The 115,343-nt window shown below is 63.4% G+C and carries 91 protein-coding genes, 3 tRNA genes and 6 pseudogenes (1 of these 100 running past the window's edge); 40 read left to right on the forward strand and 60 right to left on the reverse strand.

Annotated elements, in window-relative coordinates:
* The first annotated feature begins 705 nt into the window (after positions 1-705).
* The 12 genes from AC3FOF_RS23840 (at position 706) to AC3FOF_RS23895 (ending at position 11,690) form a co-directional block, all read left to right on the forward strand.
* A complete protein-coding gene (locus tag AC3FOF_RS23840; protein WP_017227996.1) occupies positions 706-1,323 on the forward strand; it encodes a GbsR/MarR family transcriptional regulator in 618 nt (205 codons plus the stop codon).
* Between the two features lie 4 nt (positions 1,324-1,327).
* Positions 1,328-2,707 (forward strand): cytochrome ubiquinol oxidase subunit I, encoded by a 1,380-nt coding sequence (locus AC3FOF_RS23845; RefSeq protein WP_017227997.1) that lies wholly within the window; start codon positions 1,328-1,330, stop codon positions 2,705-2,707.
* Positions 2,704-3,726: a cytochrome d ubiquinol oxidase subunit II gene (locus AC3FOF_RS23850; protein ID WP_276266552.1), complete on the forward strand. Its 1,023-nt coding sequence runs from the start codon at positions 2,704-2,706 to the stop codon at positions 3,724-3,726. Before AC3FOF_RS23845 ends, AC3FOF_RS23850 begins: the two co-directional genes overlap by 4 nt.
* A gap of 44 nt (positions 3,727-3,770) precedes the next feature.
* Positions 3,771-4,745 carry an oxygenase MpaB family protein gene (locus tag AC3FOF_RS23855; protein WP_488727962.1) on the forward strand — a complete coding sequence of 325 codons (975 nt, stop codon included), beginning with the start codon at positions 3,771-3,773 and terminating at the stop codon, positions 4,743-4,745.
* Between the two features lie 47 nt (positions 4,746-4,792).
* Positions 4,793-5,446 carry a 3'-5' exonuclease gene (locus AC3FOF_RS23860; protein ID WP_017227999.1) on the forward strand — a complete coding sequence of 218 codons (654 nt, stop codon included), beginning with the start codon at positions 4,793-4,795 and terminating at the stop codon, positions 5,444-5,446.
* Entirely contained in the window at positions 5,443-6,057 is a 615-nt protein-coding gene (locus AC3FOF_RS23865; RefSeq protein WP_276266549.1) for a hypothetical protein, read from the forward strand. Before AC3FOF_RS23860 ends, AC3FOF_RS23865 begins: the two co-directional genes overlap by 4 nt.
* 138 nt (positions 6,058-6,195) lie before the next feature.
* On the forward strand, positions 6,196-6,993 hold the full coding sequence (locus AC3FOF_RS23870) for a YdcF family protein (RefSeq protein WP_276266548.1): 798 nt from the start codon (positions 6,196-6,198) through the stop codon (positions 6,991-6,993).
* Between the two features lie 373 nt (positions 6,994-7,366).
* Positions 7,367-8,491, forward strand: a complete 1,125-nt coding sequence (locus AC3FOF_RS23875; protein WP_488727963.1) for an FAD-dependent monooxygenase — start codon at positions 7,367-7,369, stop codon at positions 8,489-8,491.
* Between the two features lie 37 nt (positions 8,492-8,528).
* Positions 8,529-9,377, forward strand: coding sequence for an IclR family transcriptional regulator (locus AC3FOF_RS23880; RefSeq protein ID WP_276266546.1), 849 nt, complete (start codon positions 8,529-8,531; stop codon positions 9,375-9,377).
* A gap of 75 nt (positions 9,378-9,452) precedes the next feature.
* Positions 9,453-10,271 (forward strand): DODA-type extradiol aromatic ring-opening family dioxygenase, encoded by an 819-nt coding sequence (locus AC3FOF_RS23885; protein ID WP_276266545.1) that lies wholly within the window; start codon positions 9,453-9,455, stop codon positions 10,269-10,271.
* A gap of 178 nt (positions 10,272-10,449) precedes the next feature.
* Positions 10,450-10,776 (forward strand): hypothetical protein, encoded by a 327-nt coding sequence (locus AC3FOF_RS23890; protein WP_017228005.1) that lies wholly within the window; start codon positions 10,450-10,452, stop codon positions 10,774-10,776.
* A gap of 230 nt (positions 10,777-11,006) precedes the next feature.
* A complete protein-coding gene (locus tag AC3FOF_RS23895) occupies positions 11,007-11,690 on the forward strand; it encodes a thiol:disulfide interchange protein DsbA/DsbL (RefSeq protein WP_488727964.1) in 684 nt (227 codons plus the stop codon).
* Positions 11,691-12,052: 362 nt separating this feature from the next.
* Here the strand turns inward: AC3FOF_RS23895 and phbB are convergent, their stop codons facing one another.
* The 3 genes from phbB to AC3FOF_RS23910 all read right to left on the reverse strand — a co-directional run bounded on the left by phbB (position 12,053) and on the right by AC3FOF_RS23910 (position 14,738).
* Positions 12,053-12,796 carry an acetoacetyl-CoA reductase gene (gene phbB / locus AC3FOF_RS23900; RefSeq protein ID WP_035813162.1) on the reverse strand — a complete coding sequence of 248 codons (744 nt, stop codon included), beginning with the start codon at positions 12,794-12,796 and terminating at the stop codon, positions 12,053-12,055.
* Between the two features lie 142 nt (positions 12,797-12,938).
* Positions 12,939-13,505 (reverse strand): phasin family protein, encoded by a 567-nt coding sequence (locus AC3FOF_RS23905; RefSeq protein WP_488727965.1) that lies wholly within the window; start codon positions 13,503-13,505, stop codon positions 12,939-12,941.
* 945 nt (positions 13,506-14,450) lie between these two features.
* Positions 14,451-14,738: a hypothetical protein gene (locus tag AC3FOF_RS23910; RefSeq protein WP_276266542.1), complete on the reverse strand. Its 288-nt coding sequence runs from the start codon at positions 14,736-14,738 to the stop codon at positions 14,451-14,453.
* A gap of 348 nt (positions 14,739-15,086) precedes the next feature.
* Here AC3FOF_RS23910 and AC3FOF_RS23915 point away from each other — a divergent pair, with 348 nt between their 5' ends.
* Complete coding sequence (locus AC3FOF_RS23915; RefSeq protein ID WP_488728044.1) at positions 15,087-15,725, forward strand: hypothetical protein; 639 nt, start codon at positions 15,087-15,089, stop codon at positions 15,723-15,725.
* A gap of 6 nt (positions 15,726-15,731) precedes the next feature.
* Here the strand turns inward: AC3FOF_RS23915 and AC3FOF_RS23920 are convergent.
* Positions 15,732-16,020 (reverse strand): annotated as a pseudogene (locus tag AC3FOF_RS23920) (VOC family protein); the annotation flags it as partial.
* A gap of 187 nt (positions 16,021-16,207) precedes the next feature.
* Between AC3FOF_RS23920 and AC3FOF_RS23925 the strand changes: the two are divergent.
* Positions 16,208-18,013, forward strand: a complete 1,806-nt coding sequence (locus tag AC3FOF_RS23925; RefSeq protein WP_488727966.1) for a methyl-accepting chemotaxis protein — start codon at positions 16,208-16,210, stop codon at positions 18,011-18,013.
* 244 nt (positions 18,014-18,257) lie between these two features.
* Here the strand turns inward: AC3FOF_RS23925 and AC3FOF_RS23930 are convergent, their stop codons facing one another.
* The gene (locus AC3FOF_RS23930) at positions 18,258-18,428 is read right to left on the reverse strand and encodes a hypothetical protein (RefSeq protein WP_488727967.1); all 171 of its coding nucleotides are present in this window, start codon (positions 18,426-18,428) and stop codon (positions 18,258-18,260) included.
* Positions 18,429-18,900: 472 nt separating this feature from the next.
* On the opposite strand from AC3FOF_RS23930, the gene AC3FOF_RS23935 reads away from it, so the two are divergent.
* Positions 18,901-19,593, forward strand: a complete 693-nt coding sequence (locus AC3FOF_RS23935; protein ID WP_276266538.1) for an NnrU family protein — start codon at positions 18,901-18,903, stop codon at positions 19,591-19,593.
* Between the two features lie 288 nt (positions 19,594-19,881).
* On the opposite strand, the gene AC3FOF_RS23940 is transcribed toward AC3FOF_RS23935, so the two are convergent.
* Positions 19,882-20,895, reverse strand: coding sequence for a helix-turn-helix transcriptional regulator (locus tag AC3FOF_RS23940; protein ID WP_488727968.1), 1,014 nt, complete (start codon positions 20,893-20,895; stop codon positions 19,882-19,884).
* Between the two features lie 461 nt (positions 20,896-21,356).
* Here AC3FOF_RS23940 and AC3FOF_RS23945 point away from each other — a divergent pair, with 461 nt between their 5' ends.
* Together AC3FOF_RS23945 and AC3FOF_RS23950 are read left to right on the forward strand one after the other, a co-directional pair.
* Positions 21,357-22,712, forward strand: coding sequence for an MFS transporter (locus AC3FOF_RS23945; RefSeq protein ID WP_276266536.1), 1,356 nt, complete (start codon positions 21,357-21,359; stop codon positions 22,710-22,712).
* A gap of 291 nt (positions 22,713-23,003) precedes the next feature.
* Positions 23,004-23,831: an alpha/beta hydrolase gene (locus tag AC3FOF_RS23950; protein WP_488727969.1), complete on the forward strand. Its 828-nt coding sequence runs from the start codon at positions 23,004-23,006 to the stop codon at positions 23,829-23,831.
* Between the two features lie 21 nt (positions 23,832-23,852).
* Here AC3FOF_RS23950 and AC3FOF_RS23955 read toward each other — a convergent pair.
* Together AC3FOF_RS23955 and AC3FOF_RS23960 are read right to left on the reverse strand one after the other, a co-directional pair.
* Positions 23,853-24,179 (reverse strand): annotated as a pseudogene (locus tag AC3FOF_RS23955) (IS30 family transposase); the annotation flags it as partial.
* 120 nt (positions 24,180-24,299) lie between these two features.
* Positions 24,300-24,565, reverse strand: a pseudogene (locus AC3FOF_RS23960) (transposase); the annotation flags it as partial.
* Positions 24,566-24,917: 352 nt separating this feature from the next.
* On the opposite strand from AC3FOF_RS23960, the gene AC3FOF_RS23965 reads away from it, so the two are divergent.
* Positions 24,918-30,065, forward strand: a complete 5,148-nt coding sequence (locus AC3FOF_RS23965; protein ID WP_488727970.1) for an autotransporter outer membrane beta-barrel domain-containing protein — start codon at positions 24,918-24,920, stop codon at positions 30,063-30,065.
* Between the two features lie 116 nt (positions 30,066-30,181).
* On the opposite strand, the gene AC3FOF_RS23970 is transcribed toward AC3FOF_RS23965, so the two are convergent.
* On the reverse strand, positions 30,182-30,859 hold the full coding sequence (locus AC3FOF_RS23970; RefSeq protein ID WP_488727971.1) for a helix-turn-helix transcriptional regulator: 678 nt from the start codon (positions 30,857-30,859) through the stop codon (positions 30,182-30,184).
* A 94-nt stretch (positions 30,860-30,953) separates the two neighbouring features.
* Here AC3FOF_RS23970 and AC3FOF_RS23975 point away from each other — a divergent pair, with 94 nt between their 5' ends.
* A complete protein-coding gene (locus AC3FOF_RS23975) occupies positions 30,954-31,550 on the forward strand; it encodes a hypothetical protein (RefSeq protein ID WP_017228019.1) in 597 nt (198 codons plus the stop codon).
* A gap of 213 nt (positions 31,551-31,763) precedes the next feature.
* Here AC3FOF_RS23975 and AC3FOF_RS23980 read toward each other — a convergent pair whose 3' ends face one another.
* A complete protein-coding gene (locus tag AC3FOF_RS23980) occupies positions 31,764-32,687 on the reverse strand; it encodes a LysR family transcriptional regulator (protein ID WP_488727972.1) in 924 nt (307 codons plus the stop codon).
* Between the two features lie 79 nt (positions 32,688-32,766).
* Here AC3FOF_RS23980 and AC3FOF_RS23985 point away from each other — a divergent pair, with 79 nt between their 5' ends.
* On the forward strand, positions 32,767-33,660 hold the full coding sequence (locus AC3FOF_RS23985; RefSeq protein WP_488727973.1) for an NmrA family NAD(P)-binding protein: 894 nt from the start codon (positions 32,767-32,769) through the stop codon (positions 33,658-33,660).
* Here the strand turns inward: AC3FOF_RS23985 and AC3FOF_RS23990 are convergent.
* The 4 genes from AC3FOF_RS23990 to AC3FOF_RS24005 form a co-directional block, all read right to left on the reverse strand.
* Complete coding sequence (locus AC3FOF_RS23990; protein WP_488727974.1) at positions 33,629-35,137, reverse strand: efflux transporter outer membrane subunit; 1,509 nt, start codon at positions 35,135-35,137, stop codon at positions 33,629-33,631. The two genes, AC3FOF_RS23985 and AC3FOF_RS23990, sit on opposite strands and share 32 nt — an antisense overlap.
* Positions 35,138-35,354: 217 nt before the next feature.
* Complete coding sequence (locus AC3FOF_RS23995) at positions 35,355-36,587, reverse strand: MFS transporter (protein WP_488727975.1); 1,233 nt, start codon at positions 36,585-36,587, stop codon at positions 35,355-35,357.
* Entirely contained in the window at positions 36,584-36,883 is a 300-nt protein-coding gene (locus AC3FOF_RS24000) for a hypothetical protein (RefSeq protein ID WP_488727976.1), read from the reverse strand. Before AC3FOF_RS24000 ends, AC3FOF_RS23995 begins: the two co-directional genes overlap by 4 nt.
* A 1-nt stretch (position 36,884) precedes the next feature.
* Complete coding sequence (locus tag AC3FOF_RS24005) at positions 36,885-37,700, reverse strand: MipA/OmpV family protein (RefSeq protein WP_488727977.1); 816 nt, start codon at positions 37,698-37,700, stop codon at positions 36,885-36,887.
* A 236-nt stretch (positions 37,701-37,936) separates the two neighbouring features.
* Between AC3FOF_RS24005 and AC3FOF_RS24010 the strand changes: the two genes are divergently transcribed.
* The 4 genes from AC3FOF_RS24010 (at position 37,937) to AC3FOF_RS24025 (ending at position 44,286) form a co-directional block, all read left to right on the forward strand.
* Positions 37,937-38,638 carry a response regulator transcription factor gene (locus AC3FOF_RS24010; RefSeq protein ID WP_488727978.1) on the forward strand — a complete coding sequence of 234 codons (702 nt, stop codon included), beginning with the start codon at positions 37,937-37,939 and terminating at the stop codon, positions 38,636-38,638.
* A complete protein-coding gene (locus AC3FOF_RS24015; RefSeq protein ID WP_488727979.1) occupies positions 38,635-39,837 on the forward strand; it encodes a sensor histidine kinase in 1,203 nt (400 codons plus the stop codon). Before AC3FOF_RS24010 ends, AC3FOF_RS24015 begins: the two co-directional genes overlap by 4 nt.
* 166 nt (positions 39,838-40,003) lie before the next feature.
* The gene (locus AC3FOF_RS24020; RefSeq protein ID WP_488727980.1) at positions 40,004-41,215 is read left to right on the forward strand and encodes an efflux RND transporter periplasmic adaptor subunit; all 1,212 of its coding nucleotides are present in this window, start codon (positions 40,004-40,006) and stop codon (positions 41,213-41,215) included.
* Positions 41,170-44,286, forward strand: coding sequence for an efflux RND transporter permease subunit (locus tag AC3FOF_RS24025; protein WP_488727981.1), 3,117 nt, complete (start codon positions 41,170-41,172; stop codon positions 44,284-44,286). The genes AC3FOF_RS24020 and AC3FOF_RS24025 overlap by 46 nt, the downstream gene beginning before the upstream one ends.
* A 280-nt stretch (positions 44,287-44,566) precedes the next feature.
* Here the strand turns inward: AC3FOF_RS24025 and arsH are convergent, their stop codons facing one another.
* The 10 genes from arsH to AC3FOF_RS24075 all read right to left on the reverse strand — a co-directional run bounded on the left by arsH (position 44,567) and on the right by AC3FOF_RS24075 (position 54,170).
* Positions 44,567-45,289 carry an arsenical resistance protein ArsH gene (arsH, locus tag AC3FOF_RS24030; RefSeq protein ID WP_035813206.1) on the reverse strand — a complete coding sequence of 241 codons (723 nt, stop codon included), beginning with the start codon at positions 45,287-45,289 and terminating at the stop codon, positions 44,567-44,569.
* Positions 45,282-45,704 (reverse strand): arsenate reductase (glutaredoxin), encoded by a 423-nt coding sequence (arsC, locus tag AC3FOF_RS24035; protein ID WP_488727982.1) that lies wholly within the window; start codon positions 45,702-45,704, stop codon positions 45,282-45,284. The genes arsH and arsC overlap by 8 nt, the downstream gene beginning before the upstream one ends.
* Positions 45,705-45,865: 161 nt before the next feature.
* Positions 45,866-46,945, reverse strand: a complete 1,080-nt coding sequence (gene arsB, locus AC3FOF_RS24040; RefSeq protein WP_035813169.1) for an ACR3 family arsenite efflux transporter — start codon at positions 46,943-46,945, stop codon at positions 45,866-45,868.
* 3 nt (positions 46,946-46,948) lie between these two features.
* Positions 46,949-47,443 (reverse strand): arsenate reductase ArsC, encoded by a 495-nt coding sequence (locus tag AC3FOF_RS24045; protein ID WP_488727983.1) that lies wholly within the window; start codon positions 47,441-47,443, stop codon positions 46,949-46,951.
* 18 nt (positions 47,444-47,461) lie between these two features.
* Positions 47,462-47,956 carry an arsenate reductase ArsC gene (locus tag AC3FOF_RS24050; RefSeq protein ID WP_488727984.1) on the reverse strand — a complete coding sequence of 165 codons (495 nt, stop codon included), beginning with the start codon at positions 47,954-47,956 and terminating at the stop codon, positions 47,462-47,464.
* 8 nt (positions 47,957-47,964) lie between these two features.
* Positions 47,965-48,447 carry an ArsI/CadI family heavy metal resistance metalloenzyme gene (locus tag AC3FOF_RS24055; protein WP_488727985.1) on the reverse strand — a complete coding sequence of 161 codons (483 nt, stop codon included), beginning with the start codon at positions 48,445-48,447 and terminating at the stop codon, positions 47,965-47,967.
* Between the two features lie 12 nt (positions 48,448-48,459).
* Entirely contained in the window at positions 48,460-48,786 is a 327-nt protein-coding gene (locus AC3FOF_RS24060; RefSeq protein WP_488727986.1) for an ArsR/SmtB family transcription factor, read from the reverse strand.
* A gap of 212 nt (positions 48,787-48,998) precedes the next feature.
* Complete coding sequence (locus tag AC3FOF_RS24065) at positions 48,999-51,485, reverse strand: arsenate reductase (azurin) large subunit (RefSeq protein ID WP_488727987.1); 2,487 nt, start codon at positions 51,483-51,485, stop codon at positions 48,999-49,001.
* Between the two features lie 15 nt (positions 51,486-51,500).
* Positions 51,501-52,019: an arsenate reductase (azurin) small subunit gene (locus AC3FOF_RS24070; protein WP_017228049.1), complete on the reverse strand. Its 519-nt coding sequence runs from the start codon at positions 52,017-52,019 to the stop codon at positions 51,501-51,503.
* Between the two features lie 1,221 nt (positions 52,020-53,240).
* On the reverse strand, positions 53,241-54,170 hold the full coding sequence (locus AC3FOF_RS24075; protein ID WP_488727988.1) for a LysR family transcriptional regulator: 930 nt from the start codon (positions 54,168-54,170) through the stop codon (positions 53,241-53,243).
* A gap of 184 nt (positions 54,171-54,354) precedes the next feature.
* Between AC3FOF_RS24075 and AC3FOF_RS24080 the strand changes: the two genes are divergently transcribed.
* The 6 genes from AC3FOF_RS24080 to AC3FOF_RS24105 all read left to right on the forward strand — a co-directional run bounded on the left by AC3FOF_RS24080 (position 54,355) and on the right by AC3FOF_RS24105 (position 59,543).
* Entirely contained in the window at positions 54,355-54,957 is a 603-nt protein-coding gene (locus AC3FOF_RS24080) for an NADPH-dependent F420 reductase (protein ID WP_488727989.1), read from the forward strand.
* A 362-nt stretch (positions 54,958-55,319) separates the two neighbouring features.
* Positions 55,320-56,459 carry a helix-turn-helix domain-containing protein gene (locus tag AC3FOF_RS24085; RefSeq protein WP_488727990.1) on the forward strand — a complete coding sequence of 380 codons (1,140 nt, stop codon included), beginning with the start codon at positions 55,320-55,322 and terminating at the stop codon, positions 56,457-56,459.
* Positions 56,460-56,569: 110 nt separating this feature from the next.
* Entirely contained in the window at positions 56,570-57,592 is a 1,023-nt protein-coding gene (locus AC3FOF_RS24090) for an alpha/beta hydrolase family protein (RefSeq protein ID WP_488727991.1), read from the forward strand.
* A 268-nt stretch (positions 57,593-57,860) separates the two neighbouring features.
* On the forward strand, positions 57,861-58,199 hold the full coding sequence (locus AC3FOF_RS24095) for a hypothetical protein (protein WP_488728039.1): 339 nt from the start codon (positions 57,861-57,863) through the stop codon (positions 58,197-58,199).
* A gap of 10 nt (positions 58,200-58,209) precedes the next feature.
* Positions 58,210-58,710, forward strand: a complete 501-nt coding sequence (locus AC3FOF_RS24100) for a GNAT family N-acetyltransferase (RefSeq protein WP_017228055.1) — start codon at positions 58,210-58,212, stop codon at positions 58,708-58,710.
* A gap of 287 nt (positions 58,711-58,997) precedes the next feature.
* Positions 58,998-59,543 (forward strand): GNAT family N-acetyltransferase, encoded by a 546-nt coding sequence (locus AC3FOF_RS24105; protein WP_488727992.1) that lies wholly within the window; start codon positions 58,998-59,000, stop codon positions 59,541-59,543.
* Between the two features lie 252 nt (positions 59,544-59,795).
* Here AC3FOF_RS24105 and AC3FOF_RS24110 read toward each other — a convergent pair whose 3' ends face one another.
* Positions 59,796-60,722 carry a LysR family transcriptional regulator gene (locus tag AC3FOF_RS24110; protein ID WP_276266759.1) on the reverse strand — a complete coding sequence of 309 codons (927 nt, stop codon included), beginning with the start codon at positions 60,720-60,722 and terminating at the stop codon, positions 59,796-59,798.
* 101 nt (positions 60,723-60,823) lie between these two features.
* Here AC3FOF_RS24110 and AC3FOF_RS24115 point away from each other — a divergent pair, with 101 nt between their 5' ends.
* Positions 60,824-62,248 (forward strand): aldehyde dehydrogenase family protein, encoded by a 1,425-nt coding sequence (locus tag AC3FOF_RS24115; protein WP_488727993.1) that lies wholly within the window; start codon positions 60,824-60,826, stop codon positions 62,246-62,248.
* A gap of 84 nt (positions 62,249-62,332) precedes the next feature.
* On the opposite strand, the gene AC3FOF_RS24120 is transcribed toward AC3FOF_RS24115, so the two are convergent.
* The 4 genes and pseudogenes from AC3FOF_RS24120 to AC3FOF_RS24135 form a co-directional block, all read right to left on the reverse strand.
* On the reverse strand, positions 62,333-62,590 hold the full coding sequence (locus tag AC3FOF_RS24120) for a hypothetical protein (protein WP_488727994.1): 258 nt from the start codon (positions 62,588-62,590) through the stop codon (positions 62,333-62,335).
* Positions 62,591-62,653: 63 nt separating this feature from the next.
* Positions 62,654-62,843 (reverse strand): annotated as a pseudogene (locus tag AC3FOF_RS24125) (hypothetical protein); the annotation flags it as partial.
* Positions 62,831-63,408: pseudogene (locus tag AC3FOF_RS24130) on the reverse strand (IS6 family transposase). The pseudogenes AC3FOF_RS24125 and AC3FOF_RS24130, both read right to left, overlap by 13 nt.
* Positions 63,409-63,426: 18 nt before the next feature.
* Positions 63,427-63,945, reverse strand: a complete 519-nt coding sequence (locus AC3FOF_RS24135; RefSeq protein WP_488727995.1) for a heavy metal-responsive transcriptional regulator — start codon at positions 63,943-63,945, stop codon at positions 63,427-63,429.
* Between the two features lie 47 nt (positions 63,946-63,992).
* Between AC3FOF_RS24135 and AC3FOF_RS24140 the strand changes: the two genes are divergently transcribed.
* Positions 63,993-64,910 carry an MBL fold metallo-hydrolase gene (locus AC3FOF_RS24140; protein WP_488727996.1) on the forward strand — a complete coding sequence of 306 codons (918 nt, stop codon included), beginning with the start codon at positions 63,993-63,995 and terminating at the stop codon, positions 64,908-64,910.
* A 549-nt stretch (positions 64,911-65,459) separates the two neighbouring features.
* Here the strand turns inward: AC3FOF_RS24140 and AC3FOF_RS24145 are convergent.
* From AC3FOF_RS24145 to AC3FOF_RS24170, 6 genes are all read right to left on the reverse strand, one after another.
* On the reverse strand, positions 65,460-65,702 hold the full coding sequence (locus AC3FOF_RS24145) for a hypothetical protein (RefSeq protein ID WP_488727997.1): 243 nt from the start codon (positions 65,700-65,702) through the stop codon (positions 65,460-65,462).
* 12 nt (positions 65,703-65,714) lie between these two features.
* Positions 65,715-65,945, reverse strand: coding sequence for a hypothetical protein (locus AC3FOF_RS24150; RefSeq protein WP_488727998.1), 231 nt, complete (start codon positions 65,943-65,945; stop codon positions 65,715-65,717).
* 175 nt (positions 65,946-66,120) lie between these two features.
* Positions 66,121-66,375, reverse strand: coding sequence for an H-NS family nucleoid-associated regulatory protein (locus tag AC3FOF_RS24155; RefSeq protein ID WP_488728040.1), 255 nt, complete (start codon positions 66,373-66,375; stop codon positions 66,121-66,123).
* 1,032 nt (positions 66,376-67,407) lie between these two features.
* A complete protein-coding gene (locus tag AC3FOF_RS24160; protein WP_488727999.1) occupies positions 67,408-68,577 on the reverse strand; it encodes a S41 family peptidase in 1,170 nt (389 codons plus the stop codon).
* Between the two features lie 111 nt (positions 68,578-68,688).
* The gene (locus tag AC3FOF_RS24165) at positions 68,689-69,153 is read right to left on the reverse strand and encodes an energy transducer TonB (protein ID WP_488728000.1); all 465 of its coding nucleotides are present in this window, start codon (positions 69,151-69,153) and stop codon (positions 68,689-68,691) included.
* 331 nt (positions 69,154-69,484) lie between these two features.
* Entirely contained in the window at positions 69,485-70,084 is a 600-nt protein-coding gene (locus AC3FOF_RS24170; protein WP_488728001.1) for a TetR/AcrR family transcriptional regulator, read from the reverse strand.
* Positions 70,085-70,205: 121 nt separating this feature from the next.
* Here AC3FOF_RS24170 and AC3FOF_RS24175 point away from each other — a divergent pair, with 121 nt between their 5' ends.
* The 3 genes from AC3FOF_RS24175 (at position 70,206) to gcvPB (ending at position 74,353) form a co-directional block, all read left to right on the forward strand.
* Positions 70,206-71,363 carry an ATP-NAD kinase family protein gene (locus AC3FOF_RS24175; protein WP_488728002.1) on the forward strand — a complete coding sequence of 386 codons (1,158 nt, stop codon included), beginning with the start codon at positions 70,206-70,208 and terminating at the stop codon, positions 71,361-71,363.
* A gap of 63 nt (positions 71,364-71,426) precedes the next feature.
* The gene (gene gcvPA / locus AC3FOF_RS24180) at positions 71,427-72,803 is read left to right on the forward strand and encodes an aminomethyl-transferring glycine dehydrogenase subunit GcvPA (protein WP_488728041.1); all 1,377 of its coding nucleotides are present in this window, start codon (positions 71,427-71,429) and stop codon (positions 72,801-72,803) included.
* A complete protein-coding gene (gene gcvPB, locus AC3FOF_RS24185) occupies positions 72,800-74,353 on the forward strand; it encodes an aminomethyl-transferring glycine dehydrogenase subunit GcvPB (protein WP_488728003.1) in 1,554 nt (517 codons plus the stop codon). The genes gcvPA and gcvPB overlap by 4 nt, the downstream gene beginning before the upstream one ends.
* Before the next feature lie 130 nt (positions 74,354-74,483).
* On the opposite strand, the pseudogene AC3FOF_RS24190 reads toward gcvPB, so the two are convergent.
* From AC3FOF_RS24190 to AC3FOF_RS24240, 11 genes and pseudogenes are all read right to left on the reverse strand, one after another.
* A pseudogene (locus AC3FOF_RS24190) lies at positions 74,484-75,115 on the reverse strand (IS5 family transposase); the annotation flags it as partial.
* A gap of 702 nt (positions 75,116-75,817) precedes the next feature.
* Positions 75,818-81,199, reverse strand: coding sequence for a calcium-binding protein (locus AC3FOF_RS24195; protein WP_488728004.1), 5,382 nt, complete (start codon positions 81,197-81,199; stop codon positions 75,818-75,820).
* Positions 81,199-81,678 (reverse strand): hypothetical protein, encoded by a 480-nt coding sequence (locus AC3FOF_RS24200; RefSeq protein ID WP_488728005.1) that lies wholly within the window; start codon positions 81,676-81,678, stop codon positions 81,199-81,201. The genes AC3FOF_RS24195 and AC3FOF_RS24200 overlap by 1 nt, the downstream gene beginning before the upstream one ends.
* Positions 81,679-81,927: 249 nt before the next feature.
* On the reverse strand, positions 81,928-83,355 hold the full coding sequence (locus tag AC3FOF_RS24205; protein WP_488728006.1) for an HlyD family type I secretion periplasmic adaptor subunit: 1,428 nt from the start codon (positions 83,353-83,355) through the stop codon (positions 81,928-81,930).
* Between the two features lie 3 nt (positions 83,356-83,358).
* Positions 83,359-85,527, reverse strand: a complete 2,169-nt coding sequence (locus AC3FOF_RS24210) for a type I secretion system permease/ATPase (protein WP_488728007.1) — start codon at positions 85,525-85,527, stop codon at positions 83,359-83,361.
* A 540-nt stretch (positions 85,528-86,067) separates the two neighbouring features.
* Positions 86,068-86,637, reverse strand: coding sequence for a nucleotidyltransferase family protein (locus tag AC3FOF_RS24215; RefSeq protein ID WP_488728008.1), 570 nt, complete (start codon positions 86,635-86,637; stop codon positions 86,068-86,070).
* Between the two features lie 285 nt (positions 86,638-86,922).
* Entirely contained in the window at positions 86,923-88,269 is a 1,347-nt protein-coding gene (locus AC3FOF_RS24220; RefSeq protein ID WP_488728009.1) for a hypothetical protein, read from the reverse strand.
* A 249-nt stretch (positions 88,270-88,518) separates the two neighbouring features.
* A complete protein-coding gene (locus AC3FOF_RS24225; protein WP_488728010.1) occupies positions 88,519-88,713 on the reverse strand; it encodes a hypothetical protein in 195 nt (64 codons plus the stop codon).
* A gap of 15 nt (positions 88,714-88,728) precedes the next feature.
* Positions 88,729-89,070, reverse strand: coding sequence for an Arm DNA-binding domain-containing protein (locus AC3FOF_RS24230; protein ID WP_488728011.1), 342 nt, complete (start codon positions 89,068-89,070; stop codon positions 88,729-88,731).
* A 150-nt stretch (positions 89,071-89,220) separates the two neighbouring features.
* Positions 89,221-89,296 (reverse strand) — tRNA-Gly (locus AC3FOF_RS24235).
* A 4-nt stretch (positions 89,297-89,300) separates the two neighbouring features.
* Positions 89,301-89,376: transfer RNA gene (locus AC3FOF_RS24240), tRNA-Asn, on the reverse strand.
* 238 nt (positions 89,377-89,614) lie between these two features.
* Here AC3FOF_RS24240 and AC3FOF_RS24245 point away from each other — a divergent pair.
* A tRNA-Arg gene (locus tag AC3FOF_RS24245) sits at positions 89,615-89,691 on the forward strand.
* Positions 89,692-89,814: 123 nt separating this feature from the next.
* Here the strand turns inward: AC3FOF_RS24245 and AC3FOF_RS24250 are convergent.
* Positions 89,815-90,726: a LysR family transcriptional regulator gene (locus tag AC3FOF_RS24250; RefSeq protein ID WP_017230109.1), complete on the reverse strand. Its 912-nt coding sequence runs from the start codon at positions 90,724-90,726 to the stop codon at positions 89,815-89,817.
* A gap of 266 nt (positions 90,727-90,992) precedes the next feature.
* On the opposite strand from AC3FOF_RS24250, the gene AC3FOF_RS24255 reads away from it, so the two are divergent.
* Together AC3FOF_RS24255 and AC3FOF_RS24260 are read left to right on the forward strand one after the other, a co-directional pair.
* Positions 90,993-92,303 carry an MFS transporter gene (locus AC3FOF_RS24255; protein WP_276266771.1) on the forward strand — a complete coding sequence of 437 codons (1,311 nt, stop codon included), beginning with the start codon at positions 90,993-90,995 and terminating at the stop codon, positions 92,301-92,303.
* Between the two features lie 65 nt (positions 92,304-92,368).
* A complete protein-coding gene (locus AC3FOF_RS24260; RefSeq protein ID WP_488728012.1) occupies positions 92,369-93,865 on the forward strand; it encodes a M81 family metallopeptidase in 1,497 nt (498 codons plus the stop codon).
* A gap of 31 nt (positions 93,866-93,896) precedes the next feature.
* Here the strand turns inward: AC3FOF_RS24260 and AC3FOF_RS24265 are convergent, their stop codons facing one another.
* A complete protein-coding gene (locus tag AC3FOF_RS24265) occupies positions 93,897-95,051 on the reverse strand; it encodes an MFS transporter (RefSeq protein WP_488728042.1) in 1,155 nt (384 codons plus the stop codon).
* 195 nt (positions 95,052-95,246) lie between these two features.
* Here AC3FOF_RS24265 and AC3FOF_RS24270 point away from each other — a divergent pair, with 195 nt between their 5' ends.
* Both AC3FOF_RS24270 and AC3FOF_RS24275 read left to right on the forward strand, forming a co-directional pair.
* Positions 95,247-96,188, forward strand: a complete 942-nt coding sequence (locus AC3FOF_RS24270) for a LysR family transcriptional regulator (RefSeq protein WP_017230112.1) — start codon at positions 95,247-95,249, stop codon at positions 96,186-96,188.
* Positions 96,189-96,379: 191 nt separating this feature from the next.
* Entirely contained in the window at positions 96,380-96,910 is a 531-nt protein-coding gene (locus tag AC3FOF_RS24275; protein WP_017230113.1) for an isochorismatase family protein, read from the forward strand.
* 112 nt (positions 96,911-97,022) lie between these two features.
* On the opposite strand, the gene AC3FOF_RS24280 is transcribed toward AC3FOF_RS24275, so the two are convergent.
* The 12 genes from AC3FOF_RS24280 to AC3FOF_RS24335 all read right to left on the reverse strand — a co-directional run.
* Positions 97,023-100,142, reverse strand: coding sequence for an efflux RND transporter permease subunit (locus AC3FOF_RS24280; protein ID WP_488728013.1), 3,120 nt, complete (start codon positions 100,140-100,142; stop codon positions 97,023-97,025).
* A gap of 6 nt (positions 100,143-100,148) precedes the next feature.
* Entirely contained in the window at positions 100,149-101,309 is a 1,161-nt protein-coding gene (locus tag AC3FOF_RS24285; RefSeq protein WP_017230115.1) for an efflux RND transporter periplasmic adaptor subunit, read from the reverse strand.
* A gap of 2 nt (positions 101,310-101,311) precedes the next feature.
* Positions 101,312-102,574 carry a TolC family protein gene (locus AC3FOF_RS24290; RefSeq protein WP_488728043.1) on the reverse strand — a complete coding sequence of 421 codons (1,263 nt, stop codon included), beginning with the start codon at positions 102,572-102,574 and terminating at the stop codon, positions 101,312-101,314.
* 193 nt (positions 102,575-102,767) lie between these two features.
* Complete coding sequence (locus AC3FOF_RS24295; protein WP_035816590.1) at positions 102,768-103,235, reverse strand: hypothetical protein; 468 nt, start codon at positions 103,233-103,235, stop codon at positions 102,768-102,770.
* Positions 103,236-103,701: 466 nt separating this feature from the next.
* A complete protein-coding gene (locus tag AC3FOF_RS24300) occupies positions 103,702-105,030 on the reverse strand; it encodes a FliC/FljB family flagellin (RefSeq protein WP_488728014.1) in 1,329 nt (442 codons plus the stop codon).
* Between the two features lie 558 nt (positions 105,031-105,588).
* Entirely contained in the window at positions 105,589-106,608 is a 1,020-nt protein-coding gene (locus AC3FOF_RS24305) for a helix-turn-helix transcriptional regulator (protein WP_488728015.1), read from the reverse strand.
* Between the two features lie 335 nt (positions 106,609-106,943).
* Positions 106,944-107,324 carry a hypothetical protein gene (locus tag AC3FOF_RS24310; protein ID WP_488728016.1) on the reverse strand — a complete coding sequence of 127 codons (381 nt, stop codon included), beginning with the start codon at positions 107,322-107,324 and terminating at the stop codon, positions 106,944-106,946.
* Between the two features lie 650 nt (positions 107,325-107,974).
* On the reverse strand, positions 107,975-110,191 hold the full coding sequence (locus AC3FOF_RS24315; RefSeq protein ID WP_488728017.1) for an SWIM zinc finger family protein: 2,217 nt from the start codon (positions 110,189-110,191) through the stop codon (positions 107,975-107,977).
* Between the two features lie 61 nt (positions 110,192-110,252).
* Complete coding sequence (locus AC3FOF_RS24320) at positions 110,253-111,413, reverse strand: VWA domain-containing protein (RefSeq protein WP_488728018.1); 1,161 nt, start codon at positions 111,411-111,413, stop codon at positions 110,253-110,255.
* Positions 111,410-113,938 carry a DUF5682 family protein gene (locus AC3FOF_RS24325; protein WP_488728019.1) on the reverse strand — a complete coding sequence of 843 codons (2,529 nt, stop codon included), beginning with the start codon at positions 113,936-113,938 and terminating at the stop codon, positions 111,410-111,412. The genes AC3FOF_RS24320 and AC3FOF_RS24325 overlap by 4 nt, the downstream gene beginning before the upstream one ends.
* A gap of 10 nt (positions 113,939-113,948) precedes the next feature.
* Positions 113,949-115,061 (reverse strand): ATP-binding protein, encoded by a 1,113-nt coding sequence (locus AC3FOF_RS24330; protein WP_488728020.1) that lies wholly within the window; start codon positions 115,059-115,061, stop codon positions 113,949-113,951.
* Between the two features lie 54 nt (positions 115,062-115,115).
* On the reverse strand, positions 115,116-115,343 hold the 3' portion of the coding sequence (locus AC3FOF_RS24335) for a DUF4132 domain-containing protein (protein WP_488728021.1). 3,684 nt of this gene lie beyond the right edge of the window; only the last 228 of its 3,912 coding nucleotides appear in the window; the start codon falls outside the window, past its right edge — the gene reads right to left on this strand; it ends in the stop codon at positions 115,116-115,118.

Consider the following 115,343-nt stretch of genomic DNA (forward strand, 5'->3'; position numbering starts at 1 on the left):
ATTCCGAAGAATCTCGCTCTTTCGAGCGGTCGCTCACTCTCAGAAAACTGACTGGCTACGTCCGAAGACATAACCAACATGTTTTACTGTGCGAGCACTTTATAACTTGTAAGCTAAAAGACCGAAGTCTTCCGCATCCGCTATCAAGCGCCCACACTTATCGGTTGTTTGTTTGTTAAAGAACTTGCCGCGGTTCGCTTTGCTTACCGCGTCGCTGCGTTGTCTGCAGCAGAGAAACGAGATTATGAAGCTTAATCTTGTTTTAATCAACAGTTTTTGCGAATTATTTTCGCCGCAGCAAATATCGCCGCCACTTCTGTTAATCCCCGCAACTATTTTCTCGTCGCCTGCTTTGCAAGCAACGTTTGATGCGGGGAGCGAATACTAATGTTTTCGAACGCAGCTTGCAAGCTTTTTCTGAAATTCCTCGCGGGCGCGGCCCTCTCGGCCCTGCTGGCGAATTGGCGAGCGCAGGAACCGCCGCATAGGGGTGCAGCGAGCCATGGAAGCGGCACAAACAGGCCAGCCCCTCCGAATGGCAAGCCGCAGAACAAAAGGGTTCGCCCCCCCTGAGCCAGCCGAACCTTGACTCTTGCCCCTCCGGGACCGGACAAACAGCGACACCTTGACGCATCCGCGCCCCTCCAGCTTCCTTCTCTTTTGTTCTAAACTTTCACAACTTACTAAAAATTCGAAACAGACAAGATGCAACTCTCGCCCCTGATCCAGCGCTTCGTACTCCATTTTGGTGAGATGGGCAGCCGCTGGGGCATCAACCGTACGGTCGGGCAGATCTACGCCCTGCTGTTTACGGCGTCGCGCCCGCTCAACGCCGACGAGATCGCCGAGGCGCTGGGATTTTCCCGCTCCAACGTCAGCATCGGCCTGAAGGAGCTGGAGTCGTGGAACCTGGTGAAGCTGTCGCACCAGCCAGGCGACCGCCGCGAGTATTTCTCGGCGCCGGACGATGTCTGGGCCATTTTCCGGACCCTGGCCGAGGAGCGCCGCCGGCGTGAGATCGACCCGACTTTGTCGATGCTGCGCGAAGTTCAGCTGGAAAACCCGTCCGATCCGAACGACCGCCATGCGCAGGAGCGGATGAAGGAGATGTACCAGCTGATCCTGCTGGTCACGAGCTGGTTCGGCGATATCCAGAAACTCGACGTGGCCACGCTGGAAAAGCTGATGAAGCTCGGCTCCAGGGTGAACAAGCTGCTCGAGGTCAAGGACAAGCTCAGTGCCGCCATCGGCGGCAAGCCTCGCGCCGACAGCCCCCCGGCCAGCGTCGTAAAAGCCAAGCCTACCCGCACCCGGAAGGAGTAGTTCCATGTTTTCGTCGTTAGACCCGGTGGTGCTGGCGCGCGTGCAGTTTGCCGCCAATATCACTTTCCACATCCTCTTCCCCACCATCAGCATCGCGCTGACGTGGGTGCTGCTGTTCTTCAAGCTGCGCTTCAACAAGACCGGCGACGACCGCTGGATGGCGGCCTACCGCTTCTGGGTAAAGATCTTCGCCCTGACCTTCGCGCTAGGCGTCGTCAGCGGCATCACCATGAGCTTCCAGTTCGGCACCAACTGGCCGGGCTATATGGAAACGGTGGGCAATATCGCCGGGCCGCTGCTGGCCTACGAGGTACTGACCGCCTTCTTCCTGGAAGCCACCTTCCTCGGCATCATGCTGTTCGGCATGCGCCGGGTCAGCAACCGCACCCATACGATCGCCACGCTGCTGGTGGCGGGCGGCACCACGCTGTCGGCGTTCTGGATCCTGGCACTGAATTCGTGGATGCAAACCCCGGCCGGCTTCGAGATGATCGACGGCCGCGCCCACGTGACGAGCTGGCTGGCGGTGATCTTCAACCCGTCCTTCCCGTACCGCTTCGTCCATATGCTGCTGGCGTCGGGCCTGACCGTGGCCTTCCTGCTGGCGGGTATTTCGGCCTATCGCTGGCTGCGCGGCGACCGCGCGCCCGACGTGCTGGCCGCCCTGCGCACCGGCGTAGTCATCGCGGCCGTCCTGATCCCGCTGCAGATCGTGGCGGGCGACCTGCACGGCCTGAATACGCTGCACCACCAGCCGGCCAAGATCGCCGCGATGGAGGGTATCTGGAAGACCGGGAAAGGCGCGCCAGCCGTGCTGCTCGGACTGCCCAATGCAAGCACGCGCAGCAATGATTTCGAGATCGCCATTCCCAAGCTGGCGTCGCTCTACCTGACCCACAGCGCCGACGGCGAGATCAAGGGCATCGACGCCTTTGGCGACAAGCATCCCCCGGTGGCGCCGCTGTTCTTCGCCTTCCGCATCATGGTGGGCGTGGGCCTGCTGATGCTGGCAGTGTCGTGGCTGGCGGCCTGGCAGTTGCGCAGGCAAGGACAGCCCGCACCGTGGATGGCCCGCATGCTGGTGGCCATGACTTTCTCCGGCTGGGTAGCCCTGGTGGCGGGCTGGTACGTCACGGAAATCGGCCGCCAGCCCTATCTGGTGTATGGCGTGCTGACGACCGCGCAGGCGGCCTCCAAGGTGCCGGCGACCATGATCGGCGCCACCCTGGCCATGTATCTCTCACTCTACCTGGCGCTGATCGCCGCTTATGTCTCGGTGGTGTTCTATCTGGCCCGCAAGGCAGGTGCCAGCCAGACTACGGACGAGCCCGGGATCGAAACCCCTCAAGCCGTGGTGCCCGGCGAATTGCGGAGCGCAGAATGAACGACCTGACCCAACCCGCCGGCTGGATGCCGCTGGTGTTCCTCGCCCTGATGGGCATCTCGATGTTGATCTACGTCATCCTGGACGGCTACGATCTCGGCGTCGGCGTGTTGCTGCGCCGCGCGGACGATGCCGACAAGGACACCATGATCGCCTCGATCGGCCCCTTCTGGGATGCCAACGAGACCTGGCTCGTACTCGGCGTGGGCCTGCTGCTCACCGCCTTCCCGATCGCCCATGGCGCGATCCTGACCCAGCTGTACCTGCCGGTGGCGCTGATGCTGGCGGGACTGATCATCCGCGGCGTAGCCTTCGACTTCCGCGTCAAGGCGCGCGCCCACCACAAGCCGTGGTGGAACCGCGCCTTCTACGCCGGTTCGCTGCTGGCCGCCTTCTCCCAGGGCCTGATGCTGGGCCTGTACATCACCGGATTCAGGTACGACTGGCTCGACCTGGCTTTTGCCGTGGTGGTGGGACTATGCCTGGTGGCGGGCTACTGCCTGCTGGGCGCGGGCTGGCTGATCATGAAGACCAGCGGCAGCCTGCAGCGGCGCGCCATGTACTGGGCCCGTCGCAGCCTGTGGCTGACCGGCGTGGGGGTGGCGGCGATCTCGGTGGTGACGCCGATGGTGAGCCAACGCATCTTCGACAAATGGTTCTCGCTGCCGAACATCATCCTGCTGGCGCCGATCCCGCTGGTGACGGTGGCGCTGTTCGTTATCATCGACCGGCTGCTGCGCCGCATGCCGGCCATGCACGACCGCGGCAACGACCGCTGGTGCTGGGTGCCCTTCGCCGGTACCGCGGTGATCTTCCTGATGGCGTTCAATGGCCTGGCGTACAGCATCTTCCCCTACCTTGTGGTGGACAAGATCGATATCTGGCAAGCTGCGAGCGCGCCGGAATCGCTGGGGGTGATCCTGGTGGGCGCGGCAGTGGTGCTGCCTACCATCCTGGGTTACACGCTGTATGCCTACCGTGTATTCTGGGGGAAGGCGACTGACCTGCATTACTATTGAGCGGCGGTCAATCAACCTCGCAACACCACGCACACCAGGCACCTATGAGCGGCTCGCAAGGCCAACAACCCGGCACCCCGCCGTCCACGTCCCAGGCCGTCCCCCTTCCCCGCCGGCTGCTGGACCGCCTGCGCGCCCGTGCCGGCGCGCAGGTGCGGGGCCTGACCCGCAGCAACTCCGGCCTCAGCCTCGACTACGACAACCCGCCCGGGGATCCCGGGCTGTTCGGGCCGGACGCGGTCTGCTGGCGCGTGCACGCGGATTTCCCCGCGATGCTGGCTGGCGGCGTCAGCGCCCTGCTGATGCAGGCCATGCATCCGCTGGCGCTGGCCGGCGTGTGGGATCATTCCACCTTCCGTACCGATATGCAGGGCCGCCTGGGCCGCACCGCGCAGTTCATCGCCGGCACCACCTACGGCAACCGCGCCGATGCGCTGGCGCTGATTGACCGCGTCAGGCGCATCCACGCGTCGGTCAAGGGCACGGCGCCGGATGGCCGCCCCTACTCAGCCGACGATCCGGCGCTGCTGACCTGGGTGCATGTGGCCGAGGTGTCGAGCTTTCTCACGGCTTACCTGCGCTATGTCGGCCCACTCCCGGTGGCCGAGCAGGATCGCTATTACACGGAAGTGGCGCAGATCGCCGAGATGCTCGGCGCAACCGACGTGCCGCGCAGCGCCGCCGCCATCGCCGCCTATCTGGAGCGCATGCGCCCACAACTGGTGGTAAGCGATCGCACCCGCGAAGTGGTGCGGCTGGTCATGGCCATGCCGGTGGTCAGCCCGCTGCTGGTGCCGGCGGTGCGTATCATGGGCGACGCTGGCATTGCGCTATTGCCGCGCTGGGTACAGCGCGAGCTTGGGCTGCATGGCAGCGCCGCGATCCGCCGTCCGGTCTCGCTGGCCGGCATGCGGGTGCTGGCGCCAACGTTGCGCTGGGCGCTTGGCAGCGGCCTGGCGGCGCGCGCGCGGCGGCGGGCGATGAAGCCCGCACCGGCGGCGCAGACGCAGTCGTCCTGACCCGGTGGCACGCGCGGCCGATTGACCAACAATAGGAAAAGAACACTATGCAGACCGTTGCGGTTCTGGATTTTGAAACGACAGGACTGTCACCGCGTCAAGGCGACCGGGCCACGGAAATTGCTGTCATCCTGCTGCGCGACGGGGAAATCGTCGACCAGTATCAGAGCCTGATGAACGCGGGCAGACGCATCCCTTCGGACGTCGTGCACCTCACCGGCATCACCAACGACATGATTGCGTCGGCGCCCGCGGCGTCGAAGGTGATGCGCGAAGTGGCCCAATTCGTCGGCAAGCATCCCGTGGTGGCCCACAATGCGGGGTTCGACCGCAGGTTCTGGCAAGCCGAGCTTGCGCAGTTGGGGATGGCCGCCGATCAGTCCTTTGCCTGCACGATGCTCGTTTCGCGGCGCGTCTACCCGCACGCGCAAAACCACCGGTTGTCGACGCTGGTGGATATGCTGCGCTTGCCGAAGGCCGGGCGTGCCCACCGGGCGATGGCCGATGCGCAGATGACCAGCCACCTCTGGCACCGCCTGCAGCACGATATCGCCCAGGCTTACGGCATGAGCCGCGTGGACTACGACCTCATCGCCCGCGTGCAGACCACCAGCAGCGCCAAGGTGCCGGCGCTCCTGCGCTCGCTGGGCGAAAGCCAGACGCGATCCGATGTGAGCGGAGCCTCGGAACGCCACCGATGACTCGTCCTGTGCCAAGACTGTGGTTATGGCTGGACACCGCTTTGAGCTGGACTGCCCTTCTGGGGATCGTTACCAGTCTCGGCTGGATTTCCTTCCACGGGATGCGGCCTCTGGACGTGGGCGGCACCCTGTTTGGCGGTAGTTTCAATCAAATGATGTATGCCGGCGCCTGGATCGCGGCGATTGCCGGCATGCTCGTGGCCTCGGCGTTTCGTCTGGCAGGGCACCGTGCTGCCTGGTGCATGGCTGGGGTCCTGCAAGTATGCGCAGGTGCCTGGTGGCTGTTGCACTATCCCGAAAATCACGTTGGCGACCTGATTCTATCGCCAGGGCGGGAAGAGATTGCCGCAGCGATGCTGGTCGGCCTGGCGCTGCTGTGTGGCGGGGTATTTCTGCATGTCAGGGCGGTCCGCGCCCAGCGTCATCGTCCGATATCGGGCACAGGGATGCTGGTGCGATCCGTGGTCGCCGGATCATTGATTCTGATCTTTGCAGGCATCCCGCTCGCCAACGCTCTGCGTGCGCCCCTGCCCTACTGCGCCTTCAACAAGGAAGGCATGCAACTGACCGTTTGCCTGGATGAAAGCGACGCACGCACCGTTGTCGATTGAGTGGAGCGACATGGCCCGTCAACGCTCTCGTCCTGGATCGCCTGCGCGCCCTTGGGCCTGACGGACAGTGGGGTGCGCCGGGCCTTGCATCACCCCGACCAACTAGCCAACTCACTGACGGTGTGGGTTCGAACAACAATGCATGACTTGAAAACTGGCGCTACCTGGCGGCGCATCTGCCTTGCACTGCTTGGCGCACTGCTGATTGCCGATGCCATCGCGCTGATGCTGATGGGCCTGTTCAACTTTGGTGTCGTCCTCCCTCTGGCGATCGGCGCGGCCTTTCTCGCGCTGTCATGGCGCTGGAAGGCCGTGGCGCAATGGCGCAGGGCTAGCCGGCGGAACCGATGGATCTGGGGGGTAGGCGGGGCGGCATTTGCTGGGTGGCTGGTGACCTTGGGAATGTTCTTCTATTTCATCGACGCCGGCATTTCCGAATCCGCGGCAACGGGGTCGCCCGCAAAAACCATCCTCATACTGGGCTCCGGCACGCCACACTGCACCGCGTCGCCTACCCTGGCTGCGCGACTGGAAAAAGGCCTGGCACTGGCACGGCAATGGCCAGCGGCGCGAGTGGTGGTGAGCGGCGGCCAGGACTTCGGGCTGCGCTGCAGTGAGGCGGACATCATGGCCGACTACCTGATCGCGCACGGCCTGGAGCCGGATCGCCTGATCCGGGAGGACCGGAGTACCAGCACCGAGGAAAACCTGCTCTTCAGCCGCCGGTTGCTGGAGCAACAGGGCGTGAGCGCTGGAGACCCGCTGGTGCTGGTGACCAGTGATTTTCATCTGGTACGCGCGAAGCGGATTGCGCATAAGGCAGGGTTCCGGACAGTGTCTGGCGCAGGAGCCCCAACGCCGCTCTATTTGCGCTACAACGCCTGGTTGCGCGAGTATTTCGCGTTTATCAGTGGTTGGGTATTGCGGGAATATTAATCTCCGAAGCGCGTCGCACCGGCACGCAAAGAACCGCCGCCGCTTGCCGGGAAAACCGTCAGTCGCTCATGAGTGTGGGCAAACCTCAGCCCTGAGGAGAGAGGGAGAGATGGCCGTCGTCATGGCGCGCGGCTTTGGCCCGTTCGGCGGCTTCGGCTAATGCTTCAGGTTTATCAACAGTCTGAGGCCGCAATGCGGCCTCTTTCCTCGCTCACCCCCGAGTAAACCCTCGGATTGACATCCATTTGCCGCCTTTATATTCTTTTATGAACACTACGTTCATATTTGAACATACACACCGGCAAGCGCAGCCGCTGAGCAGCGAGGCGCACATCCGGGCCCACTCCAAGGCGACCCCAGAGGAACAAGCACCATGGCTTCACAAAAGATTGGCATCAACGGCGCCGGCATCGGCGGCCTCGCCGCGGCGATTGCGCTGCGCAAACTCGGGCAGGACGTGGTTGTGTTCGAGCAGGCTGCGCGCTTCGCCCGGGTTGGAGCCGATATCAACCTCACCCCTAACGCCGTGCGCGCCCTGGATGGCCTGGGTGTCGGCGAAGCGTTGCGCGAGACCGCTGCGCGGCCCACCCACCGCATCAGCCGGGTCTGGGATACGGGCGAGGAAACCTCGCGCCTGGCCATGTCCGACGAGGCCGAGATCCGCTACGGCGCGCCGCAACTCACCATGCACCGTGGCGACCTGATGACCGCGCTGGAAGGCGCGCTGCCCGGCGAGTGCGTGAAGCTCGGGAAAAAGGCCACGGAAATCATGCCGCATGAAGCCGGCGCCACGTTGCGCTTCGCCGATGGCACGCAGGACGACGTCGACGTGCTGATTGGCGCCGATGGCATCCATTCGGCGGTGCGCACCGCATTGTTCGGACCCGAACATCCGGTCTTTACCGGCGTGGTGGCCTACCGCGCGGTGGTGCCCGCGCAACGCCTGTCCACGCCTAACCTGCAGGCCTTCACCAAATGGTGGGGCCCGGAGGCGACCTCGCAGATCGTGACCTTCCCGCTCAACCGCGGCCGCGAAATCTTTGTCTTCGCCACGGTGGCGCAGGAAAGCTGGCGCCATGAGTCCTGGACCACGCCGGGCCGCGTGGAAGACGTGCGCGCCGCCTACGCCGGTTTTCATCCGGAGGCCCGCGCCCTGCTCGACGCCTGCGACGACGTGCTGATCTCCGCGCTGTACGTGCGCAACCCGCTGCCAGCGTGGTCGGCCGGCACGGTCACGCTGCTGGGCGATGCCTGCCACCCGATGATGCCCTTCATGGCGCAAGGCGCCGGCATGGCCATCGAGGACGGCGTGGTGCTGGCCCGCTGCCTGGCCGAAGCGGACGGCAACGGCATCCCGGCGGCGCTCGCACGCTACCGGGCCGCGCGCTTTGAGCGCACCAGCCGCATCCAGATCGGCTCGCGCAGCAATGCCTGGCTCAAGGAAGGCGGCAACGCGGACTGGGTGTACGATTACAACGCCTGGCAAGTACCGCTCTGAGCAAGGGCCCCGCCACCACCCCGCCCAACCGGAACCGATGAGCAAGAATCCCACGCTGACCCAGCCCGCGCCCGCCGCCAACGAGATCGCCGATGGCGGCGATGAAGACAAGACGCAACTGGTCGGCCCGGTGATCCGCGCCTTGCGGCTGCTGCGCTTTATCGCCGAGGGCGGGTCCACCACCAACCTGAGCGAGGTCGGCCGGCGCATCGACGTGAACCGCGTGACGGTGATGCGGCTGCTCGCCACGCTGGAACACGAGGGCATGGTGGAACGGCTGCCGCAGGGCGGCCACCAGGCCGGCTTCGACCTGGTCAAGCTGGCTGCCAAGGTGCTGGCCTCCAAGGATCTCACCGTATTCGCGCGCAGCGTGCTGGCGGGTCTAAGCGAATCCCTGCAGTTGTCGGCCTACCTTGGCGTGCTGGATGGCGGCGACGTGCTCTACCTGCTGCGCGACATGCCGCAAACCACCCTGGTGAGCAATATCCAGGTGGGCAGCCGGGTGCCGGCCCATCTCACCACCCCGGGGCGCATGCTGATTGCCGGCTTGCCCGAAGCGGCGCTGCGCGAGCGCCTGGGCGAGGAACCCCTTAAGATGGTGACCGGGCAGAGCCCGGCCACCTACGCCCGCCTGGGCGATATCCTTGCCGCCGACCGCGAACGCGGCTGCGCATGGAGTTTCTCCGCGTTCGAGCCCGGCATCGACTCCTGCGCGGCGCCGGTGTTCGATGCCAGCGGCGCCACCGTGGCCGCCATCAGCGTGGCCGGCCCGGAAATCCGCTTCGAACGCGACAGCGCGCTGCGCGAGCGCGTGGAACGCGAGGTCAAGCGCGCCGCCCGCGACCTGTCCGGCCTGCTTGGCTACGTTGCCGGGCGGCGCCGCTGAATTGCCGGGATTGCCGAAAGACGAAAGACGAAAGACGGCATAGCGGATCGATAACGGATTTTCAGGAGACACCGGATGACCACGCCAGCCCTCCCCACCTTCTTCATCTCCCACGGCGGCGGGCCCTGGCCCTGGATGGAAGAACAGATGCATGGCCGTTACGACAGGCTCAAGGCCGCGCTGCAGCAGATGCCGCAACTGGCAGGCGTGGCGCCCAAGGCCGTGCTGATGGTGTCGGCGCACTGGGAAGAACCGGACTTCACGGTCATGGCGCACCCGAATCCGCCCATGATCTACGACTACTACGGTTTCCCGGACTACACCTATCGCATCCAATATGCCGCACCCGGCGCGCCACAACTCGCCCGCCAGGTACACGGCCTGCTGGAAGACGCAGGCATTCCCGCCCGGCTGGATCCGTTGCGCGGCTTCGACCACGGCATGTACGCACCGATGGCGGTGATCTATCCCGGAGCCGACGTCCCGACCCTGCAGCTCTCGCTCAAGCGCGGGCTCGACCCGCTCGCGCATCTCAGCGCCGGGCGGGCGCTGGCGCCGCTACGGCAGGAGGGCGTCCTCATTGTCGGCAGCGGACTGAGCTATCACAACCTGCGCGCGTTCGGCCCCGCAGGCAAGGACGCGTCCGCGGCATTCGACGCCTGGCTCGAGCGCGCACTCATGGCAACCACCCCGGAGCAGCGCACCGCCGCGCTCACAAGCTGGGAAAACGCGCCCGCGGCGCGCCAGGCCCACCCACGGGAGGAGCACCTGCTGCCGCTGATGGTCGCCGTCGGCGCGGCCGAAGGCGAGCTTGCCACGCGGGTCTATCACGAGGACAACTTCTCCGGCGGCATCACCGTGTCCAGCTTCATGTTTGGTGGAGCCCGCTCATAGCGGGTCAGGCGATTGTGCAGCAACACGAACAGTGTGTTTCTTCTCCTGCAAAAAGAAACCCGCAGATCAAGTCAACGGACACTTAAAACCATCCGTTTATCACGGGACCGGTGTTCCCGGGTCACTTAACGTTCGTCTGTTCATCGCCGCCCGGATGGCGGCACTCCAAGGAGCTGTTATGAAGAAGATTGTCGTTGCCGCCTTCGCCCTGTGCCTTGGCGCCGCCTCCATCGCCGCGCAGGCACAGAACACCGGCAAGGTCGACCCGTACACCCAGGGCGCCAAGGCCGGCAAGCCCGATCCTTATACCGATGGCGCCAAGGCTGGCAAGGCCGACCCCTATACCGACGGCGCCAAGGCTGGCGACAAGTTCGACCCGTACACGCAAGGTGCGAACAAGAGCACGCGCGCCAGCCTGAATGGATCGCCGGTGAAGAAGTCGCATAAGAAGCACGCCAAGAAGGCTGCGCCGGCAGCGGCACCGGCACCGGCTGCTGGAAACTGAGCCGACGGCTCCGTGGCGGCTGTTGCCGCCTGCCTGGGAAAAGCCTCGCGCCATGCGGGGCTTTTTGCTTTCTGCCGACGGCGACGAGGTCGTTGGGTACCACCGCGCCATTGGACTCCTGTTGCCGGGAACTGAACCCTGCACTGCGGCGTTGGTCACATGGGCGAGGTGCCTCGCCTTAACGGCGCCTGTACCCGGCACGTCCCCCATCCCAATTGTTCACGACAATCATGAAGAAATTTCTTGGCTGCGTACTGATTTCCCTTGGATTCCTGGCCGGCACCGCCTCCGCCTCGCCGGCCGCACTGCTGGCGGGATCCGATTATCTGGTGTTGCCGCAGGCCCAGCCCACCTCAGCCGGCCCCGGCAAGATCGAAGTCACGGAGTTCTTCTGGTACGCTTGCCCGCATTGCTACGCCCTCGAGCCCGCATTGCAGGCTTGGGCAATGAAACAGAGCAAGGATGTGGTCTTCAAGCGCGTGGCCGTCGCCTTCCAGGACCGCTTCGAGCCGCACACCCGCATGTTCTATGCGCTCACGGCGCTCGGCAAGGAAGCAGAGATGACGCCTAAGGTATTCAAGGCGATCCACGTTGATCACAATTATCTGCTCACCGCGCAGGCGCAGGCCGACTTCCTTGCCCAGTTCGGCATCGACAGGAAAGCCTATCTGGACGCGTACAACGGCTTCGCGACGCAGTCGAATACAAGGAATGCCGACAAGACCTGGCGCGACTACAAGATCGACGGCACGCCGACGATCGCCATCCAGGGCAAATATCTTGTCGCACCGGCGACGTCGGCCGAGTCGATGCAGAAGGCAGGCACTCCGGCCACAAACGAGCAGCAGCTGTTCGACGCAACGCTCAAGACCGCTGATTCAATCATCAATGGCATTCGCGCGAGAAGACTCTAAGCGCTGCCGCCAAGGCCATACGGCATGCGCCCTCGTCGACCTCCGCCGCACCCCTGCTCCCGTACCAGCCGGGCGTGCCCGGACTACCCAGGTCCTATGCCCAGACTGACTCCCTAGCTTCGCGGAGGCGCTCTGGGCCATCCAGGGCTTACTCATCACCCTGGATCTCGCTCTGCGTGCGTTCGACTGGTGAACCCGCGCACGACCGGGCCGCTCTCTGCGCGATATTCAGCGGCATGTGCAACCCCTTCGGACGCCTGGGCGGGCTTCACGCCCGCAAGGCTGTGGCCACGCATGGACGCGGTCCGGTCTTTCGGGTCAGCGTGCTCGTACTGTCCCTTACAACCGAGCGGAGCGTCAGTTCACTGCAGGTGCTGCCCGCCGTTGATGGCGATGTTGGCGCCGGTCAGGAAAGCGGCTTCGTGCGAACACAAGTACCCGACCAGCGCCGCCACTTCCTCCGGCTCGCCAAGACGGCCAACGGGGATATGCGGAATGATCTTGGTGTCCAGGATCTCCTGCGGCACGGCCGTCACCATCTTGGTTGCGATAAAACCGGGCGAAACGGTATTGACGGTTACCCCACTCCTGGCAACCTCGAGCGCCAGCGATTTGGTGAAGCCATGCATGCCTGCCTTGGCCGCAGCATAGTTGGTTTGACCAAAGCCGCCTTTCGAGCCGATGATGGAGGACACATTGACGATGCGCCCCCAACCGCGCTTGACCATCTCATCGCACACCGGCTTCGTCATATTGAAGACCGAATCGAGATTGGTCCGCATGACGGCTTCCCAGTCGACTTTCTCCATCTTCCTGAAGCTCGAATCCCGCGTGATGCCGGCGTTGTTGATCAGAATGTCGACGGGACCGATCTCCGCTCGAATCCTTGCGACACACCGCAGGCAGGAATCGTAGTCAGCCACGTCGACGGGATAGGCATGGAATCTGCGCCCGCCCTCCGCCATCCGCGCCAGCCAACTGGCGACACCGGTGTTGCCGGGGGAGTGGGTCACGACGACCTCGCAACCAGTCTCCTGCAATCTGGTACTGATGGCCTCACCCAATCCACCCATACCGCCCGTTACCAAGGCAATCTTCTTCGTCATGGATTCAATCCCCCAAGGCGTTATGTGGCCGCAGGTCAGATGACCCGGCCGGAAGCTCTGCCGGCCCAGCGACACCTTTCTCAAACGTGGGTACACAGCGGTGCCGCAGGCGCTGGCGTCGCGGAGTCCCATCCATCGCGATCTACTGCGTAGTTGCCTGCGCGGTCTGCTGCTTCACGGGCTTCACGGTCTTGGAGGCCGCCACCGCGGCAGTATCGGCGCCGCGCTCCGCAACTTGCACGGCTTGTTCGGCCGTCGCCTGCACAGCCTCATACAGCGTATGGGCTGCATCAATTGCCGATTGCCAGGCGGCGGCCGCGGCACCGGAGCCCGCGGGTCCTGCGCTCACAGCGCTTTCGATCAGCCTTTGTACCCCGCGTTTATTCGCCTCGTAGTGGAATTCGGCAACCTTGTCGAGCTCCGCGCGCGTAGTCGACGCAATTTCGAAAAATTGCCGGCGATACGTGAGCGCGTTGTCGGCCACGGGTTTAAGCAACTCGATCTGCAGTGCCACCAATTCCTGGGCGCTCTTCACCGACAGGGCCTTCTGCAGTCCTCCCCTTGTCCCGCTCAGGGCGCCCTTCATGGTTTGAAGATTCAGGTCGAGCAGTCTCTCGAAACCGTCAAAGACCTTGGTCGTCAGGCCGACCAAAGTTTCGCGGCTCGCTCTTTGCGCTTCCAGGATATGCTCGGGGGAAAACGGATTCATTCTGCGGCTCCTAAGTGCGGCCCAACCCCCTGGCCATCCGATGATGGCTCGTTGCGGTCCGAGTCGGGTAAATGCAGTACTCCGTGGATCCACGTGCCGAGAGAGACCCCGATGCGTCAGAGCCTGAGCATCAGATCACGCCCGAAAGCACATAGAGGCCTGTCTACGCCCTTATCGAGAGACCAGGGCCCACAACCGAAGGTTTTGAGGAAAAAATGCCTTGCGTCGATTGCCCGCGATCGGGTGGACATGTTCAAAGCGTTCGCGCTTGATGAGTTGACGTGCTGCGGTTTCAGCCCATCATCTATCGATCCAGGATGCGTGTTCGAGCACGCGGAGATCTGAATACCTGAGCGGTCAATCAACCACACCAGATCAATCAAGCGGCTAAATAATCACCAAGCGAGTATTCTAGGCGAAACAAAAGCAACGTTATGTTAGAACGTTTTAAATTCAGAATTAAATTTTATTAACAGTACCATTGAATAAATTTTCTATCCCCCCAAAAGAATGGATTGATCGTTGCCAAAACGGTCGCTTCTCGGAGACTATTTGTTCCGTCATCAATTTTTTATTTAGAACTATCGGTTATCCACTAATTCGCGGCTGCATTTCCGAACGAAAACGCCTCAAATCCTGAGGCGCTCTTACCGCTACCATGCTCGAGTAAAATGCGGCACAGCAGCAACGCCATTGCCGTTCTTCCGGTGCCGGCCCGCATCTCCTATAGCCCAGAAAGCCCAGAAACGTGCCGCCAATCCGCCGATCCCGGCGCCATCGGCATGACAATTAAGAGCACACTCAGGCGCGCAAGTTCGCGCCTGGTGAACCGCGAGATCGCTGCCGTCCCGTTCGCCGAACATCATGCGTTCCGCGTGCGTCGTCCGCAGCTTGAGGCACTTGGCAACGGCTTGGCCGTCCGGGCCATGGCCCCACGCGCATCGTTCAGGTGGCGAACGGTGCCATTGGGACGGTGGTGATGTCAGAAAAGATACGCGAGGCTTGTGCAAAGTCGTCGGAGGCAGGAACGCGGCGCTTGTCGATCACGTGTTCTAGCCCACTTGCCTGCACGTCTGCCAGGAAATCGACCATCTCACGATAATAATTCACGCGCATCTGCGCATCGAGCAGGCGTCGTTCTGCCTGAAACAAAATCAGGCGCATGCTCTGCAGCTCCTTTGCTGCGATTCTCTCCGGGCTTGGCAGCTTGAACAAGCTTGAAAATGGACGCATCGCACTTCCTCCCGCATTGTTTCTTATTGCTTTGGAGTGGCTTTCTGTACCTGAACAATATAGTAAGGAATATTCATGCGCGCACGCGCGCGCGTCGTCGCATGGGCGCCAACAGACCATTGTCAGCGCGCCAGCAGCGTACCGCAGCGGCATTGAGGTTGCCGGGCGTACAACATCCCGTAAATGAATTTAATTAGACATCACTCCACGCACGCCATAGCGATCCACGATGAAGCTGCCGACTTTGCCTGATACTTGAGTGAGGACCGCTCCACGTGCCCTTTACTGCTCATGAAAGCGACCTCAGGTGCTACACTGCCACCCCTTTTCTTGGCTCTCCTCCCACCCATGCGTATCACTCTTTTCGCGTCCCTGTCGCTTTGCCTGGCAAGCGCCAGCGCCAGCGTGCTGGCAGCCTCCGTGGCCCCCACGCCGGCACAGGTCACCACCGCCATACAGCAGTCCGAAGCCGAGCGTATCCAGAGACTGGAGCAAACCGATCCGGCCGCCGCCGAACGGGCCCGTTCGCTGCCCGTGGCCGCGTTGGCAGCTTCCTTCAAGGCGCACACAGTCAAGGGCTGCCTGCCAGCCAGCGGCGGGGAGATTGTCTGTATCGTCGGCATCAAGGCCGGCCTCCGCGACGGCTATCGCGCAGTGGCCTTCCGCGACAATCCCGAGCCCTGGGTCCTGGCACGGCGCGAAGTGCCGGATGTGAATGGTCCCGATGTCACCCAGGCCACTGCCGCGATGCGCGAGTTTGCCCGTGAGGAATTGAAGAAGAACCCATCCGCCGAGGACGCCGCGGAGCTGACTTCGATGATGCAGTCGCTGGTGGTCAAACAACTGCACAACTGCAGCCTGCGCCGCAATGACGGCAATCTTGGCTGCGAGGCCGTGATTTCGACTGATGGCCAGCCGGAAAAGCGGGTCATTGGCTTCGGCTTCGCGCTGGAAGGCTCGAGCTGGCGTTTTGTGCCGCACACCTAGCGCTCGTCTGCCATCCTCGTAGCAGTCGATCAGGTACAGCGGCGCCCCGCCAATGCCCCTGATGGCCGGCAGGTGCTGTTCCATCGGGCGGTCAGGATCTCAATAGGCGCGCGCCCAATTCCAGCGCGCGCTTGTAGGCCCTGTGAGAGTCCTTGCCACGGAACGCCAGGCCGCAGGCCGAGGGGCCGTGCCCGGCCATGAGGAAGGCGGCCCGGCTCCCGGGTTCGCGGTTGACGATGAAGTTGATAGCGCCCTGGCGGTACAGCGGCACATCCCTGGCGCAGTGGCGTGCCACCTCCCGCCCGAAGCGGGGAGCGCCCGGAACTTCACTGCCATTCGCGATGTTCGAATCGCGGCCTCAAGTTTCCGCGGTCTTTGCCGTAGGTCACAAGGTGGCCCGCCCACCGGCAGCCGGTGGAGGGCTGCGCGTCGTCATCACGGTACGCAGTCCAATTCGACCTCAAACCCCAAGAAGCATCACGATGTCCTCTCTCCGCACCCGCATCCTCCTCATTTCGTCCGCCACCGTGATCGGCGCGCTTGCGCTGTCCGGTGCCGCCACCTATTCCATTGTGCGAAACAATACGATGGAGAGCATCGACCAAAACCTGGCCGCCATCGCCAACGGCAATACGCTTGCCATCGACAAGTGGGTGGACGCCAAGGCGCAGGCCGTGAAGGCCACAGCCGACGAGGTCGATCACGGCGATACGCGCGGCCTGGTCAAGCACATGGGCCAAGCCGACGGTTTCCCGATCACCACCATCGGCTGGACCGACAAGACGTTCTACTCCAGCAGCACCACCACGCCCAAGGACTACGATCCGACCGTGCGCCCCTGGTACAAGTCGGCAATCGCCGCCGGCAAGCTGACCGTCACCAAGCCCTACGGTGACGTGGCGACGGGCGTGCAGTACGTATCGTTTGCAGCGCCCCTGATGCGCAACGGCGAGGCCACCGGCGCGCTGAGCGGCGCCGTGCCGCTGGATGGCGTGCGAGAGGTGGTGGCCGCCGTGCACCCGACGCCGTCGAGCCTGGCCTTCGTGGTCGCGCGCGACGGCCAGGTCATCGCCCACCCCGATGCCAGGCTGATGCTCAAGCCGGCTACGGACGTGGCCGCCTCGCTGACGCCGGATATGCTGGCCTCGCTGACCAAGGCCACCGCGCCGCTGGAGGTCGAGCTGGCCGGCGCGCCCAAGCTGCTCAAGGCGCAGGCCGTGGGCGGCACCGACTGGTACCTGGTGATCGCGCTGGACAAGGCCGAGGCTACCGCCGGCCTGCGCAACGTGGTGCGGGCGCTGGGCGTGGCGATGGTATTGCTGACGCTGGCGGCAGTGGGCATCGCCGCCTTCTTCACCACGCAATCGTTCCGCCGCCTGTCACAGGTACGCGATGCGATGGACACCATCGGCTCTGGCGGCGGCGACCTGACGCACCGCCTGCCCGTGGTCGGCAATGACGAAGTCGCGCAGATCTCCGCCTCGTTCAACACCTTCATCGACAAGATCGGCGAGGTGCTGCTGGAGGTGCGCACCGGCGTCCACAACATGACGTCGGCCACCGGCGAGATCGAGATGGGTAACCGCGACCTGTCGCACCGCACGGAAGCGTCCGCCAGCAACCTGCAGCAAACCTCGGCCGCGCTCACCGAACTGACGACCAGCGTGAAAAACTCCGCCGAAGCCGCCCTGCAGGCCACGCGCCTGGCGGGCGAGGCCAGCACGACGGCCGCGCGTGGTGGCGAGGTGGTGTCGGGCGCGGTCAGCACGATGGACGAGATCGCCAGGTCATCGGCGCGCATCACCGAGATCATCGGCGTGATCGACAGCATCGCCTTCCAGACCAATATCCTGGCGCTCAATGCCGCCGTAGAAGCGGCTCGCGCCGGCGAAAACGGCCGCGGATTTGCCGTGGTGGCCGGCGAGGTGCGCACGCTGGCACAGCGCAGCGCCGGCGCCGCGCGCGAGATCAAGGACCTGATCCAGGCCTCGGAAGCCAGCGTCAAAACCGGCGCCGAACGCGTGCAGGCGGCCGGCGCAACGATGGGCGAGATTGTCGAGGAGATCCAGCGCGTCACCCGCATCATCGGCGAGATCGACGGCGCCATGCACGAGCAGAGCGCCGGCATCAGCCAGATCGATCGCAGTGTCGCCGAGATGGACCAGGCCACGCAGCAGAACGCGGCACTGGTGGAGCAGTCCACCGCCGCGTCGTCGATGCTCAACGAGCAGGCGCACAGTTTGGCGCGCACGGTCGGCCTGTTCAAGCTGCGCAGTGGCAATGCCTGACCCTTGCAAAGCGGCGCCATAGCCCCTCGGCACGGGAACCACCAACACCGGGCGCCACGCAGAGGAGACCGGTTCGGACGCGTACACGGGCGCCCGGACCGGTGTCGGGCGGCAGATCCGATTCATGATGGCCTCCCGAGGCCTGGAACACGGATTCACGCAAATGGCTAATTGATCACATATAGCCTTTTGCATGTGTATCGTAGATCACTCATAGTGGCGCAGGCAGCGCTACCTCCGGCGATCAGCCGATCCGGCGCCACTGGCGCGCGCAGTACCATGCTCCGAGCACGCCCGCGATCAGGCAGAACGCCCCCAGGCAGCGCTGCTCGAGTGGAGTGAGTCCTGCCAGCCAGTCTCTGCCGGCAGGACTAAGCAGCAGCCATGCCACACCGACGGTAGCCAGTACGAGCATGGCAAGTGCAAACGCTTCCAACATCCGCAACGGACCAATGCCCTTCGCGGCACCGCGGCGTGGATCCGTTTTCATGGCTTCACAAGACAGCAACAGACTAGGCCCGAGACAGTGGCATGACGGCCATCCGGGAGCGGTTCCGGAGCTCACCATGCCTGCACAGCTGATTCCAGTCTAGTCTTCCGCCGACATACCGTCGTTCCGCTCCGGCTCCAGGATGGGCCGGGCGAGAATGTCCTTTCCGCCATGGGCCAGCAGGTCGAATGCATGGAAAACCACCCGATCAACCCCGCGATACAGGCGGTGATGCAAGGCAATGCACCCGGTCGAAGTCTGAGCGGCCAATGCCGTCCGCGAAAACCACTAGACTTCGATACACCGGCTGAGCGATTCCATCAATTCGTTGCGCTGACCGGTTGAATCCGCAGGGCGATACGGTCAGCCGACGATATGACTTGAGGAGCCGGGCCAAATGGGAAGCACCAACGCAGTTGCGGCGGCGGCAGTCGCCTTTGTGGGCAGCCACTTTCTCTTATCCCATCCGCTGCGCAGGCGTTTGGTCAGCGCATTTGGCGAAGCGGGGTTTCAGGGCGTCTATTCGCTGATAGCGGTCTCGACGCTCGGCTGGCTGATCCTGGCCTACCTAAAGGCGCCCCTGACGGCACCGCTATGGCCGGTAGGAAACGCGCTCTGGGCGGTTGTGACCGCCGTCATGCTGATCGCATCGATCCTCCTGATGGGCTCTCTGATCCGCAACCCTGCGCTTCCCACCGGCGGCCGGCCCCGCACGTTCCCGGACGCGGCGCGCGGCGTGTACGCGGTGACGCGCCACCCGATGATGTGGTCGTTCGCACTTTGGGGGCTTTGCCACGTCGCGGTGTTCCCGGTGGCCAAGAACATCATAGTCGCAGCGGCCATCATCCTCCTCGCGCTCGTCGGCGCCGCATTGCAGGACCGGAAGAAGGAGCGGCTCCAGCCCGATCTCTGGCCCGCATGGGAGTCGAAGACCAGCTATCTGCCGTTCGCGGCGATCGCCGCCGGCCGTGCGCGGCTGGGCGGATTCGGCTTGCACGCGCTGTTGGGCGGCCTCGTCGTCTGGCTCGCAGCGACTTGGGCCCATCTCCCACTCGCCGGTTGGGCTGCGGGTATCTGGCGCTGGCTGTAGCCGCGGCCCGGGCTGTACGCCATGCAACGGTCGCGGGACCGCCAGTTGGCGCTCCCGAGCAGTGAACGCATTGCCCGAGGCCGCTGTTGAAAACCGCAGACTCTTCGAGAATATCGCGTTGCTTCTCCGAGTCGGTGCGCGGGTATCCGTTTGGACACGGCGACGCATCGGGGCGAGTCCGACAGGACTGCTACGTGTCGAGGCGAGCGGACGCCGGTTCGTCAATCTCCCGCGACTCGCGCCGACGCCGGCTTTGCTTGTACAGGCATCGCTCGCCGGCCATGCAGGCTAGCGCTTCGCGCGCGTGTCGGACGGCCGTTCCGTGAACGTTTTCCGATAGTCCGTGGCGAACTGCCCGAGATGGGCGAATCCCCAGCGCGTCGCGATCTCGGTGATCGAGGCCGTTTCGTCCGGATCCTGCAGCGCCATTCTCACGCGCCGCAGACGCACGTCCTTCAGATGGCGCATGACGCCGACATCGCGCCATTGCTGGAACGCACGGTGCAGCGTGCGGACGCTGCAATGCGATGCCGCCGCGATGTCGGTCAGCGTCAGCGGTCGCTCCGCGTGTTCCTCGATGAACGCGACCGCGCGTCTCACGCAGGCGGACGCAACGCCGCCTTCCGCCGGCAGCGCGTCGGTCAGTTGTTCGCCGACCAGGCACATCAGCAGGATTTCTTCCGCCCGCGGGAGTTGCATCGCTCTGAGCGCGGCCGGCGCGTCGGGATCGAGCAACTGTCTGACCAATTGAACCGAGGCGAGCCAGCGGTCGCGGCGTGGCGCATCAAGCAGCGCCGGCACGGGGAGTGCGGACGGCGGCTCGCGCCCCGCGATGCTGCGCCAGATGTCCGCGATGCGGCACGCGTCGACGCGCACGCCGAGTTGTACGTTGTCCGCGCTGTAGCGGAATTCCGCTCGCGCATCCGATGCGACGAGCACCGTCGATCCGGTGCCGCCCATATGATCGACCGGGCCGCTGCGGGCTTCCGAGCGTCCCGCCAGCGTAGTGAGCACGAGCGCGAAGTCGCCGCAAATCTCGGGCCGGATCGAAATGTCGGTGCCGTACGCGAACCATGTCAGCGCCATGCCGTTGCCGTCGAGCTTGAACATGGTGACGGGCATCGTGCGGCGCTCGCCGGCCGTGAACCGATACGGGCGATAGATGCGGCCAATCCTGGTGCGCGCGTGCTCGAGGTCGTCGGACTGGAACAGCAGCGCGCCACGCGGAATATCGCTACCGGGCAAGAGCGGCGGGAAATGCAACGCCGGCGGGTGCAGGCGGGGAAGCCGGTCGTTCATCATTGGTCTCCTGGGTGGCGGGCCGCTCGTTGTCACGGACAACGAAAAATGGCGTTTTTCCGATATTGGCGACGCAACCGCGATAGTCACCCGCGCATGTTCCGGGAATGATGGGATCGTGTGCGACGCCCGGTCGCGGCGAGCGACCGGATGCCCGGACAGGTCTCCACTCCAAAAGCATTATACGGATTCCACTTGCCACGTGCCCCGCCTGCGACACACCCGCCCTTCCACGACCCGACGAGACAGCGAACGTGACGACGCGCCAGTACCGAAACGCTGCGCGTCTTCACGAAAAGGTGCGTCCGACGATTCGTGGCAATGGGCCAGGAGTCATTCAATACCCGTATTCAAAACAAGAAAACGATCCGAGGGCCTTTAAAAGGTCGTGGGAACATCGGGCTTGTCGACGCTCGGCGTTCCCACGATTGCAGGGTCCTGCGAGACAAAAGGAGATGATGTTCATGCGTGAAATAGACCTGCATTCGCTGGCCGACGACGCCAGGCTCGGTGCTTTGCATTACGTGGTTCTTTTCTGGTGCGCATTGATTATCGTGTGCGACGGGTACGATCTGGCTGTTGCCGGCATCGCATTGCCTTCGATCATGAAGGAGATGGGCGTCAATCCGGCGAAGGCCGGCTTCATGATGAGTTCCGCGCTATTCGGCATGATGTTCGGAAACATTGTGTTTGGCACGATCGCGGACCGGATAGGACGCCGTCGGGCCATCGCCATCTGCCTGACGCTGTTCAGCGTTTTCACTGCCGCCGCCGGATTGGCCACGACGCCCGTTGTATTTGCCGCCGCCCGCTTCATGGCGGGTGTCGGCATCGGGGGCGTGATGCCGAATGTCATTGCCCAGATGACGGAGTATGCGCCGCGGCGAATTCGCAACACGATGGTCGCGGTGATGTTCAGCGGCTATTCGATAGGCGGCATGTTGGCCGCCATGATGGGCAAGGAAATGATCGAGCTTTACGGGTGGCAATCCGTTTTCATCGCCGCGGGCGCGCCGGTGTTGCTGGTTCCGTTCCTCCTGAAATGGATGCCCGAATCGATACCGTTCCTGATCAAGCGCGACCGGAAAGCGGAATTGGCGTACATCGCCGGGAAATTCGATCCGACTTACCAACCGGAGCCGGGTGACCGATATAGCGTTCCGAGCGAAGACAAGGTCAACAGCGCGCCGGTTCGGCAATTGTTTGCCGACGGCCGAGGATACAGCACGATCATGTTCTGGATCGCCTGTTTCATGTGCCTGTTCATGGTCTATGCGCTCAGTTCGTGGCTGACCAAATTGATGGCGAATGCGGGGCACAGCCTCGGCTCCGCATTGACTTTCGTACTGGTTCTGAATTTCGGGGCGGTGATCGGTGCCATCGGTGGCGGCTGGCTCGCGGACACGTTCCAGGCCAAGCGGGTGTTGGTCGTGATGTATCTGCTCGCAGCGGTGTCGATTACGATGCTCGGCTACAACGTGCCGACCTTTTGGTCGTTTGTGCTGGTTGGTCTCGCCGGCGCCACGACCATCGGGACTCAGATCGTCAACAGCGCGTATGCCAGTCAGTTTTACCCGATGGCGATCCGTTCGACCGGCATTGGCTGGACGCTTGGCGTCGGTCGCGGCGGCGCCATTCTTGCGCCGATCGTGATCGGCATCCTGGTGGAAATCGAGCTGCCGCTCGAGCAGAACTTCATGGCGATCGGCTTGCCCGCGCTCGCCGCGGCGTTTGCGGTTGGCTTGATTGACCAACGACGCTCGGCGTCGCCTCATGTCCACCCTGCAACCGGAGTTGGCAAGCGAGTGCCGCAAGGCTGATCAACTTGCCGGAGCGGGCAGCAACTGGAAGGTATGTCGTTCATCGTCGCGCCTGCTTACGGTGAAAGATGGCGTGCTTTCGATATGAATGGCGCTGCCACGATAGTGCCGGGCGAGCGTTCGTGGGATGATGCCCAATGTGCGACGCTCAGCGAGCGAGCGGCCGGGAATTCGCACGACATCAACTACAAAGCAGTGCGAAGTTGTTTGGTTTGATTTTGCCTGCGTTCCGTCGCGATCGCCCCGTGCGCAGCACGTCCGTCTATCCTGGGAACCGATGAGAACACGAACATGATGACGCTCTATCGCGGCATGGACCGCGCGGCGCTCGACGTTGCTTACAACAACGTCGATGCCATCCCCGATTTTCCCACCGTACTGGCCGATTTTCAGGCGCGCAGCGCGAAGCTCTACGAGCGCGAGTCGTGCCGCCGCGACCTTTGCTATGGCGACAGCCCGCGTGAACGCTATGACTGGATCGCATGCGGGCAGCCTGATGCGCCGACGTTCGTATTTATCCACGGTGGCTATTGGCAGAATTGCGCGAAGGAAGATTTCGCGTTCATCGCAAGCGGCCCGCTCGCGCACGGGTTCAATGTCGTACTCGCCGAGTATACGCTGGCGCCCGACGCTTCGATGACACAGATTGTCGGTGAAATCGGTCGCCTGCTCGATCATCTTGCGGCCGATCGCGACGGGCTCGGGACGGGAGAGCGGCCGCTCGTGCTGAGCGGCCATTCGGCTGGCGGGCACCTGACTGCGATGTATCGCGGGCACCCGGTCGTGACGAGTGCGCTGCCGATCAGTGCGCTCGTCGATCTGGAGCCGATCAGCCTGTCATGGCTCAACCACAAACTGAAGTTGTCGGCCCGGGAGATCGATGCATTCAGCCCGCTGAAACATATCGGCAAGGGCGTGCCAACGGTGGTCGCGGTCGGCGGTGCGGAGTTGACGGAGCTCGTGCGGCAGTCGGATGAATATGCGGCCGCGTGTGCGGCCTCCGGCGAGACGGTCGAGTTGATCCACGTACCGGGTTGCACGCATTTTTCGACACTCGAGACACTCGCGCGTCACGACGGTTGCCTGGCGCAGGCACTTGTGGCGGTCGCGGGACGGTGACACCGCGCGCCGCAGCCGAACGCGGCTGGGGCGCTGATTCAATTGCAAGGCGATCTTGTTCAGATCGCCTTGCGAGTAGCCGGGCAGATTGGTGCCTTTGGCGAAGTACTGCCGGAGCAGTCCGTTGGTATTCTCGTTCGTGCCCTGCTGCCACGGGCTTTGTGGATCGCAGAAGTAGACCTGCACGTTGGTCGCGATTGTGAGTTGCTTGTGCTGTGCGAGCTCCACGCTTCAATCCCATGTGATCGCTCGGCGCAGATCCGCAGGCAACTTGTGAACCTGTTTGCTCAGTGCGGATACGACGCTGTCGGTATCCTTGCCCTTCACCTTCGCGAGAATGGTGAAACGCGGCGCAGTTTGCCGTTGATGGCCAGACACGAGCTCCCAGGCTCTCCCATCCGTTGACGTTGCCCCGTATCGGCTCAACCCGCCGTGGCGTGCTACTTCACGACTGATCGTCGATGGCGACCGAATCAGTCGGCGAAACCACCAGTACACCGTTTTCCAGGCCGGAAAGTCCTTGGGTAGCATGCGCCAGCCCACCCCGAGCGCACCAGGTATCGCAAGGCGTTGATGACCTCCCGCAGATCGGCCTTCCTGCGCCGCCCTCGCTGTGCGGGCTTCGGCGGCAGCCCCTCCATCGCTGCCCATTCCATGTCCGCCAGATCGCGCGGCTACCGCTTTGTCTTGGCCACCATGCTTGCCTGCCGCTCTCGATGTTCCTTTTTCCACATCCGAACGTTAGAACGCATCTACGGCGAATTTTCAAACGAGCTTTAAATCCGCTGGGACCCACAGATGGCCGCCGCACGCCTGTTGTCCCTTTATTAGGGGCTGCCCGCCTCCACCCAAGAATCGGGAATCGCTCCAAATCGGATTGATAGAGGTTCTCCGATCCTTTTTCTTCCAAGCTGCACGTTACGTCCTGCGTTACCAGGCTGGTGACGATTTGTCAGAGTATTTTTCGCATTTCTTATAGGACAAATCTTATAATGGAACCCTCTCCATAGAGCAAGCTTGCCGCCAGGGCGGCTGACCTCGGTTCGACAAGTCTACCGGATTTGTCTTCCACACTAAGGTACAAGCATGCGCAATTTGCCATGTTGCCGGCCCTTCGAGCTGGCATCAGATCGTTGTCTGCATTCCGGATCCGAGGCCGGTCAACTGCATAGCACCACGTTGGCGGTACGTCTTGCCCTAACGGCGCTGTTCCTCCCCTACACCGCTGTCGCCCAAATCTACGACCAGACGATCGACATCGATCAGTCGAGTACGGTGAACCTGACCAAGCCGGGCTCGACGGTGCTGGTGGGGACCGGGGTGACTATTGCCCCGGGAAGCGGTTCGGGCATCGTAGGCAGGCCGGGCGACACCTGGGAAATCACCAATCGCGGAACGATTCAATCGTCAGGCGATCCGGCTATACGGCTGAACGGACCGGGCAGCGTTCTCAACGAGCATGTCATCAGCGGCGGTAGCCAGGGGATTTATGGGGCTGCCGGGCTTCGCGTGACCAACGCTGCCGGTGCATTGATCCAGGGGTACTCTGGCGTTGCCGCGTCCGGCCAGATACTGATGAACAACGCAGGTACCATCAGCGGAACCTACTACGGGCTGAGTGCCTCCCTACCGAACGGCGGCACAGGGGCTGACGTCGTCAACCGTGGTGAGGTGCTGGGCGGGTATGCGGGGATCTACTTGTCTTCCGGCTCCACCTCCTCGGTGTCCAATACGGTTCATAACCTCGCCGGTGGACAGATTCGCGCGAGTTTCCCGGCCGGCGACGGTGTAACGGTACTCCACGGCACGAGCGTCATCACGAACGATGCCGACGGAACCATAGCAGGTGGCCGCTCCGGGATTTCAGGGACCGACTTGCTTACCGATCTCCATGTCGTGAACGCAGGTACCGTGACCGGAGAGTTGGGTTCTGGGATCTGGTCCTATGGTGGCGGACCCGTTTCGAACCTCGCGGGCGGAAGTATCAGCGGCGCGGGCGGGGTTGCCTATGTACGCAGCCGGTACAACTCGGCCAACGTGCTCGTGAACGCCGGGACGATCAACGGTAACGCAGCCAGTTTTGTTGGCGGAAGCGGCAAGGACGCGGGATCCGGTGCTGGCGTGTACTTTGGCGCCGTCAATGCGTCCTACGGCGGCTTCGTCAACAACGAAGCGGGCGGGAGTATCAATGGGACGGTCTACGGCATTTACAGCGGCGCTGCGTCAACGGCTTCCGACGCTGGACCGGTCAGCGTCACCAACGCCGGCTCCATCGTCGGGCAGACCGGCATTGCGCTGAACGGCGCCGACGGCATGGTGATCAACAAGGGAGTCATCACCGGAAGCGGCGGCAATGCCATCGTGTTTGAACAAACGGGCTCCTTTGCCAATATGCTGACCCTGGACACCGGTTCGGTGCTCAATGGAAATGTGCTGGGTGGCCGTGGCAGCAACGAACTGATCCTGCTGGGCGCCAACGTGGAGGACACCTCCAAGTTTCGCAACTTCCAGACGCTGTCGATGCAGGGCAATGACTGGACCCTGACCGGTACTGGCGGTTTCGCGACCAGCGCTACGGTCGCCAGCGGTACGCTGCGCGTCGACGGCACTTTGACTACGCCGATGACCCACGTGCAATCGGGTGCGACCCTGGGAGGCAGTGGAACCCTGGTTGGGAACGTCGTAAACGACGGAACGCTCGCCCCGGGCGGCGCGGGAAATGCAGTTGGCACACTGACGATCAATGGCAACCTCACGCTTACCAGCAGTTCCGTACTGAACTATCGGCTCGGTCAGGCCGGCACGGCCGGAGGGACTCTGAATGACCTCACCGTCGTCAGCGGTGATTTGTCGCTGGCCGGCACGCTCAATGTCTCCACCTCGCCAGGCGGCACGTACGGCCCCGGCCTTTACCGGCTCTTCAACTACGGCGGAACCTTGACCGACAACGGTCTTGCGCTAGGCAGCATGCCCGCCGGCAGTGACAACACGTTGCTGACCTCGATCCCGGGACAAGTGAACCTGGTCAATCGTGCCGGTCTGCACCTGACCTTCTGGGACGGCGACAACGGACCGAAGCACAACAACCTCGTCGATGGCGGCAACGGCATTTGGCAAAGCGCTGGCGGCAACGACAACTGGACCATTGCTTCCGGCGCAATCAACGACTCCTACGCCAATGGGAGCTTCGCAACCTTCGCAGGGGCGCCGGGTACTGTCACGGTAGATAACAGCCGTGGCGATGTCACCTCCTCAGGCATGCAATTCGCAATTGACGGCTACCGCGTCCAGGGCGATCCGATCACCTTGTCCACCAGCAGCAACATCATCCGGGTGGGCGACGGGACAGCGGCCGGCGCCGGCTTTTCAGCCAGCATTGCTTCGGTACTGCGCGGCGCGGGTGGCATCGAAAAGACCGATCTGGGTACATTGGTGCTGGCCGGCGCCAACAGCTATACCGGCAGCACGACCATCAGCGGCGGCGTCCTCCAGGCCGGCGCGGCAAACGTCTTCGCGCAGAGCAGCAACGTGATCGTCAACCGTGCTGGTTCCCTGAACCTCAACGGCCACGACCAGATCGCCAACCAACTTTCCGGTGACGGTTCAGTGCTGCTCGGTAGCGCCACGCTGACCGCCAACAACGCCTCCAGCACCGAGAGCAGCGCCTTCAATGGCGTATTCAGCGGCACCGGCGGACTGGCCAAGACTGGCAACGGAACACTAGTGCTCGCTGGGGCGGGTTCTCAGGTCGGGTCCGTGGACGTGCGACAAGGTACGCTGCGCTTCGAGCATGGTGGCGCGTTCACGACTACGGGCGACTTCACTACCCAGTCCGGTGCCAGCACGGATATTGGCGAGCAGGCGACAACGCTGGTGGTGGGTGGCTCCTTCACCCAGACCAGCGGCGCCAACCTGGCCGTCACGCTTGGCGCCTCACCGGACATCACCGCGCAGACTGCTAACCTGGACGGCACCCTGACCGTCAAGGGCTTCGACGCTGGTACCCAACCGGTACGCGCCAGCGCGATCCAGGGTCAGACCTACACGGTGCTGCATACCACCGGCGGGATAACCGGCAACTTCAACAACAATCCGCTCACCAACATCGGCCCGGATTATCTGCCGGCGACAGGTGCCATATCTGCCGACGGCAAGGACTACAACCTCGGTTTTCGTCTGGCCTGGACCCAAGGCGGCCAGACGCTGGGCACAGGCACCTTCTCCATGGCGCAGAACACCGCCTTTGACGTGGATCTGGCGTTGACCAACCAGACGGGCCCCTTCAACAGCGGATGGGATGGCAAGAGCCTGACCAAGTCAGGTGAGGGCCTGCTGGTACTGTCCAACGCCGGCAACACGTACAGCGGTGGCACCACCGTCAATGGCGGCGTGCTGCGGGCTGGCGCGGCCAACGTATTCGCGCAAAGCAGCGATGTGGTGATCAACAGCGGCGCAACGCTCGACCTCAACGGCTACCAGCAGGTGGCCAGTCGGCTGACCGGCGCGGGGGCGATCACCTTGGGCAGCGCAGTGCTGACTGCCAACAACGCCACCGAGGCTGACAGCACGACATTCAGCGGCAATATCGCGGGGACTGGCGGTCTGACCAAGATTGGCGCGGGGACGCTGACGCTCAGTGGAGAGACGCTGTACCGCGGCGACACCCGTGTGCAAGGCGGAGAGCTGGTGCTCGATGGCCGCTGGGGCGGCGCCCGGTTGCAAAGCAACATCATCGGGCAGCCCGGCAGCGCGCTGCTCTTGCGCGACGGTGCCGTGCTGACCGGCAGTATCGATCCGCTGGATGTCAGCGTGGATGCGGCCAGCACCTGGAACATCACCGCGAATTCGGTCGTCAACCAGTTGAGCAATGCCGGGACGATCGGGTTTACTGCCCCGCCGCTGCCGATGACCCAGGGCCGTACCCTGACGGTCAACAACCTGAATGGCCTGGGTGGCAGGATTGGCCTGTACACGGTGTTGGGCAATAGCGGCTCGCTCACCGACCGGTTGGTGATAGATGGCGGCAAGGCTACGGGCCTGTCGGTGCTGCAGATCCACAACGCAGGCGGCCTGGGCGATCAGACCACTGGCAACGGTATTCCGGTAGTGGTCACCACCAATGGCGGCGCCACCGAGGCTACCGCCTTCGATCTGGGCAACCCGGTGTTGGCCGGCGCCTATCGCTATAGCCTGCAGCGCGGAGGCAGCGGCGCGCCGGAAGACTGGTTCCTGGTCAGCAACAAAAGCAACGGTCAACCCGACTACCGGGCCGAAACCTCCCTGTACAGCGCGCTGCAAACTCAGGCCGTGCGCTATGGTGATGCCGTGCTGGGTGCGTTTCACGAACGCCGCGGCGCCAATGCCGACCTGGAGCCGGGACACGACCAGCGCGTGTGGACGCGGGTCATCGGCCAGAATGACCGCAGTAGCGGCGCCGGAAGTGGCCTGCAAGGTCACAATGTACGCAGCGAAGCCAATATCGCCGCGCTGCAGATCGGGGGCGATCTGTACGGCGCGCAGCGTGGCGAAGCCTCGACCCGTGCTGGCCTGTACGGGGCGATCGGCCAAAGCAATGGCTGGGCCGATCACGTCGACGCGGCCGGCTCCCGCTCGCGCGCCGGCGACAGCGACTTCACCGGCTACAGCCTCGGGCTCTACGGCACCTGGCTGGATGGTCATGGCAGCTACGTCGACGCGGTGCTCCAGGGCACTTACTACGACACGAAAAGCCGCTCGAACGAGGGCATGAGGCTGTCCACGGGCGGCTATGGCGTCGCCGCCTCGCTCGAGGCGGGTCGCCGCTACGAGCTGGCACCGGGCCTACACCTGCAACCGCAGGCCCAGATGGTGTACCAGCACCTGAACCTGCGCGATGCGTCCGATGCTGCCAGCCGGGTGCTGTTCCCCAGCACCGACACCGCACTACTGCGTCTAGGAGCCCGCCTGAGCAAGGATCTGCAATTGTCCGGACAGGCGCCAGGCACGACCTGGGCAAGTGCCGACCTGCTGCAGCGTGTGGGCGATCGCACCCGCACGCGCTTCAGCACCCCGACCCAGGGCGATGTCGGCTTCAGCAACGACCTGCCTGGCACGGCGCTGCGCCTGCAGACCGGTGTCGAAGGCCAGGTGCGCAAGAATGTCACGGTGAACGCGCGCATTGGCGTGGAGCACAGCATCGACGGCTCGGGCTTCACCAGCCTCAATGGGCAGGTTGGGCTGAAAATCGCGTTCTGACGTAGCGCTACGAAAATCCCGGCGAAGCGGGAACATTGTGGTGGGCCCGGTACTTCGACAGTGCCGGGCCTGATTTTCCGCTCGCCGCTACGTTTGCCATCGAACGAGTGCGATACTCACAACTGTGCAAGGTAGTCTTTGAAGCGCCGCCCGTTCTGTGGACGGAAGTACTCGTCCATCTCCTTGATCCCGGTGATCCGGTCCAACCTGAAATTCCGGAAATCTTCACGTACCGTGCACCATGCCGTCAGAAGCCAGGCTTCGTCGAAAAGCGTCATCCCCAAAGGATGGAGGTGACGGCGGCTGTGCCGACCTTCGACATCGCAATAGGTAAGTTCCACGATACGCCGCTCGCGAATGACCCTGCGCAAGGTACCACTCCATTTCGCGGCAAGATCGTCGCTCGCCCGCGGCCGCGATGCAGCCAGAAGAGGCAGCGTCCGGAACCTCTCGCCCCTGTCTGTGCCCATAGCTGCGGCGACCTTGCCTGAAACGCGCTCGGCCGCGTTGTGCAAGCCGCCTCCATCACGCGCCATCACAAGGCGCAAGCCGAGCATGATCGCTTCCATCTCATCGGGATCGAACTGTAGCGGAGGCAGGAAATACCCCTTTTCCAGCTGATAGCCGAGCCCGGACTCGCCCCGAACCGGCGCGCCCATTGCCTGAAGACTGGCTACGTCGCGATAGATAGTGCGCGGCGAAACACCAAGACGCTGCGCAAGCACATCGGCTGAAATGGGATAACGAGCGAGGCGAAGCTGATCTAGAAGAGCGAAGAGCCGAAGAATTTTCATGGAGCCAGCCTGAAGCATACCCCTGACAGAAGGTGTCAGGGGGGGCAGCTAAAGTGGAGCTTCAACGAGCAGCACATTAAGGAGCCAATGGCCCATGACTCAGCATTATATTGAAATCGTCACTTACAAGGTTGGTAATCCCACCGAGGCGGACCGACATCGCCGCAACGCATGCATGCTCGCCGCAAGACTGCCGGGCTTCGGGGGATGGCAGTCACTCAGCGATGGCAAGGGCCAGGGCGCCCGCGCGGATGTAGTTCTCTGGGCCAGCCCCGAAGCGGCCGAGGCGGCAGCGGAAATAGTAGGCTCGTCGGCGGAATTTGCCGATTTCCGCGCAACGATTACCGAGTTTGGCAGCATAGGACACTACGCGGCCCCAGCCGGGGGGCTGGCATTGATGCAATCCGGAGATGGCATTGAGGTCGGGCGGTTTCGATTGCGCCAGGGTATCAGTGAAGAGGTCATGCGCGCGGCCCATGTCAAAATGATCGCAGACCACCTGTCTCGCCAGCCCGGCTGGCGCGGGCAAAGGCTGGTCCGGCTGCAGGACGGAATTTTCATGGATATCGCCTTCGCCGTGACTCAGGCACAATCGCAAATCATCTGCGATAGCTGGGCCGGCAATGCGGACTGTCAGGCATTCCTCAATCTGATTGAGCCGATCAGCATGGAGTTCGGGTCCATTGCCTGACTTGGCGCCGATGAGAGATGAACCCCTGCGGCGGAACGTGGGTGACCTGTATCGGACCGCCTCGCATTGACGCGACCTGCCAGGTGCGTCGCGATCCTCGTTGCCCGTGATCCAATCTGCGAAGCGTGCGACGGCAAATCAGAACTATCTGACATATCGCTTCCGGCGTCTTTCTTTGCGCTATGACCGTGCGGGGCTACCGGGATGAATCCGTCATGCAGGCGTCGAGCCGCTCGTTGCAACCACGTCGACCAGTTGCTGCCGAACCCAGGTGTGGGCTTGATCGCTATGGAAGCGCTCGTGCCAGATCATCGCAGGCGACAGAGGTGGCATCTGCAGCGGCAATTCCAGGAGTACGAGGGGCAGCCGATCGGCCAGCAGGCGCGCCAATCGGCTCGGGAGCGTGAGAATCATGTCGTTGTCCGCGACCATCATCGCGCCGGCGAGAAAGTGAGGGACTCGCAGCGCAACGTGGCGGTCGAGCGCGTTCTTCGACAAAGCAGTGTCAACCGCGCTCTCTCCCACCCCTGAAATGGTCACCGCGATGTGGCGCAGGGCCAGATAGTGCTTGAGATCGAGTCCGACGGCTGCAGCACGATGGCCTGACCGCACCAGGCACACCAGCTTGTCCTCGTAGAGGACGCGACGATGCAGGCTGCCGGGCAATGCGTCGAAAATCCCCAGGGCGAGATCCACAGCGCCTTCTTCGACCAGGCGCACGTTGTCGCCCATGGGTTGCGCGATATGCAGGCTCAGCGCAGGCGCCTGGCGCTCGAAGCGGGCAATCAGCCCGGCCCCGACCACCAGGCTCAGGTGGTCATGGGCCGCAATCGTTATCCGTCCCGTCGCAGTGGCCGGATCGAAGACGGCCGGCGAAACGATACTCCGGGCGTCCTCCAGTAACCGGGCCACCGGGCCTGCCAGCATTTCGCCGCGGGTGGTCAACTCCAACCCCAGCTTGCCGCGCACCACCAGGCGGTCGCCCAACATCACTCGAAGTCGCCCCAGGGCGCGGCTGGCCGCGGGCTGGCTCAGGCCCAGGAGCAGTCCAGCCTGGGTAACGCTCCGCACGCGAACGAGCGCATCGAAGAGTTTGAGCAGGTTGAGGTCGATCGATGCTAAATCCACTTGACGCATAGTCACTATACCTTTCATGCCATTGTGACATACAGGCTCAGGATGCACTCTTCAGGTTCGACTGAACGGGAGATATTGCATGAACACTACCTATCCCTACGCCGTCTTCGGCGTATCCGGCCGCACCGGCGCCGCCGCTGCTGATGCCCTGCTGCGTGCCAAGCAACCCGTGCGCGTTGTGGTGCGCGATTTGGAAAACGGGCGACCGTGGTCTGCTCGCGGCGCCGAGGTTGTCGTTGCCGACCTGACCGACCTGGATTCGGTCACAGCGGCACTACGTCAGGTCAGAGGTGCCTATGTGATCAGCCCTCAGCACTACAGCCGTGAAAACCTGTTTGAGCTGGCGGAGTTGATTGCCGATGTCATTGCGAACGCTGCCGTTGCGACGTCTGTACCCAAGCTGGTTGCGCTCTCCTCGATTGGCGCGGACCGCGAGAGCGGCACCGGCTGGATCCAGATGAACCGCTTGTTCGAGCAGCGGCTTGGCGGTACGGGAATCCCCGTCACCTTCCTGCGTGCGGCCTACTTCATGGAAAACTGGACCCCGATGGTGGAGCGGGCCCTGCGCAGCGGCGCGCTGCCGAGTTTCCTGGTCCCGCCGCAACGCCTCGTTTCGATGGTGGCCACGGCGGATGTCGGCCAAGCGGGGGCTGATTTGCTGCTGGAGGAATGGACGGGTACCCGGGCGGTTACCCTCGCCGGCCCTGAAGAGTATTCGCCGAACGACGTTGCCGCAGCCATGGAAGCCGTGCTCAAGCGACCGATCGGTGTGGCTGCGCTACCCGAAGCAGACTGGCCCGCCGCGCTGGTGGATGCCCACTTCTCCACTGCCGCGCTCGCGGGATTCACCACCATGACCCAAGGCCTCAACAGCCGCCACATCGCCGTAGGGACAGATCCCGATGCCGAGCAGCGTTGGGGGACGACGCCGCTGGCGCACCTCATTGCCGAGTTGGTGAAGCAGCAGCGCTGAAAGAGGACGTAGATAGCCCGGAACCTGCGGAGGTACGCCCTTGCACTGCCCCGTAGCTGTCATGAGCTGCAAGGCGTACGGTCTCGGCACTCCAACCGCCACCCAAGACTTTGTAGAGGGTAATGCGGTTGTGCAGCGCCGCCATTCGCACCTGGACGAGTGCCTGTTCTGCCTCGAACAACGTCCGCTGCGCGTCCATCACGGCGAGGTAGTCGACCCCACCGTTCCGGTACTGCAGGTCGAGCAGCACGAATGCAGCGCGGGCGCTCTGCGCCTGTGCTTGCGTGGCGCGCAGTTGCTCTTTCCAGGTAGCACTGCCGGCAAGCGCATCGGCCACTTCGCTGAAGGCCACCTGGATGGTTTTCCGGTACTGGGCGGTGGCGATCTCGCGATCGACTTTGGCTGCATCCAGGTTGGCCTGATTCGCGCCGAAGTCGAAGATCGGCACGGTGATCTGTGGGGTGAACGACCAGGCGCGCGAGGCTTCGTTGAACAGGTTCGACAGGCCGGTACTGGCCCGGCCGAACGAGCCGGTCAGTTCCACCCGCGGGAAGAATGCGGCCCTGGCGGCGCCGATATTGGCGTTGGCAGCCATCAACTGGTGTTCCGCGGCTTCGATATCGGGCCGGTGCGTGAGCAGCGCCGACGGCAGACCCGCTGGCAGGTCGGCGAGGAAGCCGTCGAGCGCAGGCAATGCGCCATCGCCCTGAGCTAAGTCTGCGGGCCAGTTCGGCACGCCGAGCAGCAGGACCAGGGCATTGAGGTCTTGTGTGCGCTGGCGCTCGTACTGCGCAAGGCTCGCTCGGGCATTCTCCAGCAGGCCTTCGGCTTGGCGCAGGTCCGTTTCGGTGCCAATGCCATTGGCATGGCGAAGCTGGATCAGTGACAGCGACGCGCTGCGCGATTGCACGGTCTGCCAGGCGACATCGTAGAGCGAGTCGTCTGCGAGCAGCGAGAGATAGCCGCTGGCGACGGCCGCCACCAAGCCGATCTGCACCGTCTTGCGGGAGGCTTGCGTGCCCAGGTAGTTGGCCAGCGCCGCCTCCTTGAGGCTCTGGATGCGGCCGAACAGATCCAGCTCGTAGGCGGTGATCCCCACGCCATAGGCGGCGATGTCGCCGCTGACTTCGGGGCGCTCCTTGCTCTGCCGAAGTGCGGCGTTGAGGGTGGGCCACTGCGCGGCCCGCTCTATGCGGAACTGGGCCTGGGCGCGCTGCACATTGAACGCGGCCAGTTGCAGGTCCTGGTTGTTGTCCAGGGCGATCTGGATCAGGCGCTGGAGCCGCGCATCGGGGAACACCTGCTTCCAACCTAGCTCGGCGACAGCCACCTGCGGGGCGTTGACTGGTTGCGCCCCACGAGGGTAACCAGCCGCGAGCGGCACGGCTGGGCGTTCATACCGAGGCGCCAACGAGCACCCGGCCAGAAGCAGAGCGAGCGCAGCGTACAGCGCGGTGACGGAGGTCATCTTGTTCATCAGGGCTTATCCACGCCAGGGACAGGAGGACTGCACACGTGGACGTGCCCAGCACGACCAGCTCCGTGTCAGCACTATGTGGCACCAGGAGGTGTCGTGAACCTCTGTGGCGACCGTATCCGGATCTCGGTCCGGGCCGACTCTGGCTGACACCCCGCTGTTGGCGACCAGCAGAATGGTGAAGCCCAGGCAAAGGCATGCCCAATTGAATCTGGCGCTACGCATCGCCCGCCTCCTTTGCACCCAGGTTCGAAGCGCGACGGCGAGTCCCAATGCTGGACGCACCGATGCCGAGCAGCAGCAAGCTGGCGAAGATCCAGGACATGTACTCCAGCAAGGCGGTCGCCGGGACGATATCCGCCACGGCACCGGTCACCAGCACGGCGAGGAGGAACGATGCCGCCGTGGCGGTATCCAGCAGCGCGACCACCCGGGCGCAGTATGCGTTGGGGACGCTGGTGTAGAGACGCAACAGGCTCAGGGACAACACCAGCCCCTCCGCTACGCCGGCCATCGCCACCAGCATGAGTGCCAGCATGAGCGAGTCGATCTGGGCCAGGGCCCAGGTGCTCAAGCACATCAGGAACAGGCTGGCGACCATCACCTGCCCGTAGCGCGGCATCGCCCCGCGCCAGGACGACAGCAGCAGTCCGCCAAGCATGCCCAGGCCGTAGGCGCCGAACAGGAGACCGACGTCGCTCGGCGTGCGGCCCAGCACCTGCGACACGTAGACCAGCGCCAGGATCTCGAAGCTGCCCAAGGCCAGCGTGACCAACACACTGGCCGCCAGCGGCACCAGCAAGACGCCGCCGAAGCGCGCGATCGCCCCGCGCAGGTCGTCGAGGATTCCTCGCTCAGGATCGGTCGAAGGGGTGTGAACCACGGCGGGTAGCAGCAGGCAGCACACCCCGGCGAGCAGCAGCAGGACGCCGATCAGGATCGCCACCAGGTCGAGGCTGTACCGGCTGGCCAGGACACCGGCCAGCACTGTGCCCGCAGCCATGCCGCCCATACGCACACCCATGATCAGCGCGTTGGCTCGCGGCAAGGCGGATTCGGATGCCATTCTGGGCAGCAAGGCGCTGGCGGCCGGCGAGAAGAATCTGTTGCAGGCGGCACCGAGCGCGGCGATCACATAGAGCGCGCCCAGTTCACCGCGTACTACCGGTACCAGCAGCGCGAAGCTCACCAGCAGGCGTGCAGCACAGGACCAGAACAACACGCGATTGAGTTTCATCCGGTCGACGATGGCGCCGGCCCAGGCGCCGAGCAGCAGCATGGGCACCAGTTCGCACAGCACCAAGAGCATGATGTTGAAGGCCGACCCGGTGAGCTGGAAAACCATGAGCTGGAGGAAGACCAACAGCATCCAGTCGACCAGAGAGGTCAGGAACTGCAGCCAGGCGAGCGTGGGCAGGCCCGCAGCCAGGGTGTGTGGATGCGGTTTCATGCTGTACCGCCCGAGTCGGTCTTGCTAGCGCCGCTGTCATGCAGGATGGCCTTGAGCAGCACCGGGCGCAACATGGCTCCCAACCATTTCGGATAAGCCTCGATCCATGCGTAGTGCATCCGCAGCTGGCAACCGGCTTCGACTTTGCTTGGCTCGTTGGAGATGCCGAAGTTGATGGTCTGGAAGCGCTGCTCGATGGCGTAGCGGATGATCTCGTAGCCCATCACCCGGTGCACGGCGAGGCGCTCGGTCGCGGCAAAGTCTATGCCACAGTAGGTGGACTCCAGGGTATCCATTTCAGAACGTGTAGTTGATGGCGCCCAGGGCGAAGGTGTTGAACCGCTCCTGCACGATGGGACTCTTGCCGGCGTCGCAGGCGAGGTCGACAGCGTTGACACTGATCAGTGCCGACCAATGTTTGGTAAAGCGGTGCTCCCAATTCACTGACGCGGAGTACGCGTAGAGCCCGCGGTCTGGCGTGTAGCGTGAGAATCCGGTGGCCGAGCTTTGCGACGGCGTGACGCCGAAATAGGACTGGGCGAAGCGACCGTCGGAGAAGTGGGCATTGACCGAGTACCAGACTTCGTTCTTCCCCTCGCTCCAGAGGCCGCCCTCCAGCCCAAGGCTGTAGCGATTGCCGCGATCGCGCTCGGTCAGCGCAAACTCTCCTTCAGCGCGCACAGCCAGCCAGGGCGCGAAGCTGTAGCCGACCTCGGCCGTAGTCACCAGTGAGCCCTTGACGGCCCCCATACCCCGCAGGCGGTCCGACCCTGGGCGATAGTTCGAATCACGGTCTGTCCGTCCCGGGTCCCAGTTGAACGCCTGGCCGAAGAACAGGCCGGATCCGGTTTCGTAGCGGTATCCCAGGCCACGGGCGCTATCGAGGTAGAACGGGCCCTGCTTGATGAACACCATGGGCACCGGCTGGACGCGAACGTCCCTGGCGCCCAGGTATTCAGGGGCTGTTCCAACACCCAGGCCCAGGCTGACTTCCGATTTGGGCTCCGAGCGCCGGTCGGGACCGCGTTCGGCTTGCGCTGACGCAGTGCCCGTGGTGCAGATCAACAAGGCGCTGGCGTACAGCGCGATGAGACGCTTGTCGATGTAATTCACGTTGACTCCTCATGTGGTCCATGTCCGAACGGCCCGTGGCGGCCGCTGTCCTTGCACTGGTCGGACCGCCCCCCTTTTGTTGACTTGAGTGATTCGCTCGTGATAGCGATAGACTTCATACAAGGCGTGTATGGGAGGGGTGGCGTCCCGGCGACCAGTTCATGGAGGTGAGCTTTGCATTGCGACATCAAGGCAGTTTCAAGAGATCATCAAGATTGTGTGAAGAGGCTCCAGCAATGAGCCAAGAACGCATCCTGATCGTCGAGGACGACTTCGACAGCGCCGAGGTTCTGGCGGCGTATCTGAAGCGGGACAATTTCCAAACCCAGCATGCGGTCGATGGAAAACAGGCGCTGGAGCTGCACGCCCGATGGCGGCCGGATCTGGTGTTGCTCGACATCATGCTGCCAGGGCTCAACGGCAACGAGGTGCTGAGCGCCATCCGCCAGCATGCGCCGACACCCGTCATCATGGTCACCGCGGTAGGCGGTGATTCGCAGCGCATCAGCGCGCTGCTCTATGGCGCCGACGACTACGTGGTCAAACCGTACAACCCTAGCGAGGTGGTGGCCCGGGTACATGCCGTATTGCGGCGTTGGCATGGGCAGGCGCTGTCGACAGCAGGCCGGCTGAGGCATGGTCCGCTGGTGGTCGACCTGGATGCCGCGCTGGCGTCGATCAATGCTGACGATGGCGCTTCTACCCCGCTCGTCCTGACCCGCACCGAGTTCCAGCTGCTCTCGCTACTGATGGCGGCCCCAAGCAAGATGTTCACCCGCAGCGAGTTGCTCGCCACCTGCCAGCCGGAAAGCGATGCAATGGAACGCGTGGTCGATGCGCACATGTACAACCTGCGCCGAAAACTGGAAGTCGCAGGTGTCACCGGTGTGCTGGTGACAGTGCGAGGGCTCGGGTATCGGTTCAGGAATCCCTCATGAGCACTCGTACCTCTACCCCGGCCAAGGGCCGCTCCGATACGCTGTGGCGCTGGATCAGCCTGCGCATGATTGCCTTGGCGGTATTGGCACTGGCCCTGGTCGGCGGCGGCATGTGGTACCGCTTCGCGCTATGGAATGCCAGCTTGCGGGAGGCAATCCCCGAGCCTGTGAGACAGGAGCTCCAGTTGCTGGAAGCCGCACCCGCAGAAAATCAGGCGCGCTTGAGGCAGATCTACGGGGAGTATCTGTACGGCGACTATTTCGCACCAGACGTGATCCGCGAGGACATGCTGATTTTCGCTGGGCTCGTGTCGTTGGCACTACCCCTGATCGTCGCCGGCGGCGTGTGGGTATCCTTGCGACTCTCAAGGCAGCTAACCGCCGTGGCGCTCTCGGCTGGAGAAATCGCCGCCGGCGACTTCTCCTCACGGGCACAGCTGGTGCCGCACACCCCACCCGGGCTGCAGAATCTGGCGACCGATTTCAATCACATGGCCGAACGACTGCAGCGCTACGATCGCGAGTTGCAGGAGTCCAGCGCGGCCATCGCCCACGAACTGCGCACCCCATTGACGGCTGCCATCGGGCGTTTGCAGGGCATTATCGACGGGGTTTTCCAGGCCGAGCCGGGACAGTTTGATACGGTCATGCGCCAGCTGCAGCAGCTCACCCGACTGACCGACGATCTGCATCTGCTGTCGATGGCGCATATCGGCAAGCTGGCACTCCACCTGAGCGAATTCCCCCTGGAGGACCTGTGCCGGGAACGGATTGCCTGGGCTGCCCCATCCCTGGAGGCCACGGGTATGCAGGTGCGGCTGCAGGTGCCGGGACACTTGGCGCTGCTGGCGGACCGCGACCGTATCGGGCAATTGCTGTCGGTGCTGATCGACAATGCACTGCGCTATGCCGCCACGGGCAAGGCGTTGGAGCTGCGCGCCGAATTTGCCGAGGGCGATGCGATCCTGCTGGCCGAGGACCGCGGACCGGGCTTCACGCAGGAACATCTGGATCGGGTATGCGAGCGCTTCTGGCGAGCCGAGTCCTCGCGTTCACGGCACGCCGGGGGTAGTGGCCTGGGGCTGTCGATCGCTTCGGCGATCTGCGTTGCGCACGGCGGCGACCTGACCGCGCTCAACCGTCGAGATGGCGGTGCACAGATCCGCATGCGCATCCCCCTGCGTTCCCCCGCCGCTTAGTGGCCGAATTTTCACGTGGCTTCATCGAATCTTGATACGCCCTAAACGTAATCTTGTCTGACGGGTGCCAAAGTGCGTACACCATTTCTGCCACGAGGCTTGAGAATTGATGTACGCACCAAGGACACTTTCCGCTCGGACGCTTCGCCGAAGCCTATGGGTCGCGATGCTGGTGATCGCGTCGTTGGGCCTGGCCTGGCTGGTCTTGCGCAGCGACGTCAACGCGCCACCCGCCACGCCGGTCACGCAGAATGCGCAGCTCGTCAGTACCGCCGTGCCCAGCCACCGAACGTTACACGCGACGGTGACCGTGGCCGGCACCTGGATCGCGCGCGAGGAAGTCGCTATCGGTTCGCCGCTCGACGGCCTTCGGGTGGCCGAAGTGCTGGTCGAAAGCGGTGAGCCGGTGAAACGCGGTCAGGTGCTGGCGCGCCTCGAGCGCGCGGTGCTGGACAGCCAGGCACGCCAGACCGAACATGCCGTAAAGCGCGCCCGCGCAGAACTCGCGCAGGCCACCGAGCAGCACCTGCGTGCGCAGCGGCTGCTGCCTGCCGGCGCCGTCAGCCGGCAGGATTACGAGGCGGTGCGCGCGACCATGCAGTCCGCACAAGCTGCATTACAACAGGCACAGGCGGCCTGGGATGAGCAGCGGGTGCGGCAGACGCACACCGAGATCCGCGCACCGGTGGCCGGGACCATCACACAGCGCACTGTCCAGGTCGGCGCCATGGTCGGCGCCCAGAGCACTTTGTTCCGGCTGGCCAGCGATCTGCCGCCCGAATTCCAGGCACAGATCCCGCAGCAGGTGCTGCCGGAACTGGTCGTCGGCATGCCGGTGCAGGTCAGCACCAGTGGCGGAGAGGGTGTGCTGGCGGGCAAGGTGCGGTTGATCAGCAGCGGCGTGGACGCCGCCACCGGCTACGGTCAGGTGCGCGTCACCATGGACACGGTGCCTCCTCCCACAGCACGTCCCGGCATCGTCGGCAACGCGCGCATCGTGCTGGCGCAACGCGACGCACTCGCGCTCGACGTCCGGGCACTGCGCTATGACGCCGGGGCCGGGGCTGATCAGACGCGAGAACATGCCGCGCCCTATGTCTTCGTGGTGGACGCCGGCCGCGCGCGACACACGCCGGTACAGATCGGAATGAGAGAGAACGGCTGGGTGGAAGTCCGCGCCGGCCTGGACGCCAACAGCCGCGTCGTGGTTGCAGGGGCAACCTTGCTGCAGGACGGCGATGCGGTGCGGGCACAGGATGTCGCCACCGCCAACGTGCTCCCGGTGCGGCGCATCTCGCTGACGAGTCGACTGTTCAAGTCGTGGCTGCTGCCGTGGAAACCATTGATGACGGTAGCTACAGCGAGTGCCGAGGCATGAAGCAGGGGTTGTCCGCGTGGGCGATACGGCGCCCCATTCCGACGCTGGTGCTGTTCTGCGTACTGACGCTGGCGGGCATCGCCGCCTTTTTGCGGCTGCCGGTGAACGCCAACCCATCGGTGACCTTCCCACTGGTCAGCGTGGTGATCGTACAAACCGGTGCCGCACCGACCGAGATCGAGTCCTCCATCACCCGCCGCGTCGAGGACGGTCTGGCGGGCCTGCCGGGTGTGCGGCACGTGCAGTCCACCATCCGGGCTGCGGTCAGCGAAACCAGTGTCGAGTTTCAGCTCGGCGTCGACCCCGACCGGGCGGTCAACGATGTGCGGGCGGCCATTGGCCAGATCCGCGGCGCGTTGCCGCAGACCATCCTCGAACCGGTCATCCAGCGGGTGGATATCGAGGGTGGCGCGATGCTCAGCTACGTGCTGACATCGGCTTCGCGCACCCCGCTCGACCTCTCCTGGTATATCGATAACACCGTCAGTCGGGAGCTGCTGGCGACACCGGGCGTACAGCGCGTTACGCGTTTTGGCGGCGCCGAGCGTGAGCTGCGCATCGAGGTAGACCCCGCGATGTTGGCGCAGCACGGCCTGATCATCGAAGAGCTCAATAGTCAGCTGCGCAGTACCCATACGGAGTCACCAGGCGGCTATGTAGACGAAGCCAGCCAGCGCCAGGTAATCCGCGTGCCGGCCCGTCAGGCGTCTCTGGAAGCCCTGCGCGTCATGCCGATCGCCCTGTCCGGAGGAAAGTGGCTGCCGCTGGGTGAGCTGGCCCACATTCGTGATGGCGCGAGCGATGCTCAGGGTTTTGCGCATTTCAACGGCGCGTCGACGGTGGGCTTTTCCCTCTGGCGCAGCAAGGGCGCGAGCGACACGCAGGTCGCCGAACGAGTAGCCCAGCGGCTGGCAACGCTACAGGCTTCGCACCCGGATATCAGCATTCGTGAAGTCTCTTCGACGGTCGACTACACGCGCGCCAGTTTCAGCACCGCCATGCAGACGCTTATCGAGGGCGCGCTGCTGACGGTGCTGGTGGTGTTCCTGTTCCTGCGCGACTGGCGCGCCACCCTGATTTCCGCCGTTGCCTTGCCGCTGTCCATCCTCCCGGTGTTCCTGGCCATGCTGTGGCTGGACTTCACGCTCAACAGCATCACCATGCTGGCCTTGACCCTGGTGATCGGCATTCTGGTGGACGACGCCATCGTCGAGATCGAGAATATCGATCGACATATCCATATGGGCGAACGTCCTTACCAGGCGGCGCTGCATGCTGCAGACGCCATCGCCTTGGCGGTACTGGCAACGACCCTGACCATTGTCGCGGTGTTCGCGCCGGTGAGCTTCATCGATGGCGTGGTCGGCCAGTACTTCCGCCAGTTCGGGCTCACTGCCGCCATCGCGGTGCTGGCCTCGTTGCTGGTGGCCCGGCTGCTCACGCCCCTGATGGCCGCTTACTTCCTCCGCCCGGCCCCCCATGGGAAAGTCCCGGTGCCCGCAGGCGATCCGCCCCAGGGGCGGTTGATGGGAGCCTACCTGCGGCTGCTGGCGTGGGCGCTGCGCCACCGCGGACTGACCCTGGCGCTGGTCTGCTTGCCATTTGTGCTGTCGGTCGTGCTGGTGCAGCGGCTGCCGAGCGGCTTCCTGCCGGTCAGCGACAACAGCCTGTCGCTGTTGCGGGTCGAACTGCCGGCCGGCAACGCGCCGGGCGAGGCGGAAAGCGTGGCACGGCGCGTTGCCGCCGTGCTGAGCGCGCATGAGGACGTCACCCATGTGCTGACCACCGCGGTGAGCCTGAACGAGGCCACCTTCACCATCGCCCTCAAGCCGAGCAAGGAACGGCGGTTGACGCGCAAGGCGTTCGAGCTGGATGTGCAACCCGCCTTGGCGGCACTGCCGGACCTGCACTTCCAGTTCCTCGCCGATGGTGGCGGGCGCGAAGTGTCGGTGATGCTGGGTAGCCACGACCCGGTAGCGCTGTCCCAGGCCGCCCGACGCCTTGCCGACGAGATGCGTGCCTTGCCGCAGCTGGTCAACGTCCAGTCCAGCCTGGCGCCACCGCGCCCGGAACTGCTGGTTCGCCCGCGGCTTGCCGACGCCGCGCGGTTGGGGGTGAATACCGACGCCATCGGCAATGCGCTGCGTATCGCCACCACCGGTGAGATCGACGCGCAGTCCGCCCGCTATTTCCTGGCCGACCGACAGCTGCCGATGCGGGTACGCCTGAGCGACAGCGCCCGCTCCGACCTCGATGCGCTCCGCGCCCTGCGTCTGCCCACGTTGTCGGGAGACAGCACCGTTCCACTCGCCGCGGTGGCGGACATCCAGTACGCGGAGGGCGAATCGCGCATTGAGCGTTATAACCGGCAACGGCGTATCACCGTGGATGCGAACCTGTCCTCCGGCTCCCTGGGGCAGGCCTTGGATGCGATTCTTGCGCTGCCGACGTTCAGCGAGTTGCCGGCTGGCGTGCAGCGCATCGACTACGGCGAGTCCGAGTACATGGAGGAGATGTTCGGCAGCTTCGCCGTGGCGATGAGCGCCGGCATCCTCGCGATGTTCGCGATCCTGGTGCTGCTGTTCCGCGACTTCCTGCAGCCGCTGACCATCCTCTGTACCTTGCCGCTGTCGCTGATCGGCGCGATCCCGGCGTTGTGGCTCATCGGCGCCTCGCTCGACCTGCCAGCCATCATCGGTATGCTGATGCTGATGGGCATTGTCACCAAGAACGCCATCCTGCTGGTCGATTTCACTATCAACGGCATGAAGGAAGGCCTGACTCGGCATGGTGCCCTGATGACCGCCGGGGCCGCGCGGGCGCGACCGATCGTGATGACGACTGTGGCCATGGTCGCGGGCATGATCCCGGCCGCGATCGGCTTCGGCGCCGACTCGGGCTTTCGCATCCCGATGGCCGTCACCGTCATCGGTGGCCTGGCGACTTCCACGCTGCTGAGCCTGGTCTGTGTGCCAGTGGGGTTCGCCTATCTGGATGACCTGCGCCGCTGGCTGGGGCCGCGCCTGGCGAGGCTGACGACGGTCAGCGAGGAGGATCTAACGCAAGACTGATCGGAACTCTCGGGTAGCCTGGTCGATCGCCACCTGGCGGTGGAGCATCACCGCAAAGGTCCGACGCGCCGCGCTTGCATTGCCGTTGACGATACCGGCCTGCTGATGGAGCCTCTGAAGGATCTCCGTCAGCGACTCGCAAGATCGGGGCGGATCAAGCTGAGTAGCTGCGGTAGCCGCTTGGCGACAGCGCGCTCCGCATCGCGGAGCCCACCGCGGTCGGAATGTATGTCCCGGGGCTGGATAAGACCCGGCATCGCCGCCCCCCATCTTGGAAATCTCAAATGCTCGACTGATTGACGCGCTTGGAGAGTTCCTCAGCGCTTTCCTTGCGCTCGCTGTACCGATCCACCAGATATGCCGCAGTGTCGCGTGTCAACAGTGTGAACTTGACCAGTTCTTCCAGGACATCCACCACCCGGTCATAGTAGGCGGACGGTTTCATCCGGCCCGCTTCATCGAATTCCAGAAACGCCTTGGCTACCGAAGACTGGTTCGGAATCGTCAACATGCGCATCCAGCGGCCCAGCACGCGCATCTGGTTCACCGCATTGAAGGATTGCGAGCCGCCCGAGACTTGCATTACCGCCAGCGTCTTACCTTGCGTCGGACGCACCGCACCGACCGATAGCGGAATCCAGTCAATCTGCGTCTTCATGATGCCCGTCATCGCGCCATGCCGCTCCGGCGAGCACCACACCATACCTTCGGCCCAGAGCACGAGCTCGCGGAGTTCGGCCACCTTGGCGTGGGTCTCGGGGGCATCGTCTGGAAGCGGCAGGCCACTTGGATTAAAGATGCGCACCTCCGCACCCATTGCCTTGAGAAGCCGTTCGGCTTCCTCGGTCAGCAGGCGGCTAAACGAGCGCGCACGGAGAGAGCCGTAAAGCAGCAAGAACCTGGGGGCATGCGTCGATGGAACCCCTGGACGCAGTTGGCTGGCATCGGGGATGCGGAATACATCCGCATTGACCTGGGGCAGGTCGGCAAGAAGATCAGACACGGCGGCCCTCCGCATCAATGACCTGTGCCCCGTCTTCCTTGGAAAACGCTCCCATCTGCCGGTCCGGCAGAATATCCAGCACCGCTTCGGACGGGCGGCATAGGCGCGTACCCAATGGCGTGGCGACAATCGGACGATTGATCAGGATCGGGTGGGCCAGCATGAAGTCGACCAATTCGTCATCGCTCCACTTCGGGTTGTCGAGACCCAGTTCGTCGTATGGCGTGCCTTTGCGCCGCAACACCTCGCGCACGGGAATGCCCATGGCGGCAATCAACGCCACCAGTCCTTCGCGGCTCGGCGGTGTTTCCAGGTAATGGATGACGCGCGGCTCGACACCGGAATTCCGGATCATGGCCAGTGTGTTGCGCGAAGTCCCGCACTTCGGATTGTGATAGATCGTAATGTCGGTCATAAACGGTTTCGGACAGGATGTGGAGGACTTTCACCTCCAAGTCATCAGCTTGGCCACCACAGCCAAACAAGTTGCGCTTTCGCGCAACGCGCCAGGCATGATGGCGCACCAGAAATCACGCCCGGCAAGTTGCCGCGCGTAGCGCGATTGTGGTGCCTGAGTCAGGCCTTCGCGCCCGCTTCGTACCACTTCTGAGTTCGATTGACGATGCCGACCACCAGCAGCATCACCGGCACCTCGATCAGCACGCCCACCACCGTCGCCAGCGCGGCGCCAGACTTGAAGCCGAAGAGGCTGATGGCCGTAGCCACGGCAAGCTCAAAGAAGTTGCTCGCGCCGATCAGGCTGGACGGGCCGGCGACACAGTGGGCCACCCCCAGCTTGCGGTTCAGCAGATAGGCCAGTCCCGAGTTGAAGAAGACCTGAATCAGGATCGGCACGGCCAGCAGCGCGATCACCAGCGGCTGGTCGATGATCGCCTTGCCCTGGAAGGCAAACAGCAGGATCAGGGTCAGCAGTAGCGCAGCGATGGAATACGGCCCCACTTTGTGGGCAACGCGCTGGAAGTGCGCAACGCCCTTGCTCAGCAGGAGCTTGCGCAGGACCTGTGATATCAGGACCGGCACCACGATGTACAAGCCCACCGACGTGAGCAGCGTGTCCCACGGCACGGTGATGGACGACAAGCCAAGCAGCATCGCGACCACCGGAGCGAATGCCACCACCATGATGGCATCGTTCAGCGCCACCTGAGAGAGCGTGAAATACGGATCGCCCTTGCAGAGCTGGCTCCACACAAACACCATGGCCGTGCAGGGTGCCGCTGCCAGCAGGATCAGCCCGGCGATATAGCTATCCAGTTGCTCGACCGGAAGCATGGGCGCAAAGAAGTGTCGAATGAAGATCCAGCCGAGCAGCGCCATCGAGAACGGCTTGACTGCCCAATTGATGAATAGCGTGACACCGATGCCCCGCCAGTGGGACTTGACCTGGCCCAGTGCGCCGAAATCGATCTTCAGCAGCATGGGAATGATCATCACCCAGATGAGAATCCCGACCGGGAGATTCACCTGCGCGTACTCCATGCCACCGATTGCCTGGAAAACACCTGGCAGGGACTGGCCGAGCGCGATCCCGACGACGATGCAAAGCGCAACCCAGATGGTCAGGTAACGCTCAAAGAACCCGATCGCCGGCTTCGTTGAGACGTGTCGAGAAGACGTTGCTTCGTGTGTGGTCATGGTTCAGCTCTGCGAGATGCGTTGCAGGGCTTCCTGCAAATCCGCATGGCTCAGTTCTTCGATCGGCAGCAACAGCAGCTGCAGCATGCGATAGCCGATCGCCTGCCTCGTCAGTTCAAAGGCGAGCCGTTTGCCCTCGTCCCCGCCTTGCGCGTTGGAGGGGTCGGCGTAGCCCCAGTGCACCTTGACCGGGCTGCCCGGCCAGTAGGGGCACTGCTCGGCCGCGGCGCTATCGCAGACGGTGATCACGATGTCCATCTTGGGGGCATCGTCGCCGACGAATTCGTCCCAGCTCTTGCTGCGATAGCCGTCCACGTCGACGCCGGCCCGGCTCAGGGCCTCGAGCGCAAACGGGTTGATGCGGCCGCTCGGCGCGCTGCCGGCGCTATAGGCCCGGACATCCCTGTCAAGCTGCTTTGCCAGATGGTTGAGCATGCCCTCGCTCAACACGCTGCGAGCCGAATTGTGGGTACAGAGGATCAGAACGTTGGTCGTCATAGGAACCGCCAGTGATGGTCAGCTTTGCCCGATATCGCGTACTGCCTTTTGAAGGGCCACGGCATCGAGCTTAGGTATGGGTAGAGACAGGAACAGTTCGATGCGTCGTTTCAGCGTGATGGCGGCATCATGGATCGCCTGCTGCTTCTGCGCCTCGGTCCCTTCGCATGCGGCTGGGTCCGGTACGCCCCAATGAGCCGTCGTCGGCTGCCCGGGCCATACCGGGCACATTTCTCCGGCGGCCTTGTCGCAGACCGTGAAGACAAAATCGAGTTGCGGTGCGCCATCCTGGGAGAACTCGTCCCAGCTCTTGCTGCGGAAGGCTTCCGTCGGCAGCCCGAAGCGCAGCAGGGTCGCCAGCGCAAGGGGATTCACAACACCCGTCGGGTGGCTGCCAGCCGAGTAGGCACGGAAACGTCCCTTGCCCAGATGATTCATCAGCCCTTCGGAGAGAATGGACCTCGCCGAATTCCCGGTGCAGATGAACAGCACGTTATAGGTCTTTTCGCTCATGCTGGCCTTCAGCAGCACGACGCGTTGGATTTCACCGCGATGCCGATCGGCTTGCCCTGCGGAGCGCGCGGCGCGCAACATGCCGAGTCTGCGTTCGCGGGTTCCGCAGGCCGGCTTTCACCGAACACCGGTACGTTCCCGAGCGTGTGGAAATGCTCCCACGCGATGCCTTGGGGATCCGTGACCCAGTGCTTCTCGCTACGTGCGTAGCAGCAGGTCGTCTGCCCTTCATCAAGCAGCGCCATATCGGCAGCTTCCGCACGGTCTTTCAGCGCCACCAGCTCTTCCGCGCTGTCGGTCTGGAACCCCAGGTGATCCACGCCAGGCTCGCCGCCACGGGTGGAGATGGCGAAGTTCACTCGCGGATCCTCTAGCATCCACTTTGCGTAGTCGCTCTCGATCCGCGTCGGCTCGGCCGCGAACAGCTTCGAGTAAAAGGCAATGCTCTTGCCGAGGTCCTGGACGTTGAGGTGGACATGAAAGCGCTTCATTGGAATTCCCCTTTAACACGCACAAACGGTGGCGGCGGTATTCTCGAAACAGGCCTCACCTTGGCAGCAGTTGGCTGTCAGGAAGCCAAGCAGGTCGTTCATGTGCTCATACGCGGCGCGATAGATCAGATGCCGCCCTTCACGCTCTTGCATGATCAGACGGGCATTCATCAATTCCTTCAGGTGGAAGGACAGCGTCGCACCGGGCACCCCGACCTGCTCGGTGATCGCACCGGGTGTCAAACCAGACGGCCCGGCCACCACCAGCAGGCGGAAAACCTGGAGGCGCAGGCCATGGGCCAGCGCGGCGAGAGAGCGGACCACATCGTTTTCTTCCATATTTCCATAATATTGGAATTATGGATCAAAGGCAAGCACGGCAAACACGGGCCAGGCGCTTTCCAACTCGACGGTAGGCGCCGTCGATGTCAAATTCGTGACGTGATCGGCAAGGTGGGCGAGCCGGCCAGCCGTCATAGGGCTCGGTCCGGCCACTGCGGAGTGGCGGCCGGACGAGCAGGACTTGGCGCGCGCCGCCAGCCGGGTTCGCGCTAGGCGTGGTCGAACCGTCGGCGCTTGAAGCTGACGGAGTCCTTGAAGTCCTGCATGCTGCCAACGCGGCGCAGGTCCGCCCAGGTGCCCTTGTAGTACGGCACAACATTGCGATCCGTCCACGACGTGGTCACGTTCCCCATGACCCCGTTGAAATGACCGAACTGCATGAACGTCTGGTTGCGTTTGATGTCCGGCTCCAGGTAAGCCAGGGCATAGGTGGAGCCGTAGTCGTTATAGACTTCGACCACGTCGCCAGAGGTCACGCCCAGCGCCCGCGCGTCCTCTGGATGGATCTCGAGATAGGCCATCGGTACTCGCGCGCGCACGAATTCGTTGAACTGGTCGTGGTACATCGTCTGCCACACCTCGTTGACCCGGCCGTTGTTGATCCAGAAGTGATACTTGGCCTTCTGCTCCGCGACAGGCTTCGGCAGCCCGGGCCAGGTCGCCGGCTTGAACTCGGCCTTGCCGTCGGCCGTATCGAACTTGCCGTCCGTGTAGAGCATTTCGGTCCCGACCAACTGGCCGTTGCGGTACGCCTTGGTGGGCAGTTGCACGCCATTGTTGCCCATCGCACGCAGGCGCTCGTATGTGACCAGATTGCCGGTCTTGCCGCCCTGGCTGTCGATCGGGACGGCGCCGGGTTGGCCCGCCTGGCGGAAGCCGTCATTGAAGGCATCCTCTTCGGTCCGCCAGTCGAAGCCAGCAAAGCGCGCGGCCATCTCACGGTTGCCCTCGGCCTCGTACAGGCGTTTGAGCGTGTTGGCGATATCGGCGGCGATCAGGCAGTCCGGACGCGCGGTGCCCGGCGGATCCATGAAGCGGTCCGACAAGCGCATCCGACGCTCGCCGTTCATCGAGGTCAGGTGCATCTCGCCCGGATGGGCGGCCGGCAGCATCAGGTGCGCGGCGTCAGCCAGGCTGGTGGGATACAGATTGATGTTGGTCAGGAACAGCCCGCCCTTGCTCTTCACGGCGTCGTAGATCGCATCCGCCATCTGCGGCACGGCGGCCCCGCGCTGGCGTGCCATCGCCTCTCGCACAACCGCAGTGCGTCGCAGGATCACGGCGCGGTGCTCCTGCGCATTGAGCGTGGTCTGGAATGGATTGGCGCCCCACGCCGTGTACATCAGCCCCTTGCCGTGGATGATCTCCTGGTCCACGTAGATCTTCGTGCTGCCAGGATACGGTGGCCTGGCGTAACCCTCCTGGTGCCCGCCCATGCGCACCACGCCCGTGCCGCGCCGGCCAACGTTGTGCGTGGCCAGGACCAGGTCCACCAGCGCGGACTGGATGAGGTAGTTGTCGTTGCCCCAGATGATGCCCTTTTCATAGGCATGCATCGTATGCGGCCGGTGGCCGGACGCCTTTGGCTTGTAGGCCCACTCCGCCGCGCGCTTGAGCTTGTCGGCTGGGACGCCGGTAATGCGACTGGTGTCCTCCAGCGACAGCCGGTTCGCGCGCAGCGCTGCGTCGAACCCCTTGGTATAGCCCGCGATAAATTCCTTGTCGTGCCAACCCTGGTCCACCACATAGGTCAGCAACCCATCGAACAGCGCAATATCGGTGCCGGGCTCGATATCGAGGTGCAGTACGTTGTCCTTGCCGGCCGCCTGCTCCGCCACCGCGATCGTCGTGGTGCGGCGCGGGTCCACGAAGATCACCTTGGCCGCGGCGACGCTTTCGCCCGGGAAGCGGGCCTTGCGCTTGTCCATGGTCTGGCCCTGCAGGTTCGGTAGCCAGTGCGCCAGGAAGTAGTTGGTCTGGGTCTCGTAGGAGTTGCAGCCGATCGCCATGATCACATCGGCGAGTTCGGCATCCTCATAGCTGTTGTTGAGCTCGCCGATGCCCATTTCGCGGGTGGCATGGCATTCGGAGTTGTAGGCCGGCCGATTGTGAATCCGGACGAGAGGCGTCTTGAGCGCCGTGAACATCAGCTTGCCAGTGCCCCAGGTATTCTCGAAGCCACCGCCCGCACCACCGTGATCAAAGCAATCGAACGCCAGCGCGGCGGGCCCGTCGCGATCCAGGATCCGCTTGGTCACGCCGGCGTAGAGGGCCAGCGCGTCATCCCAACTGGTATCGACCCATTGGTCGGCCATATAGACGCGCGGGCTGCGCAAGCGGGCCCTGGCCACGCCGTCAGGGTTGTACATCACCTTGGCCAACTGGCCCCCTCGTGTCGACGACAAGCCCTGGTTCACGCTGCATTGCTTGTCGGGCACGATGAGGATGTTGTGGCGCTGGCCGTCCCGGTCGGTGATGGTGTTCTGCATGTTCGGCGTCATCACCACCGCCAGCGCAGGCAGTTGCTTGCGAAAGTCCAGCCCCAGCGCGTTCTGGCCGGGCGCTCGGCCCCCCTCAATGTTCTCCGGCCATTTGTAGACGTGATAGCCGCAGCCGACGATGCAGAAATGGCAGGTCAGGTTGGTCCGCTGCGCATTCACGGGCGGCAGCGCCACCCGGTCCTTGTTGGTTGCCATGGCAATACGCCCCCTTCACAGCAGGTTGGCTTGACGCCCGTAAATCAGCCCCTCGATACCGACGGCTTTCACCGTGCCATCGCTGGCGTTGTACTGGAGCTGGACCATCGGCAGGTTCTCGGTTGCCTGTCCCGATACCATCTGGCCGCTCTTCTCGGGATCGAAAATGCTGAAATGGCAGGGGCATTTGAAGGTGCGGGCGCCGGCGTCGTAGGCGACAGGGCAGCCCATGTGCGTACAGAGCGTGCTGTAGGCCACCACGTCGCGGTCGGGGCCGACCCCACCGGGCACCGGCATTCCCATCTTGATGACGGCACAGGGCGACGACGCGTCCGGGTAGAGGAAACTGACGGGGGTATTGACTCGCAGTTGACCGAGGTGCGCGACCACCTTAGGGCTGAACGGCAGAGTCGTCCGCCCCGGATCGGCGGGCGCTGGCGCGGCCTGCGCCGGGGTGGACAAGCTTCCCGAAACGCCAATGCCGGCGGCCGCGCCGCCGGTGGCCTTCAGGAACTGTCTGCGCGTGATGGACATGTCGCCCCCTCCTGCGGAAAGCGGATCGCGATGCACGTCGCGGGTCTCCGGCACTCCGTGGTCGTTGGCATGGGGGCCATGCTTGCGGCCGCAGCCCCGGTGGGGCCACGCGGCTATGACAACAGCCTATATTTTTGGAAATATTCAATTATTTCTAGGGCAACGGCGCAGCGAATGCAAGTTGCACTGCGGTACAGATACCGTCGCCCAAAAGTGCGACCGCACCACGTCACTTGGCCCGGCACGGGCCACCATGGCCGTGGGAGTTCAAAGTTGAGCGAATTTCGACGGCCGCAGAGCGCCGAATCGGTAAACCGGACCCACCGTCACGACCTCCTGTTTTCCGGACGATGGCCTCGGCGACAAACGCAGAGTTGCTTGAAACATAACCGCAGATTCAGTTGTGTTAGCGGCCCGTCGGAGGCTTGGCATGAGGGGGGGCCGGCTAAATGGTGGAAACCGTATATATCGACATCCCCCGACGGGTGTGGCTGTTCATTTACTACTGCTCACCAAAGCGAGCACTTTTCGCGCAGCGTCGCCTGTCGCGCCAGCGCCTTCAAGCGCCTCGGCGATAGTTCCATCGCTGTCCGAGAACATGCCTCGCATCTACCCCACCTGACGCAGGCTGCTCCCCTCATTCAGCAAGCGATGATTATATTGTTGATAAATGCCTGAAGAATTTCCCTTCCTACAGTAACCCAAAGAGTAATAGACAATACTGTCATTTTCTGTCAGCGAAGCAGCCGGCTGCCTGCAAGTCGGTCAGGTTCAGGCCGTGCCTGGCCGTCTGGATACGGATCCACACCGTGCCTGCGGCGCGCTCAATCTCAAGAGACATAGGTATACGGTTCTGGGAATCGGAAAGGCGTAACAATTTGGGCCGTGCAGCGTGACCTCGCCGCTCGGGAAGCGGTGGCCTCCGCTCTGGAACCATTGATTGGGGCCCTGTCCACTGGTGGGCCGGGCGCGGCCGAACGCATGCTGCATTCCGTATGCCGCGGCTGTAGAGATAGCCAAGCGTCCATGGTTTGCCAGAACGTATGGCCGAGTTACGATGTTGCATTGGCAGAACGGCATCAACCCGCTGCCATTCAGCTAAGTTGCCTTGGTTTGTTGCATGACCAACAAACGCCTTTGCCGGAACAGCGCCGGTCATTTCGCGGCCGTTGCGCAAGTGGGAATCCGATAAACGATGCCTGTTTGCCTGCCCGGCGCGACTCATTTCATGCCTCCCGCAAACCTTTCAGCCAACCGCTCCCGCTCGAACGCCTCGACAACGAAATCGACAAACACCCGTGTTTTCGCCGGCAGCAGCGTTCGCGTCGCGTAATAGATCGAAATCGCCCCGACGTCCGCGTACCAGCGCGGGAGCAATCGCACGAGTTCGCCCCGTTCGATCGACGCCAGCACGTCCGACACGGCCAGCAGCGCAACACCCAGTCCGAGAATCGCAGCCTCGCGCATCGCTGCCGGGTCATTGACCATGATGGTCTCGCCGAGGCGCGCGGGCATCTCGCTGCCCATCGTGTCGCGCATCGTCCGGTGGTGCACGCGGCCGGTGCGGCCCGAACGCATCACGATGCCGTCGAGGTTCGCAAGATCGCCGGGATCGGTCGGTGGCGCGCGGCCAGCCAGGTAAGCCGGAGACGCCACCGCCACGAGATGCGCTGGCGCCAATGCACGCGACACGACGCCCGGTGCGAGATCGAAGCCGCCACCCAGCGCTGCATCGTATCCCTCTGCAATCAGGTCGACCGGCCGGTTCTCGAAATGCCAATCCGGACGAATCAGCGGATGGCGTGCGAGGAACGCTGGCAGCAGCGGCATCACGTAAGCGATGCCGAAGGTCGGCGCCATGCTGACTCTCAGCACGCCAGCCGGCTCGCTACGATCGTTCGAGACGGACGCGATCGCTGCCTGCAGCGCATCCAGATTGCCGCCGATTTCCACGAGAAAGCGCTCGCCCGCCTCGGTCAGCGTGAGCTTGCGCGTCGAGCGTTGGAACAGTCGCACGCCCAGATTGCGTTCGAGCAGCGCGACGTTCCGGCTGACCGCGGCGGGCGTCAGCGCGAGACGCCGCGCGGCCGCGGAGAAGCTGCCCGTCTCGGCGCTGCGCACGAACGACTCGAGGTTGGCGAGGGTTTCCATGCGGGAATATTAAAGCATTGCTTGAAAATAATTCAAGCGATTACCCGCTAATCGTCGAGCAATTAACGCGGCAATATGCACTCATGCAGCCTTTGGGGGGGGTGAACGTCACCTGTCCCTCCCCTGGCCGGCACGGACGGCGGCTTTACCACTTGATTCATCCCCCTTCACCAGGAGCATCGTCATGAGCACCATCGGTATCATCGGAGCAGGCGCCATCGGGTCCGCATTTGCGAAAGCGCTGGCGGGCAAAGGCCTCGAAGCCATTATTGCGAACAGCCGGGGCCCGGCCTCACTCGCCGAGCTCGCGCGCGGGCTCGGCCCCTCGATCACGCCGGGAACGCGCGAACAAGCGGCCGCGCAGGACATCGTCCTTGTCGCAGTGAACTGGTCGAAGCTGCCGGAGGCCCTGGCCGGGTTGCCGGACTTCGGCGGACGCATCGTGATCGACGCGAACAACCCGATCGAGGCGCCGCGGTTCGAACCGGCCGAATTGCATGGCCGGACGTCGAGTGAAGCATTCGCGGACCTCGTACCGGGCGCCCGCGTCGTGAAGGCGTTCAACCATCTGCCGGCGCACCGCATCTCCGACGATCCACAGGCCGAGGACGGATGCCGCATATTGTTCTTCGCGGGAGACGACGCGCATGCGAAATCGGCTGTGAGCGGACTGATAGAGCGGCTCGGCTTCTTCGGCATCGACCTGGGTTCACTCGAAGGCGGGGGGCGGCTGGTTCAAATCCCGGGCGGACCGCTGGCGGTGCATAATCTCGTCAAATTGGGATAGCCAATGAAAGGCGCGGTATGCTGCGGCGTTCACACAAGAACTCGGGCACTCCCCACGAGTGGCTGCGGTCACCCCGATGCCGAGCTCGCGCAAGATCGCTCCGGGTCGGTACCTGCCGTCCGCGAAGGCAGGTCGCCATGGTCGGAAACCGACCCTCCACGGTCGTCATTTGGTTCTTTCACTCGGACATTGGAAAGTCGGCTCTACCGTTGGAAGCCGCCATTGACCAGGCGTTCACCGCAACGGCGGTTGGGGTGGGCGGCCATCGGCTAGGGGCGCGGGCATATTGCGTCGGGCCTCGCTCCGACCGACAAGCCCAAGCCTCATCGCGGTAGTATGGCAAGACCCCACGCGGAGCCTGGATGACATCGCCCCTGCCCCCCGTTTTCCTGCTGGACGCCCTTCTGCGCGGCATGCTGCTGGCGCTGCTGGCCTTGCTTGCCAGGGCGTTCGGGCGTGACCGGCCGGCCCTGCCGGCCGCGCGGGCGGGCCTGGCGCTGGCCGTTGGACTGGCCGTGCAGACTGCAGGGGCGATGCCGTGGTTCGAGCAGGCGGCGCCACGGCTGCTCCAGGCGCCAATCGTTGCCATATCGGTCGGCAATGCCGTGCTGTTCTGGATTTTCGTGCAGGCGTTGTTCGACGACGCCTTTGGCTTCAGGCCGATTCACGCGCTTGCGTGGGGCGCGGCCGCCGGGCTCGGCGGGCTGAACTGCGCGGTATTCGCACACAGCGGCACGGCAATCGCACCGTTCACGATGGGCTTGCAACGCGCGGTACCGCTGCTGTTCGCCCTATTGACCGTGCAAGCTGCGGTGGATGGCTGGCGTGTCGATCTGGTTGAAGGCCGTCGGCGCTTGCGTGGCTTCATCGTGGTCGCCGGCGTCGCCTATACGCTGCTGCAACTCGCCGCGCGGCTCGCCTCAAGTGGCGGCCGCCTATCGGCGGCGGGCGCCACGCTCGATACGGCGATGCTGCTATGCATTGTTGCGCCACTGGCATTCTCGATGCTGCGCATGACCCGCTCGGAGCTGTTCCCTTCGCCCCGCCCGACGCCCGCCCCCTGGCCTGCCTGCTCCGATTTGCCTGCCCCGCCTGTTCATGCCGGGGGTGCATTGGCCGACGCCGCGCAGCCGTCCGTCGCGGACGAGCCCGAGCAGGCGCTGGTGGACGCCCTGCTGCGCCTGATGTCCGACGAACGCGCCTATCGCCGGGAAAATCTCAGCATCGCAAGCCTGGCTGCCCAGCTTGCCGTACCGGAATACCGGCTGCGGCGCTTGATCAACCAGCGGTTGGGGCACCGTAATTTCAATGCCTTCGTCAACGGCTTCCGGCTGGAGGAAGCACGCGCTGCGCTCAGCGATCCAGCATGCCGCACGCTGCCGGTCTTGACGATCGCCCTGGAGGCCGGCTTCCAGTCGATCGGCCCCTTCAATCGCGCCTTCAAGGCAGCCACGGGCTTCACACCCACCGAATATCGCCGAGAAAAGCTGGCCGATTTCTGAAATCGGCTAGCCGGAAGCCATTGCCGTTCACTTTCGGCAAGACGCCAGGCGCGCCACCATGCATGCTTCGGACACCGGGGGATGGTCTCCTGACAATGAAGGGGGTTCCGATGCGCATGTTTCGTTGGGCTGGCCTGGCGCTGGCATTGCTGTGTGGTATTGCTCGCGCCTCGATGGGCTTGAGCGAGTTGCCGGCCACCGCCGAGGATGGTCCGGTAACCGTGTATTACCCATCGAGCGATACGAGCCAACCCGTGCGGCGGGGACGATTCCTGCTGGACGTTGCGGCGGAAGGCCGCGCCGTGCCGGGCAATGGGAGGCTGGTTGTCATCTCGCACGGATCGGGCGGCTCGCCCTGGGTGCATGCCGACCTGGCACGGGACCTGGTTGAGGCCGGCTTCATCGTTGCCATGCCGCAGCACCGGGCCGACAACTACGTGGACGGCAGCGACCCCGGCCCCGATAGCTGGACGATCCGGCCCGCGGAGGTGTCGCGCGCGATCGACGCAATGGGACGCGATCCGCGTTTCGCCCCCATGCTTCGACTGGACAAGGTGGGCGTGTTCGGCATGTCCGCGGGCGGCCACACCGCGCTGAGCCTGGCCGGTGGTCGCTGGTCGCCGGCCCGCTTCATGCGGCATTGCGATGAGCATATCGCGGAAGATTTCCAGTCCTGCGTCGGATTGATCACAAGATTGACCGGTGGCCCACTGGACGGGCTGAAGAAGTGGGTGGCCCTGCGTGTGATCCATCACCGCTTCGACGACGATACCCCGCGCACTGCGGCGGACCCCCGTATTGCCGCAGCGGTAGCCGGTGTGCCTGCCGCCGCCGATTTCGACATGAACTCACTGGCCCGGCCAGCCGTGCCGCTTGGCCTGGTCACGGCCGAGCAAGACCGCTGGCTGATCCCGCGCTTCCACGCAGACCGCGTGCTCGCGGTCTGCCAGACCTGTGAGCATATCGCCGACCTGCCCGCGGGCGGGCATGGCGCACTGTTGTCGCCGCACCCACCCGGCCTCGACGGGCTCGTTGGAGACCTGCTCAACGATCCGCCGGTATTCGACCGCGCCGACGTCACCGTGGTCAACCGCAAGATTGCGGCGTTCTTCGAGAGGCACCTGCTGCCTTGATCATTCACGGGCTTTGGAACTGCTGAGGACCACAGCGGCGCAGATGAGGGTCTTCAGTGCTTCCTCGGCGATCTCAAAGCGGCTTTGAAGGGCTTCGCAATGTCAGCGAGAGTTGCGCCCAGGCCTGGCTCTTGACTGACCGCTGTAATCTGGAAACCGCCGTTTGTATTGCATCGACCGGTTTGCCCCTCTTCAGGATGCGTGATGGGAGGCGATCAGACATCCGTGGCCGCCTTGCACGCGACCTATCTGGTTCTGGGGAGCGTTCATCAAGACGCTCTATTTCACGGGCATGCGGAGAAGACAAATTCTCAACCTGGAATGGCGTGATATAGACGTCGAACAACGCGCTATTCACCTCAGATCCGAAACCAGCGAGACCCGGCGATCCTACGACATTCCCGTACCCCAATCCTTACTCTCCGAGTTGGGAACGTATCGAAAAATTGACTGCAAACGCCTCGGCGGAGCGAACCCGAACTGGAAGATAGCTGAGTACTGCCATATGATGCACTGCAAGGTGAAAAAATGCAGTATATACATGATTCAGACTCACCTATCATGCTGCGGCAGCTCCGCAAATCCTGCGGTCAATCGACAACAATAGCCCTTACCCCATGCATCCACTTGTTTTCCGCTCGGCAAAGACGTCCGATGTTTCCCGCTGTTTTGAAATCGAAACCACCGCCTACGAGGGCGACGAAGCCGCGACGCGCGAGAAGATCGCCACCCGCGTTTCCCTGTATCCGAGCGGCTTTCTTGTGCTGGAATTGAAGGGGCAAGTTGTCGGCTTCATCAATAGCGGCTGCGCCCAGGACGTCGTGATGTCGGACGAGACCTTTAAAGAACTGGTAGGGCACGATCCCGACGCACCGAACGTGGTGATCATGTCGGTTGTGGTTGACCCGGCATATCAAGGCAAGGGCTACTCGACGTTGCTGATGCGCGCCTTCGTGGAGGACATGGCGCGGCGGGGCAAGCAGACCATCCACCTTATGTGCAAGGAGCGCCACGTGGACCTCTACAAAAAGCTCGGCTTCAGGTACGTGCAACCCTCTCCGTCGGCCCACGGTGGTATGTCCTGGCACGAAATGGTCATGGATCCGCTCCTGCGCTAGACTCGCCGCGCGTCTCTGATTGCGTCGCCTCGCTGCCAATGACTGTGCGAACTTTCCGCATGGTCGCGTTGACACCTTCGCCACCTTGGCTATCGAGGCGGTGCTCAGCGTATGCGCCTGCGTGCCCGACCCTGCCACGCCGGCCGCCCCTGAAGGAATTGCCAATCTGATTGCAGAGCTTCTGCACTCTCGAAGCCCCTGAATCCAGAACAAGCCTTTCCGGTAAGCAGGTTCAATGCCGACGGGCAATCTCACCCGCAGTTGTCGCCAATCAAAATGAGTAAATAATGCCACGTAGCTATACTCTAACGCTAGTCAGCGAATATGCGATTGATCAAACCGAAACGTCTGAGATTTCGAGGCTTTTGGACGAGTGTTTTCCTGATACCTTTGACGGACGATCATATTTCAAACAGTTGCCGCACTTCCGGTATCTGGCATATCAAGACGAGAAGATAGTCGGCCAATTGGGTATTGACCACCGCGTCATAAATATAGAAGGCAAGATCGTCCGCATCTTCGGCCTGATCGACCTTTGCGTTCTGCCAGCTTACCGTCGTAGCGGAATCGCCTCAAATTTACTGCACACTGCCGAAATGCAAGCCAGACGTGCCCAAGTGGATTTTCTCGTCTTGATGGGAGACAACGACACTATCTACAAAGCCCACGGTTTCAACCGGGTGTCTCCGGCAATGACGAAATGGCTCGCCGTAGAGAATGTGGAAAGTGTATCGATAATTGAACGAGACCTTGCCGATTTCTTCCTGGTAAAAAGTCTGAGCGCAGAGGAATGGCCGAAAGGGAAAATAGATATGTTAGGCTATCTATTTTAGGTTGTTTTACCGAATAACATGCTGGACCGATCTCGTTTGGATCCTTTGCTGCAAAGCGGAGGAACCAAAGTGGACTGCGATCCAATCCACCCGAGTTAAGCAGCCCCAAAGAAAGCCGAGATTGATCAACGCAAGGTCTTGACAGGCAAGCAGGTCGGCGGCCAATAGAGGATCGTTTTTCGATCTTCGCTTGGCTACCTGTCGCAGAGTGACCTAAAGAGCGAACTGCGGTCCGATAGTTCGGAGGTGATATTAGCCTGCTTGAACGCCTCGCAACGGCGCCCCAGCCAAGCCCAGCTCATGAACCAAGCTGATGAGCGCACGCAGCCGCGCAGGCACGAAACGGTGGCCTGAGTAGTACAGCCTAAGCCCGCCGAACGACGGGCACCACGGCACCAGCACCGGCACCAGCGCGCCGGCCTTCAGCTCTTCTTCGATGAACCACTCGGAGATGAAGCCGATACCCAGCCCGAGCAGCACCGCCTGCTTGATGGCCGGCGGCTCGTTAAGCGCCAGGCGCACGGGCAGATCCATTTGCAGCTTCTGGCCACCTTTTGCCAGCTCCCAGTGATAGATGCCGCCGTGCGACATGCGCATGCCGATGCTCTGGTGCTGGAGCAGGTCGCGCGGGTGCCTGGGGGTGCCGTGGCGCGCCAGGTACTCTGGCGTTGCCACCACGAGCATGCGGATGTCGCGCGAGAGCGGCACGGCGATCATGTCCTGCGGCACGGATTCGCCAAGGCGGATGCCCGCATCGAAGCCTTCGGCCACGATGTCGATCATGCGCGACTCGCTCACGATGTCGATGCGTACCTCGGGATAGCGCTGCGCGTATTGCAGGAAGAGCGGCTCCAACAGCAGGGATGCCGCGCCCTGCGGCGCGTTGATGCGCAGCGTGCCGCTGGGCACGTCGGGGCCGGTGCCGGCTTCTTCGCCCGCGCTTTGGATTTCGGCCAGCGCCGGCGCAATCCGCTCCACATAGCGTCGTCCGGCATCGGTGAGCGCCACGCTGCGCGTCGAGCGGTTGAACAGCCGCACCTTCAGGCGTGCCTCCAGCCCGGCCACGGCGCTGCTCACGGCGGTGGTGGACATGCCCAGTTCCTGCGCCGCGCCGCGAAAGCTGTTGCGGCGCGCGACGGCCAGAACCACTTCCAGCTCGGTCATTCCTGTTCTGTGCATGAATTGTCCTGAATTTACGGATACCTCATCAGCCACAAGACGGCTTATCAGAACAATAAACCATTCCTAGACTTCGTTGCATCAATCCCCAAGGAGCCACCATGCAACGCATTGAACACATCTACATCAACGGCGAATTCGTCACGCCGCACGGCCAGGAATGGTTCGACCTCCACAACCCGAGTACCGAGGACGTCATCGGCCAGGTGCGGCTGGGCGATGCGCAGGACGCGCAGCGCGCCATCGCGGCAGCACAGGCTGCATTCCCGGCCTGGTCACGCACCACACGCGAGGAGCGCATTGCGGCCCTGCGGCGCATGCACCGGGCCGTGGCCGCGCGCAAAGACGCGCTGATGGAGGCCATCCTGATGGAATACGGCGCACCCTCAGTACGCGGGCACTGGATGGCAACGTATCCTGCCGACGTCATTGCCCAGGCGATCGACGCACTGGAGTCCTTCGCGTTCGAGGAAAAGGCCGGCGCAGCCACGGTAATCCAGACGCCTGTGGGCGTCGCGGGCCTGATCACGCCATGGAACAGCAATGCGGGTTTCATCTGCAACAAGCTGGCCACCGCGCTGGCAGCCGGTTGCACCGCCGTCATTAAGCCCAGCGAGATGAGCGCGCTGCAGACGCAGATCGTGGCCGAAGCGCTGCACGAAGCCGATCTGCCCCCAGGCGCGTTCAACATCGTCAACGGCCGCGGCGAAGTGGTCGGCGAGGAGATCGCGCGCAACCCCGGCATCGCCAAGATCTCGTTCACGGGCTCGTCCGCGGTGGGCCAGCACCTGGTGACCACGGGCGCCGCCACGATGAAGCGCGTGACACTGGAGTTGGGCGGCAAGTCGCCCACCGTGGTACTCGATGACGCGGACTTCACCGCCGTCATGCCACTCGTGCTCCAGGCAGGGTTCATGAACAGCGGCCAGGCCTGCATCGCCGGCACGCGCATCCTGGTGCCACGCAGCCGCCTGGCCGAGTTCGAGCAGGTGGCGAAGGAGGCGGTCTCGCACATCCAATCCGGCGACCCGCGCCAAGCCGACACCGACATCGGCCCGATGGTGAGCAAGAAGCAATGGGAGCGGGTGCAGAACTACATCCACCTCGGGCTGGAAGAAGGTGCGACCTTGCTGGCAGGCGGTGAAGGCCGCCCCGATGGCCTGCACGCCGGATGGTTCGTGAAGCCCACGCTCTTTACCCGTGCCAACAACCAGATGCGCATCGCGCGCGAGGAAATCTTCGGCCCCGTGCTGACCATCATCCCCTACGAGGACGAAGCCGATGCGATCGCCATTGCCAACGACACGCGCTATGGCCTGAGCGCCCTGGTGCTGGGCACAAACCCGGAAAGCTGCGAACGTGTGGCGCGCCAGATCAATGCGGGCCGCGTGCTCGTCAACACGCTGGCCAACGAGCCGCGCGCACCCTTTGGCGGCTTCAAGCATTCGGGGCTGGGGCGCGAAATGGGCCGCTGGGGCATGAGCGCATACTTGGAACCCAAGACCTTGCTGGCGAGCGCAGGTTGAACCTTCCAGGAATCCTTGTCTGACGCCCTCACAGGGCGCCCGCGCATCTTCCGACAATCGTGCGGCACCCGGGCTGTTGGGCTTCTACACCGGGCCCTGGGCGGAACGGCCTGGGCCCGGTGCTGATCGCGGTTGTTCCTTCGTCTCGATAAGCCACCACACGGCATGCGGCAAGGCGCGGCCCGTAATGGGGTGAATGTCGGTGAGGTCGGCGCGGGCCGTCCAGCCCGAGGGCGGACGGTAGCCGCGCACATCGCCATCGCCGTGCCAACGGCGGGCGCGTACCGTGCCAGGGGCATAAGCCGCCGCCATGCGCGGGCCGCTGGTGGTGGTGCGGGTCATGGATGGATCCCCTTCCAAGCGAAGCACCCCGGTCGAAGCCGGAGCGTTTGCCTTCGGCACGGGTCAAGCGGCCAGCGCCTCATCGGGTTCATCCGCTACGGCTTCGGCGTCCTACGGGGTTGTCCTGCTGCGGGCCGTCTTCCTGCGCGACCTCCTGCGGCCCTTCGGCCTCGAAGATGGCGGGCATCCAGCCCGTGCCATCGGCTAGCCTTTCCGCCTCGCTGGCAATGTCGGCCTTCTTCAGCTTTGGTTTCCATCGTGTCCCGGCATCTGGCCCTTGGCAATCATGTGTATGAGTTCGATGCCGCGCAACGAAAGGCCTTGAACCCCAGCATCGGCCGGGTCAGGCGCTTGATGGCCCGATGGTCCTGCTCGACGATGTTGTTCAGGTATTTGACTTGCCGAACGACCACGGGAGCCTCCTGCCCGGCGTTGATTTCGTGCAGGGCTGCCAGGTTGGCTGGACTGCCGTCGATGGTGACCGTGTCAGGCTAGCCTTGTTGCGCAATGGCCTTCTCGAAAAAGCGCCGCGCCGCAGCCTTGTCGCGCTGGGCACACAGCAGGAAGTCGATGGTGTTGCCCGCCTTGTCGACGGCCCTGTACAGATACTTCCACTGGCCGCGCACCAGGATGTAGGTCTCGTCCATACGCCAGCGCTTGCCCACCGGGCTCTTGGACCGGCGGAAGATTTTGTTCAGTGCCGGCAGCAACTTGAGCGCCCAGCGGTGCACGGTCGAGTGATCAACGGAGATGCCACGCTCGGCCATCAATTCTTCGAGGTGGCGCAGGCTCAGCGGAGCGAATCCCAACGCCCCAATTCGCTCGTCGCCGCGTCCTTATCGCGACAGAGCCTGCATCTTTCTAGCCATATGCGACGTCTCCTGACCGGCCGCCACAACTTTGGTTGCGGATTCAACGGAGACGGGAACCCCCAGGGGACAGGACAACGAGTTGGCCGTTGCGACCAACTCTTTCCTCAAGGATCGAAGCGCGCTGATATGGGCATCGATCTGATCGATCTTGGCATTCAAGCGTTGTTCTATCTCGGCCCGACCAAATCTGCCGTCAATCAATTGTGGGATGATTTCTCGAATCTCGGCAAGCGAGAATCCGAGCGTTTGAGCGCTGCGTATGAATTGAATGTGCCGAATGGCCTCCGCACCGTATGAACGGTAGCCATTGCCTAGACGCGTGGGTGCCTCCAACAGCCCCACCTTCTCATAATAGCGCAGTGTATCTGTAGTGGTGCCAACGGCCTTTGCCAGTTTACTAATGTTCATCCGAGGGCATCTTTCAGGGTCATCACCCCGGCTTTCCTTGACATTGGAGTGTACACCAACGTTTAAGGTGCCCATGGGATTTCATTCATGGGATCCCAGAACCAATAGATCAAGGTGCCTCCATGCTTCGCAAGCTGATTCTTCTACTGCTGTCCGCTATTACCATTTCTGCTATCGCCGCCGATGCCCCGGCACCAATCAGCCAGTCGCTTCCCACCCATCCCAAGGTCACTTTTGCGATCATCCGAACCGCGAAGCTATCTGTTACCGAGGCTTTGGTCTACGCAGGTGGGAGTTTTACTAGCAAGGTGAGTAATGACTTCTCCGCGTTCCTTGTTAGACATGGCGCAGACACTTTTCTGTTTGACGCGGGGCTGGGTTCCAAGGTGGCTGATCAATATCGGCTAGATATGCCTTGGTGGCAAAGTCTGTTCTTCAAGTACGAAGACCCGGTGGATCCGGTGAGAGCCCAACTCTTGCGCGCCGGCATTGAACCGGTTCAAACGATTATCCTGAGTCACAGCCACTGGGATCATGCCAGCGGCATTGTCGACTTCCCGGATTCCACAGTCCTGGTGCATCCCGCGGAGCTGGAGATGATAAGGCACCCTGCTGCTGGTGTCGGTGGCAGCTGGCACTCGCAGGTCAGCGCGCAATCGATCAAATGGAAAGCCTTGGCATTCAGGCCGGTGTCATATAGAGGGTTCGCCAGCAGTCTGGATCTCTATGGAGATGGCACGGTCGTGCTCGTACCGTTGCTCGGTCATACGCGCGGTTCGATCGGCATGTTTATAACAGTCGCCTCCGGCAAACAGTACTTCTTTGTGGGCGATGCGGTCTGGAACGCCAAGGCACTGAAATTTGGTAGCCCGAAGTTCTGGGCGGCGCGCTGGTTGGTTGATGGTGAGATTGAACAAACACAAGATACCGTAGACCAGATTCGCGTGCTAATGGACGCGCATCCGGATATTGTCGTGGTTCCGTCGCACGATGGGTCAGTACAGACGGCACTGGGCTACTTCCCAGCCTGGGTTGAATGAGGCGACGTACTTGCACCGCGAATATTTTGCCGCAAAACCGCTGATTCCGTAGCAGAAGCCTTCTCGGCCACGTCCCGACCGTTTCGTGGTCACCGAAAGGCGATTCCGCTGTGGAGACCAGGCCGGTACGTCCCGGTGTCAAACGAACTAAAGATGGAACCCCCGCGTGCGCTGGAAATGGCGTCAAACAAGGGACGAGCGCGGCGCAGGTACCAACTTTACGCCAATCCAAATTGACGTAAAGTGGATATCTTCATTGACGCAGGCGGACTGCATACGCATATACGACACGCCCTGACACCGGGCCCACCACATCGCCACCAACGTCGGATCGACATAGTCGCCTTCGGCAGCCACTTCGGCCAAGTGCAACAACGAATCCATACCACGGTCGCAATCCTGGGCGCGCACCTCCTGGGGACGCTGGGCCCGCTGTCCGCATGCCTCGCGCGTTGGCGAAGAATTCGTCTGCCGTCTTCAGGAACGCCCCCACGAGGTGCTCGGGCACGTGATGGGTGACGGACTGCGTTTTGGGACGAGGCAGGTTGCTCATGCCGTCTTCTCCGATGGCGCGGGTTCGATGATGAAATTCGCGGCGGCGTAGCTCGCGTTGCAGTCCCACACTGCCTTGCCATCGCGGAAGAAGGTGCACCAGCGGCCGTCGCTGACACAGCGTGCCCGCGGAAACACTTCCTCATGCCCGTTCTCGATGGCAAGCATGTGGCTGGTCTCCCGGCACCTGGCCAGGTACTTGCCGGCCGGCAGCGGTTCAGGAATTGCCCTTCGTACCACGTGACTCCCTCCTTAGCTTTGGCTAGCCAGGGTCTGAAACGCCAGCAGGAAGGCCGCACGTGCGGCCGTTTCGGCACGGTCAGCTTCGTCCTTGGCCGCGAGACAGTCGGCCTCGCTGACAGCCGCGTCGCCATCGAGAAAGCGGACGGCCAGCGAACGATAGCGCGCATTGGCTTCACGCAGTGCGGTGTATTCGTCCGGACAAGTCTGGGCAATATGCAAGTCAAACAGGCTGGCACTCATGGTTTCCTTCAGTCCTTTACTGCATTGTCTCGATCGCTGCGCACATCAGGGTGGCCCCGAGCCAGTGCGGTACCTTTTCGGCATCCGCACTGGCTCGGGGCCACCCTCCGCTGCATTGTGCGCCAGCGCCGCCCTTGGCCCCCGGCGCCCTCTTGGCTCGGTCGATCGCGTAAGTTCAACCCACCCGGAAATGCTCCGCCGACTGCCCCGCGTTGACGGCCCGCTGCAACCAGGCCGGCATCTCGCCCTGCCCGTCCCATTTCTGCCCTTCGGCGTTGCGGTAGGTGCGCGCCGGCTCGGGAGCCGGCGGCGGTGGCGCCACGACGGCAAAGCAACCGGCTGCCTGCAGGTCGGCCAAGGTCAGGCCGTGCCTGGCCATCTGCACACGGATCCACACCGTGGCCGCAGCGCGCTCAATCTCAAGGGACATAGGTATAACGTTTTGGGAGTCGGAAAGGTGCAACGATTTGGGCCGCACAATCAGTCGAGCTTGCCAGCCTCCCACACCGCCTGCATCGCCTCCATCCGCCGCGCGGCCTCGGTGGTCACGTAACGGGTGGTGGTGTCGAGCGAGGCGTGGCCGGCGTTCTGCTGCACCACCTCGAGCGGCGCGCCGGCCGCCAGCGCATGGGTAATATGGGTATGGCGCAGCCAGTGCGTGCTGGCCGCCTCCAGCCGAGCCGCGCGGGTCGGCAAGGCGCAGCGTGCCGGCGCAGGCCGTCATGAAGCCCTTGATCTGCTTGGCGAGGGTGACGGTGCCGATGCCGGCGGCGGCATCGACGGGGCTGGCGGCGCGCGCGCCGGCCCACGGCGCCCGCTCGCCCAGGTCGGTGGCGTGGCCGAGCAGCGCGACGCCGCCCGGGACCCGGATGGCGCCCGGGTCGGCCGGATGGCCGCGCGCCACCAGATACGCGCCTAGCCGCGCGATCACCGCCGGCGGCACCGGCACCCGACGCAGCTTGTTGCCCTTGCCCAGCACTTCCAGCCACCAGCCTTCGATTCGTGCCCGGGTACCGGGGCGCGGCAGGCTGACCCACTCCAGGTGGGCGGTAGTGGCGGCGACCACCTCGGACAGGCGCAGCCCGGTTGCGTGCAACAGGGGCAAGGCGACCTGCAGGCGCTGGTGGGCCGAGGTGGGCTGCAGCGCGTCGAGCTGGGCCAGCACGAACGCTCACTGGTCCCCGGTCAGGCTGCACCCCACATCCAGCGCCGTCCGCGCCTCGCGCGGCACGTGGAAACCGTGCCAGGGATTGCCCATCAGGTAGTTCTGGCGACCAGTAAGCGGTAGTGACTGCGCTTGTTAGCGCAAGATTTTCCGATCGGTTGTTTGCTGGGCAGCACCCGCTTCGCCATAGCCTATCCCAACAGATGCAATGACGACGAGGTTAAATCGAGAAAGCAGAGTTGTTTTCATTTGAGTTTATCTGCGGCTCGGGCGCCCGCTCGATTAACAGTCATTCGATCACCGAATCATCGCCCGCGCCTCGGCAACTGCGGCGTCCATCTCGCGCTGCGGATCGATGGTCGGGGTCAGCCGATCTGGCACGATGCCAACGCGATCGAGAGCCTCATGCGACGGCGGATACCAGTATGCCGCAGTGAACTTGATGGCGACACCATTGCTTAGCGGCTGGATCATCTGGATGTCGGTGCGGCCGAACGTCTTGCGCCCGACGATCCTGGCTCGCTTATTGTCCCTGAGCGCGGCGACCACGATTTCGGCTCCGTTAGCCGTTCCCTCGTCGACGAGAACAACGAGGGGCAGTTGACGAATCGGAACTGGTACGTCGGCGAATGGATCCGTGCCAGTGGCACGGCTATAGAACGATGCATCGGCAACATACTTCACGTTGGTGAACGGCTCGCGCCCTTCGGTACTCGCGATCGCGCTCTGCGGGGGCAGGAAGAACGCTGCCAGACCAATAGATGTCTCAAGTAGGCCGCCGGTGTTGCGCCGCAGGTCAAGAACGATGGCCTTGTACGGCTTCTTGCGCCACTGATCGCTCAGTTGGTTGGCCATCGACGGTAGCGTTTCGGAAAGGAAGCTCGAGGGCTTGATTGAAACGATGTCGGGGGCCACCATCGAGAGGCGAACATGTGGCACCGGCACCTTTTTTCGTTCGATCTTCATGGTGCGGACCGGGCCATCGGCACCGGTGTGCAACTCCAATGACGCGACACTCCCGACGGGACCATGAAGCATCCTGACAGCCATTCTTAGATTGTTCTTCAACGGCATCCCATCAATCGAGTCGATGACATCCCCGGGGCGGATTCCGGCCTTCTCGCCAGGGGAGTCCGCAACCGGAGACATCACGACGACCTGGTTATTCCGAACCAACATTTCGAGTCCAACCGCCCCGTCCGCCACCCCGGGTACCCGGCCCATGTCGTCAACGTCTGCCTTGGTCAGGAACTCCCCTGCCTCCGGGTCCACCTCCCGTAGCATTCCGCGAATCGCGCCCTGCAGGATCTCCTCGCCAGATAGGGGTTTCACATACGACCGGCGTAGCACGCCGAAAGCGTCCGCCAAGGTCCGTAGCTCTGCAGTTGGTAGTGGCCCTTGGGTCTGAGCGGAGACAAGACTCGGCAATGCGAGCAGTCCTGCGATAACCTGGTAGTGGATCTTCATACGTTGATTGCTTCTCTATGGTCAATATTCCTTGGGCCAGTTCCCGGCCCGCCTTGTTCAGCCTTTGCCGCGCGCCCATGATAATGGTGCTCAGGACCGGCCACCAGCACTTCAAAAGCCAATGGGCTGCGTAACTGAAACAGACACCGGCTTCCCCTCGTGCATGCGGAATATCTTGCAGTTCATGGCTTCCACCGCCACCTCGGCCGCAGTATCCGATGACGGTACGCCGAAGCACCGTGACACAGCGGTCAGTTCGACGCTGCCCTGCTTGGATACAAGCAGCCAGACGCCCTCCGTCCCTGACAGGCTAAGTCGCCATGCGTCCGCAGGATAGAGCGGCCTTGGCGGGGTGCAAACCAACTCTTTCGAATAAGGCCAGTCTGGCGTTAATAGAATGGAAGATGCGCAATTGCGATATCTACCCCCTCCCCAACCCGCAGCATTCACATAGCGGGGGTGGCATCGAGCAAGGCATGGCCGGCGGGGCTGCTTTACAGCCTCCAGCGGCGCCCCAGACGCCAGCGTGTGGGAGACGTGTGTGTGCCGCCTCCAGTGGGTGCTGGCGGCGCGCATCCATCAGGTTCAGCTCGCTGAGCGCCATTCAGGCAGCTACCTGCGACGCGGTAGACGCACGGCAAACGCGGTCTCTGTCTAGTCGCACCGAACCTCAATCGATCCGTGTGCTTTGGCAATTTCGCTCGCGATATACAGCCCGAGCCCGAGGCTGCTCGTCTTGTTGCCTTCCTGGTCCCGGGCCTCCACTCAGCGGGTCGAGTATCCGCTTCAGGGTTAGCGCGTCAATGGCAGGGCCGCTGTTTAGAACCTCCAGAAGGCGGCCGAGGCCGTGTGGAAACGCTCAGTAGGCTGCCGTGGTCGCGTCCATATATGTAGGTCGCGAGGTGCGCTATTGTTGTGGACCTCGTATCAATAGGCCCGACAAGAGGATGGGAAGGCTCTCTGAAACCCTGCGCGAGGACTCGTGCGGATCCTCGGCGTTCGCCACCCACAACGAGGCACCAAGCGCGGCAGCGCTCACGAGGCGCGCGGTTGCCTCGGCATCGACGGGCTGAACGACGCCCTGTTCAATGAGAAGCTCGATATGTCTCCTCGTGTTTCGGACGCATGCAATCTGCGTCGGCCACTTTGACGGCTCACCAAGTACGGCGGGGCCATCAAGAAGTACGATGCGCTGGATTTCCGGCTCCGCCGCCATCGCAACGTAAGCTACCAGCTCGTCAATCAACGCGGCCCACGTCGATTGGGCACGGCCCGAGATCACGGACAAGCGCTGCGTCATCTCCGCGTCGATTTGCTCGATCACCGCCTCCAGCAGCCCCTTCTTGCCACCGAACTGATGATAAAGCGCTCCGCGGGTTAGTCCCGCCTCCGCAGTGATATCTTCCATCGCGCTCTCCGCAAAGCCTTTTTCTGCGAATGTTCTCCGTGCGGCTGCAATCAGTTTTTCTCGGGTTTCCGCCATCGTTTCAGCACGACTCCTCACCATCTAAGCCTCCTCGTTTCACATACACAATGCATTTTAGTTGACATACGCAATGCATGTCGCTATAAATCTCACATGCGCGATGTATGTGAGATTCGCAGTTGATGCAGGAGTGTGAGGCTGTATGGCTAATTTCAAGGTGATCGCTAGCGATAGGAGTGCACCACCCCTTCTAGGGGTCGTCGTCAACCCGATCGCGGGTATGGGTGGGAGCGTCGGACTAAAGGGCACGGATAGTGACGTTATTCTCGCGGAGGCGTTGCGCCGCGGAGCGCATCCGCTCGCCGGGCAGAAAGCGACCAACGCGCTGCGCCGAGCCGCATTATCTTGTCCCGATCTACGGATACTTACTGTTGCCGGCGCCATGGGTGAGGACGCCGCACGCAACGCCGGGCTTACGCCGTTGGTATTGCCGCGACGGGAAGCAGCATCTTCCACCGGTGCCGATACACGAGCGGCTGCCGCTGCGATGGCTGACCATGGTGTCGACTTGCTCTTGTTCGTTGGTGGCGATGGCACCGCGCGCGACATCATCGGATCGGTCGGCGATCGAGTTCCTTTCCTTGGCGTCCCGGCGGGCGTGAAAATGCATTCCGCCGTATTTGGTACAAGCCCGGCGAATACGGGTCTATTGGCGGGACTGTACCTTGCTGGCGACCCGAGCGCATCGCTCCGCGAAGCGGAGGTAATGGACCTCGACGAAGCTGCCATCCGTGAGGACCGAGTGTCTGCGCGCCTGTTCGGCTATGCGAGAAGCCCCTATGCGCACCGACTGGCCCAGAATGCGAAGGCCGGGGCGGGACCAAACGAGGACGTCACGCTCGACGCGGTCGCCCGCCAGGTTGCGGCCGATATGCAGCCAGGAAGACTTTACATTCTGGGGCCCGGCACCACGACTCGACGCGTTTCCCACGCATTGGGGCTGCCCAACACGTTACTCGGAGTGGACGCCCTGCTGGACGGCTCGTTAGTCGGCTTGGACCTGGATGAACGGACACTATTGCGCCTCATGGAACATCGCGAGGCACACATCATCGTCGGCGTTTTGGGTGGCCAGGGAAGCCTATTCGGGCGCGGCAACCAACAGATCAGCTCCGAAGTCATTCGTCAGGTCGGTCGCGACCGAATCACAGTGATCGCCAGCGCCGAAAAGCTCATCGCGCTAGAGGGTGCACCGCTACGCGTAGACACCGGCGCCGACGAAATCGACGCCATGCTCACCGGCCACATCCGGGTCGAAATTGGCCCGGGCCGTAGCACGCGCTACAGGCTCACTGCCTGAGCGCAAACAACCATCAACGCAACAAAGGAGTGTCCAATGCGACCATCCACAGCCCACCCTTATATGGCCAATTCAGTGCCAACGATACAGCAGGAAATGCTGACCGCAGTCGGCGCCGACACGATCGAGGAACTGTTCGCCCAAATTCCCAACGACCATCGACTGGCACGGCCGCTCGATCTGCCGCCGGCGCTCAGCGAACGCGAGCTGCGGCGCCATGTTGTCGAAATGCTCGCCAAGAACCAAACCACTGAGCAGAACTTAAGCTTCCTCGGTGCCGGCATCTGGCAGCATCACGTTCCTGCGGCTGTCGACGAAATCGTTCGCCGCAACGAGTGGCTGACGTCGATCTTTGGGGAGCCCAGCTCCGACCACGGCCGCAACCAAGCATGGTTCGAATTCTGCAGTCAGCTCGGCGAGCTGATAAACCTTGACCTCGTCGGCCTGCCAGTGCGCAGTTGGGGAACCGCGGCCGGGCATGCGATACGAATGGCGGCACGTCTGACGGCGCGTAACGAAGTGGTGCTCGTGCGAGCGATCGACCCCGAGCGCCTGTCGGTGATCCGCAACTACTGCGAGCCCCCCGAGATGGCGAACCATATCGCCATCCGTCTCGTCGACTACGACCCCGCCACCGGCCTGATCGATATGAATGATCTGCGCGCTGCTGTCAGCGAACAGACTGCCGCCGTTTACTTCGAGGTGCCCTCTTATCTTGGCGTGATCGAACATCAGGCAGCCGCGATCGCCGTCATAGCCCGCGCGGCTGGGGCTGAGACAATCGTCGGCGTCGATCCGATCTCGCTCGGCGTGCTGGCTGCACCGGCCGATTACGGCGCCGATATCGTGGTCGGCACCATCCAACCGCTAGGCGTCCATCTCCATGCGGGCGGCGGCGTAGGCGGGTTTATCGCCTCACGCGACGAACCGCGCTACGCGGAAGAGTATCCGACACTGTTCATCAGCATTTCTGAGACGCTGAAGCCGGGCGAATATGGCTTCGGCCTCGGGCTGTTCCACCAGTCTTCCTATGGCCTTCGCGACAAGGGCAACGACTGGACCGGGCATTCGGTCTACATGTGGGCGATCGCCGCCACCGCCTATATGGCGATGATGGGCCCGCAAGGCTTCTCCGAGGTCGGCAAACTGATCCTCCAGCGCACCCATCATGCCGCACAACTCCTGTCCGAAATCGACGGGGTGCGTGTCACCTTCCCATCGGGCTTCTTCAAGGAGTTCGTCGTCAATTTCGACGGCACCGGCAAAACCGTTGCGGAGATCAACAGCGCTCTGCGCACTGAGGGCATCTTCGGCGGCAAAGATCTGTCGGGCGAGTTCCCCGAACTGGGCGAGAGCGCCCTATATTGCGTCACCGAAATCCACACCCTTTCCGACATCGAGCGCCTGGCTGGCGCCCTAAAAGAGGTAGCTGCGAAATGAACATCGAACCGAAGGAATACCATGCACCGGTCTGGAACGAGCCGGTCATCATGGAAATGGGCTACCCCGGCCGCCGCGGCATGCTGTTCCCGCAGGTCGAAGCGGAGATCCGGGACCAGGTCAACGACGCGGACGACCTCATCCCGCCGGCGCTGCGCCGTCAGGACAAACCTGCTCTGCCAGAGATGTCCGAGCCGGAAGTTCTCTACCATTATCTGCGACTATCGCAGCAGACGCTCGGCATGATGGGCACGAGCCTGTTCGGCACCTGCACGATGAAGTACAACGCGCAAATCAACGAGCAGATGGCATGGCGTCCCGAGCTCACCCAGCTCCACCCGCTCCAGCATGAGGACACCATGCAGGGCGCGCTGGAAATCGTACACAACATGGACCTGATCCTGCGCGAACTCTCGGGCATGGACCAGTTCGTGTTTCAAGCTGGCGGTGGCGCCGAGGCGGCATTCACTCATTGCGCGGTGACGCGTGCCTACCATGCTTCGCGCGGAGAACTGGAACAGCGTAACGAGATCATCACGACGATCCAGACCCACCCCTGCAATCCGGCGACGGCCGCAGCCGCTGGATTCAAGGTCATCACGCTGATGCTCGATGAAAACGGCTATCCGTCGCTAGACGCACTGAAGGCTGCAGTGTCCAACCGCACCGCCGCGCTGATGGTCAACAATCCCGATGACATGGGTGTCTACAATCCCGAGATGAAGGAATGGATCCGCGTTGTGCACGAGGCGGGCGGCCTTGCCTTCTACGATGCCGCCAACTTCAACGGTACCATGTCGAAGGTTCGCGCCCGCGAAATCGGCTTCGACGCCTGTATGTTCATGCTACACAAGACGTTTGGCGCGCCCAAGAGTGGGGTCGGCGGCCCGGCGACCGGCGCCTATGGCTGCTCGGCCGAGTTGGCACCGTTCCTTCCCGCGCCGCTGGTAACGCGTGAGGGTGATCGCTATCGCCTCGACCATGACCGGCCGCAAAGCGTCGGCAAGATCCGCGAGTTCTGGGGCAATGTGCAGGTGATTCTGAAGGCTTATGCCTGGGCTCGCGCGATGGGTGCCGATGGGATCGCACAAGCTTCCGACATCTCGGTGCTGGCCAACAATTACATGGAGAAAGGACTTCTCGCGATCCGTGGAGTCTCCCGGTCTTATCCTGAGGCGAAGATGCCGAGGCTCGAGATGACACGCTATACCCTCGAGAAGATGAAGGAGGAGACCGGTGTCGATGTCCATGACGTCCAAAATCGAATGACCGATTTTGGCGTCGACGCAATGTGGACCAGTCACGAACCCTGGCTGCTAGCCGAACCTTTCACGCCAGAGGCGGGCGAGATGTACGGGAAAGAAGCCCTCGACCGGTGGATTGCTGTTCTCGCTCAAATATCGGATGAAGCTTATTCTGATCCGCAGCTCGTCAAGACTGCGCCGCACAATCAGGCGATCCACCGCTTGAAACCTGGGGAAACCGACGAACCCGGCCGACGCGCAATGACTTGGCGCGCATTCAAGAAAAAGCATTCCCAGCCGAACTAGCGCGCTAGCGGCGGCAGAAGTTCCAGCACAGCTAAGGGGCAGCCGGCGCATTTGCTACGCGGCTGCTACGCGGCAACGTAAGATTCTGCCGCAGACCAAATCGTCCCTAAACTAAGAAGCTGTTGCGATATCAATTCATGCAGGGCATTAGCCTGCTCCAGCAAATCAGTGAACAGGCCAAGGACAGGAAGGTTTCGTGGACATGGGCATATCGTTCGTATCGAAACTTCAGGCGTCTGAACGCGTGGAGCCATGCAATCGAGCGCTCCACGCTCAGCGCTTTTTGCCGAGCCCGCTGCCGTGAGGCGAGCCGATTTTGGCAAGCACGAGCGTAATGCCGCGCTTACGCAAGCGCGGTCGGTGTGGCTCGGAATAGTTGTAGCCCCGGTCGCCTTGGACGATTCGCGGCTTGCGCAGAAGGCGTCCCCGCTTTCCACGAATGGGCGGAATCGCATCGACCAACGCATCGAGTTGCGTGATGTCGTTGCAGTTCGCCCCGTTCAGGATGACCGCGAGCGGATGCCTTGCGCGTCGACGATGAGGTGATGTTTACTGCCGAGCTCGCGCCGGTCCGTTGGGTTCGGGCAGGTTTTTTTCCGCCAGCATTGCGCGAACCGAGGAACTGTCGACAATGGCGCGTGCCATGTCAAGTTGGCCGCGACGGCGCAACTCGGCCAGTAGCGTCTCGTGGATGTGTTGCAAGACACCAGCCTCCTGCCATGCCAGCAGCCGCCGCCAGCACGAGGTGCCCGAGCCGCTGCCCGACCGCGATAGTCCCCGGAGGCTGGCCTTTGGCACTACCACGTTGCGCGACTGTCTGCCGAAACGAAACCCGTAAGGATTGGCCAGCGCCCTAATTCCTGCGGGACCTGTACGCGTGAGCCTGAAGGGAAGGTGTCGTTACTGCGCGACAGTCCTCCAGCTATCCCCTTGCCTCCAGGGCGTTCAACACACCTCGTTACTGGTCAAGGAGGGTGCACAACACGATCGTCGAATCGATGACTACCGGCGACTGCGAATGATTTGACCGGTAACCCGTGCTCATACAGTCTCGATCAATTCAGCGCAGGAATGACCGATTCGCAATGACCTTCAGTCGTCTGCAGTGTAGGGTACGGGTGGCCGAGGTGGGTCGAACTGAGCCAACTGGATGGCTTCGACAGACCGAGATCGGCATGGGTTGCACAGGACGCTGTGGGCATGGAACATTGAGCCTATGCGATGATCCGCATCAGTCCGAGCGATGGATAACAGCCAGCTTCGCGAGCCGGGAGCAGTGTCGTACGTGTCGATCATGATGCACAATTTTCTCAGGTTCTTTTTCAGTTGTAACCGACGGTCCCTTGGCTACACACGGCGCGGTCACTGCGGCTGATGCTTGGCGCGACGGGAACAATTTCGAAGTCTTGCGCCAGGATCACTGCAGCCTTGGCTGGGTGACCAACAAAGCTGCAGGACCCAAAATCATCGCCAATTGGCCGCAATGACCGATGTGAGCGCTGCCTGATAGTTGCTGGGCAACGTCATCTGCCCGGCGGCGGGCGGGTTGAAACTGGCCATCGCCTGCACCAGCAACTCCACCTGGGTGTCGTGCAGCACCTTACCGCTGGCGGTCCGCATCTCTTCCACGTGATAGGCGCCGCCCTGGTACCAATCTCGCATCAACATCCGGTCCGCCGTGCCGATAATGCTCACCTCCAGGTCATTGCCCACGTGGCGGAACCACAGCTGGTTCTCGGCAATATCATTGCCGAAAACCAGCACGTCGGTATTCCCCGAGGTGGCGTCGTTCTCCAGGATGGTGTCGACACCATATCCCCGCCCAAAGGCGTAGGTGTCGTTCCCCGTGCCACCGGCGAGAACGTCATTCCCGGTGCCGCCATCCAGCAGGTCATTGCCTTCGCCACCGTCCAGGTAGTCCTGGCCGGCACCGCCATAGAGCCGATCGTTGCCAGACTCGCCCCAAAGCCTGTCGTCACCATTCTCCCCATAGAGGGTGTCGTCGCCTTGCTGGCCGTACAGGTAATCGCCATCATCGCCTCCGTACATGACGTCGTTGCCAGCGCCACCAGCCATCTGATCGCGTCCTGCCAGGCCCCATAGAACGTTGTCCCGGTCGTCACCCTGAATAAGATCCGAGTTGTTGGAGCCGACCGCATTCTCGAAATTCCGGAAGGTGTCGGTGGAAACCACATTGCCCGAGACGTCCTTTTCCTGCGTGGTGCCGAGGCCCATCTGGATATTCACTCCGCCAGGACCTGTGCCGGGGGTGGCTGGAAGGAGCGCGATCTTTTCGCGGCTCTCATACGACAACGTGTCAATGCCCGCGCCGCCGTCCAGGATGTCATTACCAAGGCCACCGTCAATCAGGTCGCCCCCGTCCCCACCACTCAGCGTATCGTTCCCCGCGCCGCCAAATATAACGTCGTTGCCGGCACTGCCAACCAGCGTATCCGCTGCAGCCGTTCCGAGCATCGTTCGACGCTGATTACTGGACAGCGTTATGCCATCCATTCCCGGCATCTTGCTGATTGCCTCGTCGCCGCTGAGGAAGTACGCCGCCCATTCGCCCCAGGACTGGCCGTTGTTAATAGCACCAAGCCCCCACGACATCTCGTTCTCGCTTGGCTCCCGCCCCACAGCCTGCCGGTAGACAAGCTGGATGAACTCGTCGTCGTTCATATTCCCAAAACGCTCAAAAAACTCCTGCGAGTTCGCTAGCCCCATGCCAATCCATCGGTAGCCCGATCCGCGATTGAGAACTGCCAGGCCGCTCTCCAGACCGCTGGGGTCCACCCCTCGTCCAAGAATCCCGCGATACAGGCGGTCGATCCCAAGCGCGTTTGGGTCCGATATCCACAGGCCCTGCTGCACCACATCCCTGGTCATCCCCTTGAGTTCGTCATGGTTGGCAAACCAGAGCAACAGTTCCCCCTTGCTCATGCCCTTGTACATTCCGGCCATGCGGTCCAGGATCTCGCCATTGCTTCCCGGACGGCGTAGCACGTTCCGGAAGAGCGCCTCAATCAACGCCTGATTGTCCAGCGATCCGTACTTCGCCATAAACTCACCGGAGTTCGCCACACTGTTCGCCCACGCGACCGGTGTCATGCCCCCTTCCAGGTTGGCCACGTGCCACGCCAGTCCACCTGGGTCGGGAACTCGGCCAAGAGCGACCTCGTACATGCGGTAGGCGAGCGCGGCATGGCCATTGGCATCCATATGCAAACGCCCATCGAGGAACTTGATCTCCTCAATATTGATAAGCGTATCGCGGCCCTTGGCACCCTGGACGCTGTATTCGCCTAACCTGGCATCCCATCGAATCTGAAAATTCTTGTGAAAGCCGGCATAGGTCACCCTATCGTAACCGTCCCCACCATCAATCGTGTCATTGCCACCATTGCCATCGAAGATATTGTTCTCCGCGCCGCCCTTAAGGACATCGTTGAACTTCGTGCCGATGAAATTCTGGATGTTCATCAAGCGGTTTCCGAGGCTGTCGAGTCCGATCATGACCTCATAGTTCTCCAAAGAGCCTGGATCATCCTCGCGAGGACGCGTCTCGGTGCCCATCGTCTGCCCAACGGTGATACCGAATGCCAGGTCCGCATAGGAAACGGTATTCTGGCCGCCGTCTCCGTTGACGTAGTATTGTCGGCCTGCGATCACGAACGTATCGTTACCGCTGCGACCCAGCAACACGCTGCCACGCTCGCCACCGATCAACGTATCGCCCGCCTGTGAGGCGGTGAGGCCATTCACGTGAACCTGTCCGTCGAAGAGGTCTTCATGAGCAATGCTGTGTGTCCCCGCAACCCCATCGAATGAGAGACGTTCCACGCCAGTGATATTGGCAAATAGGTCCAGGGCTTCAGGAGCGGTGCCGATCAGGCGGATCGTCCCACCGGCCGACGTGCTGATCAAGGTCCCCCCCTCGCCGTCATTGCTCACAACCGCACTATTGCTGCCGTCGACGATCTGGACCTGGTCACCCTTGCGTCCGGCTGTGAAGTTCGAGACCGTCGCCCGCGACCAACTGGTGAGCGCGATGTTGTCGACCCCTCCGCTTGCCACAAACGCCTCGTACCCTTGGCCTGCGATCAGCAGGTTATAGCCAGTCTCGGCCACGATTGTCTGCCCATCGGCACCTGCATACACTCTGCTGTAGCCCGCGGACTGCGCAATGGCGCTGAGCAGGAGGTCACCCGCTGCCTTAAGCTTAGCCATCGGCTGAAGTAACGCGCCATAAGCCTTGAACGTGTCGGCAGCAAAGTCGGCCTCCATCGGTCCAGCAAAGGTCAGACCGTTGGAGAGATGTCCCGTCAACGAGATATTGGCGGGAATCAAGTCATTTAGTTCGGCCTGCAGGGCTGCCATGCGCACCGTCATCGATTGCACCTGCTTCTGGATGTCGAAATACTTGACAAGTGCGCCCCCCCAACGATTGGTCGCAATCCGGGCCTGCTCGACCGCGCTCCCGCGGGCTACACCGGTCTGCGTCGCATTTGCCACCTGGGCCGCGCTGTTGGCCGCCGAGATGGCATTTGCCCCGCCCGCGATCGCGTCAGCCGTCTCCCTCTCAACCTGTAACAGTGCAGGGATGCCGGCCAGCAAATCGGCCGTATGCTCGGGAGCATAGTTCAAGACCGGGACTCGTACTACTCCGTCCGTATTTGCGTAATGATTGGGGTCATATGTGTAGATCGGCGCGGTCTGGCCAGCTTTTGTGTAACCAATCTTGATCGACGTTCCAGACAGCACCCGGAAACGTGTCTGCCCCATCCATTCCCTTAGTTTGGCGAGCGGTGCCGATACGTCCATCGACGTGTTGGCTAGCGACTCGGAGATCGCTGTTGCTTGGCCGGCGGCCATCGCCACAAATCCCTTGCCGGCATAGTCAGCAAATGCCAGCGCCGCCGCGCTGGCGGGCCGCGGCCCGTCGACGGGGCGAGGCAATTCTGTTGCCAGTCCCACATCTTCAATGGTGTGACGCTTGCCATCGCTCGTCGTGTACCCTGCCTGGCTCGCGATCACGTTGCCCTCGACGTTCCGATTGACTGGCTGTGCGACCAGATCGATGGAGGTAATCCCCAGGCTAGCGAGCGAACGCAGTTCGCCTGCATCCGTCCTCCCATCCTGATTCGCATCGACCCAGACCTGTAGTTCATCGAAGTAACTCTGGCCCGTCTTCGGATCAACCCTGGCCGTGCCTCGGGAAAATGTTGTGGCCCCTGCCTGCGCAAGGGTGCCGAGCGCCTGGAAGCCGGTCAAGCCAGCGGTCGGTTGCCCAGATGCCGAGAAGTGCTGACCGAACCACTCTCCCGCGTCATCCACGACACCATTGCCATTCCTGTCGAAGACCAGAATCCCATTGGTTCGTCCTACCCATCCGAGCGGCTTTGCAGCGCCCGTCATATTGGCGTCGAACCTAGCCTGACTCCTATCCATTGCCGTGAGTTCGATGCCGCGATCATCCAGATCCAAAACAAGCGGATACGACTGACCACCACCCAAACCAAGGACTTTCACGCTAAAGCTAGATGGCCTCTCCAGCAGAGCGTTCACTCTAAACTGGGCCAGAATAGCCATGGACTGCCTGATCGCCGCATCCATGGCACCGCTGAGTCGATAAGAAGCCGGCACTTCACCTCTGAGCAACATGACGGCATAACCGTTATTGGGCTCGTTGACCAGATTGAGGCGCTTGGCAAGAAAGCGAAGGGATTCGGCATTCCTGGCGGACTCTTGCATTCCCGCCCCATTTGCCGCATTGGCCACGGCAAACTTATCGTTAATCTCGGCGCGGGCTCTGCCGCTGGCGTTCGTCAGGTCTCCCCAGTCAGACGATGCTTGCGTATTGGCGAGGAATGTCGCGAGATCGCCACCGACATAGGTCTGTCCGTCCTGCTGCCACTGCGTCGGCACCCACTTGCCCGATGTGTCCTGCGCATAGGTGGCGATCACACTGCCATCGCCCAACGATATGGTCGCGGTGCGGCCAGCCGCCGTGCTTTCCAGGATCAATCTCGCTGGCGCACTCCCTTCGTCCCGGATCAGGGAAACATCGTAGCCGCTGAGACTTCCATCACCCTTTCTAATTTGGAAATGGAACGACGTCGTATTGACGTCACTGCTTTCTTCGCTCGTTGGTGGCATCAGATTGATAATTTCTGCGCCGCCACCTGCTTGAGAGTAAACATCCCTTAGCGTATTCCCAATCTGAACCCGCCGTCCTTCCCATATGTAATCATCTACATAGATACCGACGACCGCATCATCAAGAGCAGCACCGCTGACGCCAGGATTAGCCGCACGGGCCTTCGCGGAGGCAGAATCCACACGTTGGCGCCAGTATTTACTGGAAAATAGGTCAATATGATCAGACGTTCCTACCTGAATCTCGTTTACAATCTTGTACTCACCATGGTAATACGACAAAGCCTCATTCTTTGCGACAATCTGAACGTATAGCACGGCCTTACCAAAAGCGTCTAGACTAGCATCACTCCAGATCGATCGCGTTGTTTCATACACCTCCTTTCCGCGAATATAGTGATTCAGCTCGTGAGCCAGTTGAATGATGAATTGACTCGTATCTCCATTCTTTGCAGCGCTCAAAGTGTCGAGTCGAATCCCTGGCTCTGCCGTATCCTTTTCACTTACGTAGACAAACCGACCGTGTCCCTCTATTATTGGACTATAGATACGATCCCTCACGTCGGTCGCGTATCGAGCAATCCAATCAGTCAGCGTTGGTGACGCCCCAATTCTACTGATTGTTTTAGCATCCAATGTGAGCCCAGTACCTTTCAATATGGTAACCAAATCATCTTTCAATGGCATCACTTATCTCCTTGTGATTGGCATGATGCGATCTCCTGCCTTAACCCAATACTGCTCGCACATTCATTAATGTTTTCGGGATCATAGAATGTGAAACTCAGCCCATTATTTCCATTCATATAGCTGTACGGGTATATTCCAACGGAAGGAGGAACAGTTCTGGCCAACTCCGGAAAGTATTTACTTAAATCAACCCGGGAGATGCAAATATTATCTACATCAAGGTCAGATCTAAATAATATTCTCGTTGGTTTTTCCGATTTTGAAACAAACTTCCCAAAATAGGGATAATTCGATGCCTTCGAAAACTCCGGCGACATGGCGTTCACCTTGTAACCAATAGATATCCCTCGAACGCCACGGCGCTGCTTATCCATATCATCAAGCGGAAGCCGCTCCGCCTGGTCAACTTCAAAGCGGATATGCAGATAGCGCTCCATGTCATCCGGCGTGAATAACTCTTGCTCTTGCAGCAGCATTTTCATGTCCGCCAGGAATTGCCGCGGAGTCCTCACTTGCGTAAAATCTGTCTGTGCGATAGCGAGCAACGGGAAGCCTGCCAGTAACCCAACCCAAAACGCTCCTATCGCGCTCCGGCTTGCATGCAATCGACGACTCGCCATTCTCTTCCACCATATCCCTGATCGCTCTGGGGAATCTCGCCGTATCACCATCCTTCTTTTTGACATCGTTGTATCTCCTTACATTCCAGAGCTTTCCGCTCCGGCTTATCGCTCTCTAAGGCTCTCGTCCGAGTATTGCATCAGTGGTGTCAAGAAATATTCAATCACCCTGCGCTTGCCGGTCTTCACTTCGACCGTCGCCGCCATCCCTGGCGCCAGATTGACGGTCTTGCCGTCCACCTGGATTGTCGAGGTCTTGAGCTTCACCCGTGTCGAATAGACCAACCCCCTCTTCTCGTCGTTGATCGCGTCGTTCGAGACCGTGGTCACCGTGCCGTCGATCGTGCCGTACTTTGTGTACTGGAACGTCTCAATCTTGACCGTGGCCTCGTGCCCCGGGCTCACAAAGCCAATGTCCTTGTTCTCCAGGAACGCCTCGATCTCCAGCGGATCGTCTGTCGGCACAATGATCATCAACGGCTGGGCTTCGGTCACGACCCCGCCCACGGTGTGCGCGGCCAGTTGCTGCACCGTCCCGTCCACCGGCGCGGTTAGGGTGGTCTGTTTCACTCGGGTTTCCGCCTTTCTCAGGTCTTGTGACAGCGCGGCTGCTTTCTGAATGCCGTCGTTCAAGCTTTCGAGATGGGTCTTCCGACTCTCTGCGGTCTGCGCACTGCGTTGCGCACGGGTTTCCCTGAGGGCGGCCTCCAGCTCCCTGTATCGGCTGCGCTGGGTTGCCAGATCCGCTTCCAGTTCCAGCCGCGCTTGCTCCTTCTCGAGGTAGCCGTGTTTGGACACGAAGTTCTTGCTCACGAGATCCTTGAAGTCCTGGGCCCGTTGCTGGGCTAGGGGCAGCGTCTGCTCGAGCTTCTTGACCACCTCGGCGGTAGACTGCTTCTCGGCTTCCCGTTTGGCGCTCTCCGCATCGATCCTGGCGATCCGGGTCTGGTAGTCGCTGTATTGGCCTTGCAGCCAGACGCGCGCTTCCTGATAGGCGACGTCGGGAATTTCGCTCGCGGGATTCAGGTGGGGCGGCTTCCCACTTTCGATCGCGTCGAGCATCGCCTGCGCCCGGGCCGCCTGCAGCCTGGCCTGGGCAAGGTCGTTCAGGATCCGTGCCTGGTCTGCCGCGCTCGCGGTCGGATCCAGCTCGATCAGGACATCGCCTGCCTTGACTCGCTGGCCATCGGTCACGTGGATCGCCGTCACCGTGGCAACCTCCAGCGGCTGGATGATCTTGGTGCGGGCGTTGGGCACGATCTTGCCTTGGGCGCTCGCGACGATATCGATCCTGCCGGCGATGGCCCAGACCAGCGCCAACGCGGCGAATCCCATCAGCAGCCACATCACCAAGCGCGGCGCTGGCGAAACCGGTGTCTCGGTCAGCGCCAGGGTCGCCGGCAGGAACTGGGCTTCGCTTCTGGTGTAGCCCGCGCCATCCAGCGTTTTTCGGTTTTGCCAGGCGGCTTGCCAGACCCTGCGGTACCGTTGGCACAGGGCGGCCAGGCCCTGCAGTTGATAAAGGAGAGTCATGCGCTATCCTGCCTGCATGGCGTATAGTCGGGCGTAGTGCCCGCCCTGGCGGCGCAGCAGCTCAGTGTGGCTGCCGGCCTCCACGATCTGGCCCTTTTCCATCACAACGATGCGATCGGCCTGTCGCACGGCCGAGAGCCGGTGGGCGATGATCAGTACGGTACGCCCCCGGCAGATGGCCTTCATGTTCTCCTGAATGATCCGCTCGGACTCGTAGTCCAGCGCGCTGGTAGCTTCGTCGAAGATCAGGATGCGGGGATTGGCCATCAGGGCCCGGGCGATCGCGATGCGCTGGCGCTGGCCGCCGGATAGCGTGCTGCCGTGCTCGCCGACCTGGGTGTCATACCCCTCGGGGAGCTCGGCGACGAAGTCGTGGGCACCGGCCAGCTGCGCCGCACGCATCACCGCATCGAGCGGTGCGCCAGGGTCAATCAGGGCGATGTTCTCACGTATGGTGCGGCTAAACAGGACGTTCTCCTGCAGCACCACGCCAATCTGCCGGCGCAGCGAGGAGGGGTCGGCCAGCGCCAGGTCGATCCCGTCGACCAGCACCCTGCCCCGCTCCGGCGTGTAGAGACGTTGCACCAGCTTGGCCAGCGTACTCTTGCCCGAGCCGGAGCGTCCAACAATGCCAATGACCTCACCTGGGCGAATCGCAAGCGACACGCCGCGCAGGACTTCTGGCATGTCGGGCCGGTAGCGGAACACCACCTCATCGAAGGCGATGGCGCCGCTGACGGCCGGGAGCGAGGATTTGGCCGTGCTGAGCTCCGTGCGGCTGTTGAGGATATCCCCCAGGCGTTGCACTGAAATCCCGGTCTGCTGGAAATCGGTCCACAGCTGCGCCAGGCGCATCACCGGCGTGGCCACATGGCTGGAAAGCATGTTGAAGGCAATCAGCTGGCCCACGGTGAGCTTGCCGTCGATGACGAGTTTGGCGCCAAAGTACATGGTGGCCACCGTCACCAGCTTGCTGATCAGTGTCACGCCGCTGTTGGCAAAGGTGCCGATGGTCACCGTCTTGAAGCCGGCTCCGACGTAGTGCGCAAGCTGCTGGTCCCATTTGCGGGTCCATTGCGGCTCCACCGCCATCGCCTTGACGGTGTGGATCCCGCTGATGGTTTCCACTAGGAACGCCTGATTCTCCGCATCCCGATTGAACTTCTCATGCAGGCGTGCCCGCAGCACAGGCGTGAATAGGAGCGACAGCAGGAAATAGCTGGGCAGCGAGATCACCACGATCAGGGTCAGCCACCCGCTGTAGTAGAACATGACGACCAGAAACACCACAGAGAAGACCAGGTCAAGAACCAACGTGATGGCGTTGCCGGTCAGAAAGGAACGAATGGTTTCCAGCTCACGGATGCGCGCGACCGAGTCGCCCACGCGTCGGGCCTGGAAGTACGCGAGCGGCAGCGCCAGCAAGTGTCGGAATAGCCGGGCGCCGAGTTCCACGTCGATGCGACTGCTCGTGTGGGAGAAGACGTAGGTACGCAGCGCTGTGAGCACCACCTCGAACACGGTTACCGCCAGGAGGCCGATCGCGATGACATCAAGGGTGGTATAGCCATGGTGGACCAGCACCTTGTCCATGACCACCTGAAAGAACAGCGGTGTGACCAAGGAAAACAGCTGCAGCACGAAGGACACCAACAAGACTTCGCCCAGCAGCTTTCGGTATTTGACTACTGCGGGAATGAACCAGGTGAAGTCGAACTTGGCGAGGTCGCCCACCACCGAGGCACGCGAAGAAAACAGGATCAGCGTGCCGGACCAGCGAGCGAGGAACTCGGCCTCGGCAACGATTTCCGGGCGACTAGTCTCTGGCGACTGAACCAAGACCTTGCCGCCTTCGCAACGGGCCAGCACAAAAGCCCGACCGTCACGGTCCAGGGCCAGCGCCGGCAAAGGCTGGAGCGACAGGCGAGCCACCGTTGGACGCGTGACCTTGGCCGATAGACCTAGCTGTTTGGCGGCGAGTCGCAGTTCATCGAGTGTGAGACTGCTACCGCTGCGGTGTTCGTGTGCAATCTGTTCGGGCTCCGCGGGTACCCCATGGAACCGGGCGATCATCACCAGGCTGGCGAGAACAGTGTCCATGGGAGGCGCAGCTTCACCCGGATGCTCTGCTTCGCCACCGACCAGCGTCAGCAACGGATTCTTGTCGAGCATATCGTTTGTAGGTGGTATGCGAATCGAACGGCCTATGACAGGATGGTGGTCGATTTCATCGACAGCGCTGCAGCACTCGCATGCGCCTTGAATAGGCCGTTGATCGCATGCAAAAATGATGACTGAATGTACTAATGTATTGTGACAACGGAAAGTCTGGTTTTGGCTAGGCGGCCGGCGCTAGGTACCGCCCATTGGCAGGGTATTTAGAACCCGAGATATATCCCTGCGATACAGCCGGGCCCCGAGGAAGACTGCCGAGCCTCCCAGAGGCATAGGCGTGGCGCCGCTGTAACCAACGTGAGAAAGAAGCCGCACAAGGCGGCTTCAAAGTGGCGAAGAGGTGGCGCCTCAAGTCATCACGACCCAGCTGCGATCGCGTTGGGGTGATGCTTCGCGAACTACCGTCCTCGGGCAGTTCTTGACTTTGCCACTCCGGCAGAAGCCATGGCAGAAGAGATCAACAAATTACGAACCGGTGTTGCAGCTCAGACTTGAAACTGCCCTTGTAAATAATCATATCGTGATGATAAACGGTCTTTATCGATCGTTGGTTTCTATGATCTTGAGCCAAGGCCAGCGAGCTTGATAACTTTTCGCCTTCTGATCGAACAAGTCTGGCTGGGGATTTTTTGGATTCATACGAAGCACCCCTTGCTCTATGTCGGCCAGACCGTAAGGCGCATAGACTTCACCTGTTTCAGCATCCAGTCCAATACACGTACCTGCAATCAAGTAGCGATCAATACCGTCTTTAGCCGACTGAAGCTGAGGGTAATACCGGCCAAACCGCTGATTGTACCAAAGGTGGACGCGAGCCTGATTCTTGATCTCAATGTTAACTTCGAGGTCCTGGAAGAGGTCCTGAGCCGAGTTGATGACCTCATTCTCGGCCTCCCAAGACAGATCATTGTCGAAGTAAAAAACGTCGTAGTCCTTCACCCCCCAAGCTGACGGCAGGCTCGACTGATGATTCCAGACGGATTGGAACAGGCAGCCCGCAGTGAGCATGCATTGATTCAAACCGAGTGAAGGCAAGCGTGAGGTAATTTCAGCGTTTATCGGATTGGCCATTGCTATCCTGACCAACCTTTCGACAGTCAATGTCATTTTCATTTCTTTGGAGTCGATCTAGTCCTGGCGACCGACAATACATCAAAGCATTGTGAGATTTCGCGAAGGACAGCGTTTTTACACTCTTGGCCAGTTGAGGAACCCGGCAATCGCGCGCAGGCGCGACTGGATCGTCCCGTAGGAGCGCCGATAGTGGCGATTGCTCGCCTTAAGCGAGCGTGCCGCTTCACGCGCAGCCACAAGCATACGCATTGCCGGGCGAGCGAGTGGAGGGCTATTGAGCGTCCAAGATACCGTAGTGCTGGATAAGTACGCGTTGTTTCAGTTACCCTCGCGTGCAAGTCGCAGGTAGCGTTCTCCTTCTGATTGCAGCTGCGCATCGCTCGCTGCCAACTGAGCTTTCGCCTCAGCCAGGTTGTCCCGGCAGCCCTGCCAACGGCAATCCGGTACCCGTTTGACTAGGAAGCTGGGCGACACATTCGCGGCCATTGCATCCAGCCGCACTCCGTCCACCCAATCCACCCGCCACTTGGTATCAGGCATATGGTCGGCATTGTTGCCGTACTGCATTTGCCCGCGGTAGCGCATCGGCTTGCCGTTGAAAAACATCCAGGTCTCCCGCTTGACCGGTACGTTCCCCTCTATCGCTCGTTCAGTACCTGCTTCGGCCATCAGTTCCACCTGTGCAATGGGCCCGCTCTGCATCAGCACCAACAAGACACCCTCGGACGCGTTGTAGTGCTTTAAGCCATGCCAGCGCGGCGTACTGCTCGGCATGACCACCGTACTGATGCGTTCCTTGGCATGAAACGAAGACAGCCGCTCGGGAAACTGATTGCGCTTGAGGTCGGCTGGAATACGCCCTGTTCTGGCTAAATCCGGTGATGCCAGAAGGCGTTGCGACAGTTCCTGGCTCAACTGGCCCGGCCACGACAGCTGGCGCACGCGGCCATCCGGTCCGCTGAGGCTGGCGCGCATGGTGGTCGCGGCCAATGGATCGCCGTAATGGTCCAACTGCCCCGGTGTTCTGACGCCCAAATCCACCAACTGATAGCCGACCGTGTCCTTCTCCGCGAGGACCAGCGCAATGCTCAGGGGTTGTTTACGCTGCCAGGCAAAACGACGCCGGCCGTCCGACGACAGCTCGCGATCCCAGCCGGCAAACATTGGGACACGCCACAGCGCATTTGCGGGCGCCCGCAGTTCGGAATGAGAGAAGTAGTAATGCGGCGCGGGCGCTTCTGGCAGCTCGAAGCGCAGCTTCAGCGGCTGGCCTGCAGCCCCCTGCAGCACTTGCGCTTTTGCCGTGACTTTGTGCACGATCAGCGACGACTCCATCTCGAAGCGCGGGGCCGGAATACAGGTGGTGCCGACCCAGCAGGTGAACAACTGCAAGCGGGGGCGCGTCTTCTGCGCCTCGCCCTCGATACCCTCGGTGGGCAGGTAATAGGCGACGAGGTCTGCATGGTTCCATATCTGCGGCCACAAGGTGGTCTGCGTGGACTCATCCAGATAGGCAATGGACGTGTCCGCCAACTCGACCTCCAAGGATATCGACGCTGCTTGCACGTAGGTCGAAGCTGCAAACAACGCAGCGGTTGCAAGGGCGCGCCATAGGGCCGTCCCGGCGGCTGAACGTGCGAAAAACAGGGCAGTTTGAATTGGCATTCTCCAAATTGGAAATGAAATGGCTAATCAACACACAGCCGCTGCGGGAGCAGCAGTGGCTAGGATCACTGCCTGCTGGACTCTACCGTGTTCCTCCTGTACCTGCGTGTGCAGAACGTGCAGCCGGGGAACGCCTGGAGGACTACTGTAGCAGGCGTTGCCCTTGGAAGCTGTTGCGTCAAATTCTTGGACTACGTTTTCTCAGCGATAACTCGGTCCGATCCATTTTCCTCATGATTTGCGACCGGCTTAACGGAGGTTTGTCCAATGCGGGAGTCCGGACTCGCCGGCTGGCGGCAGCAGATGCTCACTGCTGGGCAGAAGGTCCTTGTGGAAGATGCGCCGAATTTGCTCCTGAGTGCTCTGACGGCCCGCCTTCAGGCTCAGCTTGCGGAATTCGAACCACTGCTCGAACACCTTCAGGAAGGTGTGCTCTTCGGCCAACAGGGCCAGCCGGCGCTACTGATTGCGATGCTTGTGAGGATTGATGCCGCGGGCGACCAGCTCGCGAGCTTCGTCGCGTCTGGTTCGGGCTTCTTTGAGGGAAATCTCGGGATAAGTGCCTAGAGCGAGGCGCTTTTGCTTGTCATGCCAGCAGTAGCGAAAATGCCAGCTTTTGTTGCCTTTTTGGGATACCGCCAAGGACAGACCATCAGTATCGCCGAGGGTGTGTTCCTTGCCGGCGGCATTGGCCTGGCGCACGGCGGTGTCGGAGAGTGCCACGTTCAACTCCTCTGCACCTGGGTTCAGGAACAGATGGTCGACATATCGCCCGCTGCCAAACAGCAATAATGCGTTCAAGCACTCGTCCGTATCGATGGACTGAAAAATGGACTAAAAAGCGCTGGCTGGTGTTGGATTCCAGTGGAAGGCACTGGAATGAAAAAAGGGGCTTTCGCCCCTGTTTTCAATGACTTACAGAACTCGGTGGAACGCTGTAGATCTATATTCTGGAGCGGGAGACGAGGCTCGAACTCGCGACCTCAACCTTGGCAAGGTTGCGCTCTACCAACTGAGCTACTCCCGCTTTTTGGCTCCCCGACCTGGGCTCGAACCAGGGACCTACGGATTAACAGTCCGGCGCTCTACCAACTGAGCTATCGGGGAACTAAGGCCCGTCTGTGCAACGGAGGCCGGATTGTACAACAAGAATTTCGCCAAGTGAATAGCTTGTTGAGTAGATTCGCCGGAAACACATTGCGCCAGGTGGACAAGTCTTTTCCGGCTCTTTGCTGATCCGCGGTGAGCGACACAAGCGGTGGATATCAAGATCTGCCGCGGCAGCCATATCCACAAAAAACACTTGCGTACCCGCGGACCGCGCGATATAGTCTCGCCCTCAAGTGCGGCTGTAGCTCAGTTGGATAGAGTACTTGGCTACGAACCAAGGGGTCGTGGGTTCGAATCCTGCCAGCCGCACCACCTGACACAAGCAGTAAAAAGAACGGCTTAGAGGCTTGGTCTCTAAGCCGTTTTTTTATCGATGCCGCAGGGATCGCCGATCCCCCATTCTTTCCCTTTCATGCATCCGCAGCGCTCACGCGCTCAATCGGCGAAGACCGGCAAACTGGCACCGATGCGCCTGAGCAATTCGTTTGCCGCTGTCGGCAATGGCCGGCCCAGCCGCACGATGGCCTGGCATTCTGGCGACAGCAGCACCGGATGCGCTACCGGCAGCGCGGCCAGTTCTCCCCGTTCGATTTCGAGCCGTGCGCCAAGCACCGGCATAAAGGTAACGCCCGCGCCGCTGCGGACAAACTGCTTCAGCACCTGCAGCGAATTGGTGGTCAGTGCAGGCGTCAGGTGAATGCGCTCGGTGAACTCCACCACGTCGATAATCTGCCGCAGGCCATAGGGCGCGGTCATCAGCGCAAGCGGATAGCGCATCGCATCGGCCAGCGTTACCGGGCCTTCGTGGCCAGCCAGCGGATGGTCCCTGCCGACCAGCAGGCAAACCGGGTGGACCTTGCGGAACCGGCAACGGATGGCCGGGTGCGCCGGCGGGCTGTAGGCCAGCCCGATATGAGCGCAATCTGTTGCGACCGCTTCCACCACTTCGTTGACCGAGCGTACCTGGATGCCCACGTTCAGTTGCGGGTAGTCGATACAGAATGGCCCGATCACGCGGGCCGTGAGGTCATCGACAAACCCCTCGCTGATGGCCAGCTGGAGGTTGCCGCGCTGCATGCCGCGCAGCTCTTGCAGGCGCGTGCTCAGGTGCTCATGCTGCGCGCGGCAGCCACGGTGGTACTCCAGCAGCATGTCGGCGGCTTCGGTCGGCACCAGCCCGCGCGCACGGCGCTCGAACAAGGGCAGGCCCAGTTCCTTTTCCAGCAACTGGATCTGCCGGCTGATCACCGATGCCGCAGAGTTCAGCTTCTCGGCGGCGCCGCGGATCGAGCCGCAGGCCACCACTTCATGAAAATAGCGCAGACGCGACTGGCTGATTTCCTGCATATACGCTCCCCTCTTTTTCTTGCCCCGATCCCGGCCTGATCTTCCGCAATCCCCACCGGCACGCTCCCGGCCGCCACCGCCCATGCGGCCGCTGCGCCAACGGCAGCGTCGACTGCTGCGTTGCCCGTAGAGCAACGATAATTTACCACCGTGGTCATTGTCCCGAACGCAGGCCATGACAATAATGGCCATTGCGCGCCGGGTACGGCCACTGGCGCCGATCCATGACAACAAACATAAGAACAAACGATAAGGAGGAGACCCGCATGTCTGTCGCCCACAAAACCCCCGACCAGCGCCAGGATCCGCGGCTGGCAGCGCTTTACCGCAAGATCAGTTGGCGCATCCTGCCCTTCCTGCTGCTGTGCTACGTCTTCGCTTACCTCGACCGCATCAATATCGGTTTCGCCAAGCTGCAGATGCAGCAGGACGTCGGCCTCAGCGACGCGGCCTACGGCCTTGGTGCCGGCATCTTCTTCCTCGGCTACGTGATGTTCGAGGTGCCCAGCAACCTGCTGCTTGCGCGTATTGGCGCGCGCCGGACCATCAGCCGCATCCTGGTGCTGTGGGGCACGACGTCGGCCTGCATGCTGTTCGTGCAGGGCGAGTGGAGCTTCTATGCCCTGCGTTTCCTGCTGGGCGTGTTCGAAGCCGGCTTCGCGCCGGGCATGATCTTCTACCTGACCTACTGGTACTCCCAGTCGCGCATGGCGGGGGTGATGGCGCTGGTGATGTGCGCCGGGCCCATCGGCGGCATCGTCGGCGGACCGATGTCCACCTGGATCATGACGGCCTTCTCGGGCGCGCACGGGCTGGACGGATGGCAATGGATGTTCCTGATCGAGGGCTTGCCTTGCCTGCTGCTGGGCGCCCTTGCCTACAAGATCATGGACGACCGGCCCGGCGACGCCCGCTGGCTCAGCGCGGCGGAAAAAGCGCTGCTGCATGCCGATCTCGCCCAGCGCTCTGCGCAGCAGAAACACGCCTTCCGCGACGTGCTGAAGGACAGCAAGGTCTACGGCATGGCCGCCACGTATTTCTGCCTGATCTGCGGCATCTACGCGGTCAGCTTCTGGCTGCCCACCCTGCTGAAGAACGCCGGGGTGGTCGATACCATGCAGATCGGCTTCTACTCGACCATCCCCTATATCGCCGCCATTGCCTGCATGCTCGCCTTCGCCCGCAGCTCCGACCGCCGGCGCGAGCGGCGCTGGCACACCATGGTGCCGGCCTTGCTCGCCGGCGTCGGCCTGTGCGTGGCCACCAGCGCGCCCGGCAATTTCGCCTTGTCGTTGACGAGCATCACGCTCGCCACCGGCATGATGTGGGCTGCCTATACGGTGTTCTGGGCGATGCCGTCCGAGTACCTGAAAGGCGAGGCGGCAGCCGGCGGCATCGCACTGATCAATAGCATCGGCCTGCTGGGCGGCTTCCTCAGCCCCGCCATCATCGGCTGGGCCAAAGAGGCTACCGGCTCGCTCAGCGCCGGCCTGTATGCGATCGCAGCCCTGCTCGTGGCCGGCGCCCTGCTGCTGGTGGTCAACCGGCGGCCTGGCACGGCGGCCGTCCGCGCCTGAAGCGCTTCCGACACCGGCCGGCGCCTGCTCCGGCCATCATTTCCTCATCCAACGGACAATTACCGATGCATATCCTGGTGGCCGGGTTTCAGCACGAGACCAATACCTTTGCCCCCTCCAAGGCCGACTACGAGAACTTCGTGCGCGGCGAGAGCTTTCCCGCCATGGCGCGCGGCCAGGCCATGCTCGCGCTGCGCGAGGTCAATATTCCCGCCGGGGGCTTTATCGACGCGGCACTGGCGCAGGCGCACACCATCGAGCCAGTGATATGGGCCGGTGCCAGTCCGTCCGCGCATGTCACCCAGGCCGCGTACGAGCGCATTGCCGGCGAAATCGTCGAGGCCGCCGGCGCGGCCCGCTACGATGCCATCTACCTGGACCTGCACGGCGCCATGGTGGCCGAGCATGCCGACGACGGCGAAGGCGAACTGCTGAGCCGCCTGCGCCGTCAGGTGGGCTCACAGGTGCCCATCGTGGCCAGCCTGGACCTGCACGCCAACGTCACCGAACGCATGCTGGCATCCGCCGACGCCCTCGTGGCCTTCCGCACCTATCCGCACATCGATATGGCGGCTACCGGCGCGCTGGCCGCGGCGCTGCTGCGCGAGCGCATCGGCGCGCAAGCCGGCTGGCACCGCAGCGTGCGCCGGCTGCCCTTCCTGATCCCGATCAACGGCATGTGCACGCTGCTCGAGCCAGCCGGACGCATCTACGCCATGCTGGCGGAGCTGGAGCGGCGCGAAGGCGTCAGCTCCCTGTCATTCGCGCCGGGCTTCCCGGCTGCGGACTTTCCGGAATGCGGGCCGGTGCTTTGGGGCTACGGCACGGATGCGGACGCGGTGGAGCGGGCCGTCGAGACGCTGTACCTGGCAGTGATGACAGCGGAAGCCGAATGGTCGGTCACCTTCCATGCTCCCGAGGCAGCGGTACGCATCGCGCAGCAGCTCGCCAGGCATGCGACGCGCCCGGTGGTGATCGCCGATACGCAAGACAACCCCGGTGCCGGCGGCGATGCCAACACCACCGGCATGCTGCGCGCCCTGGTCGACGCCGGCGTGCAGGACGCGGCCATCGGCCTGTTCTACGATCCCGCCGCCGTGGCCGAAGCCGTACGCGCCGGCGCGGGCAGCCGTATCAGGCTCAGCCTCGGTGGCCAATCCGGCGTGCCCGGAGACGCCCCCTTTATCGGCGACTTCCTGGTGGAAAGCCTGTCGGACGGCAAGACCCGCTTCGACGGCCCGATGATGCACGGCATGCCGGTGGATCTCGGTGCCGTTGCCTGCCTGCGGATCGGCGGCATCCGCGTGGTGGTGTGCGCGATGAAGGTGCAGATGCTCGACCGCAATCTGTTCCGGGTTGGCGGCGTCGAGCCCGAGGCGATGAAAATCCTGGTGGTAAAGAGTTCGGTGCATTTCCGCGCCGACTTCGAGCCGATCGCGGAGCAGGTCCTGGTCGCCAAGGCCCCCGGCCCGATGCTCGCGGATTCGGCGGACCTGCCGTGGAGCCGGCTAGCCGAGGGCATCCGCACGCGCCCGCTCGGCCAGCCTTTCAAGCACGGCTAGGCGCCGCGCCGCGTTGTCCACGGGAAGGTTTTCACTGCATCGATATACGCCGGCCAGGCCGGAAGCCATGCCGCCTGGCTCGCCAGGTGGCAGCCAGGCCGGCCAGTAGCAACGCCAGCAACACCCAGGGGAAGACCGCGGCGCCCGCGGTCTCCAGCAGCACGCCGCCGATCACGCCGCTGCCGGCAAAGGCGAGGTTGAAGACGGTCACCAGCATCGACTGTGCGACCTCGGCACCGTCGCCGGCGGCGTCGGCCAGGGCAGTCTGCAGCAGCGTCGGCGCGCCGCCGAAGCTCAGCCCCCAGGCCGCGACGCCGACATACACCACCGCGGGCGAGGTGCCGCCGATACCCAGCGCCAGCGAGACCAGGGCGAATACCCCAAGGCTGATCAGCACCAGCGCACGCAGCCAGCGATCCACCAGCAGGCCAGTGAGCCAGATGCCCAGGATGGCCGCGATACCGAAGATCAGCAGCACCAGGTCCACGCGACCGGCCAGGCCGGCCAAAGCCAGGAACGGCGAGATATAGGTATAGAGGATGTAATGGGCAAGGATCCAGGCCAGGATCACGAACAGCACCGGGCACACACCCGGCGTTGCCAGGACCTCGCGCATCGGCTGGCGCCGGCCGGCCGTCTCCCCGGGGAAGTCGGGCACCCTCAGGAACACCCACGCCATCAGCACCAAAGTCAGCCCGGACAGGATGCCGAAGATGCTGCGCCACCCGGCCAGTGCGCCGGCCCAGGCGCTCAGCGGCACGCCCAGCGACAAGGCCAGCGGTATGCCGACCATTGCCACCGCGAGGGCCCGCCCTTGCTGCGGGCCCGCCACCATGCGCCTGGCGTAGCTTGCCAGCAGGCTCCAGGCCAGCCCGGTAGCGATGCCCACCATGAAGCGCGCCGCCAGCGTCAACGCGAAATAGGGAGACGCGGCGGTCACGGCATTGCAGACGAAGAAGCCGCCCGCCGCCAGCAACAGCACGCGACGCCGGCGCCAGCCACGCAAGGCGATGGTCAACGGGATCGCCGCCAGGCCGGAGCCCAGTGCGCAAAGTGTCACGAGTTGACCTGCCCACGCCTCTGAAACACCAAAGCCATGCGCGATCTGCGGGAGCAGGCCGGCCGGTACGGTTTCATTGGCGGTCGCGATAAAACTGGCCATGGTCAGGGCCAGCAAGGCCCCCATGGGAAGGTGGCCAGCGGTGGACGGGCGGGCGCCCCCCGAGGATGCCGCACTCACCGCCTGGAGAGTGTTATCACTCATTGCTGTCTGCCTTTCATCGTGGATCCTTCGTTTGGTTTGCAATGCGTCAGCGTAGTGGCGAGCGGCGCCGGCGATAATTGGCTTACCATTGGAATGATTTTCAAATCCACGTGAAAAATGGCCACGGATCGACTCGGCGACATGCGCCTGTTTGCAGAAGCAGCGGCACTAGGCAGCCTGTCCGCGGCTGGGCGCAGGCTCGGTGTCTCCCCCGCCGCGGCAAGCGCACGGCTTTTCAAGCTGGAGGCGGCGTTGCACGCAAGGCTGTTCGATCGCACCACGCGCCAGTTGCGCTTGACTGACGAGGGCCGCCTGTACCTGCAGCATTGCCGGATCGCCCTGCGCGCCGTCGACGATGCGGAAGCTGCGCTCCAGGCAGGTCGGAACACGGTGCGCGGCAAGCTGCGGATTTCGGCGTCGTCGGATTTCGGCCGGAACCTGCTGAGCCAGTGGCTCGATGAATTCCTCGGCCTGTATCCGGACCTGAAGATTGCGCTGTCGTTATCGGACTCGCTGTCGAACCTGCTGCAGGACGATATCGACCTGGCGATTCGCTTTGGCGTGCCGAGCGACGGTACGCTGATCGCTCGGCGCCTGGCGCCCAACCGGCGCGTGCTGTGCGCATCGCCCGACTATCTCGCCCGGCACGGCGAACCCAGGACGCCAGCGGACCTGGCCAATCACCAGTTCATCGTACTGGTCACCGCGGCAGGCCCGTTGAACGAGTTCCAGTTCGTCATGGACGAGCAGCCCTGCAGCCACACGGTGCCGATGGACCAGGCATGGGAAACCAATGACGGGGCGCAGGCCCGGGCCTGGGTGCTGGCGGGCCGCGGCATAGCGCGCAAGACCATCTGGGATGCCGCCGCGGACGTCCGCGCCGGGGCGCTGAAAATCCTGCTGCCCGGTCTGAGCCCGAGCGAGGCCGGGGTCCACGCCGTATTTCACGGCACCAGATTCATGGTGCCCCGCGTACGCGTGCTCCTCGATTTCCTGATAGAGCGCTTCCGCCGCGAAACCGGGGAACTGCTCGGCGATATCATCATCCCTGGCTTCTAGGCGCTGCCTGTCCGCAGCGCGATCGCGCGCAACGCGCCGCATGGAAAATGCTGTTCGCGCGGCGGCCCGGCGCTCCGGTCATGGCCGACCTGCCTGAAGTACCATCGGGGCGGGGGATCCAAAGCGACGCCCAGCCTGGCGCGCCGGAGCAACCAAAATTGCCGAAAACCGAAAAACCAATGGAGACGAGCATGCTGCACAATGCCGCTGAATCTACTCTGGTGCTGGTGGATTTCCAGGCTCGCCTGATGCCGGCAATACACGATGGCGATCGCGTCGTAAAGGAGGCCATACGTCTTGCCAACATCGCGCGCGTCCTGGGCGTGCCCATAGTCGGCACCGAGCAAAGCCCCGGCAGCCTCGGCGAAAATCTCGATGAGATCAAAAGGCTGTGCGACCGGACCGTGGCAAAGGACCACTTCGATGCATGCCGGGACGGTTTGCCCGACGCGCTCCCTGCCGGGCGAAAGCATGTGGTGGTAGCCGGCTGCGAAGCCCACGTCTGCGTTCTCCAGACCGTCGCCGGGCTGCTGGACCACGGCCTGAAAGTCACCGTCGTGCTGGATGCGATAGGCTCGCGCAAGCGCGCCAGCTACGAGGCGGCCGTCGACAGGATGCGGCGGGACGGGGCCACTGCAGCCACTGTCGAGATGATTGCCTTCGAATGGCTGCGCACGAGCCGGCATGAACGGTTCCGCGAAGTGCTCGGCTTGGTGAAGTAACGTTCGTGAAGCGGCGCGTCGCGGCGCAGCGCCCCATGTGAGAAAAAAGCGCCCCACCGGAACTGCGTGGGGCGCCGCCTTGCTTCAGGCTCCTTCCAGGTTATGTCCGGCTTTACACCGGCACATCCCTGCTCGGATCCGGCTTCCGGTTGTCAAACCAGCGGTACAGCGTCGGCACCATCACCAGCGTCAGCAAGGTCGAGGTGATCAGCCCGCCGATCACCACCACCGCCAGCGGACGCTGCACTTCCGATCCCGGACCGGTGGAGAACAGGAACGGCACCAGCCCCAGCATGGCGATGGTCGCCGTCATCATTACCGGACGGAAACGCTGGGTAGCGCCCTGCACCACCGCTTCGTCCAGCGACAGGCCGGAGTCCCGCAGCGTGCGGATATACGACACCAGCACCACCCCGTTGAGCACCGCCATGCCCCACAGCGCGATAAAGCCCACCGAGGCCGGCACCGACAGGTACTCGCCGGTGATGAACAGCCCGATGATGCCGCCGATGGAAGCAAACGGCAGCACGGTGATGATCAGCGTGGCAAAACGCACGGAGTTGAACAGCAGGAACAGCAGGAAGAAGATCGCGGCGATGGTCACCGGCACGATGATCTTCAGGTGGCCCATGGCGCGTTCCATGTTCTGGAACTGGCCGCCCCACTCCAGGTAGTAGCCTTCCGGCAGCTTGACCTTGCTGCCGGCCGCCTGCTGCAGCTCGGCGACGAAGCCGCCAAGGTCGCGGTCCTTGACGTTGATCATCACCACTACGCGGCGCTTGGCCATTTCGCGACTGATCTGCGCGGGACCGTCGGTGACCTCGATCCTGGCCACGCTTTGCAGCGGCACCTGGGCGCCGTTGGGCGTGGCCACCAGCAGCTGGCGGATGGCCTGCACGTTGTCGCGGAAGTCCTCGGGCAGACGCACGGCGGCGGCAAAGCGGCGCTCGCCTTCGAAAATATCCGTGGCGCGCTTGCCGCCGATGGCGATCTCGATGATGTCGTGGATGTCGGAGACGTTCAGCCCGTAGCGGGCGATGGCTTGCCGGTCGATCTCGATCGACAGGTACTGTTGCCCGGAGATCCGTTCGATGCGGATATCCTGCGAGCCCTGGATGCCGCCCGCCACGCGCGCGATCTCTCCAGCCAGCTCGCGCAGCTTGTCGAGGTCGTCGCCGAACACCTTCACCGCCACGTCCGAACGCACACCGCTGACCATCTCGTCGACACGGTCCGAGATCGGCTGCGCCATCACGATCTGCACGCCGGGGATGGCCTTGAGCTTCTCGCGGATGGCGCTGGCGATATCGTCCTGGGTCCAGCCGTCGGGCCACTCGTCGCGGTCCTTCAGGCTGGCGATGGGCGTCGATTCGTTCTGGCCTTGCGGGTCCGCCGGGCTTTCGCCGCGGCCCACGCCGGACACTACCGACTTCACTCCCGGCACCGACAGCACCAGCTTGTTGGCTTCCATCTCCAGCTTGACCGACTCCTCCAGCGAGATATTCGGTACGCGGTCCAGCGCCGGCACGATCGAGCCTTCCTTCATCTCGGGGATGAAGGACGTGCCTAGCAGCGGCACGATGGCCAGGGTGGCCAGGAACGCCCCCACCGCGCCGATCACGGTCTTGCGGCTATTGCCGAGCGCCCAGTACAGCATGCGCAGGTAATGCCGCTTCATGAAGGCGATCATCCGCGTGTCGTGCTCGGCGCCGCCCTTGAGCAGGTAGGACGACAGCACCGGCGACAGCGTCAGCGACAGGAACAGCGAGATCGCCAGCGCGATGGATATGGTGAAGGCCAGCGGCGCGAACATCTTGCCTTCCATGCCGGTCAGCGTCATCAGCGGCAGGAACACCAGGATGATGATGCCCACGCCAACGATCACCGGCGTGGCCACTTCCTGCACGGCCTTGACCAGGATCTCGGTCTTGCTCATGCCTGAATGATCGCGATGCCCCAGCCGCTCGAAGGCATTCTCCACCACCACCACCGACCCGTCGACCATCAGGCCGATGGCGATGGCAAGCCCCCCCAGCGACATCAGGTTGGCCGACAAGCCCACCTGGTTCATTACCATGAAGGTCAGCAACGGCGTCAGCACCAGCGTGGCCAGCACGATGACCGACGAGCGCACATCCCCCAGGAACAGGAACAGCACGATTACCACCAGCACCACCCCCTCGAGCAGCACCTTGGTCACCGTCCACAGGGCAGAATCCACCAGCTCGCTGCGGTCGTAGTACGGCACGATCTGCAGCTTGCCCGGCAGCATGCCGCGCTCGTTGATCTCGGCCACCCGAGCCTTGACGCGGCTCACCACTTCCTTGGCATTGCCGCCGCGCATCATCATCACGATGCCGCCCACCGATTCGGTCTCGCCGTTCTTGACCAGCGCGCCCTGCCGTACCTCGTGGCCGATGGTCACGTCGGCCACATCGCGCAGGTAGACCGGCGTGCCAGAGATCTCCTTGAGCACGATGCTGCCGATATCGTCCACGCCACGGGCCAGGCCCACGCCGCGGATCAGGTACTGCTCGGCATAGTGCGGCAGCACGCCGCCGCCGGAGTTGGCGTTGTTGCGCGCCAGCGACTGGTAGACCTGCTGCAGCGTGATCTGGTGATGCCGCATGCGGTCCGGGTTGACCAGCACCTGGTACTGCTTGACGAAGCCGCCCTGCGAGTTGATTTCCGCCACGCCGGGGATCGAGCGCAACAGCGGGCGCACCACCCAGTCCTGCGCGATGCGCCGCTCGGACAACTCCTCGGTGGTCAGCGCGCGGTTGCCGTCGTCGGCGCGGTCCAGTGTGTACTGGTAGACCTCGCCCAGGCCGGTGGAAACCGGACCCAGCACCGGCGTCACGCCCTCGGGCATGCGGCCGGCCACCTCGATCAGGCGCTCCATCACCAGTTGCCGGGCGAAGTAGACATCCGTCGCATCGGTAAACACCAGGGTGATCAGCGACAGGCCCGCTTTGTTCAGCGAACGCATCTCTTCCAGGCCCGGCAGTCCGGTCATCGCCATTTCCACCGGCACGGTGACAAAGCGCTCCACCTCTTCGGGCGAGCGGCCGGTGGCGTCGGTGGCGATCTGCACCTGCACATTGGTCACGTCGGGAAAGGCATCCACCGACAGTTTGGTAGCCGCGCGCAGGCCGAAGAAGAACAGCACCACGGCCAGCACGCACACCACCAGCCGCTGCTTGATAGCGGCTTCCACAAGGGATTTCATCATGTCCGGTTACCCCTGTTCCAGGCGTTTGCGCTCGTTGTCGAGATGGAAAGCGCCCTGCACCACGATGCGGTCGCCCGCCTTCACGCCGCTTTGCACCACGCGCATGCCGTCGCTCTCTGCGCCCAGCCTGACCTTGGCCAGACGGTACAGGCCGCCGGCCTGCTCCACATACACCAGCTCGTCGTTGCCGTCGCGCACGATGGCGGATTCCGGGATCACCAGTTGCTCGGTGGGCGCGCTGGCGATCAGCATGCTGGCCAGCATGGCCGGCTTCAGGCGCCCTTCCCGGTTTTCCAGCTCGGTGCGGACCAGCACCGTGCGCGATTGCGGATTCACGGTGCGGCCTACGTAGATAAGCTTGCCGGTGATCTGCTTCAGGCCCGCGCCGTTGCCAAGCGACGGCACCTCGATGTCCACGCTCTGGCCCTCGGCCACCAGCGCGGCCTGTTGCTCGGGCACTTCGGCGATCACCCAGACGCGCGACAGGTCGGCCACGGTATAGAGCGCGTCCGCGGGCTGCACCACCTGGCCTTGCGCCACGTTGCGCTCCACCACGGTGCCGCTGATGCTGGAGAACACCGGCGAGTAGGAATCGATGCTGCCGCTCTTGGCCAGTTGCGCCACTGCGCCGGCCGACATGCCAAGCACGCGCAACTGGTCGCGATAGGCGCGCATCTCGGCAGACGAGATCGCCAGCTCGCTCTCGCGCCGCTGCAGCTCGCCGCGGCCGATCACATCGGCAGCGAACAGCTGGCGGGCCCGCTCGGCGTTGCGGGCCTGCAGCTCGGTCTGGGCCTCGGCCTTGAGGAAGGCCATCTGCGCCGCGCCCAGCTCGCTGCTATGCAGGCGGGCGAGCACCTGGCCTGCTTTGACCTCCTGGCCCAGGATGCCGTAAAGATCGGTCACGCGGCCGGTCACGCTGGCGCCGATGCGCGCCACCCGCTGTTCATCGAAATCGATACGCCCGGCCACCCGCAGCACTTCGCTGAAGGGGCTGGCGCTGACCGGCGCGACCTTCAGCGATTGCTGCAAGGCGCCTTCCGGCTTGACGATGCCGGGCGGCTGCCTGGGCGCTTCGGCCACGGGCGCGGGTTCGTCCGAGCAGCCGGCCAGGGAAAACACCAGGGCTGCGGTTGCCGTCAGGGAAAACAGGAAATGGGGACGCATGCTTATTTGGATTCCGTAGGTGCCGAAGGAGCCGAAGGGGCCGTGGGTGCCACGGGCTGCCCGGGCACATTCGACAGCAGCTTCTCAATCTGGATGGTGGCGGCCTGCAGTTCGTACTGGGCCGCGATCAGGTCGCTGCGCGCGCCGCGCAGCACGCGCTGGGCATCGAGGTAATCCAGGATGCCGCGCTCGCCGAAGCGGTAGGCCGACTCCGCCACCGCCAGCGCGGACTCGGCCTGGCGCACGATGCCGCCTTCCAGCGCGCTCACCTGGGACTGGGTGATCTCGTACTGCCGGTAGGCCGTCTCCAGCTCCTGCATCAGCTCGAACTCGCGGGCCTCCAGCGCGGTGCGGGCCTGGATGGCCTGCGCGGCGGCTTCGCCCACCGGGCCGGCGCGGCGGTCCCACAGCGGAATGGTCAGGACCAGGCCCACCTGCGAGACGGTGTTGTCCGGCTGGCGCTCGGCGCTGGCGCGCACCGCCAGTTCGGGCAGCCGCAGCGAACGCTGGTAATCCACCGCCAGGCTGGCGCGGTCGGCTTCCAGGCGGCGCTGGGCCAGTTCAGCGTTGACGCCGGCCAGCGTGTCGCGCAGCACCGGCAGGGCCGGCAGCGCCGTCTGCTGGTTCAGGCTGCCGGCGAGCGAATAGGCCACGGGCAAGGCACCGCCTACCTGCTGGCGCAACGCCGCCTTGACCTGGTTGACCCGCAACTGGGCGCTCTGCAGCGTCTTCTGTGCGCCGAGCAGTTCGGTCTCGGCCTTGATCAACTCGTAGCGCGGCGCTTCGCCAACCTCCACCCGCAGGCGGGCGCGGTCATGGATCTGCCGCATCATGGCCAGGTCCTCCTTGGCCGCTGCCAGTTCCGTCTCGCGCCGCAGGACGTCGAAATACGAGGTCTTGACCCGCGCCGCCAGGTCCGCGCGGAAAGCCTGGCGACCGGCTTCGGTGGCCTCCAGGCTGCGCCCGGCGATCTCCGTGCGCAATCTGCGCTGCTGCGGGTAGTCCAGCTTCTGGGTAATCGCCATGGTCGGCGCCGCGCCGCCGGCCACGCCGGCGGTGCGCGGCGACAGGCGGCCATACATCACCTCCACCTGCGGATTGGGATAGGCGCGCGCGCTGGTCACGGCGGCACTGGCGGCATCGACGCCTGCCTGGGCCGCCTCGACGCCCTTGTTGGTGGACTGCGAGAGGGACAGCAGTTGCGGCAAGGTGAACGTCTCCGCCGCCAGAGCCGGCAAGGCTCCAAGCGACAGCAACGCCACCATGGAAAACATAGTGATCTGTTTGATCTGCATGACAAAAGGGGGCAGGCGAAACGGCTGCGCGCCCGCCGCCGGCGCGCGCAGACAAGCGCACGCCAACGGTCAGCCAGCGATCGCGGACGCGATCGGGCCCAGGCGCCCAGGCAATGGGAATGCAGCCCGGGCGCGCATGGGCGCACCGGGGTTGCCAGGGCTGTCAGGCCAGGGAAATGGGGGGCTTGAAGAACGCCGCGGGCAAGGGCTCCGGGCGTGGGGGGAGCTGATGCGCGATCTCGCTGGGGGGCAGCGAGACACGTACCGTCGGCAGCGCGAAGAGCGCGCTGGATTCTTCGATCTCGTCAAGCAGGTCGAGCGGATCGAGCAGGTCCGCGGACCAGATTTCGCAATAGCCGGGAGGATCTTCCCCTGCCACCTCTTCGGCCATCGCTTCACCGGCCAGGCCATCGTCGCCCGGGGCGAACACGCGTGCCGGTTCGGCGCTGCCATCCAGTTCGTCGAGCGTGCGGGAGAACGCCGATTCCGGCGCCAGTAGTTCGGCGCGGACAGATTCGGCGCGAACAGGATCCACCACGGCGCCCGGCATACCGGCGTGCGCGTTCGCAGCGGCCCCGAAGGACAGCAGAGACAGGCACAACACGGTCAGCAAGAGCAACAGGGATCGCATGAAAAGGGGCGCGGCTAGGATGCGCCAAACGGCTCGGCTAGCGGGAAACCGTCCGCCCATCGCCGATGATGCACCACAACATTGTAACGCGAATGTAAATCATAGACCGGCAAGGGCGCGGTGCGTTCCTGCGGCGAGTAACAAAAACTGGATGCGCCAGAGCATGGCTGGCCGCGCCGGGCCCGGTACGGATGCGTTGGCTGAGCCAGCGTCGAGAGGAATGCGGATTCGGAGTTTGTCTCGCGCCGCCTCGCTGGCGACGCCGTGCCCGGCATCTTGGGCGCGGGCCTGCCCTATCCGCGGGGCAAGGTAACGATCATCAGCGATCGCACAAAAGCGAATGCATGGGCCGGCCGTAGGCCGGTCCATGCATCGAAGCGACATGCCTCTTCGCACCCGGCGTGACCGGCATGGACGACCGGTCATGCCTGGGGTGAGGCATTTGCTACAGGATCTGCTGCAGCGATTAACGCAGCAGCGACAGCACGCCCTGGTTCGACTGGTTGGCCTGGGCCAGCACAGAGGTACCAGCTTGTTGCAGGATCTGGGCGCGCGACATGTTCGACACTTCGGTCGCGTAGTCAGCGTCCTGGATCCGCGAGCGCGAAGCCGACAGGTTGGTCACAGCCGAACCCAGGTTCGAGATGGCCGAGTTGAAGCGGTTCTGAACCGCACCCAGCGAGCTGCGCAGCTTGTCGACCGTGGACAGTGCCTTGTCGATCAGGGCCAGCGGGTTGGTGCTGCCCGAGCCGGTGAACTGGGCCGTTGCGGTGGCGGTGCCGGCGGTGCTCAGCTCGATTTGGGTGGCGTCCGTGACCGACGTGGTCGTCGAGCCGCCGTTGGCCTGGGCGCCAGCCTGCGTACCGGCGGACAGCGCGTAGTTGTTGCCGCCTTGGGTGATGAAAGCGACCGCAGCGCCGCTGGTGTCGGCACCGACCTTGACCAGCTGGCCAGCCACCGTGTTGCCGGTGTTGCCGTTGGCGGCATCGCCGATCTTCACTTGCACCTTGTTCAGGGTGACGTTGCCGGTGGCGGCGTCGACCGAAGCGGCGTAGTTGTCGTTGCCGTACTTGACCACGTAGTTGCTGGTGGCGTTGCCGGCGGTATCCAGCACGTTGTTCAGCGTCAGGGAGCTGGTGCTGACGGTCGAGCCGACGACGGCGGACAGCGCGTTGGCGGCCGAGGTCAGGTTGACGGCAACCGGTGCGGCGCCGGTGGAAGCGGCCACCGTGGTGATGGCGGAGCTGGTGCTCAAGGCGTTCTTGGCGACCGTGAAGCCGGTCATGCCCAGGGTCTTCGAGCTGATTTCCTGCAGGCTGATCGAGATGGTCTGGCCGTCTTGCGCGCCAACCTGCACGTTCAGCGGGGTTGCCGCAGACGACAGCACCTTGACGCCGTTGAAGTCGGTCTGTTGCGAGGTACGGTCGATTTCAGCCAGGCGCTGGGTGATTTCGTCCTGGATCGATTTCAGGTCGCTTGACGAGTTGCTGCCCGTTGCGGCTTGCACGGCCAGGGTACGGATGGCCTGCAGGTTGTTGTTGACTTCGTTCAGCGCGCCTTCGGTGGTCTGCGCCAGCGAGATGCCGTCGTTAGCGTTGCGCTGAGCCTGGCTCAGGCCGTTGATGTTGGCGGTGAAGCGGTTGGCGATGGCCTGGCCGGCTGCGTCGTCCTTGGCGCTGTTGATACGCAGGCCCGAGGACAGGCGCTGGATCGCCGTGTTCAGCGACGATTGCGACGAGCTCAGGTTGTTCTGAGTCATCAGGGACAGCGTATTGGTATTGATGGTCATTGACATGGTGAAACTCCTATTTTCTTACTAGGTTTTTGAACACGGAAGTATCCGAAACGTTAGCGACTCGTCTTGCCGCACGAACAATGCCAACGCTTCCCAGGTTATCGGAGTGATCAAACTTAAATTTATAGCCAGATTCCAAAAAAAATCTTGAATCTGATGAACCAGGCCAATCAAATTACGAATCTCCGTGACCACCTATATCGATTGCATTATCGATTTACTTTAACGTTACGCAGTAACGGATGCCAGCCTTGACTGAGGCGTCGCCTTGCCTACAAACTAGAAGCAGTGAAGCTAGATTTCTATTGGTATTGGCGTCACTAAACATCGACTTCACCCCCCTCTACCAAGAGGGGGGCTTTTTATGCCGGAATGCTGCCGCAGCAGGCGCCCGATGGAACGGGGCCGTGTTGGAAGAGCATGGTGAAGCCGACAGGAATCCGGAGATCGCAAAGGTCTTCCGGCAGCAGCCCAAGCGCGCCATCCTCGCTCCGCCCGGCACCAAAGGCGCCACCGGGGACGATGCGCGCCAGCGCGCATCCAGCCAACTTCGCAGTGTCAGGGATTTCCGGGATACGTTGCCGGCCCGGCGCAAGCTCGCACTGCGTGCCCGCGCCCGGCATCGCTATCGCACGGCGGCAGGACACCGTCCATGCCCGCCTTGGCGCGGGAAAACCGGCGTGTTTCCGAGGGCAGCTCGCCGAATGCATCGCGATACGCCTTGGCAAACAAGCCGAGGTGAGTAAAACGCCATCGCGCCGCCACTTCGGCAATCGTCGCATTGCCGGCACGGATGAGTTCATCGCGCGCGCCTTCCAGCCGGACCTGCTTCAAGTACGCCATGGGCGTCACGCCCCTGAACGACGCAAATCCGGTTTGCAGCGTGCGCACGCTGGCATGTGCCGCGCTGGCGATCTCCTCGACGCAGATGCTCTCCTGCGCATGGTCATGGATGAATTCGATGGCCGACCTGATATGGCGGGGCAACGGTCCCGGCGCCTTGCATTGCACCCGCTCGGTGTAGTTGTGGCGGAACATCTCGAGGAATACCCCCACGGCAACGTCGCGTACGCTCCCGGCGGTGGCCATCGCCATCGACGGCAGCACGCCGGCACCGGGGAGAGAACGCATGAACCGCATCACCGAAAGCGCCATCATGGCCCCCTCGGAAGTCGGCGATGCATCCGCCCCGAACACCACCGGGTACGCCACCGGCGCACCCAGCAGAGACGAGAGCCGCCGCCTCACATCGTGCCCGCCGATCGTCAGCAATTCGTAGCTGCCTGCATGCCATTGTCCGTTGCCAATGTCTTCCGGATTCAGGATGGCACAGGAAGGGGCCCGCCAGATTCGTTCCGATCGCCCGGTCCCGGCCCGGATCTCTCCCTCGTGAAGCATGACGAAGACGTATCCGTCTATCTTGTCCTCGAAACGAAATGCGGCGCCCGTGACGGTCCGGATCTGATGCGTCGCCGCGCCGCCGACCACGATCGAATCAATGCTGACGTCGATGCGCCCGCCGGCCCCGGGTCCGATGGCAACATTGCCGCAGACCGGCCGCAGCAGTTCGGCGAGCACGGCGGGATTGGTTACCGTAGTCCTTTGAGCATGCATCGCGGAATCTCGATCATGCAGAGAAGCACCAAGCCGCGGGGCCGCATTGCTTGCACTGTGACGGCCGTCCTTGCTCGCGCGGTTCATCATCTATTTCACGAAAAAAATATCATTGCGACGCAGTTACTTTTTCGAGAGATCCTGCTTGTCATGCAATCCGGTCGATACTCCCGGCAGGGCAGCATTGATGGCTGTCAACGGCAGTTTCAACACTGGACACCATCATGTCGCTCTCAAATTCCGAAAGACAAAGGAAGTACCGTATCTCGCGAATAGGCCCGGGAGGGGAATATGAGAGACTAAGCTGTCTCCTGCCGATCCCGGCCAAGAGGGACCTGGAGAGAATCTCCGGGTACATGGGACTCTCTTTTTCGGAAACGGTCCGTTACCTGGTTTCGCAGAAAAAAGAGGAATTGCTTGAAAAAATGGATGAGATAGAGAAAGAAAAATTCTATCAATGCATCGGCCCCGGAACCGGCCAGCCATAGTACATAGCGCTCCCTTGCCAGCATGGTTTCGATGCCATCGGCAAGGTTGATGCGCACATTCATCTCGGGCGATACGAGAGCACTCTCGAAAGCCAGGGTCTGGCGAGCCGGAAAGGCAGCCGGCGCGCCGATGCAACGCCGGCACGGCCGATCCGCCAGGGCTTTCGTCCGCTTCCGGCGGCTGGTTGGCAAAGGGCCCGCCTCGGCACGGTTGGCTGCCCCGCAAAGCGAGGCGAGACATACGGCCCGAAACCCTGAAAGAAGCCCCTGCCATGGAGGCCATACGGCCGCTGGAGGCCGGTCGCTGGTGCTTTCACGATTGAACAACGTCCCTGTCGCATAAGACGGCGTAACCGGTCTCCGGCCTTGCCACCGTATTTCCTGATCCGTGACTTGCGGTCTTGCCTGCCCCTGACCCGGGTGCGGCATGGCTGCTACAAGCACGGCTGTAGCCGGGTGGATTCTGGCCCACCCGGTAACATTTTGTAATGTTTACTAATGCATTGTAATGCGAGAGTGACAAAACATCTACAAATGGGGGGATTGTATCGATTTTGTTACAAAAAGTGATGAAACATCCGCATTGAGGACGGCATGCGCCGGGCAAAGTCGGGCTAGCGGATCACCTTGGCCATCTCGGCATTGAGCCGGTTGACGATCTCCTTCGGCGTGGCGGCGGGCGCCGGTACACGCCAAACCGGAAGCGATATCGCACCCTTCCAGCCCCGCTTGCCTGCGGCGTGCGGCGGCTGATTTCGGCTGCCTTTGCGCGCTTCGGGCGAGTACGCGGCAGGGACTTGCCGACCCGGAAGGCCGCAGGCCTCTTCTTGTCGATGCCCCTTTCAGCCCGGCACCGGATGCAGTGCCGCGCTCTCGACCTCCGCCAGCCACAAGACCAGTTGCCACCAGTCCGCCGCAACGCTTGCGCCCGGCCCGCCGCCGAGCCCGGCAAGGGCGGCTTCCATGCGCTGCGCGGTCCCTTCCAGCCCGGCACGCGCCAGCGCGGCGGATAGTTCGCGAGCTCGCTCGGCCGCCGTCGGACGCTGGTTGCGCAAACCCTCGCGCAGCCATTGCGCCAGCAACGCCAGCGCGTTGCTGGCCAGCGCCGCATGGGAAGCCGGAGGCGGCGCGATGCCAGCCGGTAGTGTCGTGGCGTTGGCGGCTTGCGCCGCCAGCACCACGGCCCGAGCCTGCGTCATCACGGCCAGCGGCTCCATTTCCAGCGCGCCGCCGAGCACGCGCACGGTACCCGCCACGCGCAGCACAGGATCGCCGCCCGCCTCGGCGGACCGCAACAGCCCTGCCAGCGCATCCACCGCACCCGGCATGCCGCTGCTGTGGCGGCAACGCAAAAGGCAGCACTGGCCTTCGGCGTCCATCAGGCTGGCGTGCAGGGTCTGCGCCGCGGCGTCCCAGCCCCAGTGCGCGACGTCCGCCACCGACAGCACGTGCAGGTGCTGGATGGCCTGGCGCGGCAACAGGCAGGACGGCGCGGCTTGCGCCAGGTGGCGGCGCAACGACGCCACCGTGGCGAAGGCCAGCGGCGGCCGCAGGTCGTTCCAGGCCTGCGGCGACAGCGGCAGCACATTGGTCTGGCGCGTGCCGCTGCCGATCTCCAGCAAACCGTTGGCGCGACGCCGCGCCGCACGCGTGACCACCTGGCTGGCGGCCAGCTTGCCCAGCGGGTTGCCCACGATGCGCCGCTGCGCGAGCGGCACCGCAGGCGCGGCAGCCTCCGCCTTGGGCCAGCTGCGCTCCAGCGCGACCACGCCCATGGTGTCGGGATCCGCGAAGGCGATGGCGGCCCCGCAGGCGGCGCCGGGATGGCCGCCGTCGTCCCACATCGCCGCGCCCAGGGAAACCAGCTTCAGGTGGTCGAGCGTAACTTCGCCCTTGATGCCAAGGCCGAGGATCTGCCGCGCGGGCAACAACGGCTGGGGCTGGCGCGCGGTGCCGGTGCCGTCGGCCGCGTCGGCCGCCCATAGCGCGGCGGCCAGCCGGCCTTGCAGGCCCGCCAGCGCATCGAGCAGCCGGCGCGGATCGTAGCGGGCGCTGCGGTTGTCCTGGTCGCGCAGCTGCGCCGCCAGCGCGTCGACGTCGGCGCTGACCCAGGCCGCGCCGAGATCGGCGGCCAGGCTGCGCACCAGCCCCAGGCGCGGGGCCAGCGCCAGCGGCGCCTGGGCGGAGCCCTCGGCCCATAGTTGTCCGGCCAGCGCATCCACCGCTGCGGCCAGGGCACGCAATACCCGCGCATCGGCCAGGCGTGCGGCGGCGTCCATGCCGTCCGGCTCCGGCGGCACGATCTCCACCGTGGCATCGGTCTGGCCGGGCTGGCGCGCAGCCGCCGCGCGGAACGCCCAGACCGCCAGCGCCACGTGGGCGCAGCCGCCGCCCTCCTGGCAATCGCAGCGGGCATGGCCAAGGCTGTGGCGCGAGAAAAACCGCACCGTGCACATCGGCAGATGGGCGGTGGGCGCTGGCGCCTGCGCGCGCCAGCCGGCCAGCTTCGCCACCGGCCGTGCGCGGGCCAGCTCCACGGCCTGGCGCAGGGTGGCCGGACGCAGCGCCGCCTGCAGCGCCGCATCGTCGAAGTCCGCCGGCGACCATGGGCCGCCTGCCGGCGTCCCGGCCTCGGCAACGGTGTCGCTGCTCGGGGCCGGCTGGCGGTCCGCGTTGCCACCCGGGCTGTCGCTGGTGCTTTCGTCCAGGCCGGCGCGCGCGCCCTCGCCCGCAACGGCGGCGGTATCGTGCGCCGGCTGAGCGGCACCGGCGCCATCGCGACAAGACTGCTGGTAGGCCAGCACCAGCAGGATGCGGTGGCGGCACAGGCCCGAGGCGATACAGCTGCAGGCCGCATCGCGCAGCGAGCGGCCCGCGGCAAGGCTGGTCCGGGTGCCATCGGCATAGGTGGCGTGCAAGGTGCCGTCGGCATCCTGCGCGAGCGCGGGGGCCTTGCCTTCGGCCATCTCCTTCTGCGCGCGCTTGACGAAGCCGGCGTTGGCCAGCGCAACCAGCGCCTCGGGCGTCAATTCAAGCAGGTCGGCGCGATCCGCCTTCATGACGCGTCCCTCGATACGTTCTTCGACATGTTCTTTCCTGCGCACGCCCGCGGCATCGTCTTCATGCGGCCAGCCCCCCGGGCACCTGCCCGCCCGCCTTGCCGGCCACCTTCTCGGCCAGCCAGGCCGCCAGCTCGCCGGGCGTCATCGCCGCCACGTGAGCGCCTTCGCGCACCAGGCGCGCCGCCAGCGCGCGGTTGTACACCGGCTCGGCGCGCGCATCCAGCGCCGCCAGTCCAAGCACGGTCGCGCCCGCGCCGACCAGCGCCTTGACCCGGCGCACCAGTTCGTACTCGCTGCCGCCCTCGTAAAAGTCGCTGATCAGCACCACGATGCTGCGCGACGGGGACGATATCTGCCCCTGGGCATAGGCCACGGCACGCGCGATATCGGTGCCGCCGCCGAGCTGCACGCGCATCAGCAGCTCCACCGGGTCGGCCACGTCGGCGGTAAGATCCACCACCGCGGTATCGAACGCCACCAGCCGCGTGCGCATGCCCGGCAGGTGCCACAGGCAGGCGGCCATCACCGCGGCATGGATCACCGAATCCACCATCGAGCCGCTCTGGTCGACCAGCAGGATGATGTCCCATTTCTCGGCGTGGCTGCGCACGCGGCTGAAGAAGGCCGGCGCCTCGACGAACAGCTTGCCGCGCTGCGGATCCCAGCGGTGCAGGTTCTCGCGCAGCGTGCGGCGAAAATCGAAATTGCGGGCGATGCGCACGCGCGAGCGGCGGCGCCGGTCGCGCGTGCCGGAGAAGGCCTGGCGCACTTCGGTGGCGAGCTTCTCCATGATGCGCCGCACTACCTCCGCCACCAGCTTGCGCGCCGCGGCCAGCACCTCGGGATTCATCAGGTGCTTGGTGTGCAGCACCGCGCGCAGCAGCGCCGCGGACGGCTCGATGCGCTCCAGTACTTCGAGGTTGGTCACCACTTCGTCGATGCCGTAGCGCTCCACCGCATCCTGCTCCAGCCGCTCGATCACCTCGCGCGGGAACAGGCGGTGAATCTCGTTGATCCAGTCCGGCGTGTTCAATTGCGACGCGCCGCCGCCGCCGCGGCGCTCGCCGCGCTGTGCAAGCTCCGGGTCGCGGCCGTAGAGCCAGTCGAGCGCGGCATCGGCCGCGGCGGCATCGGCATCGAGTTCGCCCAGCGCGGGCTGGGCAGCCTCGCCCAGCAGCAGGCGCCAGCGTTGCAGGGGATCGGGCAGGTGCAGGCTCATGGCGCGGCGGATTCCGGATTGAGATCGGCAGGCGTACCGACAGGCACGCCCCAGTAACGCAGGCGTGCCGCCACGGCAGCCTCCAACAGGCGCGCGGCGGCGAGGTCCACCGCGTCGTGCGCGCCCAGCGGCGCGGTGAGCGCCCGCTCGCCGTAGGCTTCGGCGCCGCGCAATGCCAGCACCTGGCGCGCCAGCGCGCCGCGCTCGGCCGGCGGCAGCCAGGCAAAGGCCATGCGCATGGCTGGCAGCGCCTGCACGAAGGCCTCGTCGTCAAGCTGTTGCAAGAGGCCATCGAGCCCGCCGACAAATGCGCCAGCGTGGGCCAGCACATCGCGCGCCAGCGCCAGCAGGCCGGCCAGCGCATCGCCGATGCTGGCCGGCGGCAAACCCGCCAACAGGCGCAGCGCGCCGTTGCTGCTGTCGCCGGCGGCGTCCTGCAAAGCCGCCTCGCCATGCGCCGGCTCATCCAGGCTGGCCAGGGCGCCCAGCGCCGCGCCACGGCTAGCGGGCGCGGCCCGCGGATCGCGCGCCTTGCGCCGCCAGACGGCCAGGGCGCGCTGCGGATCGAGCAGGGGCGGCTGGCCCGCAGCCTGCCCGTGCCCGGGGCTCTCGTCGAACGCGCCGTTGCGCGCATCGCGCACCACGTCGCGCACCGCGCGGAAGGTCATCAGGTGCGCCTGCTGCTCGGCGGATGCCACCTGCCCCGGCAAGTCGAGCAGCCACAGCGCCCGCTCCACCGCCGCCGCCACCGCCGTGCGCAACACCGGCGCACCGGCCATGCCGAGCATCTGGCCGTGGCGAAGCAAGGCATGGAGCAGCGCCAGCGCCTCGCCCAGTTCCTCGAAGCGCGAAGCCGCGGCCACCGCCTCGCCCAGCTCTGCGAGCGAGGCGGCGCCGGCTTCCGGCAGCCCGGCGAAGGCCGCATCGTTAAGCAGCACCGCCAGCGCCGCCAGCTTGCCGGCTGCGCCGCGCAGGCCCTCTTCCAGCCGGGTGCGGGCGGCATCGTGCAGCGTGGCGCCATAGGCGCCGGCCTCGATCAGCGCGGCGCGCTGCTCCAGCGAACCGAGCAGGCGCCAGTGCTCCTCGCGCTCGCCGGATAGTGCTAGCGGCGCGCCCCGCTCGCGGCTGACGCCGGGCAGCGCCAGGATGCGCAGCCGGTGCAGCACGCGGCTGCGCTGGCGGTCGGCAGCTTGCAGCAGGTCCAGCCTGAGCTGCAGCGGACGGCCTGGCTCCAGCACGATGCCATGCGCCGCCAGCTCGGCCTCGACGGACGCCACCAGCGGCGGCTGCGGCGTGCCGGCGGCGAGCAGGCCCACCTGGTCGCCGGCCAGCACGTCCATCAGCTCGACCAGCACCGGATCGGTTCCGCGTAGCAGCGGGCCGCGATAGGTCCAGGGCAGCGGCGCGTCGAGCGCGTCCTTGATCAGGGTGGCGGCGCTGGCGTCCAGCCAGTCGCAGCGCAAGGGCTGCGCATGCCCGCGCAGCAGCGCCAGGCCGTGGGCATGGCTATGCAGCGCCTTCAGATCGGCGGTGGACGCGGGCAGTTTCTTCTCGCGCAGGCGATGCAGGGTCTGAGCCAGCGCCAGCTTGCCGGCCTCGGCGCTGCCGTGCCGCCACACCCATGACTGGTACATCGGCGAAGGCATGCCCGAGGCATAGCCAGCGAAGGCGTCGAGACGCTTGCTGGTGTAGGGCACCAGGTAGCTGCCGCAGCGCACCGGCAGCGCGTCCTCCGCTGCCGCCTCGTCCGCCGCATCCTCCGCATCCACCTCCGGCATCGGCACCGCGGGCGGTTCGCCGCCCGCCGCATCGGCGTGCCCGCGCCACAGCGCCCGCAGTGCCGGCGCGTGGTAGCCGCCGCACACCACCAGCACCGGCGCACCCCGGGCCTGGCCCATGGCCCAGGCGATCCAGCGCGCCATCATGGTCTCGCGCTCGGCGTTGGCGACCGAGCCGGGGTCGTCGCCGCGCAGCTGGCTGAAGTGCGTATCCAGCGCTTCGGCCAATGCCGGCAGCGGCATCCCGCCCTCGAACAGGTGCTCCCACAGCGCATCCCGGCCATCGATGGCGAGTGCCTCGCACAGTGCCGCCTCGTAGGCGGCGGCGCGCTCGGCATGGTGATGGTCGTCCGCGTCGGCATAGCGGTTGCTGAGATCGGACAGCGCGTCGTGCCAGGCCGGCAGGTCGATAAAGCAAGCCTGCGCACCGGCCTTCGCGGCGCCCTGCAGCGCCACCCATTCCGGCGAGTACTCGCAGAACGGCGTCCACGAGCCACGCTGCGCGCGCGGCGCGGACAAATAGCTGAAGATCGCCACCGGCAGCCGGTGCGGCAGGCGCAGCTCGTCCAGCCTCCCGTTGAAATCCGCCGGCCCTTCGATCAGCACGAAGCGGGGCCGCAGCGCCTCGATGCGCTCGGCCACCAGCCGCGCGCAGGCGGGGCTGTGGTGGCGCACGCCGATCACGTACGGCTCGGCATGCGGCGGCGCCGGCAGCATGGTGTCCGGCGCTGTCATCGGCTTGGGCATGCGTGCGGCATCAAGGCAGCCGGTCGCGCGCGGCGAAGTAGGCCTGCCAGTGCGTGCCGGCCCGCCGCGACACTTTCTGCTCGAAATAGCGGCGCAGCTTGGCACGGTCGTCGGCGTTGTCCTTGACCACGGTGCCGCCGATGCAGTCGACCAGGTCGGCGGGGCTGCCGTCGCGCTGCTCCAGGAACCAGGCGCGCACGCCCACCGCGTGCGCCACGTTGACGGCCTCGGCGGTGGACATGACCGCGCTCATGCGCTCGGTGCCGCCCTCGGCCTCGCCGCCGCGGCGCGGCTGCGTGCCCTGCCCGCGCAGGTCGCGGAAGGTGGTGACCAGCAGCTCCAGCACCGGCTCCGGCACCCGCCGGGGAATGCCGCTGCGGGCCAGCAGCCGCGCCGAGGCTTCCTCCACCAGCGCCAGTTCGCGCTGGAAATCCAGGATCGGGAATACCGTCTCGAAATCGAAGCGGCGCTTGAGCGCGGCGCTCATCTCGTTGACGCCGCGGTCGCGCGTGTTGGCGGTGGCGATAATGTTGAAGCCTTCGCGGGCGTAGAGCATGCCGGCCTCGCCTCCCAGCTCCGGCACCGCCATCACCCGGTCCGACAGCATCGCCAGCAGGCAATCCTGCACCTCCAGCGGGGTGCGGGTGATCTCCTCGAAGCGCACGATGCGGCCCTGCTGCATGCCCACGTAGAGCGGCGCCGGCACCAGCGCGCGCTGGCTCGGGCCTTCGTTGATCAGCAGCGCGTAGTTCCAGCCGTATTTGATCTGGTCCTCGGTGACGGAGGCTCCCCCCTGGATGGTCAGCGTGGAGGTGCCGCTGACCGCCGCCGCCAGCAGCTCCGACAGCAAGGACTTGGCGGTGCCGGGCTCGCCCACCAGCATCAGCCCGCGCCCGGTGGCAAGCGTGACCAGGGCCCGCTCGATCATGGCAGCGGGCGCCACCAGCTTGGCGGCGATGTCCTGCCCTGCGTCGCCCAGTATGAAGCGCCGCGCGGCGGTCAGCGACAGCGCCCAGCCGGGCGGGCGCGGGGTGTCGTCGGCCGCGGCCAGGCGCGCGAGTTCATCGGCGTAGAGCAGTTCGGCGGGCGGCCGCTGGAGCGCGGGGCCGGTCTTGTCAACCATGGTGGTCTTCCGTTGATGCGAGCAGCGAGACTCGGGAGGTGGGACGGTATGGGCTCATGCGCGCAGGCTCTCCATATCGCGGATCAGCTCGCTGGCGGCGATCGGGTCGAGCCCGGCAAACTTCTCGCCGCCGCCGTTGGCGATGCCCCAGCCGTGCCCGTCGACGCCGTACTGCAAGCCTTGCAGGGTCTGCTCGGGATACTCTTCGGGCATGCCCACGATCATGCCGGGATCAAAGGTCAGTTCGATCACCCGGCTGCCGTCAACCTGCTTGGTGTAGTA

It is taken from the genome of Cupriavidus sp. 96C5-1 (assembly GCF_057798855.1).

Bases quoted from the DNA above. Each gene is read 5' to 3' on its own strand.
- AC3FOF_RS24320 (WP_488728018.1), bottom strand. From the start codon at position 111,413: ATGAGCCTGCACCTGCCCGATCCCCTGCAACGCTGGCGCCTGCTGCTG.
- AC3FOF_RS24020 (WP_488727980.1), top strand. From the start codon at position 40,004: ATGCTGGTGATCGCGTCGTTGGGCCTGGCCTGGCTGGTCTTGCGCAGC.
- AC3FOF_RS24070 (WP_017228049.1), bottom strand. From the start codon at position 52,019: ATGTCCATCACGCGCAGACAGTTCCTGAAGGCCACCGGCGGCGCGGCC.
- AC3FOF_RS24270 (WP_017230112.1), top strand. From the start codon at position 95,247: ATGGCCACGGATCGACTCGGCGACATGCGCCTGTTTGCAGAAGCAGCG.
- AC3FOF_RS24300 (WP_488728014.1), bottom strand. From the start codon at position 105,030: ATGTCAATGACCATCAATACCAATACGCTGTCCCTGATGACTCAGAAC.
- AC3FOF_RS24045 (WP_488727983.1), bottom strand. From the start codon at position 47,443: ATGACGACCAACGTTCTGATCCTCTGTACCCACAATTCGGCTCGCAGC.
- AC3FOF_RS23985 (WP_488727973.1), top strand. From the start codon at position 32,767: ATGAACACTACCTATCCCTACGCCGTCTTCGGCGTATCCGGCCGCACC.
- AC3FOF_RS23910 (WP_276266542.1), bottom strand. From the start codon at position 14,738: ATGCGTCCATTTTCAAGCTTGTTCAAGCTGCCAAGCCCGGAGAGAATC.
- AC3FOF_RS24290 (WP_488728043.1), bottom strand. From the start codon at position 102,574: ATGGTGGCGTTGCTGTCGCTTGGAGCCTTGCCGGCTCTGGCGGCGGAG.
- AC3FOF_RS23845 (WP_017227997.1), top strand. From the start codon at position 1,328: ATGTTTTCGTCGTTAGACCCGGTGGTGCTGGCGCGCGTGCAGTTTGCC.
- AC3FOF_RS24115 (WP_488727993.1), top strand. From the start codon at position 60,824: ATGCAACGCATTGAACACATCTACATCAACGGCGAATTCGTCACGCCG.
- AC3FOF_RS23870 (WP_276266548.1), top strand. From the start codon at position 6,196: ATGCATGACTTGAAAACTGGCGCTACCTGGCGGCGCATCTGCCTTGCA.
- AC3FOF_RS23865 (WP_276266549.1), top strand. From the start codon at position 5,443: ATGACTCGTCCTGTGCCAAGACTGTGGTTATGGCTGGACACCGCTTTG.
- AC3FOF_RS24265 (WP_488728042.1), bottom strand. From the start codon at position 95,051: ATGGGGGCCTTGCTGGCCCTGACCATGGCCAGTTTTATCGCGACCGCC.
- phbB (WP_035813162.1), bottom strand. From the start codon at position 12,796: ATGACGAAGAAGATTGCCTTGGTAACGGGCGGTATGGGTGGATTGGGT.
- AC3FOF_RS24325 (WP_488728019.1), bottom strand. From the start codon at position 113,938: ATGCCCAAGCCGATGACAGCGCCGGACACCATGCTGCCGGCGCCGCCG.
- AC3FOF_RS24055 (WP_488727985.1), bottom strand. From the start codon at position 48,447: ATGAAGCGCTTTCATGTCCACCTCAACGTCCAGGACCTCGGCAAGAGC.
- AC3FOF_RS24210 (WP_488728007.1), bottom strand. From the start codon at position 85,527: ATGCTCGACAAGAATCCGTTGCTGACGCTGGTCGGTGGCGAAGCAGAG.
- AC3FOF_RS23915 (WP_488728044.1), top strand. From the start codon at position 15,087: ATGCGTATCACTCTTTTCGCGTCCCTGTCGCTTTGCCTGGCAAGCGCC.
- AC3FOF_RS24150 (WP_488727998.1), bottom strand. From the start codon at position 65,945: ATGAGTGCCAGCCTGTTTGACTTGCATATTGCCCAGACTTGTCCGGAC.
- AC3FOF_RS24200 (WP_488728005.1), bottom strand. From the start codon at position 81,678: ATGCTGCTGCAAGAGCAAGAGTTATTCACGCCGGATGACATGGAGCGC.
- AC3FOF_RS24205 (WP_488728006.1), bottom strand. From the start codon at position 83,355: ATGACTCTCCTTTATCAACTGCAGGGCCTGGCCGCCCTGTGCCAACGG.
- AC3FOF_RS24255 (WP_276266771.1), top strand. From the start codon at position 90,993: ATGTCTGTCGCCCACAAAACCCCCGACCAGCGCCAGGATCCGCGGCTG.
- AC3FOF_RS23930 (WP_488727967.1), bottom strand. From the start codon at position 18,428: ATGCTCGTACTGGCTACCGTCGGTGTGGCATGGCTGCTGCTTAGTCCT.
- AC3FOF_RS24010 (WP_488727978.1), top strand. From the start codon at position 37,937: ATGAGCCAAGAACGCATCCTGATCGTCGAGGACGACTTCGACAGCGCC.
- AC3FOF_RS23855 (WP_488727962.1), top strand. From the start codon at position 3,771: ATGAGCGGCTCGCAAGGCCAACAACCCGGCACCCCGCCGTCCACGTCC.
- AC3FOF_RS24165 (WP_488728000.1), bottom strand. From the start codon at position 69,153: ATGCGCGCCGCCAGCACCCACTGGAGGCGGCACACACACGTCTCCCAC.
- AC3FOF_RS24330 (WP_488728020.1), bottom strand. From the start codon at position 115,061: ATGGTTGACAAGACCGGCCCCGCGCTCCAGCGGCCGCCCGCCGAACTG.
- AC3FOF_RS23890 (WP_017228005.1), top strand. From the start codon at position 10,450: ATGAAGAAGATTGTCGTTGCCGCCTTCGCCCTGTGCCTTGGCGCCGCC.
- gcvPB (WP_488728003.1), top strand. From the start codon at position 72,800: ATGAACATCGAACCGAAGGAATACCATGCACCGGTCTGGAACGAGCCG.
- AC3FOF_RS23990 (WP_488727974.1), bottom strand. From the start codon at position 35,137: ATGAACAAGATGACCTCCGTCACCGCGCTGTACGCTGCGCTCGCTCTG.
- AC3FOF_RS23885 (WP_276266545.1), top strand. From the start codon at position 9,453: ATGACCACGCCAGCCCTCCCCACCTTCTTCATCTCCCACGGCGGCGGG.
- arsB (WP_035813169.1), bottom strand. From the start codon at position 46,945: ATGACCACACACGAAGCAACGTCTTCTCGACACGTCTCAACGAAGCCG.
- AC3FOF_RS24250 (WP_017230109.1), bottom strand. From the start codon at position 90,726: ATGCAGGAAATCAGCCAGTCGCGTCTGCGCTATTTTCATGAAGTGGTG.
- AC3FOF_RS23950 (WP_488727969.1), top strand. From the start codon at position 23,004: ATGATGACGCTCTATCGCGGCATGGACCGCGCGGCGCTCGACGTTGCT.
- AC3FOF_RS23975 (WP_017228019.1), top strand. From the start codon at position 30,954: ATGACTCAGCATTATATTGAAATCGTCACTTACAAGGTTGGTAATCCC.
- AC3FOF_RS24155 (WP_488728040.1), bottom strand. From the start codon at position 66,375: ATGTCCCTTGAGATTGAGCGCGCTGCGGCCACGGTGTGGATCCGTGTG.
- AC3FOF_RS24215 (WP_488728008.1), bottom strand. From the start codon at position 86,637: ATGACATTGACTGTCGAAAGGTTGGTCAGGATAGCAATGGCCAATCCG.
- AC3FOF_RS23925 (WP_488727966.1), top strand. From the start codon at position 16,208: ATGTCCTCTCTCCGCACCCGCATCCTCCTCATTTCGTCCGCCACCGTG.
- AC3FOF_RS24295 (WP_035816590.1), bottom strand. From the start codon at position 103,235: ATGCGATCCCTGTTGCTCTTGCTGACCGTGTTGTGCCTGTCTCTGCTG.
- AC3FOF_RS24135 (WP_488727995.1), bottom strand. From the start codon at position 63,945: ATGGGCACCTTAAACGTTGGTGTACACTCCAATGTCAAGGAAAGCCGG.
- AC3FOF_RS23980 (WP_488727972.1), bottom strand. From the start codon at position 32,687: ATGCGTCAAGTGGATTTAGCATCGATCGACCTCAACCTGCTCAAACTC.
- AC3FOF_RS24000 (WP_488727976.1), bottom strand. From the start codon at position 36,883: ATGGATACCCTGGAGTCCACCTACTGTGGCATAGACTTTGCCGCGACC.
- AC3FOF_RS23935 (WP_276266538.1), top strand. From the start codon at position 18,901: ATGGGAAGCACCAACGCAGTTGCGGCGGCGGCAGTCGCCTTTGTGGGC.
- AC3FOF_RS24085 (WP_488727990.1), top strand. From the start codon at position 55,320: ATGACATCGCCCCTGCCCCCCGTTTTCCTGCTGGACGCCCTTCTGCGC.
- arsC (WP_488727982.1), bottom strand. From the start codon at position 45,704: ATGACCGACATTACGATCTATCACAATCCGAAGTGCGGGACTTCGCGC.
- AC3FOF_RS24015 (WP_488727979.1), top strand. From the start codon at position 38,635: ATGAGCACTCGTACCTCTACCCCGGCCAAGGGCCGCTCCGATACGCTG.
- AC3FOF_RS24195 (WP_488728004.1), bottom strand. From the start codon at position 81,199: ATGCCATTGAAAGATGATTTGGTTACCATATTGAAAGGTACTGGGCTC.
- AC3FOF_RS23875 (WP_488727963.1), top strand. From the start codon at position 7,367: ATGGCTTCACAAAAGATTGGCATCAACGGCGCCGGCATCGGCGGCCTC.
- AC3FOF_RS24065 (WP_488727987.1), bottom strand. From the start codon at position 51,485: ATGGCAACCAACAAGGACCGGGTGGCGCTGCCGCCCGTGAATGCGCAG.
- AC3FOF_RS24080 (WP_488727989.1), top strand. From the start codon at position 54,355: ATGAGCACCATCGGTATCATCGGAGCAGGCGCCATCGGGTCCGCATTT.
- AC3FOF_RS23895 (WP_488727964.1), top strand. From the start codon at position 11,007: ATGAAGAAATTTCTTGGCTGCGTACTGATTTCCCTTGGATTCCTGGCC.
- AC3FOF_RS24285 (WP_017230115.1), bottom strand. From the start codon at position 101,309: ATGCGTCCCCATTTCCTGTTTTCCCTGACGGCAACCGCAGCCCTGGTG.
- AC3FOF_RS24100 (WP_017228055.1), top strand. From the start codon at position 58,210: ATGCATCCACTTGTTTTCCGCTCGGCAAAGACGTCCGATGTTTCCCGC.
- AC3FOF_RS23840 (WP_017227996.1), top strand. From the start codon at position 706: ATGCAACTCTCGCCCCTGATCCAGCGCTTCGTACTCCATTTTGGTGAG.
- AC3FOF_RS24050 (WP_488727984.1), bottom strand. From the start codon at position 47,956: ATGAGCGAAAAGACCTATAACGTGCTGTTCATCTGCACCGGGAATTCG.
- AC3FOF_RS23940 (WP_488727968.1), bottom strand. From the start codon at position 20,895: ATGATGAACGACCGGCTTCCCCGCCTGCACCCGCCGGCGTTGCATTTC.
- AC3FOF_RS24090 (WP_488727991.1), top strand. From the start codon at position 56,570: ATGCGCATGTTTCGTTGGGCTGGCCTGGCGCTGGCATTGCTGTGTGGT.
- AC3FOF_RS24075 (WP_488727988.1), bottom strand. From the start codon at position 54,170: ATGGAAACCCTCGCCAACCTCGAGTCGTTCGTGCGCAGCGCCGAGACG.
- AC3FOF_RS24275 (WP_017230113.1), top strand. From the start codon at position 96,380: ATGCTGCACAATGCCGCTGAATCTACTCTGGTGCTGGTGGATTTCCAG.
- AC3FOF_RS24110 (WP_276266759.1), bottom strand. From the start codon at position 60,722: ATGCACAGAACAGGAATGACCGAGCTGGAAGTGGTTCTGGCCGTCGCG.
- gcvPA (WP_488728041.1), top strand. From the start codon at position 71,427: ATGGCCAATTCAGTGCCAACGATACAGCAGGAAATGCTGACCGCAGTC.
- AC3FOF_RS24175 (WP_488728002.1), top strand. From the start codon at position 70,206: ATGGCTAATTTCAAGGTGATCGCTAGCGATAGGAGTGCACCACCCCTT.
- AC3FOF_RS23860 (WP_017227999.1), top strand. From the start codon at position 4,793: ATGCAGACCGTTGCGGTTCTGGATTTTGAAACGACAGGACTGTCACCG.
- AC3FOF_RS23850 (WP_276266552.1), top strand. From the start codon at position 2,704: ATGAACGACCTGACCCAACCCGCCGGCTGGATGCCGCTGGTGTTCCTC.
- AC3FOF_RS23905 (WP_488727965.1), bottom strand. From the start codon at position 13,505: ATGAATCCGTTTTCCCCCGAGCATATCCTGGAAGCGCAAAGAGCGAGC.
- AC3FOF_RS23880 (WP_276266546.1), top strand. From the start codon at position 8,529: ATGAGCAAGAATCCCACGCTGACCCAGCCCGCGCCCGCCGCCAACGAG.
- AC3FOF_RS24315 (WP_488728017.1), bottom strand. From the start codon at position 110,191: ATGAAGGCGGATCGCGCCGACCTGCTTGAATTGACGCCCGAGGCGCTG.
- AC3FOF_RS24160 (WP_488727999.1), bottom strand. From the start codon at position 68,577: ATGAAGATCCACTACCAGGTTATCGCAGGACTGCTCGCATTGCCGAGT.
- AC3FOF_RS24220 (WP_488728009.1), bottom strand. From the start codon at position 88,269: ATGCCAATTCAAACTGCCCTGTTTTTCGCACGTTCAGCCGCCGGGACG.
- AC3FOF_RS24120 (WP_488727994.1), bottom strand. From the start codon at position 62,590: ATGACCCGCACCACCACCAGCGGCCCGCGCATGGCGGCGGCTTATGCC.
- AC3FOF_RS24260 (WP_488728012.1), top strand. From the start codon at position 92,369: ATGCATATCCTGGTGGCCGGGTTTCAGCACGAGACCAATACCTTTGCC.
- AC3FOF_RS24170 (WP_488728001.1), bottom strand. From the start codon at position 70,084: ATGGTGAGGAGTCGTGCTGAAACGATGGCGGAAACCCGAGAAAAACTG.
- AC3FOF_RS24280 (WP_488728013.1), bottom strand. From the start codon at position 100,142: ATGATGAAATCCCTTGTGGAAGCCGCTATCAAGCAGCGGCTGGTGGTG.
- AC3FOF_RS23995 (WP_488727975.1), bottom strand. From the start codon at position 36,587: ATGAAACCGCATCCACACACCCTGGCTGCGGGCCTGCCCACGCTCGCC.
- AC3FOF_RS24060 (WP_488727986.1), bottom strand. From the start codon at position 48,786: ATGGAAGAAAACGATGTGGTCCGCTCTCTCGCCGCGCTGGCCCATGGC.
- AC3FOF_RS23965 (WP_488727970.1), top strand. From the start codon at position 24,918: ATGCGCAATTTGCCATGTTGCCGGCCCTTCGAGCTGGCATCAGATCGT.
- AC3FOF_RS23945 (WP_276266536.1), top strand. From the start codon at position 21,357: ATGCGTGAAATAGACCTGCATTCGCTGGCCGACGACGCCAGGCTCGGT.
- AC3FOF_RS24105 (WP_488727992.1), top strand. From the start codon at position 58,998: ATGCCACGTAGCTATACTCTAACGCTAGTCAGCGAATATGCGATTGAT.
- AC3FOF_RS23970 (WP_488727971.1), bottom strand. From the start codon at position 30,859: ATGAAAATTCTTCGGCTCTTCGCTCTTCTAGATCAGCTTCGCCTCGCT.
- AC3FOF_RS24140 (WP_488727996.1), top strand. From the start codon at position 63,993: ATGCTTCGCAAGCTGATTCTTCTACTGCTGTCCGCTATTACCATTTCT.